This window comes from Minwuia thermotolerans, assembly GCF_002924445.1.
GTDB classification, from domain to species: Bacteria; Pseudomonadota; Alphaproteobacteria; order Minwuiales; family Minwuiaceae; genus Minwuia; species Minwuia thermotolerans.
Genome location: NZ_PIGG01000026.1, coordinates 111,684 through 221,093 on the forward strand (window position 1 = coordinate 111,684; position 109,410 = coordinate 221,093).

The 109,410-nt window shown below is 67.8% G+C and carries 119 protein-coding genes, 1 tRNA gene and 2 pseudogenes (1 of these 122 cut by a window edge); 79 read left to right on the forward strand and 43 right to left on the reverse strand.

The window, feature by feature from the left end:
• On the reverse strand, window positions 1-1,518 hold the 5' portion of the coding sequence (locus tag CWC60_RS06225) for an acyl-CoA synthetase (protein ID WP_109793128.1). Its footprint begins 342 nt before the window's first position; the window shows 1,518 of its 1,860 coding nt (coding positions 1-1,518); its start codon is at window positions 1,516-1,518; its stop codon lies off the left edge, out of view.
• A 61-nt stretch (window positions 1,519-1,579) separates the two neighbouring features.
• Window positions 1,580-2,437 (reverse strand): TIGR01459 family HAD-type hydrolase, encoded by an 858-nt coding sequence (locus tag CWC60_RS06230; RefSeq protein ID WP_109793129.1) that lies wholly within the window; start codon window positions 2,435-2,437, stop codon window positions 1,580-1,582.
• Window positions 2,438-2,497: 60 nt separating this feature from the next.
• Between CWC60_RS06230 and CWC60_RS06235 the strand changes: the two genes are divergently transcribed.
• Window positions 2,498-3,283 carry an SDR family oxidoreductase gene (locus CWC60_RS06235; protein ID WP_109793130.1) on the forward strand — a complete coding sequence of 262 codons (786 nt, stop codon included), beginning with the start codon at window positions 2,498-2,500 and terminating at the stop codon, window positions 3,281-3,283.
• Window positions 3,284-3,378: 95 nt separating this feature from the next.
• Here the strand turns inward: CWC60_RS06235 and pqqE are convergent, their stop codons facing one another.
• The 10 genes and pseudogenes from pqqE to CWC60_RS23860 form a co-directional block, all read right to left on the reverse strand.
• Window positions 3,379-4,473, reverse strand: coding sequence for a pyrroloquinoline quinone biosynthesis protein PqqE (gene pqqE, locus CWC60_RS06240; RefSeq protein WP_109793131.1), 1,095 nt, complete (start codon window positions 4,471-4,473; stop codon window positions 3,379-3,381).
• Window positions 4,470-5,482: pseudogene (gene pqqC / locus CWC60_RS06250) on the reverse strand (pyrroloquinoline-quinone synthase PqqC). Before pqqC ends, pqqE begins: the two are co-directional and overlap by 4 nt.
• Before the next feature lie 77 nt (window positions 5,483-5,559).
• Window positions 5,560-5,637, reverse strand: a complete 78-nt coding sequence (pqqA, locus tag CWC60_RS24355; RefSeq protein WP_109793407.1) for a pyrroloquinoline quinone precursor peptide PqqA — start codon at window positions 5,635-5,637, stop codon at window positions 5,560-5,562.
• A gap of 88 nt (window positions 5,638-5,725) precedes the next feature.
• Complete coding sequence (locus CWC60_RS06260; RefSeq protein WP_109793134.1) at window positions 5,726-6,547, reverse strand: ABC transporter substrate-binding protein; 822 nt, start codon at window positions 6,545-6,547, stop codon at window positions 5,726-5,728.
• Window positions 6,548-6,564: 17 nt separating this feature from the next.
• Window positions 6,565-7,278: an ABC transporter ATP-binding protein gene (locus CWC60_RS06265; RefSeq protein WP_109793135.1), complete on the reverse strand. Its 714-nt coding sequence runs from the start codon at window positions 7,276-7,278 to the stop codon at window positions 6,565-6,567.
• 4 nt (window positions 7,279-7,282) lie between these two features.
• Window positions 7,283-7,987 (reverse strand): ABC transporter permease, encoded by a 705-nt coding sequence (locus tag CWC60_RS06270; protein WP_109793136.1) that lies wholly within the window; start codon window positions 7,985-7,987, stop codon window positions 7,283-7,285.
• 156 nt (window positions 7,988-8,143) lie between these two features.
• Window positions 8,144-8,938 (reverse strand): FAD binding domain-containing protein, encoded by a 795-nt coding sequence (locus CWC60_RS06275; RefSeq protein ID WP_109793137.1) that lies wholly within the window; start codon window positions 8,936-8,938, stop codon window positions 8,144-8,146.
• Window positions 8,939-8,949: 11 nt separating this feature from the next.
• A complete protein-coding gene (locus tag CWC60_RS06280) occupies window positions 8,950-11,319 on the reverse strand; it encodes a xanthine dehydrogenase family protein molybdopterin-binding subunit (RefSeq protein ID WP_109793138.1) in 2,370 nt (789 codons plus the stop codon).
• A gap of 43 nt (window positions 11,320-11,362) precedes the next feature.
• Entirely contained in the window at window positions 11,363-11,830 is a 468-nt protein-coding gene (locus CWC60_RS06285; RefSeq protein WP_109793139.1) for a (2Fe-2S)-binding protein, read from the reverse strand.
• A gap of 67 nt (window positions 11,831-11,897) precedes the next feature.
• Window positions 11,898-12,830: an SRPBCC family protein gene (locus CWC60_RS23860; protein ID WP_206419794.1), complete on the reverse strand. Its 933-nt coding sequence runs from the start codon at window positions 12,828-12,830 to the stop codon at window positions 11,898-11,900.
• 156 nt (window positions 12,831-12,986) lie between these two features.
• Between CWC60_RS23860 and CWC60_RS06295 the strand changes: the two genes are divergently transcribed.
• Window positions 12,987-13,979, forward strand: a complete 993-nt coding sequence (locus CWC60_RS06295; protein ID WP_109793140.1) for an NAD(P)H-dependent glycerol-3-phosphate dehydrogenase — start codon at window positions 12,987-12,989, stop codon at window positions 13,977-13,979.
• On the opposite strand, the gene apbC is transcribed toward CWC60_RS06295, so the two are convergent.
• Complete coding sequence (gene apbC / locus CWC60_RS06300) at window positions 13,969-15,096, reverse strand: iron-sulfur cluster carrier protein ApbC (protein ID WP_109793141.1); 1,128 nt, start codon at window positions 15,094-15,096, stop codon at window positions 13,969-13,971. The genes CWC60_RS06295 and apbC overlap by 11 nt on opposite strands.
• A 290-nt stretch (window positions 15,097-15,386) precedes the next feature.
• Here apbC and hflK point away from each other — a divergent pair, with 290 nt between their 5' ends.
• Genes hflK through CWC60_RS06315 form a run of 3 tightly spaced genes read left to right on the forward strand, consistent with a single transcriptional unit; the run spans window position 15,387 to window position 17,563 of the window.
• On the forward strand, window positions 15,387-16,379 hold the full coding sequence (hflK, locus tag CWC60_RS06305) for an FtsH protease activity modulator HflK (protein WP_241147899.1): 993 nt from the start codon (window positions 15,387-15,389) through the stop codon (window positions 16,377-16,379).
• The gene (gene hflC, locus CWC60_RS06310) at window positions 16,376-17,362 is read left to right on the forward strand and encodes a protease modulator HflC (protein ID WP_109793143.1); all 987 of its coding nucleotides are present in this window, start codon (window positions 16,376-16,378) and stop codon (window positions 17,360-17,362) included. Before hflK ends, hflC begins: the two co-directional genes overlap by 4 nt.
• Window positions 17,363-17,374: 12 nt before the next feature.
• Window positions 17,375-17,563 carry a DUF2065 domain-containing protein gene (locus CWC60_RS06315; RefSeq protein ID WP_109793144.1) on the forward strand — a complete coding sequence of 63 codons (189 nt, stop codon included), beginning with the start codon at window positions 17,375-17,377 and terminating at the stop codon, window positions 17,561-17,563.
• 112 nt (window positions 17,564-17,675) lie between these two features.
• On the opposite strand, the gene CWC60_RS06320 is transcribed toward CWC60_RS06315, so the two are convergent.
• From CWC60_RS06320 to CWC60_RS06335, 4 genes are read right to left on the reverse strand one after another with little or no spacing between them, the layout of a single operon-like run.
• Entirely contained in the window at window positions 17,676-18,014 is a 339-nt protein-coding gene (locus CWC60_RS06320; protein ID WP_206419795.1) for a tRNA-binding protein, read from the reverse strand.
• Window positions 18,011-19,603 (reverse strand): rhodanese-like domain-containing protein, encoded by a 1,593-nt coding sequence (locus CWC60_RS06325; RefSeq protein WP_109793146.1) that lies wholly within the window; start codon window positions 19,601-19,603, stop codon window positions 18,011-18,013. Before CWC60_RS06325 ends, CWC60_RS06320 begins: the two co-directional genes overlap by 4 nt.
• Entirely contained in the window at window positions 19,600-20,196 is a 597-nt protein-coding gene (locus CWC60_RS06330; protein WP_109793147.1) for a cysteine dioxygenase family protein, read from the reverse strand. Before CWC60_RS06330 ends, CWC60_RS06325 begins: the two co-directional genes overlap by 4 nt.
• 4 nt (window positions 20,197-20,200) lie before the next feature.
• On the reverse strand, window positions 20,201-21,391 hold the full coding sequence (locus CWC60_RS06335; RefSeq protein ID WP_109793148.1) for an aminotransferase class V-fold PLP-dependent enzyme: 1,191 nt from the start codon (window positions 21,389-21,391) through the stop codon (window positions 20,201-20,203).
• A 101-nt stretch (window positions 21,392-21,492) separates the two neighbouring features.
• Here CWC60_RS06335 and CWC60_RS06340 point away from each other — a divergent pair, with 101 nt between their 5' ends.
• Window positions 21,493-22,023 carry a hypothetical protein gene (locus CWC60_RS06340; protein ID WP_109793149.1) on the forward strand — a complete coding sequence of 177 codons (531 nt, stop codon included), beginning with the start codon at window positions 21,493-21,495 and terminating at the stop codon, window positions 22,021-22,023.
• Window positions 22,024-22,065: 42 nt separating this feature from the next.
• Here CWC60_RS06340 and CWC60_RS06345 read toward each other — a convergent pair whose 3' ends face one another.
• Together CWC60_RS06345 and CWC60_RS06350 are read right to left on the reverse strand one after the other, a co-directional pair.
• Window positions 22,066-23,136, reverse strand: a complete 1,071-nt coding sequence (locus CWC60_RS06345; protein WP_109793150.1) for an LLM class flavin-dependent oxidoreductase — start codon at window positions 23,134-23,136, stop codon at window positions 22,066-22,068.
• A 24-nt stretch (window positions 23,137-23,160) separates the two neighbouring features.
• Window positions 23,161-24,465 (reverse strand): paraquat-inducible protein A, encoded by a 1,305-nt coding sequence (locus CWC60_RS06350; protein ID WP_109793151.1) that lies wholly within the window; start codon window positions 24,463-24,465, stop codon window positions 23,161-23,163.
• A 136-nt stretch (window positions 24,466-24,601) separates the two neighbouring features.
• Between CWC60_RS06350 and CWC60_RS06355 the strand changes: the two genes are divergently transcribed.
• Window positions 24,602-25,948: a globin-coupled sensor protein gene (locus CWC60_RS06355; RefSeq protein ID WP_206419796.1), complete on the forward strand. Its 1,347-nt coding sequence runs from the start codon at window positions 24,602-24,604 to the stop codon at window positions 25,946-25,948.
• A 114-nt stretch (window positions 25,949-26,062) separates the two neighbouring features.
• Here the strand turns inward: CWC60_RS06355 and CWC60_RS06360 are convergent, their stop codons facing one another.
• Window positions 26,063-26,974 (reverse strand): hypothetical protein, encoded by a 912-nt coding sequence (locus CWC60_RS06360; RefSeq protein WP_109793153.1) that lies wholly within the window; start codon window positions 26,972-26,974, stop codon window positions 26,063-26,065.
• Between the two features lie 239 nt (window positions 26,975-27,213).
• Between CWC60_RS06360 and CWC60_RS06365 the strand changes: the two genes are divergently transcribed.
• The 5 genes from CWC60_RS06365 to CWC60_RS06385 are packed head-to-tail and all read left to right on the forward strand — an operon-like array spanning window position 27,214 to window position 32,910.
• Entirely contained in the window at window positions 27,214-27,603 is a 390-nt protein-coding gene (locus tag CWC60_RS06365) for a response regulator (RefSeq protein ID WP_241147900.1), read from the forward strand.
• Window positions 27,604-27,655: 52 nt separating this feature from the next.
• Window positions 27,656-30,424, forward strand: coding sequence for a hybrid sensor histidine kinase/response regulator (locus CWC60_RS06370; RefSeq protein ID WP_109793155.1), 2,769 nt, complete (start codon window positions 27,656-27,658; stop codon window positions 30,422-30,424).
• Window positions 30,421-30,903 (forward strand): chemotaxis protein CheW, encoded by a 483-nt coding sequence (locus CWC60_RS06375; protein ID WP_109793156.1) that lies wholly within the window; start codon window positions 30,421-30,423, stop codon window positions 30,901-30,903. The genes CWC60_RS06370 and CWC60_RS06375 overlap by 4 nt, the downstream gene beginning before the upstream one ends.
• Before the next feature lie 10 nt (window positions 30,904-30,913).
• Window positions 30,914-32,020, forward strand: coding sequence for a chemotaxis-specific protein-glutamate methyltransferase CheB (gene cheB, locus CWC60_RS06380; RefSeq protein WP_109793157.1), 1,107 nt, complete (start codon window positions 30,914-30,916; stop codon window positions 32,018-32,020).
• Window positions 32,017-32,910, forward strand: coding sequence for a CheR family methyltransferase (locus CWC60_RS06385; RefSeq protein ID WP_109793158.1), 894 nt, complete (start codon window positions 32,017-32,019; stop codon window positions 32,908-32,910). The genes cheB and CWC60_RS06385 overlap by 4 nt, the downstream gene beginning before the upstream one ends.
• 113 nt (window positions 32,911-33,023) lie before the next feature.
• On the opposite strand, the gene CWC60_RS06390 is transcribed toward CWC60_RS06385, so the two are convergent.
• A complete protein-coding gene (locus CWC60_RS06390; protein WP_109793159.1) occupies window positions 33,024-33,530 on the reverse strand; it encodes a hypothetical protein in 507 nt (168 codons plus the stop codon).
• A 119-nt stretch (window positions 33,531-33,649) separates the two neighbouring features.
• Window positions 33,650-34,204: a MarR family winged helix-turn-helix transcriptional regulator gene (locus CWC60_RS06395; RefSeq protein ID WP_109793160.1), complete on the reverse strand. Its 555-nt coding sequence runs from the start codon at window positions 34,202-34,204 to the stop codon at window positions 33,650-33,652.
• A gap of 536 nt (window positions 34,205-34,740) precedes the next feature.
• On the opposite strand from CWC60_RS06395, the gene CWC60_RS06400 reads away from it, so the two are divergent.
• From CWC60_RS06400 to CWC60_RS06460, 13 genes are all read left to right on the forward strand, one after another.
• Window positions 34,741-35,469 (forward strand): 3-hydroxybutyrate dehydrogenase, encoded by a 729-nt coding sequence (locus CWC60_RS06400; RefSeq protein WP_420891149.1) that lies wholly within the window; start codon window positions 34,741-34,743, stop codon window positions 35,467-35,469.
• A 55-nt stretch (window positions 35,470-35,524) separates the two neighbouring features.
• Complete coding sequence (locus tag CWC60_RS06405) at window positions 35,525-36,277, forward strand: acetoacetate decarboxylase (RefSeq protein WP_109793162.1); 753 nt, start codon at window positions 35,525-35,527, stop codon at window positions 36,275-36,277.
• Window positions 36,277-37,302 (forward strand): patatin-like phospholipase family protein, encoded by a 1,026-nt coding sequence (locus CWC60_RS06410; RefSeq protein WP_109793163.1) that lies wholly within the window; start codon window positions 36,277-36,279, stop codon window positions 37,300-37,302. The genes CWC60_RS06405 and CWC60_RS06410 overlap by 1 nt, the downstream gene beginning before the upstream one ends.
• Window positions 37,303-37,374: 72 nt before the next feature.
• Window positions 37,375-37,860 carry a hypothetical protein gene (locus CWC60_RS06415; RefSeq protein ID WP_109793164.1) on the forward strand — a complete coding sequence of 162 codons (486 nt, stop codon included), beginning with the start codon at window positions 37,375-37,377 and terminating at the stop codon, window positions 37,858-37,860.
• A gap of 283 nt (window positions 37,861-38,143) precedes the next feature.
• Window positions 38,144-39,391, forward strand: coding sequence for a tyrosine-type recombinase/integrase (locus CWC60_RS06420; RefSeq protein ID WP_109793165.1), 1,248 nt, complete (start codon window positions 38,144-38,146; stop codon window positions 39,389-39,391).
• The gene (locus tag CWC60_RS06425) at window positions 39,388-39,918 is read left to right on the forward strand and encodes a hypothetical protein (protein WP_125182732.1); all 531 of its coding nucleotides are present in this window, start codon (window positions 39,388-39,390) and stop codon (window positions 39,916-39,918) included. Before CWC60_RS06420 ends, CWC60_RS06425 begins: the two co-directional genes overlap by 4 nt.
• Before the next feature lie 64 nt (window positions 39,919-39,982).
• A complete protein-coding gene (locus CWC60_RS06430) occupies window positions 39,983-40,204 on the forward strand; it encodes a helix-turn-helix transcriptional regulator (protein ID WP_109793167.1) in 222 nt (73 codons plus the stop codon).
• Window positions 40,201-40,473, forward strand: a complete 273-nt coding sequence (locus CWC60_RS06435) for a MerR family transcriptional regulator (protein ID WP_206419797.1) — start codon at window positions 40,201-40,203, stop codon at window positions 40,471-40,473. Before CWC60_RS06430 ends, CWC60_RS06435 begins: the two co-directional genes overlap by 4 nt.
• 290 nt (window positions 40,474-40,763) lie before the next feature.
• Window positions 40,764-41,378 (forward strand): hypothetical protein, encoded by a 615-nt coding sequence (locus CWC60_RS06440; RefSeq protein WP_125182733.1) that lies wholly within the window; start codon window positions 40,764-40,766, stop codon window positions 41,376-41,378.
• A 6-nt stretch (window positions 41,379-41,384) separates the two neighbouring features.
• Window positions 41,385-43,469: a bifunctional DNA primase/polymerase gene (locus CWC60_RS06445; RefSeq protein WP_109793169.1), complete on the forward strand. Its 2,085-nt coding sequence runs from the start codon at window positions 41,385-41,387 to the stop codon at window positions 43,467-43,469.
• Between the two features lie 533 nt (window positions 43,470-44,002).
• Window positions 44,003-44,425 carry a terminase small subunit gene (locus CWC60_RS06450; RefSeq protein ID WP_206419798.1) on the forward strand — a complete coding sequence of 141 codons (423 nt, stop codon included), beginning with the start codon at window positions 44,003-44,005 and terminating at the stop codon, window positions 44,423-44,425.
• A 2-nt stretch (window positions 44,426-44,427) separates the two neighbouring features.
• Window positions 44,428-44,796 carry a hypothetical protein gene (locus CWC60_RS06455; protein ID WP_109793170.1) on the forward strand — a complete coding sequence of 123 codons (369 nt, stop codon included), beginning with the start codon at window positions 44,428-44,430 and terminating at the stop codon, window positions 44,794-44,796.
• 29 nt (window positions 44,797-44,825) lie between these two features.
• Window positions 44,826-45,500 (forward strand): SH3 domain-containing protein, encoded by a 675-nt coding sequence (locus tag CWC60_RS06460; protein WP_125182734.1) that lies wholly within the window; start codon window positions 44,826-44,828, stop codon window positions 45,498-45,500.
• A gap of 401 nt (window positions 45,501-45,901) precedes the next feature.
• Here CWC60_RS06460 and CWC60_RS06470 read toward each other — a convergent pair.
• A tRNA-Thr gene (locus CWC60_RS06470) sits at window positions 45,902-45,976 on the reverse strand.
• A 254-nt stretch (window positions 45,977-46,230) separates the two neighbouring features.
• Here CWC60_RS06470 and paaA point away from each other — a divergent pair.
• The 5 genes from paaA to paaE are packed head-to-tail and all read left to right on the forward strand — an operon-like array spanning window position 46,231 to window position 49,899.
• Complete coding sequence (paaA, locus tag CWC60_RS06475; RefSeq protein WP_109793173.1) at window positions 46,231-47,205, forward strand: 1,2-phenylacetyl-CoA epoxidase subunit PaaA; 975 nt, start codon at window positions 46,231-46,233, stop codon at window positions 47,203-47,205.
• A 16-nt stretch (window positions 47,206-47,221) separates the two neighbouring features.
• Window positions 47,222-47,512 carry a 1,2-phenylacetyl-CoA epoxidase subunit PaaB gene (gene paaB / locus CWC60_RS06480; RefSeq protein ID WP_109793174.1) on the forward strand — a complete coding sequence of 97 codons (291 nt, stop codon included), beginning with the start codon at window positions 47,222-47,224 and terminating at the stop codon, window positions 47,510-47,512.
• Window positions 47,512-48,282 (forward strand): 1,2-phenylacetyl-CoA epoxidase subunit PaaC, encoded by a 771-nt coding sequence (paaC, locus tag CWC60_RS06485; protein ID WP_109793175.1) that lies wholly within the window; start codon window positions 47,512-47,514, stop codon window positions 48,280-48,282. Before paaB ends, paaC begins: the two co-directional genes overlap by 1 nt.
• 11 nt (window positions 48,283-48,293) lie before the next feature.
• Window positions 48,294-48,797 carry a 1,2-phenylacetyl-CoA epoxidase subunit PaaD gene (gene paaD, locus CWC60_RS06490; protein ID WP_109793176.1) on the forward strand — a complete coding sequence of 168 codons (504 nt, stop codon included), beginning with the start codon at window positions 48,294-48,296 and terminating at the stop codon, window positions 48,795-48,797.
• A gap of 22 nt (window positions 48,798-48,819) precedes the next feature.
• Window positions 48,820-49,899, forward strand: a complete 1,080-nt coding sequence (paaE, locus tag CWC60_RS06495; protein ID WP_109793177.1) for a 1,2-phenylacetyl-CoA epoxidase subunit PaaE — start codon at window positions 48,820-48,822, stop codon at window positions 49,897-49,899.
• 147 nt (window positions 49,900-50,046) lie between these two features.
• Here the strand turns inward: paaE and msrA are convergent, their stop codons facing one another.
• On the reverse strand, window positions 50,047-50,679 hold the full coding sequence (gene msrA, locus CWC60_RS06500; protein WP_109793178.1) for a peptide-methionine (S)-S-oxide reductase MsrA: 633 nt from the start codon (window positions 50,677-50,679) through the stop codon (window positions 50,047-50,049).
• A gap of 9 nt (window positions 50,680-50,688) precedes the next feature.
• Window positions 50,689-51,594, reverse strand: a complete 906-nt coding sequence (locus CWC60_RS06505; RefSeq protein WP_109793179.1) for a TauD/TfdA dioxygenase family protein — start codon at window positions 51,592-51,594, stop codon at window positions 50,689-50,691.
• A gap of 173 nt (window positions 51,595-51,767) precedes the next feature.
• Here CWC60_RS06505 and CWC60_RS06510 point away from each other — a divergent pair, with 173 nt between their 5' ends.
• Complete coding sequence (locus tag CWC60_RS06510) at window positions 51,768-53,000, forward strand: phenylacetate--CoA ligase family protein (RefSeq protein ID WP_109793410.1); 1,233 nt, start codon at window positions 51,768-51,770, stop codon at window positions 52,998-53,000.
• A gap of 156 nt (window positions 53,001-53,156) precedes the next feature.
• Window positions 53,157-53,825: a glycosyltransferase family protein gene (locus CWC60_RS06515; protein ID WP_109793180.1), complete on the forward strand. Its 669-nt coding sequence runs from the start codon at window positions 53,157-53,159 to the stop codon at window positions 53,823-53,825.
• 21 nt (window positions 53,826-53,846) lie between these two features.
• On the opposite strand, the gene CWC60_RS06520 is transcribed toward CWC60_RS06515, so the two are convergent.
• Window positions 53,847-54,872, reverse strand: a complete 1,026-nt coding sequence (locus CWC60_RS06520; protein WP_109793411.1) for an LLM class F420-dependent oxidoreductase — start codon at window positions 54,870-54,872, stop codon at window positions 53,847-53,849.
• 98 nt (window positions 54,873-54,970) lie between these two features.
• On the opposite strand from CWC60_RS06520, the gene trhA reads away from it, so the two are divergent.
• On the forward strand, window positions 54,971-55,648 hold the full coding sequence (gene trhA / locus CWC60_RS06525; RefSeq protein WP_206419800.1) for a PAQR family membrane homeostasis protein TrhA: 678 nt from the start codon (window positions 54,971-54,973) through the stop codon (window positions 55,646-55,648).
• 124 nt (window positions 55,649-55,772) lie between these two features.
• On the opposite strand, the gene CWC60_RS06530 is transcribed toward trhA, so the two are convergent.
• The gene (locus CWC60_RS06530; RefSeq protein WP_109793181.1) at window positions 55,773-57,308 is read right to left on the reverse strand and encodes an acetyl-CoA acetyltransferase; all 1,536 of its coding nucleotides are present in this window, start codon (window positions 57,306-57,308) and stop codon (window positions 55,773-55,775) included.
• Window positions 57,309-57,559: 251 nt separating this feature from the next.
• On the opposite strand from CWC60_RS06530, the gene CWC60_RS06535 reads away from it, so the two are divergent.
• On the forward strand, window positions 57,560-58,474 hold the full coding sequence (locus CWC60_RS06535) for an alpha/beta fold hydrolase (protein ID WP_164516405.1): 915 nt from the start codon (window positions 57,560-57,562) through the stop codon (window positions 58,472-58,474).
• Here CWC60_RS06535 and CWC60_RS06540 read toward each other — a convergent pair.
• Window positions 58,440-59,687, reverse strand: coding sequence for an MFS transporter (locus tag CWC60_RS06540; protein ID WP_109793183.1), 1,248 nt, complete (start codon window positions 59,685-59,687; stop codon window positions 58,440-58,442). The genes CWC60_RS06535 and CWC60_RS06540 overlap by 35 nt on opposite strands.
• 162 nt (window positions 59,688-59,849) lie before the next feature.
• On the opposite strand from CWC60_RS06540, the gene CWC60_RS06545 reads away from it, so the two are divergent.
• The 3 genes from CWC60_RS06545 (at window position 59,850) to CWC60_RS06555 (ending at window position 64,982) form a co-directional block, all read left to right on the forward strand.
• Window positions 59,850-63,227 (forward strand): carboxyl transferase domain-containing protein, encoded by a 3,378-nt coding sequence (locus CWC60_RS06545; protein WP_109793184.1) that lies wholly within the window; start codon window positions 59,850-59,852, stop codon window positions 63,225-63,227.
• A 118-nt stretch (window positions 63,228-63,345) separates the two neighbouring features.
• Window positions 63,346-64,581 carry a bifunctional glutamate N-acetyltransferase/amino-acid acetyltransferase ArgJ gene (argJ, locus tag CWC60_RS06550; protein WP_109793185.1) on the forward strand — a complete coding sequence of 412 codons (1,236 nt, stop codon included), beginning with the start codon at window positions 63,346-63,348 and terminating at the stop codon, window positions 64,579-64,581.
• A complete protein-coding gene (locus CWC60_RS06555; protein ID WP_109793186.1) occupies window positions 64,578-64,982 on the forward strand; it encodes a (deoxy)nucleoside triphosphate pyrophosphohydrolase in 405 nt (134 codons plus the stop codon). Before argJ ends, CWC60_RS06555 begins: the two co-directional genes overlap by 4 nt.
• Before the next feature lie 118 nt (window positions 64,983-65,100).
• Here CWC60_RS06555 and CWC60_RS23505 read toward each other — a convergent pair whose 3' ends face one another.
• A complete protein-coding gene (locus CWC60_RS23505) occupies window positions 65,101-65,496 on the reverse strand; it encodes a DUF4168 domain-containing protein (protein WP_164516406.1) in 396 nt (131 codons plus the stop codon).
• Between the two features lie 131 nt (window positions 65,497-65,627).
• Here CWC60_RS23505 and CWC60_RS06565 point away from each other — a divergent pair, with 131 nt between their 5' ends.
• The 6 genes from CWC60_RS06565 (at window position 65,628) to CWC60_RS06590 (ending at window position 70,545) form a co-directional block, all read left to right on the forward strand.
• Window positions 65,628-66,215 (forward strand): RNA polymerase sigma factor, encoded by a 588-nt coding sequence (locus CWC60_RS06565; RefSeq protein ID WP_206419801.1) that lies wholly within the window; start codon window positions 65,628-65,630, stop codon window positions 66,213-66,215.
• Entirely contained in the window at window positions 66,212-67,174 is a 963-nt protein-coding gene (locus CWC60_RS06570; RefSeq protein ID WP_109793188.1) for an anti-sigma factor family protein, read from the forward strand. The genes CWC60_RS06565 and CWC60_RS06570 overlap by 4 nt, the downstream gene beginning before the upstream one ends.
• Before the next feature lie 135 nt (window positions 67,175-67,309).
• Window positions 67,310-68,314 carry a tryptophan--tRNA ligase gene (gene trpS / locus CWC60_RS06575; RefSeq protein ID WP_109793189.1) on the forward strand — a complete coding sequence of 335 codons (1,005 nt, stop codon included), beginning with the start codon at window positions 67,310-67,312 and terminating at the stop codon, window positions 68,312-68,314.
• Between the two features lie 36 nt (window positions 68,315-68,350).
• The gene (locus CWC60_RS06580; protein WP_165787536.1) at window positions 68,351-69,370 is read left to right on the forward strand and encodes a DUF2333 family protein; all 1,020 of its coding nucleotides are present in this window, start codon (window positions 68,351-68,353) and stop codon (window positions 69,368-69,370) included.
• Window positions 69,371-69,424: 54 nt separating this feature from the next.
• Entirely contained in the window at window positions 69,425-69,913 is a 489-nt protein-coding gene (locus CWC60_RS06585) for a universal stress protein (RefSeq protein ID WP_109793191.1), read from the forward strand.
• Window positions 69,914-69,954: 41 nt separating this feature from the next.
• The gene (locus CWC60_RS06590; RefSeq protein WP_109793192.1) at window positions 69,955-70,545 is read left to right on the forward strand and encodes a hypothetical protein; all 591 of its coding nucleotides are present in this window, start codon (window positions 69,955-69,957) and stop codon (window positions 70,543-70,545) included.
• A gap of 44 nt (window positions 70,546-70,589) precedes the next feature.
• On the opposite strand, the gene CWC60_RS06595 is transcribed toward CWC60_RS06590, so the two are convergent.
• The 4 genes from CWC60_RS06595 to ku form a co-directional block, all read right to left on the reverse strand.
• Window positions 70,590-71,045, reverse strand: coding sequence for a hemerythrin domain-containing protein (locus CWC60_RS06595; RefSeq protein WP_164516408.1), 456 nt, complete (start codon window positions 71,043-71,045; stop codon window positions 70,590-70,592).
• A 49-nt stretch (window positions 71,046-71,094) separates the two neighbouring features.
• Window positions 71,095-71,550 (reverse strand): hemerythrin domain-containing protein, encoded by a 456-nt coding sequence (locus CWC60_RS06600; RefSeq protein WP_109793194.1) that lies wholly within the window; start codon window positions 71,548-71,550, stop codon window positions 71,095-71,097.
• 120 nt (window positions 71,551-71,670) lie between these two features.
• Entirely contained in the window at window positions 71,671-74,223 is a 2,553-nt protein-coding gene (gene ligD, locus CWC60_RS06605) for a DNA ligase D (RefSeq protein WP_109793195.1), read from the reverse strand.
• 3 nt (window positions 74,224-74,226) lie between these two features.
• Window positions 74,227-75,081: a non-homologous end joining protein Ku gene (gene ku, locus CWC60_RS06610; RefSeq protein ID WP_206419802.1), complete on the reverse strand. Its 855-nt coding sequence runs from the start codon at window positions 75,079-75,081 to the stop codon at window positions 74,227-74,229.
• A 151-nt stretch (window positions 75,082-75,232) separates the two neighbouring features.
• Between ku and CWC60_RS06615 the strand changes: the two genes are divergently transcribed.
• Window positions 75,233-75,727, forward strand: coding sequence for a DUF421 domain-containing protein (locus CWC60_RS06615; RefSeq protein ID WP_109793196.1), 495 nt, complete (start codon window positions 75,233-75,235; stop codon window positions 75,725-75,727).
• Between the two features lie 121 nt (window positions 75,728-75,848).
• Entirely contained in the window at window positions 75,849-76,292 is a 444-nt protein-coding gene (locus CWC60_RS06620) for an EF-hand domain-containing protein (protein ID WP_164516409.1), read from the forward strand.
• A 6-nt stretch (window positions 76,293-76,298) separates the two neighbouring features.
• Here the strand turns inward: CWC60_RS06620 and CWC60_RS06625 are convergent, their stop codons facing one another.
• Window positions 76,299-76,715 (reverse strand): hypothetical protein, encoded by a 417-nt coding sequence (locus CWC60_RS06625; RefSeq protein ID WP_109793198.1) that lies wholly within the window; start codon window positions 76,713-76,715, stop codon window positions 76,299-76,301.
• Between the two features lie 145 nt (window positions 76,716-76,860).
• Between CWC60_RS06625 and CWC60_RS06630 the strand changes: the two genes are divergently transcribed.
• Both CWC60_RS06630 and CWC60_RS06635 read left to right on the forward strand, forming a co-directional pair.
• A complete protein-coding gene (locus CWC60_RS06630; RefSeq protein ID WP_109793199.1) occupies window positions 76,861-78,516 on the forward strand; it encodes a L,D-transpeptidase family protein in 1,656 nt (551 codons plus the stop codon).
• Between the two features lie 62 nt (window positions 78,517-78,578).
• Window positions 78,579-79,160, forward strand: a complete 582-nt coding sequence (locus tag CWC60_RS06635; protein ID WP_109793200.1) for a PAS domain-containing protein — start codon at window positions 78,579-78,581, stop codon at window positions 79,158-79,160.
• A 116-nt stretch (window positions 79,161-79,276) separates the two neighbouring features.
• Here the strand turns inward: CWC60_RS06635 and CWC60_RS06640 are convergent, their stop codons facing one another.
• From CWC60_RS06640 to CWC60_RS06670, 7 genes and pseudogenes are all read right to left on the reverse strand, one after another.
• Window positions 79,277-80,275, reverse strand: a complete 999-nt coding sequence (locus tag CWC60_RS06640) for a site-specific integrase (protein ID WP_109793201.1) — start codon at window positions 80,273-80,275, stop codon at window positions 79,277-79,279.
• 17 nt (window positions 80,276-80,292) lie between these two features.
• A pseudogene (locus CWC60_RS24360) lies at window positions 80,293-80,457 on the reverse strand (helix-turn-helix domain-containing protein); the annotation flags it as partial.
• Window positions 80,458-80,951: 494 nt separating this feature from the next.
• Window positions 80,952-81,290 carry a hypothetical protein gene (locus tag CWC60_RS06650; protein WP_109793203.1) on the reverse strand — a complete coding sequence of 113 codons (339 nt, stop codon included), beginning with the start codon at window positions 81,288-81,290 and terminating at the stop codon, window positions 80,952-80,954.
• Window positions 81,291-81,300: 10 nt separating this feature from the next.
• Window positions 81,301-81,996, reverse strand: coding sequence for a hypothetical protein (locus CWC60_RS06655; RefSeq protein WP_109796352.1), 696 nt, complete (start codon window positions 81,994-81,996; stop codon window positions 81,301-81,303).
• Window positions 81,993-82,553, reverse strand: a complete 561-nt coding sequence (locus CWC60_RS06660; protein WP_125182736.1) for an HNH endonuclease — start codon at window positions 82,551-82,553, stop codon at window positions 81,993-81,995. Before CWC60_RS06660 ends, CWC60_RS06655 begins: the two co-directional genes overlap by 4 nt.
• The gene (locus CWC60_RS06665) at window positions 82,550-82,957 is read right to left on the reverse strand and encodes a hypothetical protein (protein WP_109793205.1); all 408 of its coding nucleotides are present in this window, start codon (window positions 82,955-82,957) and stop codon (window positions 82,550-82,552) included. The genes CWC60_RS06660 and CWC60_RS06665 overlap by 4 nt, the downstream gene beginning before the upstream one ends.
• A 109-nt stretch (window positions 82,958-83,066) precedes the next feature.
• Window positions 83,067-83,762: an XRE family transcriptional regulator gene (locus CWC60_RS06670; protein ID WP_109796353.1), complete on the reverse strand. Its 696-nt coding sequence runs from the start codon at window positions 83,760-83,762 to the stop codon at window positions 83,067-83,069.
• A gap of 100 nt (window positions 83,763-83,862) precedes the next feature.
• Between CWC60_RS06670 and CWC60_RS06675 the strand changes: the two genes are divergently transcribed.
• The 30 genes from CWC60_RS06675 to CWC60_RS06810 all read left to right on the forward strand — a co-directional run bounded on the left by CWC60_RS06675 (window position 83,863) and on the right by CWC60_RS06810 (window position 107,768).
• On the forward strand, window positions 83,863-84,342 hold the full coding sequence (locus CWC60_RS06675; RefSeq protein ID WP_109793207.1) for a helix-turn-helix domain-containing protein: 480 nt from the start codon (window positions 83,863-83,865) through the stop codon (window positions 84,340-84,342).
• Window positions 84,339-84,908, forward strand: a complete 570-nt coding sequence (locus tag CWC60_RS06680; protein ID WP_109793208.1) for a hypothetical protein — start codon at window positions 84,339-84,341, stop codon at window positions 84,906-84,908. Before CWC60_RS06675 ends, CWC60_RS06680 begins: the two co-directional genes overlap by 4 nt.
• A complete protein-coding gene (locus tag CWC60_RS23510) occupies window positions 84,905-85,120 on the forward strand; it encodes a hypothetical protein (RefSeq protein ID WP_164516412.1) in 216 nt (71 codons plus the stop codon). Before CWC60_RS06680 ends, CWC60_RS23510 begins: the two co-directional genes overlap by 4 nt.
• Complete coding sequence (locus CWC60_RS23515) at window positions 85,117-85,635, forward strand: helix-turn-helix domain-containing protein (protein ID WP_164516413.1); 519 nt, start codon at window positions 85,117-85,119, stop codon at window positions 85,633-85,635. Before CWC60_RS23510 ends, CWC60_RS23515 begins: the two co-directional genes overlap by 4 nt.
• Window positions 85,632-86,204 carry a GcrA family cell cycle regulator gene (locus CWC60_RS23520; RefSeq protein WP_164516414.1) on the forward strand — a complete coding sequence of 191 codons (573 nt, stop codon included), beginning with the start codon at window positions 85,632-85,634 and terminating at the stop codon, window positions 86,202-86,204. Before CWC60_RS23515 ends, CWC60_RS23520 begins: the two co-directional genes overlap by 4 nt.
• The gene (locus CWC60_RS06690) at window positions 86,201-86,956 is read left to right on the forward strand and encodes a hypothetical protein (RefSeq protein ID WP_206419803.1); all 756 of its coding nucleotides are present in this window, start codon (window positions 86,201-86,203) and stop codon (window positions 86,954-86,956) included. The genes CWC60_RS23520 and CWC60_RS06690 overlap by 4 nt, the downstream gene beginning before the upstream one ends.
• Window positions 86,940-87,323 (forward strand): hypothetical protein, encoded by a 384-nt coding sequence (locus CWC60_RS06695; RefSeq protein ID WP_109793210.1) that lies wholly within the window; start codon window positions 86,940-86,942, stop codon window positions 87,321-87,323. Before CWC60_RS06690 ends, CWC60_RS06695 begins: the two co-directional genes overlap by 17 nt.
• On the forward strand, window positions 87,320-88,741 hold the full coding sequence (locus CWC60_RS06700) for a DNA cytosine methyltransferase (RefSeq protein ID WP_109793211.1): 1,422 nt from the start codon (window positions 87,320-87,322) through the stop codon (window positions 88,739-88,741). Before CWC60_RS06695 ends, CWC60_RS06700 begins: the two co-directional genes overlap by 4 nt.
• Window positions 88,742-88,847: 106 nt before the next feature.
• Window positions 88,848-89,123, forward strand: coding sequence for a hypothetical protein (locus CWC60_RS06705; RefSeq protein ID WP_125182737.1), 276 nt, complete (start codon window positions 88,848-88,850; stop codon window positions 89,121-89,123).
• 233 nt (window positions 89,124-89,356) lie between these two features.
• Window positions 89,357-89,692 (forward strand): hypothetical protein, encoded by a 336-nt coding sequence (locus CWC60_RS06710; protein ID WP_125182738.1) that lies wholly within the window; start codon window positions 89,357-89,359, stop codon window positions 89,690-89,692.
• Window positions 89,689-90,081: a protein kinase family protein gene (locus CWC60_RS06715; RefSeq protein WP_109793214.1), complete on the forward strand. Its 393-nt coding sequence runs from the start codon at window positions 89,689-89,691 to the stop codon at window positions 90,079-90,081. Before CWC60_RS06710 ends, CWC60_RS06715 begins: the two co-directional genes overlap by 4 nt.
• Window positions 90,082-91,155, forward strand: coding sequence for a DUF7146 domain-containing protein (locus CWC60_RS06720; protein WP_109793215.1), 1,074 nt, complete (start codon window positions 90,082-90,084; stop codon window positions 91,153-91,155).
• Window positions 91,152-92,687, forward strand: coding sequence for a DUF5906 domain-containing protein (locus CWC60_RS06725; protein WP_109793216.1), 1,536 nt, complete (start codon window positions 91,152-91,154; stop codon window positions 92,685-92,687). The genes CWC60_RS06720 and CWC60_RS06725 overlap by 4 nt, the downstream gene beginning before the upstream one ends.
• A gap of 273 nt (window positions 92,688-92,960) precedes the next feature.
• Window positions 92,961-93,560 carry a hypothetical protein gene (locus CWC60_RS06730; protein WP_109793217.1) on the forward strand — a complete coding sequence of 200 codons (600 nt, stop codon included), beginning with the start codon at window positions 92,961-92,963 and terminating at the stop codon, window positions 93,558-93,560.
• Window positions 93,561-93,744: 184 nt separating this feature from the next.
• Entirely contained in the window at window positions 93,745-95,073 is a 1,329-nt protein-coding gene (locus CWC60_RS06735; RefSeq protein ID WP_109793218.1) for a site-specific DNA-methyltransferase, read from the forward strand.
• A gap of 26 nt (window positions 95,074-95,099) precedes the next feature.
• A complete protein-coding gene (locus tag CWC60_RS06740) occupies window positions 95,100-95,669 on the forward strand; it encodes a hypothetical protein (RefSeq protein WP_109793219.1) in 570 nt (189 codons plus the stop codon).
• A 3-nt stretch (window positions 95,670-95,672) separates the two neighbouring features.
• Complete coding sequence (locus CWC60_RS06745) at window positions 95,673-97,718, forward strand: phage terminase large subunit family protein (protein WP_109793220.1); 2,046 nt, start codon at window positions 95,673-95,675, stop codon at window positions 97,716-97,718.
• Window positions 97,719-97,723: 5 nt separating this feature from the next.
• Window positions 97,724-97,930 (forward strand): phage head-tail joining protein, encoded by a 207-nt coding sequence (locus CWC60_RS06750; protein WP_109793221.1) that lies wholly within the window; start codon window positions 97,724-97,726, stop codon window positions 97,928-97,930.
• A 3-nt stretch (window positions 97,931-97,933) separates the two neighbouring features.
• Complete coding sequence (locus CWC60_RS06755) at window positions 97,934-99,481, forward strand: phage portal protein (RefSeq protein ID WP_109793222.1); 1,548 nt, start codon at window positions 97,934-97,936, stop codon at window positions 99,479-99,481.
• 1 nt (window position 99,482) lies between these two features.
• Window positions 99,483-100,325, forward strand: coding sequence for a hypothetical protein (locus CWC60_RS06760; RefSeq protein WP_109793223.1), 843 nt, complete (start codon window positions 99,483-99,485; stop codon window positions 100,323-100,325).
• A gap of 13 nt (window positions 100,326-100,338) precedes the next feature.
• A complete protein-coding gene (locus tag CWC60_RS23865) occupies window positions 100,339-101,817 on the forward strand; it encodes a S49 family peptidase (protein WP_206419804.1) in 1,479 nt (492 codons plus the stop codon).
• A 69-nt stretch (window positions 101,818-101,886) separates the two neighbouring features.
• Window positions 101,887-102,546 (forward strand): head decoration protein, encoded by a 660-nt coding sequence (locus CWC60_RS06770; protein WP_109793224.1) that lies wholly within the window; start codon window positions 101,887-101,889, stop codon window positions 102,544-102,546.
• Between the two features lie 92 nt (window positions 102,547-102,638).
• The gene (locus tag CWC60_RS06775; RefSeq protein ID WP_109793225.1) at window positions 102,639-103,664 is read left to right on the forward strand and encodes a major capsid protein; all 1,026 of its coding nucleotides are present in this window, start codon (window positions 102,639-102,641) and stop codon (window positions 103,662-103,664) included.
• A gap of 16 nt (window positions 103,665-103,680) precedes the next feature.
• The gene (locus CWC60_RS06780; RefSeq protein WP_109793226.1) at window positions 103,681-104,064 is read left to right on the forward strand and encodes a head-tail joining protein; all 384 of its coding nucleotides are present in this window, start codon (window positions 103,681-103,683) and stop codon (window positions 104,062-104,064) included.
• Complete coding sequence (locus CWC60_RS06785; RefSeq protein ID WP_109793227.1) at window positions 104,064-104,759, forward strand: DUF6441 family protein; 696 nt, start codon at window positions 104,064-104,066, stop codon at window positions 104,757-104,759. Before CWC60_RS06780 ends, CWC60_RS06785 begins: the two co-directional genes overlap by 1 nt.
• Window positions 104,746-105,195 carry a hypothetical protein gene (locus CWC60_RS06790; protein WP_109793228.1) on the forward strand — a complete coding sequence of 150 codons (450 nt, stop codon included), beginning with the start codon at window positions 104,746-104,748 and terminating at the stop codon, window positions 105,193-105,195. Before CWC60_RS06785 ends, CWC60_RS06790 begins: the two co-directional genes overlap by 14 nt.
• 33 nt (window positions 105,196-105,228) lie before the next feature.
• Window positions 105,229-106,209: a phage tail tube protein gene (locus CWC60_RS06795; protein WP_109793229.1), complete on the forward strand. Its 981-nt coding sequence runs from the start codon at window positions 105,229-105,231 to the stop codon at window positions 106,207-106,209.
• 89 nt (window positions 106,210-106,298) lie between these two features.
• Complete coding sequence (locus CWC60_RS06800) at window positions 106,299-106,868, forward strand: hypothetical protein (protein ID WP_109793230.1); 570 nt, start codon at window positions 106,299-106,301, stop codon at window positions 106,866-106,868.
• 23 nt (window positions 106,869-106,891) lie between these two features.
• The gene (locus CWC60_RS06805; RefSeq protein ID WP_109793231.1) at window positions 106,892-107,071 is read left to right on the forward strand and encodes a DUF7697 family protein; all 180 of its coding nucleotides are present in this window, start codon (window positions 106,892-106,894) and stop codon (window positions 107,069-107,071) included.
• A gap of 172 nt (window positions 107,072-107,243) precedes the next feature.
• Complete coding sequence (locus tag CWC60_RS06810) at window positions 107,244-107,768, forward strand: hypothetical protein (protein WP_109793232.1); 525 nt, start codon at window positions 107,244-107,246, stop codon at window positions 107,766-107,768.
• On the opposite strand, the gene CWC60_RS06815 is transcribed toward CWC60_RS06810, so the two are convergent.
• Window positions 107,765-107,998 (reverse strand): helix-turn-helix domain-containing protein, encoded by a 234-nt coding sequence (locus tag CWC60_RS06815; protein WP_109793233.1) that lies wholly within the window; start codon window positions 107,996-107,998, stop codon window positions 107,765-107,767. The two genes, CWC60_RS06810 and CWC60_RS06815, sit on opposite strands and share 4 nt — an antisense overlap.
• Before the next feature lie 82 nt (window positions 107,999-108,080).
• Between CWC60_RS06815 and CWC60_RS06820 the strand changes: the two genes are divergently transcribed.
• Both CWC60_RS06820 and CWC60_RS23215 read left to right on the forward strand, forming a co-directional pair.
• A complete protein-coding gene (locus CWC60_RS06820; RefSeq protein ID WP_206419805.1) occupies window positions 108,081-108,920 on the forward strand; it encodes a BRO-N domain-containing protein in 840 nt (279 codons plus the stop codon).
• A 63-nt stretch (window positions 108,921-108,983) separates the two neighbouring features.
• Window positions 108,984-109,130 carry a hypothetical protein gene (locus CWC60_RS23215; protein ID WP_206419806.1) on the forward strand — a complete coding sequence of 49 codons (147 nt, stop codon included), beginning with the start codon at window positions 108,984-108,986 and terminating at the stop codon, window positions 109,128-109,130.
• On the opposite strand, the gene CWC60_RS06825 is transcribed toward CWC60_RS23215, so the two are convergent.
• Window positions 109,127-109,330: a hypothetical protein gene (locus CWC60_RS06825; RefSeq protein ID WP_109793234.1), complete on the reverse strand. Its 204-nt coding sequence runs from the start codon at window positions 109,328-109,330 to the stop codon at window positions 109,127-109,129. The two genes, CWC60_RS23215 and CWC60_RS06825, sit on opposite strands and share 4 nt — an antisense overlap.
• Window positions 109,331-109,410 lie beyond the last annotated feature (80 nt).

A 109,410-nucleotide genomic window follows, 5' to 3' on the forward strand; every position in this document is an offset into this window, starting at 1 on the left:
ACGGCCCCTCGCGAACTGCACGAAGACGACGGGCAACTCGCCCACGCGCCGGTCGGGCCGGCCCACTGCCGCGGCCAGCTCGATCGCCGGGTGCTGGTAGAGGATGTCCTCGATGGTCGCCGGATCGATGTTGTGGCCGCCGCGGATGATCAGGTCCTTCGACCGGCCGGTCAGCCAGATATAGCCGTCGGCGTCGATGCGGCCGAGATCGCCGGTGTCGAACCATTCGCCGTCCAGCCAGGCCTTGCCGTCATGGACCGGATCGAGATAGCCGCCGAATATCTGCGGGCCGCGGCAGACCACCAGGCCGATCTCGTCGATCTTGCAGTCGCCCTCGATATGGCCATCGTCGTCGGTGCGCACCACGCGGATCTCGTTGAAGGGCAGGCGGAAGCCGATCGAGCCCACACGGACCTCGCCCTCGAACGGGTTCGAGGCCGAGAAGCCATGGGTCTCGGTCATGCCCCAGCCCTCGACCAGCGGGACACCGAGTCTGCGGGTCGCGAGATTGGCGACCTCGACGGAGAGCGTCGAGCCGCCCACCGCGCCATAGCGCAGCGACGACAGGTCGTGCTCTTCGATCGGTTGCTGCAGCAGCATCGACCATATGGCCGGCACGACCGGGATCAGGTTCCACTTCAGCCGCGCCGCGTTGGCGAAGAAGTCGCGGGCCACGTTCGGGTTCCGGAATCCCTCCGATCCCAGCAGGGTGATGGTGTGGCCCCACAGGAACGGCATCGCGCCCCAGGCGGTGGCGCCGCCGACATGGAACAGCGGCAGGCCCATCGGCGCGTGCAGGTCGTCCAGCGGGATGGCGTTGCCGTAGTTCCAGCTCTGCAGCATCAGACCCTTCTGGGTGTGCCGCGCCAGCTTGGGCACGCCGGTAGTGCCGCCGGTGTGGAACAGCGCCGCCGTGCCGTGCATGTCGAAGTCGCGGGCAAAGGTCAGCCGCCCGGCCTCGACGCCTTCCATGGCCTGCTCGTAGAGGATCACGTCCCCGTCGACATCGGCGCCGCTGCCGCCGACCTGGATCACTTTCAGGCCGGGGATTTCCTTCCGCACCGCCTCGATCCGCGGCCAGGGGTCGGGGCTGATCGAGGGATGGCAGCCGACGATCACCTTCGTGCCCGCCGCCTTGCAGATGGAGACGATGTGCTCCGGCTCCAGGAAGGGGTTCACCGGATTGACGATGCCCGCCGTTTCCGCGCCCCACAGCAGGTAGTGCGTTTCCGGTACGATCGGCATCAGCAGGGTGACCACGTCCTCCTCGCCGACGCCCAGGCCGCGCAGCATGTTTGCGGTCTGCGTCACGCGCCGGAACAGGTCGCGATAGGTGATCTTCTCGGGCTCGTCGGCCAGCTCGCCGCGCGCCAGGTTCCAGATCGCCGGGCGGTCCGGATGGCGCTCGGCAGAGTGGCGGAGCGCGGCGTAGATGTTGTCGGCCGGCAGTAGTTCGGTGAACGGCGTCTTCTCGATCTCGACAACGTCCGCCAGCGTGTTCGCGGGTTTCTTCTGCATCACGGTCCTCCCCGTGCAGGAGGTTAGAGCATTCCGGCGGGGAGTGAAATCGCGCCTGCGCCTACCACTCGAGCTGAGTCATGGCGGCGACCGGCCAGAGGTCGGCCGCCGCGCAGATGCGGATCAGCGCCGCCTCGTCCAACCGCCCTTCGGCCATCACCTCGCGCGCGTGAATGCCGCCGGTCACCAGCACGCCCGCGATGCCGGCGGCGGTGGCGCCGGCAATGTCGGTGCGCAGCGTGTCGCCCACGGCCAGCATCCGGTCCGGGGCGATATCGCCCAGTTCGTGGCGACAGTAATCGTAGGCGACCCCGTAGGGCTTGCCGAACCAGTGCACCTTGCCGCCGATGTCCTGATAGGCCTGCGCCAGCGCGCCGGCGCAAGGCAGCATCTCGTGGCCGCGCATCACCTCGTAGTCCGGATTGGCGCAGACCATGGGCAGGCCGCGGTTCTTCGCCTGCGCCAGCGCGCCGGCGTAGTCGTCGACGGTCTCGGTCTCGTCGTTGTTCAGCCCGCCGCAGAGGATGAAGTCGGCGTCTCCCAGACTGTCCGTCTCCTCCAGATCGAGCCCCTCGGTGATGGTGCGGTCCGGGCCCTTGCCCCAGAAGAGGAAGCGCCGCCCGACGTCGACCGCGCCGCTTTCCAGCGCCGCCCGCACCAGGTCGCCGGAAGCCACCACGCGGTCGTAATGTTCCCGCGGGACGCCCATCCTGGCCAGGAAGGGATCGACCACCGTGCCGAGCCGGGGCGCGTTGGAGAGCAGCAGCACGCGTTTGCCCTGCGCCGTCAGCGCCGCCAGGGTGCGCAGCGCGCCGGGATAGGCCTCGATCCCATTGTGGACCACGCCCCACAGGTCGAAGAGAAACGCGTCATGGCGCTCGGCCAGCGGCGCGATATGATCGATCACGTCAACAGTCATGGCCGCTCCGTTAGCCGAAGGCGGGAGGCGGTTCAACGAAGATCTCGGGGGAGGGGAAAGATGGATCTCGATCTGAAGGGAAAGACCGTGCTGATCACCGGCGCCAGCCGCGGGATCGGCTTCGGCTGCGCCGAGGTCTTCGCACAGGAGGGCGCGAGCCTGCACCTCGTCTCGCAGGACCCGGACCGGCTGGCCGAGGCGAAGCGCATCATCGACATGACCTATCATGTCCCCGTGGCCACCAGCGCCCTCGACCTTTCCGACAGCGCGGCCATCGCGACGCTGGCGGCCGAGTGCCCCGAGCCGGACATCCTGATCAACAACGCCGGCGCCATTCCCGCGGGCACGCTGGATCGCGTCGACGAGGCCACCTGGCGCAAGGCCTGGGACCTGAAGGTCTTCGGCTACATCAACATGATCCGCGACTACTACGCCCGCTTCGCCGCGCGGGGCCGGGGCGTGATCGTCAACGTCATCGGCATGGCGGGCGAGAATCCGGATTCGTCCTATGTCGCCGGCTCGACCGGCAACGCCGCGCTGATGGCCTTCACGAAGACCATGGGCGGGACCAGCCTGGCCGACGGCATCCGCATCGTCGGCGTCAATCCTGGCGCGGTGCTGACCGAGCGCATCCGCACCATGCTGCGCACGGTGGCGGAGCAGGAACTGGGCGACGCCGAACGCTGGTCGGAGATGATGGACAAGCTGCCGCTGGGGCGCGCCGCGACGGTCCGCGAGACGGCAGACGTGGTCGCATTCCTCGCCTCCGCGCGGGCGTCCTACATTTCCGGCACCATCGTCACCGTCGACGGCGGTCACGCGTCCAAGAACTCGAGCTTCCGGTAACGGACCGGCGCGCGAGGGGTGGTATGGCCGGCTCGAGCGCTGTCCGAATTCTGGCGCCGTCGGTCCGCCACGGCGGCAGGCGTTCTCGGCAGCGCCTACAGGAACCGCCGGTAATCGTACTCGCCGACATGGCTGTCGGCGGCCGTCCCGGCCATGGCGCGCAGCCTCTCGTGCTGATCCGACTTCTCGCAGGCGGGATCGGTCGCGGCGGCGTCCCCGGCGATGGCCAGCGCCTGGCAGCGGCAGCCGCCGAAGTCGATCTCGCGCCGGTCGCAGCTCCGGCAGGGCTCCGGCATCCAGTCCGTGCCGCGGAAGGCGTTGAAGGCCTGGCCGCCGCTCCAGATCTCCGCCAGCGGCTTTTCGCGGACATTGTCGAACGTCAGCCCCGGGATCGTCTCGGCAGCGTGGCAGGGCAGCACCTTGCCCGAGGGCGTGACGTTCAGCGAGCGGCGGCCCCAGCCGCCGACGCAGGGCTTCGGACGCTTCGCGTAGTAGTCGGGGACGACGGCGTCGATGACGATCCGGCCCTTCAGGCTCTCGCGCAGGTCCTCGACGGTTGCCAGCGCCCGCTCGACCTGGGCGATTGTCGGCATCAGCGCATTCCTGTTTCTCAGCGCCCAGCCGTAGTACTGCGCGTGGGCGATCTCGACCCGGCGCGCGCCGAGACCGACGGCGAAACGCACCATGTCGCCGACCAGATCGATATTGGCGCGGTGGATGACGGCGTTGACTGTCAGCGGCAGGCCGAGCCGGACGACTTCCTCGGCCAGGGCGAGCTTGGCGCGGTGGGCGCCGTCCAGCCCGGCGATACGGTCCGCCGGAGCCTCGTGCACGCCCTCGAAGGATATCTGCACATGGTCCAGGCCGGCATCGGCCAGTTCCTCGAGACGCCCGGCCTTCACGCCGACGCCCGAGGTGATCAGGTTGGTGTAGAGACCGGCGGCGGCGCAGTGGGCGACGAGGTCGACGAGGTCGGCGCGGGCGGTGGGCTCGCCGCCGGACAGATGCACCTGGAGCACCCCGAGTTCCGCGGCCTCGGAGAAGACGCGGCGCCATTCATCGGTGGAGAGTTCTACCGAACGGCGGTCGAGCTCGACCGGGTTCGAGCAGTAGGGGCAGTGCAGCGGGCAGCGATGGGTAAGTTCGGCCAGCAGGCCGATGGGCGGATCGATATGTGCGCCGGCGTTCACAGGTCGAGGAACCGTTTCTCGGCCAGGCTGGCGAGCATGGCCTTCACGTCGGTGTCGATGCGCTCGCGCGGGGCGTCGAAGCTGGCGCAGAGGTCGTCGACGATGTCGGCGACAGAGCGTTCGCCGTTGACGCGCTCGAGGATCTCGACGGCGATCGGGTCCAGCTTGATCACGCGCTCCGGCGCCATCAGCGTCCAGCCGCCACGCGCCTTGTCCTCACGCAGCTTCACGCCGCGGGGCAGCACGGGTACGGCGCTGTCGTCCGGTCCGTTCACCGTGCGCCGTCCGGCGTGAAGGCGTCGGGCGGGATCATGCCGGGCTCCACATAGGCGAAATACAGCGCGTCGAGCTGGGACCAGAGCACGTTGCACTTGAAGATCAGCGCCGCCAGCACGGCCTGCTGCTGGTCGGGGCGGACGGCGTGGCGCTTGACGTAGTCGAGAGCGAAGTCGGAATCCCGCGGCGCCTGGGTCAGACGCTTGTTGAAATAGGCCAGCGTGGCCTCGTCGACGAAGTCGTAACCGGCCAGCATGCCTGAGACCCGTTCGGAGATGATCGTCGGCGAGAACAGTTCGGTCAGCGAACTGGCGATGGCCTCCAGCAGGGGCTGATCGCGCACGAAATGGACATAGGCTTCCACGGCGAATCTCGTCGCCGGCAGGATGCCGCGCATGCTTTCGACATAGCCACGGTCGAGACCCAGCCCCTCGCAGAGGCCGAGCCAGCGCTCGATGCCGCCATCGCCTTCCGCCTCGCCGTCATGGTCGACGATCCGGCGGCGCCATTCGCGCCGCAGCGCCGCCGTCGGCAGGCGGGCCATCAGCGTCGCGTCCTTCGCCGGTATGTGCGCCTGATAGCAGTAGCGGTTCAGCGCCCAGGCCTGCACCTGCCCCTTGTTCAACTCGCCGCCGTGCAGCAGCTTGTGGAACGGATGCAGATTGTGATAGCGGCGGGCGCCGATATCGCGCAGCGCCGCCTCCAGGGCGTCAGGGGACATGGCCTCGTTCATGATCGGGTCGTTCCTGACGAAAATGGCCGGCCCGTCAGGACCGGCCGGCCACTCTCACTTCGACGATGTCGAAAGGTTCAGATCTCGGCGGGGAAGTAGCCGTTGATTTCCATGCCGATGCAGATTTCTTCGATGACGGGCGTCGTCCAGGCCATGGTTGCCTCCCATAGTGTTTCGTGACCGGTTTGTAACTCGGTGACGCAGCGTAACGAAGTTGCGCGAGCGGGCCAAATCTTTTTCGCGTCAGTCGCCTGCGTTGGGGAAGAAGAGTTGCTGACCCTGCACCCGGAATTCGGCGATGGCGTGCTGGCCCTCGGGGGAGAGCAGCCAGTCGATGAACGCCTGGCCCTGCTTCGCCTTGATGTGCGGGTGACGCGCCGGGTTCACCAGCATCACCGCATACTGGTTGAACAGCGCGGGATCGCCCTCGACCAGGATTTCGTGTTGGCCGCGGTTGGCGAAGCTGATCCAGGTCGCGCGGTCGGAGAGGGTGTAGGCGCCCATGCTCACCGCCGCATTCAGTGTCGCGCCCATGCCGGAGCCCATCTCGCGATACCAGCTCTGGGTGCCGCCATGGGGCTCCTGTCCCGCCTTGCGCCAGAGTCCCCGCTCCGCCTTGTTGGTGCCGCTGTCGTCGCCGCGGGAGGCGAAGGGCGCCTCCGCGCCGGCGATCTTCGCCAGAGCCTCCCCCGCCTTGGTCATGCCGCGAACGCCGGCCGGATCGGCCGCGGGGCCGACGATGACGAAATCGTTGTACATCACCTCGTGGCGCGCGACGCCGTGGCCGGCGGCCACGAATTTCTGTTCGCTTGGCTTGTGGTGGACGAACAGGACGTCTGCATCGCCATTGCTGGCCAGCCGGATGGCCTGACCGGTGCCGACGGCGATGACACGGACCTCGATGCCGGATTCCGATGTGAACTTCGGCAGGATATGACCGAACAGGCCCGAGTTCTCCGTGGAGGTGGTCGAGGCGAGCGTGATGAAGCGGTCATCGGCGCTTGCTACCCCGGTGATGACGGTCAAGGCCGTTGTCAGGCCGATAATCGTGCGCCAGATGGGCATGATCGGTCTCCTTGTGGTTACCAGAGCAGTTCGCCCGAGAGATAGGCCCGGGCTTCGGGGCTTTCGGGCGCGGCGAAGAAATCGGCGGCGGGTCGCCGCTCCACAACGCGCCCGGCATGCAGGAAGATGACCTCGTCGGCCAGCCGCCTGGCCTGTGCGAGATCGTGGGTCGTCATCACGATCTTGGCGCCGGATCGGTGGATCTCGTCGATGATCCGCTCCACGGCTCCCGTGGCGCCGGGATCGAGGCTCGCCGTCGGCTCGTCCAGGAACAGGATGTCGGGCCTCAGCGCCCAGGCGCGGGCCAGGGCGAGACGCTGCTGCTCGCCGCCGGAGAGCTGCCTGGCGGATTGTTCGGCGCGGCCGGTCAGGCCGGCCCGCTCCAGCGCCTGCCGGGTCCGTTCCCGGCGGTCGTCCAACGGCAGGTTCCTGAGTTTCAGCCCGTACTCGACATTGGCGCGCACCGAGCGGCGCAGCATCACCGGCTTCTGGAATACCATCGCCTGTCGCTGTCGGGCCGCATCGGCGTCCGGGCCCTTCCAGGCGGCCGTGCCCTCGAAGCCGCCCAGAAGCCCGTGGCAGATTCGGAGCAGCAGGCTCTTGCCCGCGCCATTGGGTCCGAGGATGACGGTGCGCGGGCCTTCGCCGATCTCCAGCGAAATGCGGTCCAGCAGGGTCCGTCCCCCGGCGCGGAAGCTCACTTCGCTGAGTTCCAGCGGCAGCACGCCCATCGTTTCAGCCTCGTCCGTGTGCGGTCGCGCCGCCCAGCATTGCCACCGCCGCGTTCACGCCCAGTGCGATGGCCAGCAGGATGAAACCCAGCGCGAGCGCCAGGGCGAGATTGCCCTTGGAAGTCTCCAGCGCGATCGCGGTGGTCATCACGCGGGTCACGTGGGCGATGTTGCCGCCGACGATGAATACTGCGCCGACCTCCGCCGTGGCCCGGCCGAAGCCGGCCATCACCGCGGTCATGAGCGCCAGCCGGCCGTCCCACAGCAGAGTCGGCACCATCTGTGCCGGGCGTGCGCCCAGCGAGCAGAGCTGCTCGCGGTACTCCTCGAACAGGTCGCGGACGATCTGGCGGGCGAGGGCGGCGATGATCGGCGTGATCAGCACGGTCTGGGCGATCACCATTGCCGTGGGGGTGAACAGCAGTCCCAGCGCCCCCAGCGGGCCGGCGCGCGAGAGCAAGAGATACACCATCAGGCCGACGAACACCGGCGGCAGCCCCATCAGGGCGTTGAGCAGGATGACGACGCCGCGGCGGCCGGGAAAGCGGTAGACCGCGACCACCGCGCCGAGCGGCAGACCGATCAGGGAGGCGAAGAAGACGGCGGTCAGGCTGACCTGCAGGGACCGGGCGACGATGCCGACCAGCTCGGCGTCGAAGCCGAGCACCAGACGGGCCGCAAGCAGCAGCGCTGAGCCGATGTCGGACATGTCGCCGGACTCCGAACGACGGGGTGCCGGCAGCGCACCCCGCGCCGCCGTTCTCAGGCCATCAACCCTATCGGAGCGTTGAAGGATTGCCCATCCGCGCCAGGCGACGCCCCGGCCCGCGACATCGGGCGGGCCGGGTGTCTGGCGAAGGGTGGATCAGCCGGCGGCCTGCACCGCCCGGCGGGTCATCACGGTGACCAGATGCGCGCGGTAATCGGCGCTGGCGTGAATGTCGGAGTTGAGGTCGTCGGCGGAGACCGCGCCCTCGGGGATCGCGTCGGCCGCGAAGTTCGAGGACAGCGCATTCTCGTAGGCCGGCACCCGGAAGACGCAGGGCCCGGCGCCGATGACCGCGACGCGGACGCCGCCCGAGGTTCTGGCCACGAAGCTGCCGACCAGCGGATAGCGCGAGGCCGGGTTCTCGAACTTCTCGTAGCCCGCCTTCTCCGGGATGGGGAAGGAGACCTGCACGATGATCTCGTCCTCCTCCAGGGCCGTGTCGAACATGGCGGTGAAGAAGTCTTCCGCGGCGATTTCGCGCTTCGTGGTCTTCACGGTCGCGCCCAGCGCCACCAGCGCCGCCGGGTAGTCGGCGGCCGGATCGTTGTTGGCGATGGAGCCGCCGATGGTGCCGCGGTTGCGCACCTGCGGATCGCCGATGCCGCCCACCAGTTTGGCCAGCGCGGGGATCGCCGACTTCACCTCGCCGGAGCCGGCGACGGCGGCGTGGGTCGTCATGGCGCCGACGACGATGTTGTCGCCTTCGCGCTTCACGCCCTTCAGATCGGCGATGCCGCCGAGATCGATGACGTCGCTGGGACTCGCCAGGCGCTGTTTCAGGGTCGGGATCAGGGTCATGCCGCCGGCCATGATCTTGCCGTCCTCGGCCGCCGCGATGGCCTTCGCCGCCTCGTCGAGGCTGCTCGCCTTCCTGTATTCGAATTCGTACATGCTGATCCCCCTTATTCGGCCGCCGCGGCCATGCCGCCGTTCACGATCCGCCAGATTTTCGCCGGCGTGGCCGGCATGTCGATGTGGCTGACGCCATAGTCCTTCAAGGCGTCGACGATGGCGTTGATCACCGCCGGCGGCGAGCCGATGGCCCCGGCCTCGCCGCAGCCCTTCACCCCCAGCGGATTGTGGGTGCAGGCCGTGACCTGATGGTCGACGGTGAAGTTCGGGAAGTTGTAGGCGCGCGGCATGCAGTAGTCCATGTAGGTGCCGCTGACCAACTGGCCCTCATTGTCGTAGACGGTGTTTTCCAGCAACGCCTGGCCGATGCCCTGGGCCAGACCGCCATGGACCTGGCCTTCGACGATCATCGGATTGATGACGTTGCCGAAATCGTCGGAGGCGTGGAAGCTGACGATCTCCACCGCGCCGGTCTGCGGCTCGATCTCGACCTCGCAGACATAGGTGCCGGCCGGGAAGGTGAAGTTCTTCGGATCGTAGAAGGCGGTCTCCTCCAGGCCCGGCTCCAGTTCGTCCAGCGGGTAGTTGTGCGGCACATAGGCCGTCAGCGCCACGTCGCCGAAGGCCACCTGCTTGTCGGTGCCGGTGACCTTGAAGCTGCCGTTCTCGAAGACGACGTCGTCGGCCGAGGCTTCCATGAGGTGCGCGGCGATCTTCGTCGCCTTGTTGACGATCTTGTCACAGGCGTTGGACAGCGCGGCGCCGCCGACGGCGATCGAGCGCGAACCGTAGGTCCCCATGCCGAAGGGGATCTTGTTGGTGTCGCCGTGCACGATGTCGATCTGATCGAGGCCGATGCCGAGGCGGTCGGCCACCACCTGGGCGAAGGTGGTCTCGTGGCCCTGGCCATGGCTGTGGCTGCCGGTCATGACCTGGATCGATCCGGTGGGATTGACGCGGACGGTGGCGCATTCGTACAGCCCCGCCCGGGCGCCCAGCGCGCCGGCGATGTTCGACGGCGCGATTCCGCAGGCTTCGATGTAGCAGGCGATGCCGATGCCGCGCAGCTTGCCCTTGCGTTTCGCTTCCTCGCGCCTCGCTTCGAAGCCGTCCCAGTCCGCCGCCTTCAGCGCCGCGGTCAGCGTGGCCTCGTAGTCCCCCGTGTCGTAGGTCAGTGCCACCGGCGTGGCGTAGGGGAACTGGTCGGGCTGGATGAAGTTCTTCCGCCGGATCTCGACCGGGTCCATGCCCATCTCGTCCGCGGCGAGGTCGATCACCCGCTCCAGCAGATACGTCGCTTCCGGCCGGCCCGCGCCGCGATAGGCGTCGACGGGGACGGTATTGGTAAAGACCGCCTTCACCTCGGCCAGGATCGCCGGCGTGGTGTACTGGCCCGCCAGCAGCGTGGCGTGCAGATAGGTCGGGATCGACGGCGCGAAGGTCGACAGATAGGCGCCCATGTTCGCCAGCGTCTGCTCGCGCAGCGCCAGGAACCTGCCCTCCTTGTCCATGGCCAGTTCGACCTTGGTGACGTGGTCGCGGCCGTGGGCGTCGGAGATGAAGGCTTCCGTGCGGTCGGAAGTCCACTTCACCGGCCGGCCCAGCACCTTGGCGGCGACCGTGACGATCGCCTCCTCGGCGTAGTGATAGATCTTGGACCCGAAGCCGCCGCCCACGTCCGGGGAGTAGACCCGGAGCTTGTGCTCCGGAATCTGCAGCACGAAGGCGCCCATCAGCAGGCGGATGACATGCGGGTTCTGGCTGGAAGTGTAGAGCGTGTGTTCGCCCGAGGCGTCGTCGAAATCGCCGATGGCGCAGCGGGGCTCCATGGCGTTCGGCACCAGCCGGTTGTTGATCAGTTCCAGGGTGGTGACGTGGTCGGCCTTCCGGAACGCGGCCTCGACCGCCTCGCGGTCGCCCAGTTCCCAGTCGTAGCAGAGATTGTCGCCGGCCTCGTCATGGACCGAGGCGCCGTCCTCCAGGGCCGAGCGCATGTCGACCACCGCCGGCAGCGGCTCGTAGTCGATTTCGACCAGTTCCGCCGCGTCGCGGGCCTGCGCGCGGCTCTCGGCAATCACGACGGCGACCGGATCCCCGACGTGCCGGACCTTGCCTTCGGCCAGGATCGGGTGCTTGGGCTCGATCATCGGCTGTTCGTTCTTGCCGGTGACCTGCCAGCCGCAGGGCAGTCCGCCGAAGGCCGCGAAATCATCGGCCGTCAGCACGCCAACTACGCCCGGCGCGGCCCTGGCCGCCGAGGTGTCGATGCGGTTGATCTTCGCGTGCGCGTGCGGCGAGCGCACGATCGCCGCATAGCTCATGTCCTGCAGCACGATGTCGTCCGTGTACTTGCCGCGCCCCTTGATGAAGCGGAGGTCTTCCTTGCGGCGTACGCTTGCCCCGATACCCTGGTCCGTCATGACGTTTCCTCCCTGAAAATCGCCGACGTTGATGGGAACTCCGTCAGCCGCGCATCGCCTCGGCGCCGGCTTTGATCGACTTCACGATGTTGTGGTAGCCGGTGCAGCGGCAGATGTTGCCCTCCAGCCAGTCCCGGATCTCCTTCTCGCTGGGATCCGGGTTGTTCCTGGCCAGATCCACCGCCGACATGATCATGCCGGGCGTGCAGAAGCCGCACTGCAGACCGTGGTTCTCGCGGAAGGCCTCCTGCATCGGGTGCAACTTGTCGCCCTGGGCCAGACCCTCGATCGTCATGACCTCGGCGCCGTCGGCCTGGGCCGCCAGCATGGTGCAGGCCTTCACCGACTCGCCGTCGACGTGCACGACGCAGGCCCCGCACTGGCTGGTGTCGCAGCCCACATGCGTGCCGGTCAGGCGCAGCTTTTCGCGCAGAAATTCGACCAGCAAGGTGCGGCCTTCGACGTCGCCGCTCACGGCCTTCCCGTTCACCGTCATCGAGACGCTTGGCATGTCCCCCCGTCCTCCCTGTCTGGAACATTGGCAATTGGGCGCATCCTGCGCCGGGTATGGCGTTAACTCAAGAGACGAGCGCGATGAGCACCAGAATCAGTGCGACCGCGCCGATGAACCAGACCCAGACCGGCAGGGCGCCGGCGGCGCCGGCCCTTTCGTCGCCTGCGGGCGCGGGCTTGGGCGGGATCGCGTGGGCCGCCTCGGGTGCGACGCTCGCCGCGGCGGCGCTGCCCCGCGCCTCTTCCTTTTCGGCGACGCTCTCGTCGACGGTCTTCGCCTCCGCGTCGGCCGACGGTCTGGCGCGCTTCTCGGCGATGGACGGATCCTGGGTGCCTTCGGCCGCGTCGATCCGCACGCCGCCGTCCGCTTCGGAACTGACCGGCGACTCGCCGGCGGGCACGCCCGCGCCCTCGGTCGAGGGCGGCGCATCCTTGTCGTGCGGCGGCATCGCCGTCGCGGCGGCCGCGGTCTTCGTCTCTCCGGCCGCGGATTCCTCGACCTTGCTGCCTGGCGCCGCGGGTTCCTGCGGGGTGGCGCGCGCAGCCTCGGCGCTGCTGCTCTCCACGTGGTCGCGGAACCTGGCGAAGAACTGGTCAGCCATCTTCCTGGCCGTGCCGTCGATCAGCCGTCCGCCGACCTGCGCCAGCTTGCCGCCGACCTGAGCGTCCGCCTCGTAGGTCAGCAAGGTGCCGCCGTCGTCCTTTTCCTCAAGGCTGACATCGGCTCCGCCCTTGGCGAAGCCCGCCGCGCCGCCCTTGCCGCTGCCCTCGATGCGATAGGAGGAGGGGGGATTGAGATCCTTCAGCTCGACCGAGCCGTTGAACTTCGCCTTGACCGGCCCGACCTTCGCGGTCACTGCGGCGGTGAGCTCGTTCTCGCCGGTCATTTCCAGGCTCTCGCAGCCCGGAATGCAGTCCTTGAGCACCTCGGGGTCGTTCAGCGCCTTCCAGACCGTCTCGCGGTCCGCGTCTATGTCGTAACTGCCGGTAATCTTCATCTGAAAGGCACTCCCGCGGATGTTGGCGCGCCGGGCAGTAGCAGCCGGCCGCCACTTCTTGATCCTCGTCCAAGCTAGCGCCTGGCGCGCCACGACCCAAATTGACAGGTGGGTTTTGCGTCCCTATGCCGCAGAAATCAGGGGGAAACGCAGTCGATGGAAAATCGTGACGAAAGGCTGATAGGCGTCGTCGGCGCGGGCGCCTGGGGCGCGGCTCTGGCGCAGTGCGCCGCCCAGGCGGATCATCCGGTCGTGCTCTGGGGCCGCGATCCTGCGCGGATGGCCGCCATCGCGGAAAGCCGCCGCCATCCCCGTCTCGAGGGGATGCGTCTGGATCGCAGGGTCGAATGCGTCGCCGACATGGCGGCGCTCGCGCCCGCCGCGGCCGTGGTGCTGGCGGTTCCCGCGCAGACGCTCCGCCCGGTGCTGGCGGCGCTCGCCGGGGTGCTGCGGCCGGATGCGCCCGCGGTCATCGCCGCCAAGGGGATCGAACGCGAGAGCGCGATGACGATGCCGGAGGTGGTTTCGGACCTCGATCCCCGCCGCCCGGTCGCGGTTCTCTCCGGGCCCACCTTCGCCGGCGAACTGGCGCGCGGACTGCCGGCGGCGGCGACGCTCGCCTGCCGCGACATCGCGCTGGCGGAGGAACTGGCCGCCGTCTTTCACGGCGTCAATCTCAGGCTCTACGCCAGCGACGACGTCACGGGCGCGGCGCTGGGAGGCGCGGTGAAGAATGTGCTGGCGATCGCCGCCGGCGCCGTCATCGGCGCCGGGCTCGGCTCGAACGCCCGCGCCGGGGTGATCGCCCGCGGCCTCGCCGAGATGACGCGCCTGGGCGAGGCGATGGGCGCGCGCACCGACACGCTCGCCGGTCTGTCCGGCCTCGGCGATCTGGTGCTGAGCTGCACCGACAGCCAGTCGCGCAACTTCTCCTTCGGCCACGCCCTGGCGCGCGGCGAGACGCCGGACGGCCAGCTCGTCGAGGGCGCGTTGACCGTCGGTCCGCTGCTGGCCCGGGCGGCGCGCCATGGCGCCGACATGCCCATCGCCGAAGCCGTGGACGCGGTCGTCAACCAGGGTGCGCCGCTGGACAGGGTGATCGCCCGTCTGCTCGCCCGCCCGGGGCGGCGGGAATCGACTAGCGGATGACGATCCGGGGCCCGCTGGAGGACTTTCCCAGGGCCGCGTCGATCTTCGCGGCCACCTTTTCCGCCACGTCGATGTAGGCCTGCGCGTAGTCGCTGTCCGGAGCCGATGCGACGATGGGATTGCCGGCGTCGGAGGTCTCCCGGATGGTCATGTGCAGCGGGATCTCGCCAAGGAAATCGGTCCCCAGTTCCTTGGCGGTCGCGCGCGCGCCGCCATGGCCGAAGATCTCCGATCGCTCGCCGCAGCTCGGACACAGGAAGTAGCTCATGTTCTCGACGATGCCGAAGACCGGCACGTCCACCTTGCGGAACATGGCCAGTCCCTTGCGGGCGTCGATCAGGGCGATGTCCTGTGGCGTCGAGACGATCACTGCGCCGGTGAGCGGCACGCGCTGGGCCATGGTGAGCTGCGCATCGCCGGTGCCCGGCGGCATGTCGACCACAAGTACGTCGAGCTCGCTCCAGTTGACGTCGCGCATGAGCTGCTCCAGCGCGCTCATCACCATCGGCCCGCGCCAGATCATCGGCGTGTCGCCCTCGATCAGGAAGCCGATGGACATGCATTCGATACCGTGGGCGCGCATCGGGTCGATGGATTTGCCGTCGGGCGAGTTGGGCTTGCCCTCCAGCCCCATCAGGCGCGGCACCGAGGGGCCGTAGATGTCGGCGTCCAGCAGGCCGACCTTGCGACCGGTCTGCGCCAGCGCCACGGCCAGGTTGATCGCCGTCGTCGACTTGCCCACGCCGCCCTTGGCCGAGGCCACTGCGACGATCGACTTCACGCCGGGAATGTCGGCGCGCTGATTCGCGCGGGCCTGGCCGCCCGGCGGACCCGCGGGCCGCTGCTGCGCCTGTCCCCCGGGGGTCTCGCGATGGGCGGTCAGCACGGCGGTCACCGATGTCACGCCCGGCAGGGCCTGCACGGCGTCCTCGCAGGCCCGGCGGAGGGGCTCCTTGGCGGCGCCCTGCTTCGGATCGACCTCGACCGCGAAGCCCACATTGCTGCCCTTGATCACCAGACCGGAAACCATGCCGGCCGACACGACGTCGCGGCCCAGATCGGGGTCCACCACCTGCGCCAGCGCCGCCAGGACGTCCTTCTCCGAGATTTCAGCCATTTGTTGAATACTCCACGTCCGGCCCCGATATCGGATCAGCTACAACTTTTCCGCCCGGCTATGTTTGCTCCGGGAGGGCCAACGTCATATAACGCGGAGCATGGACAGCCGAAAGATGGCGGCCGTGCGGCGCGCGCATTTCTCGTAGGATCGAAGGACACTTCATGCCCTGGAACAGTCAAGGCGGCGGATGGCAAGGCGGTAACGGGGGCGGCGGACGCGGCCCCTGGGGGCAGGGCCCCTCTGGCGGCGGCGGTCCGGGCGGACCGCAGCGCCCGGACTTCGAGGATATGATCCGGCGTGGCCAGGATCGCTTCCGCAGCATGATGCCGGGTGGCGGCGGCAATCGCAGCGTCATCCTCATCGTGGCGGTGATCCTGATCGCCCTGTTCGCCGTCTGGCAGATGAGCTACCGGGTCTCGCCCTCGCAGCAGGGCATCGTGCTGCGCTTCGGCGAATATGTGCGCACCACCCAGCCGGGCCTGAACTTCAAGCTGCCGGCGCCGATCGAAACGGTGCTGCTGCCCGAGGTCACCAAGGTCCAGCAGACCGACATCGGGTTCCGCAGGCTCGGTCCCGACCGCAAGAGCGAGATCAAGGACGAGAGCCTGATGCTCACCGGCGACGAGAACATCGTCGACGTGGAGTTCGCGGTGCAGTGGCGCATCGCCGACGCGGGCAAGTTCCTGTTCGAGATCGAGAATCCGCAGGCCACGCTGAAGGCCGTGGCGGAAAGCGCGATGCGAGAGATCGTCGGCCGCACGCCCATCCAGGCGGTGCTGACCACCGACAAGAGTCGTATCGAGCAGACGGTGCAGGAGCTCGTCCAGCGCACGCTGGACGACTACAACGCCGGCATCAACATCCTCGAGGCGAAGCTGCAGAAGGTTGACCCGCCGGGCAACGTGATCGATGCCTTCCGCGACGTCCAGCGCGCCAAGGCCGACCGGGAGCGCAAGAAGAACGAGGCCGACGCCTACGCGAACTCGATCGTTCCGGTCGCCCGAGGCGAGGCCGCGAAGATGCTGGAGGAGGCCGAGGCCTACAAACAGCAGACCATCGCGTTCGCTGAAGGCGAGGCGAGCCGCTTCCTGGCCATCGCCAGGGAATATGCGCAGAACACCGCCATCACCAGCCGCCGGCTCTATCTGGAGACGATGGAGGAGGTCATGAGCGGCATGGACAAGGTGATCATCAATCAGAGCGGCGGCTCGGGCGTGGTGCCCTATCTGCCGCTCAATGAACTGACCGGCAAGAACAGGAGCGGGGGCAACGCGCAATGAAAACTGCCGGCATCATACTCGGTGTGATCGTGCTCATCGTCGGCATCGTCGCCTGGAGTTCGATCTTCACCGTCCATCAGACGCAGCGCGCGATCGTGCTGCAGTTCGGCAATCCGGTGCGTATCGTCAATGACCCGGGCATCGACTTCAAGGTGCCCTTCGTCCAGGACGTGGTCTTCGTGGAAAAGCGCATACTCTCGCTTGATGCGGACCCGGAAGAAATCATCACCCAGGACCAGAAGCGCATGGTCGTCGACGTTTTCACGCGCTACCGGATCACCGACCCGCTGGAGTACATCAAGGCCTATACCAACATGCTGGCCCTGGAGGATCGGCTTGACACGATTGTCCGTTCGACCCTGCGCGACATCCTGGGCGACCAGCCCTTCACGTCGCTGCTCAGCGGCGAGCGAAGCGTGCTGATGTCGCGGCTGAGCCGGCGCGTGAACGACCAGATGTCCCAGAACGGCGTCGAGATCGTCGACGTGCGCATCAAGCGCGCCGATCTGCCCGAACAGAACAAGGAAGCGATCTTCAACCGGATGCGCACCGAGCGCGAACGCGAGGCCCGGGAGGAACGCGCGCTGGGCGACGAGGAAGCGCAGCGCATCCGCGCGAAGGCGGACCGCGATCGCACGGTGCTGCTGGCCGAGGCACGCAAGCAGTCGGAGATTCTGCGCGGCGAGGGCGACGGAACCAGGGCGGCGATCTTCAACTCCACCGCCGAGCAGTACCCTGATTTCTATGCCTTCTACCGCTCGCTGCAGGCCTATCGCGAATCCCTGAAGCGTGACGACACCACCATGGTGCTGAGCCCGACGTCGGAGTTCTTCCGCTATTTCGAGGACATCTCGGTTGTCGATCCGGATGCGCCGCCGCCGGCGGTCACGCCGGGTGGCGGGATCGCGGGCCCGAGGGGCACGCAGCCGCAACAGCAGCAGCCGGCGCAGCAGGAGCCCGCGCAGGCGCCCGCCGCCGACTGATCCCGGTCACCGATGCATGATCTGCTGGTGGCGCTGGCGCTGATGGTGGCCATCGAGGGCGCAGCCTATGCGCTGTTCCCCGATGGCATGCGCCGCGCCCTGGCGGTCCTGCTGGACCAGCCGACGGAACGAATCCGCCTGACCGGCCTCGTCGCCTGCATCGTGGGCGTCGGCTTGGTCTGGCTGCTGCGGGCTTCCTGAGCGTGGCGTCCTGGGGCTTGACCCCAGGACCCAGTCCCTTGGTTGAGACCGGGCCCTTGGATCAAGTCCAAGGGCAACAAGCCTGTGCGGTTCCGCCAGACATTGCATCGATCTAGTAAAGCCGGCCGCCGTTGGGGATCTTTCGCTCCGGGCCGATCAGGATCACCTCGCCGTTCTCGCCGGGAAAGCCGAGGGTGAGGCATTCGGACATGAACTTGCCGATCTGCTTCTTGGGGAAGTTGACGACCGCCGCGACCTGGCGGCCCAGCAGTTCGTCGGGTTCGTAGTTCGTTACCTGCGCCGAGGTCTTGCGCGTGCCGATTTCCGGCCCGAAATCGATCCACAGCTTCCAGGCGGGATTGCGCGCCTCCGGAAAAGGCTGGACGTCCGTGATCGTGCCGACGCGGATGTCGACGCGCCGGAACTCCTCGTAGGTCAGATCCCCGCTCAATCGAACCTCCTGAACTCGACCAGCCCGTCGCGCTCCACCTGGGCCACCAGTCCGACTTCCCATGTGAGGTAGTCCTCCATGGCCTGCCGGACTCCGCCCTGGTGGTCATAGGGTTTCCACCAGACGTCGTCCACCTGGGTCGTGGTCTTGCCGTCGAGCCCCTTTTCCAGCTCCCGTCCGCTCACGATCCAGGCATCGGTGCCGCCGGCCAGCACGCGCACCACTAGGTCAGGACGCGCGGCGGCCAGATCGGCCGCCGCATAGTGGGCGAGGCGGCCGTCAGGGGAAGTCAGCATCACCATGCCTACGGGCAGGGAGGCCACGCACTTCCCGATCCGGGAACGGACGCCCCAGAGCGCGCCGGGCACGTGACCCCTGCGGAAGGTCAGGCTGTCGGCAAGGTCGATCACGGCGACAGGTTCGCCGGAATCCTGCACCGCCTGCATCTCGTCGGCCGTGAGCGTGGCCCAGGGGCGGAACAGCGCCGGTTCCGTCTCGGCGGAACCCGTTTCCGGCGTTTCCGCCGCCTCGGTCAGAACATGGACGTCGTCGCGCCCCATCTGGATCAGCCAGCTCGCCGTCATCGTCGCGCGCACGCCGTCGGCCGAATCGCAGAGCACGATCCGCGCGCCCAGCACGCCGACATGTTCGTCCGTCGCCTGGACCAGCTGGCCGCCCGGGGCGTGACGCGCGCCCGGCCAGTGGCCGGCTTCGAACTCCTCTGCGGTGCGCACGTCAAGCAGGAACGTGGTCCTGTCCCGATCTTCGCGCCAGCCGGCGACGGTCCCGGCGTCCGTTATCCGCACGCCGAAACGCTTCGCTACGGCTTGCGCGCGCGCCTTTGCCTGTTCCAGCGCCTCGCCTTCGGGGACGGGCGCATGAACCGTCTCGCCGCGCGCGCATTCGAAGCCGGCCAGTTCCCAGCCCATGGTGCCGTCCTTCAACGCCATGACCGGATTGGGAATGCCCGCGTTGATCAGGGACTGCGAGCCGATGATGGAGCGCGTCCGGCCGGCGCAATTGACCACGACCGTGGTCGACGGGTCGGGCGCCATCGTGCCGACGCGGTAGGCGAGTTCGGCCCCGGGGCAGTCGACGCCGCCCGGGATCGACATACGGTGGAACTCCGGCATCGGCCGGCTGTCCAGGATCACCAGATCCTCGCCCCTGCGCTTCATCTCGGCCAGTTCGGCGGCGGTGATGCGCGGCGTGTCGTAGTGGTGCTCGACGAACTCGCCGAAAGCCTTGGAGGGTACGTTGACGCCGGAAAAGACCTCGAAGCCCTCGGCGCGCCACCCCGCGACGCCCCCGGTGAGCACGGCGACGTCGGCATAGCCCATCTCGCCCAGCCGCGCCGCGGCGCGGGCGGCCAGTCCCTCGTCCCGCGGTCCGCCGTCTGCGACAACCACCGGCGCCGTCCTTCGCGGTATCAGCGCGGGCGCCAGGAACTCCAGCCGGCTGAGCGGCACACAGCTGCCCAGGAAGATGTGCTCCTTCGAGAAGGCGCCTTCCTCGCGCGCGTCGATCAGCGCGATCTCGCCGCCCGAGGTCAGCAGGCGGCGCAGTTCCCTGGCGTCGATCTCCCTCATGCCGGCTCCGGCAGGTCCTGGATGGCGTCCGAGGCCGGGAAATGCTTCCAGTCGTGGGTCTCGGGCCGGTAGTAGCGGCGGCCGTGGAGCTGTTCCAGGCCCAGGCCGTACATGTGGAAGTTGAGCACCGGCGTCTCGCCGTGGATGTGGATCGAGTGCAGGTCCTCCGGCATCAGCGCGACGCCCTGGCCCTGCTTCACCATCACCTGTCCGCGCTCCCGAACGCCGCCTTCGGCGTGGTCGTAGAGCCGGTTCAGTTCCTCGCCCTCGATCCCGACGATCACCGCCCAGGTAGTGTGATCGTGGGCCGGCGAGTCGGTGCCGCCGGTCGACATCTGGGCGTAGAGGGCGAAGCGGTTGTCGTCATCCTCGTGCAGGCGATAGAGGGCGTTGTTGCGCTTCGACCCGGGCGCCGGTGGCGGGAAGTCCTCAAGCGGAAAAAGCTCCCGCTTCGCGGCCAGATCGACCAGCACCGCCTTGATGTCCTCCAGCGAGCGCCGCGTCACCCCCTGCGCCGTCTCGATGGCGCGGATGTGCATGACCGCCTCGTGCACCGCCTGCTTTCGCGCGTTCGAACGTTCTGTCGCATCCATCGATCTATCTCCCCAGCCGGGCGACCGCTTCGACGAAGCGGTCCACTTCTTCGAGGGTATTGTAATAGTGAACCGAGGCGCGGACGAGGTCCGGCAGATTCCTTTTCGTCATGTCGATCAGGGTCGAGCCTGCGTCGCTGACGGAAAGATTGATTCCCTGGCCCCCGAGCGTGGATCTGACTTCCCCGGCGGGCATCGAGCCATGGGTGAACGTGACGATGCCGCAGCGCCGGCGGCCGAGGTCGCGGACCGTCACGCCGGCGATCCCGGCGAGCCGCTCCCGGAGGATGCGCGCCAGTTCCGTCACGCGCGCCTCGATGCGTTCGATCCCGGTTTCCAGCATCAGGTCGACTGCGACTCCGAGACCGATCCTGCCGGCCTGGTAGTTCTCCCAGTTCTCGAAGCGGCCGGCGTCGTCGCGCCAGCGGAAACTGTCGGGCGCGGTCCAGGCCGCCGCCCTGAGGTCGATCACGGGCGGGGCGTAGCGCTCCATGGCGCGGCGGCTGGCGTAGAGAAACCCCGTTCCCCGCGGCCCCCGCAGATATTTCCGGCCCGTGGCGGAGAGGAAGTCGCAGCCGATCCGTTCGACGTCCAGCGCCATCTGGCCGGCGGACTGGCAGGCGTCCAGCAGGTATGTCGCGCCGGCGGCGCGGGCGACGCGGCCGATTTCCTCGGCCGGATTGACCAGCCCGCCATTGGTCGGGACATGGGTGACCGCGATCAGCCTGACGCGGTCGTCGATCAGATCCTCCAGCCGCGCGACGTCCAGCGCGCCGTCGCCGTCGCTGGGCACGACATCGACCCTGACCCCGCGGTCCCCGGCGGCCTTCAGGAAGGAGAGGTAGTTGGATGCGTATTCGGCTTCGGCGGTGAGAATCCGGTCGCCGGGCGACATGCCGTCAAGCACGGCGAAGAAGGCCTGATTCCATGCCACGGTCGCGTTCTCCACCAACGCGATCTCGTCGCGGCCGCAATTCAGGTAGGCAGCGATCGCGTCATAGGGCCGGGCGAGTTCCGCTTCCCGCATCGCGGAGGCCTCGTAGCCGCCGGTTTCCGCCTCCAGGTCCAGATGCCCCTTGACCGCTTCCAGCACCGCGCGCGGCATCAGTCCCGCACCGGCATTGTTGAAGTGAAGAACCTTGTCCGCCCCGGGCGTCTCCGCCCTGAGCCGCGCGATCTCCGTTTCCGTGAGCATCCGGTGACCCCCCTGCGACCAGCGGCGGCAAGGCTAGACGGAATTGGCGGCGCATACCATCTGTCAGGCAACCCGCCCACAGAGCGAGGGAGAACGAGAAGATGACCATGTCCGGATCGATCCTGCGTCCGCTCGGCATTCTGCTGGCGACGCTTACCCTGTCCACCGGAGCTGGCGCGGCGATCGGCGGACAGTCCAGCCAGGACTATGTGCTGATCCACAAGAGCGAGGGCGCAACGCCCGTGGTGTCCTGCCGGCTGGCCGATCGCTGGAGCGTGCGGGAACTGTCGGTGCTGCTGGACGAGCCCTTCCGCATCGATCGCAGTTCGCCGGAATGCAACAGGCCCGGGGCCGGCCCGCTGTTCGCCCTCGAACCCCGCAATGAGCCCGCGCCGGGCGTCGCGGCCCCGCCGGAGGTACCCAATATCGCCAGCTATTGCGTCTGCGACTACGAGTTCCTGGAAGGACTGCAGGATCGTTTCGCGCCGATCTATCGCCGCAAGCAGATTGCCGAAGAAATGGCGACGCAGGTGGCGCTGGAGGCTCAGCCGCGCCGCGACGACCTCTTCTGGTTCCGCCAGATCAACCCCGGCGCCAACATCGTCGGCACCGACGAGCGCGGCGAGGGCTGATCTCGCCATCGCTCGGGGGCCGGCGGCTTCGGCCCCGAAGGGTCACAGCAGCGGCAGTACTTCCCTGCCCATGCGCTCCAGATTGCGCATCGCCCTGTCGAGAGGCAGGCCGGGGGGCTTGGGCTGCCAGATCAGATGCCGCAGACCCAGCTTCGGCGCCCATTCGCGGATTCGGGCCGCCACCGTCTCGGGCGGCCCGACGAACCAGCGTTCTTCCATGAACGCCTGCGACAGGTAATAGGGATCGTCAGAGGTCAGCTTGCGGCGCTCGCCGGTTTCGGGATCCTTGACCGAGAGGCCCGTCCGCTCCGGCGCGTATTGCTGGCGGTAGACCAGGTCCAGGCTGTCGCGATGGGCTTCGACCGCTTCCTCGAAGCTGTCGCCGATCATGATCTCCCGCATCAGCGCGTGGGGCAGTCGCTCGACCCCCGCGGCGCGGGTCTGTTCGTCGAAATCCGCGAACTGGCGCGCTGCATGGCGCAGCTCGATCAGCGGGGCGACGATCAGGCCGGCGCGGTTGCGGATGACCCGGTCGCGCGCCTTTGGCGCCGCCGCGCCGATCCAGAGCGGCGGCCGGCCGGGATTGACCGGCGCGGGCCTGAGCGCGCCGTCCTTCACCCGATAGACGTCGCCGTCATAATCGAAGCGCTCGCCGGTCCAGGCGCGGTGCAGCACCTCAAGCGTTTCCTCGAAGGCGCGGGTGCGGCGGCGGTAATCGAAGCCGTAGGCGTCGAACTCGGCGGGGCGATAGCCCTGGCCCAGACCGATCTCCAGCCGGCCGCCGGAAATGTTGTCCAGCACCGCCAGATCCTCCGCCAGCCGCAGCGGGTGACCGTAGAGCGGCGCGATGGCGATCCCCTGGCCGATGCGGCAGTTCGGCGCCGCCCGTGAGAGCGCCGCGCCGGCAACGATGGGGGAGGGACAGTAGCCGTCCTCCTCGCCGTGATGTTCGCTGACCCAGATGGCGCGCATGCCCAGACGGTCGGCCTCCGCCGCCAGTTCCAGGGCCTCGCCGTAGACCCTGTCCCAGGTCTCGCCCAGGGCCTCGTGGCGCTGGAAACTGATGGTGATGCCGACCTCCAGGCGGTCGGCTCCTGTCTTCTCGTCGGTCACGGCGTCCTCCCCGGTCTGCCGATTCTACCGGTCCGCCGCCGGCTCCTCCCGCCAGCGCTGCACCAGTGCGGCCATCAGGATGCCGTACAGGGCGAAGATGAGAAAGGCCCAGAACCCAGGCTCCAGCGAGGTGCCGTTCGTGGTCAGGACCTCCAGGGGCCGTTCCGCTGCTGCAAGTTTTCCGAGCTGGTCGCCGACCAGGCCGCGCATGCCGATATAGGCCATGAACATGGCGACGACGAAGACGTCGGCCATGGCCCACTTGCTGGCGTGCCAGGCGAAGAAGCGCAACAAGGGACCGGGCGCCCCCGACCCCGGACGGAAGGCGAGCAGCGCGGTGGCGATGATCTTCGCCAGCGGGAAGCCGATGGAGAACAGCGCGATCAGACCGCCCACCAGCAGCATGTCGGGCTGCCCCGTGCGCGCCAGCACCTCCACAACCTCCAGGATGCTTTTCGACTGGAAGTAGATGACCTGGTTCTCGAAATTCACGGCGGCGCCCATCAGGTGGAAGCGCATCTCGGCCAGCCGCGCGTCGATCTGGATCATGGGGGCGCCGACGCCGGCATAGAGCAGCGCCGCCGCAGCGATGCAGAGCAGCGACGCGGTGAACCGCGGCTGCGTCCGGAAGCGGACGAACGCCAGCAGCACCAGCATCAGCGACGCCGCCACCATCGCCGCCAGCAGAAGCGTCGCTCGCCGGTCCGCGTTCTCGATGCGGACGCCCAGCGTGTCGCGGCAGGCGGCAGGCGAGGCGCAGCCATAGGCCGCCTCGATGTGGCGGAGCGGGCTCCGGTCGACTTCTGCGAAAGTGTCGCGGGCGACGCTCTCCAGCGCCCCGTGCAGCATATAGACGAGTTCCTTCTTCGTTTCCGGTTGCTGCAGTTCGTCGATCAGGGCGTCGGCGATCTCGGGCGCCTTTCCCCGCAATCCCGAGGCGTCGACCAGCAGCTCGACCGTACGGTTCGCCGTGGAGCCGAACAGGCGTTCCACCAGGTTGTCACCGCCATCCTCCAGCGAGGTCATGATGCGCGGCACCTCGACGATCAGCCGGTCCACCAGCCGTGTCAGCAGCGCCTTGATATGCGGGCGGTTTTCCGGCGTGACCTCGAATTCGTCGATCTCGCGCGCCGCGACGGTGGTCAGCCGCGCGACCCATTCGTCGGCGTCGAGGGCGCCGTAGCGGATGTCGTCCAGCTCGGCGCGTTGCGTCTCCCAATGGCTCAGCCGTCCGGCCTCGCCGACCAGAAGGATGGAAGCGGTCAGGATGGCGGCGACGAGCAACGCGCCGAAGACGGGATGGAGGGCGTGTGCGAGGGCGGGGCGCATGGCGTTTGATCTAGATCAAATCTGCACGGCGCGAAACATCCGTCGCCCTCCGCGCGGGTTTCGTTAACGCTCCTTTATGGTTCCGGAACCCATAAGGATCGCGAAAATCCTGACTCTCATTCCAGTGGAAAACATCATGTCCGACAAGGATCGTATCGAGGCCGACGAGCGCCTCCGCTTCATGGGCATCACGGACGAGGTCCGCGAGACGATGCGCGCCGCCTGGCCGGTGATCGAGCCGCAGCTAGAGGGGCTGCTGGGCGATTTCTATGCGCACCTGACAAGCCAGCCGCACCTGGCGCAGATGATCGGTGGCGACGCCGGGGTCGAGCGCCTGAGGAAGGCGCAGTACGCTCATTGGCGGCACCTGCTGTCGGGCGTCTTCGATGCCGAGTACTTCGAGCGCGTGCAACGCATTGGCGTGGCGCACCAGCGCATCGGTCTGGAGCCGCGCTGGTATCTTTCGGGCTACGGCTTTATCCTTTCCCGTCTCAGCCAGATCCTGCTGGCCCGCGCCAGCCGTTTCAGCAACCGCCGCAACGCTGCCGAGATGGTCGATGCGGTGACCAGGGCGCTGTTTCTCGACATGGACCTGGCCGTCACGGTCTACTGGGACGAAGTCCGCGCTGCCGCAACGCAGACGACCGCCCGTCATGCAGACGCCTTCGAGAAGGATGTGGTTGGCCTGGTCGAATCGCTGGCGGAGGCGGCTGGCAACATGCGGGTTACGTCCGAGACCCTGCGCGGCGGCGTCACGCAGTCGATCGACAACAGCACGCTGGTCGCCTCCGCGTCCGAACAGGCGACGTCGAACGTCCGCAATGTCGCGACCGCCGCCGAGGAGCTTGCGGCCTCCCTCTCCGAGGTCACCCGCCAGGTCAGCGAATCGACTCAGGTGACCCTTGGCGCGGTGGAACAGGTCAACCAGGTCAGCGGCCGCGTCAAGGGCCTGTCGGACGCGGCCGAGAAGATCGGCTCCGTGGTCGGTCTGATCAACGAGATCGCCAGCCAGACCAATCTGCTGGCGCTGAACGCCACCATTGAAGCGGCGCGCGCCGGTGAGGCCGGCAAGGGCTTCGCCGTGGTCTCCGCCGAGGTGAAGAGCCTTGCCAGCCAGACGGCGAAGGCGACCGACGAGATCTCCCAGCAGGTGAGGGGCATCCAGGAGGCGACGGCCGATTCGGTGCGCGCGATCGCCGAGATCAAGGCGACGATCGATCAGGTCAACACGATCGCCAACACCATCGCGGCCGCGGTCGAGGAACAGAACGCCGCGACCCGCGATATTTCCCAGAACGTCCAGCAGGCCGCGATCGGCACCCAGGACGTGACCGCGCGCATCGCGGAAGTCTCGACGGCCTCTCACCAGACCGGTCAGTCGGCCGAAGAAGTCGGCGCCGCCGCCACCGAGCTTGCGGAACGTTCCGAGCAGCTGCGTCATTCGGTGGGCAGCTTCCTGCGCAACGTACGGTCCGCCGCCTGAAGCCGGAACGCGGGCGCGGCTTCGGCCGCGCCTCCTGCGGGGCAACGAAAACGGGCCGGACGGAGTCTTCTCCGGCCGGCCCGTCTCTGTTCCGGGGGGTTGCCGCCGCGGCTTCTACCAGCCGCCGTAACGCATGAAGTTCTGGGCGATGAACGGGTAGAGCTTGGAGAGACCGCTGCGCATGGAGCGGCGGTCCTCGAAATCCATCTCCTTCCAGATCGGTTCGATCTCGGCCCAGATCAGCGTGTCGCGGTGCAGGTCGTCGCGTACATTGCGGATGAAGTCGATGACGTTGGGCACGTTGCGCAGCACCGACGCCATGTCCTGGAACTGGGCGTCGACGTTCTGGAACATGTCGCGATACTGCTTGATCGGGCTCGAGGCGAGCTGGTTGACGCGGATCGCGCTTTCCAGGCTCTGGCGGTCCTCCTTCAGCAGCGCCTGCATGGTGCGGATATGGCCGGGAATACGCAGGATCCAGTCGTAGTAGCTGCGCAGGGCCTCGACATAGGCCATCTCGCGGCCGATCTGCTCGACCATCTGGACGACCTCGTCGCGGGTTTTCAGACCCAGCTCCTCGGCTGCCTTCTGGAAGCCCTGCTGGACGTGCTTCTGGACTTCCGGCGTCTGAAGCAGCTCCTGGATCTCCAGCGGGTCGAGAACTCTGAAATCGCGCTGCGCCGCCCAGGCGGCAAGGCGGATGCTGAGGCGGTTCCTGGCGGTTTCGTAGTGCTGTTCCTCGATCGGCCAGGAGGCCGTCCCGTCCAGAATCTCGGTCGGTATCTGATCGCCGGGAACGATGTACTTGACGTGACTGAGGGCGCTCTCGGCGAGCTGCAGCAGTTCGTAGTCATGGGAGTCCGGCTCGATCCCGAACTCGCGTCTCAGGCTGTCCATCTCCAGCGCCGCGCGCAGATCGCCAAGCTCCACGCTCAGCATCGGCTTGCGGTCGACGCCTTCCCCGAAGATGTACACGCCGGGGACGCTGAAGACCCTGTTCTTGAAATCGAACTTGGTTAGTTCCATTCCCGCGCTCGCTCCGTGACGGTCGCCGACGACCGGCCCAGGCCGACCGTCTCTCGTTTGGACGTGCTGTATAGCGCTGGTTGCCTTAATTCTTTCTGAACTCCCTCTGTTCATCATCGCCGTCAACAAGTCGCGAGGCGCGGGTCCGATCCGGGCTCACACGCTTTGTTAAGACATATGATTAACACTCAGGCTCGAACCCGAGCGCCGGTCGAGCGGCTAGAACTGGAGGAGTATTGATGGCTGGTATGGACTTCGTCCCCTCAGTCCTCGTGGTGGACGACTTTCTTACGATGCGCCGCATCGTGCGTAATCAGCTCGAGGAAATCGGCTTCCGCGACATCGACGACGCCGAGGACGGCGAATCGGCGCTTCGCAAGCTGCGCAGCAAGGACTTCCATCTGATCATTTCCGACTGGAACATGCAGCCCATGACGGGGCTGGAGTTCCTGAAGGAGGTCCGTTCGGACCGCCGGCTGAAGAAACTGCCTTTCATCATGGTCACCGCGGAATCGAAGATCGAGAACGTCCAGGCCGCGCGCGAGGCCGGCGTGACCAACTACATCATCAAGCCGTTCACGGCGGAGGTCCTGCGCAAGAAGATCGCGGCGTCCTTCGCGGCGGCCTGAACCCGCGCGGCGGCGACAAAGACACCCCCAAGGCGTAATCCGGAGACAACAAATGGATGAACTGATCAGCGAGTTCATCGAAGAGACGCTGGAACAGCTCTCGGAGATCGAGCAGGACCTCGTCCACCTGGAGCAGGAGCCGAACCAGCCCGGCACCATCGACCAGCTTTTCCGCGTCGTGCATACCATCAAGGGCACCTGCAGCTTCATCAACCTGCACCGCCTGGGAACCGTCGCCCACGCCGCCGAGAACGTGCTCGGTCTGGTGCGCGAGAAGTCGCTGGAGCCGACGCCGGACGTGATTTCCGCCGTGCTGGAGGCGATGGACCAGATCCAGCGCCTGCTGGACGAGATCCAGGCCACCGGCGAGGAACCGGACGTGGACGTCTCGGTCCTGATCGCGAAGCTGGAAACCTTCGTCGACGCGCCGCAGGCGACCATCAGCAACGAGGATGATTTCGCGGACACAGCGGCCGCCGAAGCCGAGGAGCCGATCGCGCTGGTCGAGACCGCCGAAAATGACGCCGCCGAGAGCGAGCCCGGCGACAATCCGCTGTTCGCCACCCTGGCGGAGATACTTCAGGGCGCCGGCGGCGACGATGACGACGCGGAAGACGACGCGCCGGTGGCCGAAGCCGCCCCCGAGCCTGCCGCGCCCGCTGCCCCCGAGCCTGCCGCGCCCGCCGCCGCGGCGCCTGCCGCGCCGGTCGCCGAGGATGAGGAGGAGGCCGAGGAGACCTCGGCCCGCAACAGTTCCGCCCCCCGCGCCGCCACTCAGGGGCTGCGCGTCAGCGTGGAATTGCTGGAGCAGCTGATGAACCTGGTGAGCGAACTGGTGCTGACCCGCAACCAGTTGCTGCAGCTCGTCCGCGGCCAGTCCGACAGCGTCTTCCACCTGCCGCTGCAGCGCCTCAGCCAGGTTACCAGCGAGTTGCAGGAAGGGGTCATGAAGACCCGCATGCAGCCGATCGGCAATGCGTGGAACAAGCTGCCGCGCATCGTCCGCGATCTTGGCCTGGAGCTCGGCAAGAAGATCGAGCTGCACATGGAGGGCGCGGAAACCGAACTCGACCGTCAGGTCCTCGACATGATCAAGGACCCGCTGACCCACATGGTCCGCAATTCCGCCGACCACGGCATCGAAAGCCGCGAGGCCCGCAAGGCCGCCGGCAAGGCCGAGACCGGCAATATCTATCTCTCCGCGCGCCACGAGGGCGGTCACATCGTCATCGAACTGCGCGACGACGGGGCCGGCCTCAACGCCGAAGCCATCCGCCGCCGCATCGTGGAGCGCGGCCTGGTCAGCGCCGGCGAGGCCGAGGGCATGAACAGCCAGCGCCTCCACCAGTTCATCTTCGCGCCCGGCTTCTCCACCGCCGAGACCGTCTCGGCCGTCTCCGGCCGCGGCGTCGGCATGGACGTGGTGCGCACCAACATCGAGAAGATCGGCGGCTCCATCGACCTGCATTCGGCGCCGGGTCAGGGAACGGACCTGATCATCAAGATTCCGCTGACGCTGGCCATCGTCTCGGCCCTGATCGTCGAGAGCGCGGGCGAGCGTTTCGCCATCCCGCAGATTTCGGTGCAGGAACTGGTGCGTGTCAACGGCACCGCCGAGCAGCAGATCGAGGAGATCGACGGCGCCTGCCTGCTCCGGCTGCGCGAGCGGCTGCTGCCGCTGCTCTATCTGGGCGAGGTGCTGAAACTCAACGACAAGGGCCTGCACGACGTGCTGGAACGCAAGGAGCTTTTCGTGGTCGTCGCCCAGATCGGCTCCCAGCAGTTCGGCATCATCGTCGACAAGGTCTTCGACACCGAGGAGATCGTGGTCAAGCCTGTGGCGCCCATCCTGCGCGACATCCGCATGTTCTCCGGCAACACCATCCTGGGAGACGGCTCGGTCATCATGATCCTGGATCCGAACGGCCTGGCCACCACGATGAGCGCGAAGCAGGTGGAGCAGGACGACCGGGATGACGCCGCCGCCCTGGCGGCGGCGCAGCGCAAGATCGACCTGCTGATCTTCGAGATGCAGGACGAGACGCCGAAGGCGGTGCCGCTGTCGCTGGTGGACCGTCTGGAGGAGTTCGAGGCCGCGCGCATCGAGACCATCGACCGCCGCAAGGTCGTGCAGTATCGCAATGCGCTGATGCCGATCGTCGGGATGGACTGCCAGCTGCCGGATATCCGCGAACGTCAGCAGGTGATCGTGTTCTCCGACCACCAGTCCCATCTGGGCCTGGCGGTGGACCGCATCGTCGACATCGGCGCGGCGGAGATCAGCGTCGACCTCGACGCCATGGGCGAGGGCTGCCTCGGCACCGCGATCGTCGGCGGCCGCGCGATGGAAGTCCTCGACGTCTCCCACTACCTGCGCAAGGCCTATCCGGATCGCTTCGGCGAGAACCAGAAGCCCTATGAGGGCGAGGAGCCGGCTTATGCCTGGGAACTGCTGCTGGTCGACGACTCGGCGTTCTTCCGCAACATCGTCGGTCCGCTGCTGCGCAGCCACGGTTATCACCTGACCGTTGCGGAGCATCCCGATCAGGTGCTGGAGCTGCTGGACAACGGCGCGCGCTATGACGTCATCGTCAGCGATATCGAGATGCCCGGCATGGACGGCTACAAGCTGCTGCAGGAGCTGAAACGCCATCCGCAGTCCTCTGGCACCCCGGTGATCGCACTGAGCAGCCACAGCACGGAGGCCGACCGTCAGCGGGGCCGCCAGGCCGGCTTCCACGCCTACATCGCCAAGCTGGACAAGAACAACCTCATCGCCGCGATCGACGAGGCGATGAAGAAGCAGGAGATCGCCGCATGAAGAAGTCGAAGGACGTGCGCGTCGGCCTGTCCGAAAGCCGGAGCATCGTGACCAGCTTTCTGGGCAGCCAGATGTTCGGACTGCCGATCCTGTCGGTCAACGACATCATCCGGTCCCAGGCCCTGACCCGCGTGCCGCTCGCGCCGCCGGAGGTCGCGGGGGTCCTGAACCTGCGGGGACGGGTCGTGACCGCCATCGACATGCGCCGCCGCTTCGGCATGCCGCCGTCCGAATCCCGGGACAAGATCAGCATCGTCGCAGTCCACAATGGCGAATGGTACAGCCTGCTGTTCGACCGCGTTGGCGAAGTGGTGCCAGTCGACAGGGTGGTGTTCGAACCCAATCCGCCGACGCTGAAGCCGCAGCTCGCCGAACTGTCGACCTGCGTCGCCAAGCTGCCCGATGCGCTGATGGTCATTCTCGACATCGGGAAGGTCCTGTCGATCGGCAGCGATCTTCCCGTACTGTCCGAAGCCTGAGGGCCCCGACATGGCCGGGGTGACAACCGAATTGGCGCCACCCCGGTCGGATGGCGCCGGCGGCCTGCATGTGCTGGTGGTCGACGATTCCGTCTTCGCCCGCGCGATGATCGCGAAATGGGTCGAGGAGGCCCGGCTCGGCACCGTGGCGACCGCCGCGGACGGCGAGCAGGCCCTGAAGAAGCTGGCGGTATTTCCGGCCGACGTCGTGACGCTGGATCTGGAGATGCCGGTTCTTTCCGGCTACGAGGCGGTGCCGCGCATCCTGGCGATGCGTCCGGACATCCGCATTGTCGTGGTGTCCGGCCAGTCCGAAGCCGCCGCGCGCAAGACCTTCCGGGCGCTCGACCTGGGCGCCGTGGATTTCGTATCCAAGCCCGGCCCGGGCGACAAGGACGCCTTCCGCCACCAGATCGTCGAGCGCGTGCGTGCGCTGGGCGAGCGCCACGGATCGCGGCAGGCGAGGGATGCCGCCGCTGTGTTGCCGTCATCCGCGCCGGCGGTGGCGAAGCCACCTGTCCGCGTGCCTGAACCCCGCGGCGAACGGCCCGCCATCCTGGCGATCGGCGCCTCGACAGGGGGGCCGGACGCCCTGGCGCGGCTGCTGAAGGCGATCGGGCCCAGGATCAACGTGCCGGTGGTCCTCTGCCAGCACATGCCGGCGAAGTTCACCTCCATCCTGGCGGCCAACCTGACCCGCCAGACAGGGCTCGAATGCCGCGAGGGCGAGGACGGCGAACAGCTGCTGCCGGGCCGGGTCTATGTCGCGCCCGGCGACCGGCACATGCTGGTGCGCCGCAAGGGGGCGACTCATCACATCCATCTGTCGAGCGACCCGCCCGAGCATTTCTGCCGTCCTTCGGTGGATCCGATGTTCCGTTCGCTGGCCGAAGCCTATGGCCCCCGGGTGCTTGCCCTGGTGCTGACCGGCATGGGCACGGACGGGGCGAAGGGCGCGGCGGCACTGTCCGCCGCCGGCGCCAGCATCGCCGTTCAGGACGAGGAAAGCAGCGTGGTGTGGGGCATGCCCGGCGCCGTGGTCAAGGCGGGCGTCGCCACGACCGTTCTGCCTGTCGAAGCGTTGGCCGAACTGGTCAGAAAGAGTTGCGTCGCATGAGGATGAGCAAGGAAAGCTTCAGGGTGTTCCGGGACGTCCTGAACCGGCATACCGGCAATATCCTGAGCGACGACAAGGAGTATCTGGTGCGCTCCCGGCTCGCGCCGCTGGCGACCCAGCTCGGGTTGCCGGACCTGGACGCCCTGGCCGCCCGGATGCACGGCCCGGCCTCCAATGAGGCGGTGGGCGGCCTGATCGACCGGATGACGACGCACGAGACCTCGTTCTTCCGCGACGTCGCGCCCTTCGAACGGCTGGCCTCCACCATCTTGCCCGAACTCCTGCCCCGGCTGGGCATGGACAGGACCCTGCGCATCTGGAGCGCCGCCTGCTCCACGGGCCAGGAACCCTACAGTCTCGCCATCACGCTCAGCAGCTTCTTCCGCAGCCATCCGGGCTATCGCTACGAGATCACCGCCACCGATGTCTCGCAGCAGTCGATCGAACTGGCCAAGCGGGGGATCTATACGGATTTCGAGGCCCGCCGGGGCATCGGCGAGACCGACCTGCAGCGCTACATGGAGCCGCATGGCGACGGCAGCTGGCGGGTTCGGAACGAGATCCGACAGCATATCGCCTTCCGCACCGACAATCTGCTGTCGCCGGCGGTGCCCGCCAACCGCTTCGACATCATCTTCTGCCGCAACGTGCTGATCTATTTCGACCGCGACGCCAAGCGCCAGATCCTGGAGCGCCTGCCGCGCTATTTCCGCAATAACGACGGATATCTGGTGCTGGGCGCGGCGGAATCGACGCTGGGGATCACCGACCTCTACCAGCGCCCGGCCGGCCTCGCCTTCGGGGTGTTCACCCTGGCGCAGCCCGGGACCGCCGCCTCGACGGCCGGGCCCGCGACGCCGTCACGCATGCCGCTGGCCAGCGGCGGCTGACCGACGCCGCCGTCCGCGGCGCGCGGCGGTGTGCCGCCAGGGCAGGACACCTGTCCGATCGCTTCCGATGATGATTTCCGGAGAGTAGCCCGCGGGCGCGCGGGCGGGCTGCGTCAGTCGTTGAGCAGCGCGTCGATGGCGGCCTGATCCATGGCTTCCTTGCCGGTGCTGGGGCCGTGAAGCAGGGCGTCGTCGGCATGGGGTTCGCGCGCCGTCGTGGCGTTCAGGGAGGTGCGGGTGCCGTTGGATCCGGCGGTTTCGCTGAGATGCTGACGGACGATCAGCAGGCGCTGGCTGACCAGGTCCTGAAACCCGCAGGCCGTCAGCATGTCCATGCACCGCTGGCGCACGGCCGCGTCGGCGCCGGCGTCCTTCATGACCGTTTCGGCGGCGTTCATGATGTCGACGGCGGCCTGGGCGATGGTCTGGAGGCTCTCGTCGATCTGGGCGAGACATTGGCTCTTCGCCGTCTCGTTGAGCGCGATTCCGCCCTTGGCCGGACGCCGCTCCGCAGCCTCCACCACAGCATTGATGTAACTGATCGCCTCGTACGGCGACACAGGGGTCTTGCGCCCCTTGAGTGCATCCACGTAGGGCGCGATCTCCGACTGCAGGCTCATGCGAACGTCCTCCTCGGCAGCCTTCGTCAGGACAGCGGTTCTCGAGGCTAGCCGTGCCGGGACTGACAAATTGTTAATTGCACTGAAAAAATCGCCGCAGCGGCGGGTTCGTTCCGGGATCAGTCGCCCGGCGCGCCGAAGCCGGCGCCTTCGGTCATGCGCGCCAGGCCGTCGCCGTGTCGCGCCGGATCGGTCTCCGCCTCCATCGCCGCCTGCTCCAGCAGGCGGGCAGCGGCCGCGATCATCGTGTCGAAGCCGCCCTTGTCCCGGGGCGCCAGCGACCCGAGAGTACGCGCGAGCAGGCGCAGCGGATCCCGTTTGAGGAACCGCCGGCCCGCCTCGGTTACCACGACTTCCTTGGAACGTCCGTCGTGGCGCGAGGCGGCGCTGTTCAGCAGGCCGCGGCGGACCAGCGTCGAGACGGTCTGGGAGGCGCTGGCGGTCGAGGTGCTGTTGTACTCGGCGAACGCCTTGACCGTGCGCTCCCGGGGGCCGGCGCCGGCGAAGAAGCGCAGCGCAGCCCATTGCGAGGACCGCAATTCGCGCGCCTCGCCGACCGCATAGGTCATAGTCATCAGCCGTTCCAGCATCTGGGCAGTCAGGTAGGCGGATTGCTCTGCCTCGTCGGCTGTCGGTTCGGATGGCATGAAACGATCTATTTCCTTCATCTCCATGCGGAGCCTCCTGGCGGGAGCCGGCCCGGTCACACCGCCGGTGCGCCGGTCACGGGTAATAATGTGAACCCACTTTCCAGTAAACCACCGGAGGCCGACGTCGGGCTCGCCGTCAAGTAGTACACATCACGATCATGACAGCCTGACGGACAAACCCCGCGCCGGACGCAACAAGGGCCGGCGATTACTGGACATATTGCGAGGATGCATACGCACAAGCCGGGCCGTCCGATCATTTTCGTGGCCAGAGCAAGTAAATGGCGCGGCAAGCCGGGATCATTCCACTGTCGTTACATATTCTCGCGGCCAGCGCATCGGAACAGATTGTTGCCGCACCATCTTTCAAATTGCATTTCGACAAATACTGCGGTGCAAAAATGAGATTGCTGCAACGCAAAAAATGCCTGTATCCTGACCACATTGCTCCGGTGCACACTTACCGGGCACAAGTTCTGGGCCGCAAGGGAAGGGGCACTTCGATGACACGTCCGCAGAATGTTATCGTTACCGGATCAACCAGCGGAATCGGCTTGGGCATGGCGCATTCCTTCGCCCGGGCCGGCGCTCGGGTGGTGCTCAACGGTCGCCGTCTGAACGACGCCGCGGAGGCGGTGCTTTCCGAATTCCGTGAGCGCTATGGTCACGACAATGTGATCTTCGCCGCCTGCGACGTGGCCGATCCCGGCCAGGTCGAGGAGATGGTGTCGGGAACCGTCGAGACATTTGGCAGCGTCGACGTGCTGGTCCAGAACGCCGGCATCCAGCATACGTCCAGCGTGCATGAGTTCCCGCTGGAGAAGTGGGACCAGATCATCGCCGTCGACCTTTCCTCGGTCTTCTACGGCATCCGTGCCGCGTTGCCGCGCATGCTCGCCCAGGACTTCGGCCGCATCATCAACGTCGCCTCGGTGCACGGCCTGATCGCCTCGAAGGAGAAGGCCGCCTATGTCGCCGCCAAGCACGGCGTCGTGGGCCTGACCAAGGTGACGGCGCTGGAGACCGCGACCGTCAATATCACCTGCAACGCGATCTGCCCCGGCTGGGTGCTGACCCCCCTGGTGGAGAAGCAGATCCACGCCCGCGCCGCGGCCAACGGCACGAGCTTCGATGAGGAAAAGCGGAAGCTGGTGGCCGAGAAGCAGCCCAGCCAGGAATTCGCCACGCCGGAGCAGATGGGCGCCCTGGCGGTCTTCCTCGCATCGGAAGCCGCGGCCCAGATCACCGGCCAGGCCCTGCCCGTCGATGGCGGCTGGACCGCCCAGTAGAACAAGAAAAGGCATCCGGGGAGGGGCGCACCGCCTCCAGCGAAGGAACCAGCCGATGGATCAGACCGCCGTACTCTCTGCGCCCTCCATGCCGTTGATGAACCCGAGCTACCCGAAGGGCCCCTACCGGTTCATCGACCGCGAATACTTCATCGTCGTCTACGAATCAGACCCCGACGCGATCCGGGCCGTGGTACCGGAGCCGCTGGCGCCCAACGGCTCGAACCGCGTCTTCTACGAATGGATCAACATGCCGGATTCGTCGGGCTTCGGTTCCTACGAGGAGTCGGGCACCGTGATCCCGTGCATCTTCGAGGGCAGGCCGGTGAACTACACGGCGATGATGTTCCTCAACGACGAGCCGCCGATTTCCGCCGGCCGCGAGATCTGGGGCTTCCCGAAGCGCTGGGGCGTGCCGAAGCTTTCGGTCAAGGTCGACACCCTGACGGGCACGCTGGACTATTCCGGCGAACGGGTGGCCATGGGAACGATGGTCTACAAGGAGCAGGGCACCTTCCGCGATCCGCAGGAACGGGCGGAGATGCTGGCCAACACCCAAGTCAATCTGAAGCTTATCCCCGATGTCAACGGCCGGCCGAAGATCGCCCAGCTGGTCGCCTACAACCTCACCGACATCACCGTGAAGGGCTACTGGTCCGGACCGGCGCGGCTGCATCTGGTGCCGCACGTCAACGCGCCGGTGGCCGACCTGCCGGTCCGCAGGATCGTCGGCGGACGGCACTTCATCGCCGATCTCACCCTGCCATACGGGCGGGTGATCCACGACTACCTCGCGACTGCGAACTGATGGCCGAGCGCAATGGCAAGCCGCTGATCAACATCGCACTGCAGGGCGGCGGCGCCCACGGGGCATTCACATGGGGCGTCCTGGACCGCCTGTTCGAACGGGATCTCGTCGAGGTCGAAGGGATCGTGGGCACCAGCGCCGGCGCCATGAACGCCGCAGCCCTGGCCCACGGCCTCGCCATCGGCGGGCCGGAGGGCGCGCGGGCGACCCTGCGGCAGTTCTGGAAGGCGATTTCCGACGCCGCGCGCTCCAGCCCGCTGCAGCCTAGTCCCATCGACCGGCTGTTCTCGCCGGGCAACATGGACTTCTCGCCGCTCTGGGCGACCTATGACGCGATCTCCAAGGTCTTTTCGCCCTATCAGCTCAACCCGATGAACATCAATCCGCTCAAGGAGGTGGTGGAATCGGTCGTCGACTTCGAGGCGATCCGGAGCGCGAAGGACGTGAAACTGTTCATCTGCGCCACCGATTGCATGAACGGGCGCATCCATGTCTTCAAGGGCCGGGAGATCACCTGCGAGGCGGTGATGGCTTCGGCCTGCCTGCCCTTCCTGTTCCAGGCCGTCGAGATCGACGGGCGCTTCTACTGGGACGGGGGCTACATGGGCAACCCGCCGATCTATCCGCTGATCTACGGCACGAAGAGCTCGGACGTCCTGATCTGCCAGATCAACCCGGTCGTGATCGAGAAGCTGCCGACCACGGCGCAGGAGATCATCGACCGGATCAACACGCTCAGCTTCAATTCCTCGCTGATGCGGGAGATGCGGATCATCGATTTCGTCACCTCCCTGATCGACAAGGGCCATCTGGACCAGGAGCACTACAAGCGCCTGCTGGTCCATGTCGTCGAGGCCGAAGCGGAGATGCGCGATCTCAGCGTTTCCTCGAAGCTCAATGCGTCGTGGGAATTCCTGATGTACCTCTTCGACCTGGGCGTGCGGAAGGCGGACGAATGGATCGACGCCCACTACGACAAGCTGGGCCGGGAGGGCTCGGTCGACATCAAGGCCAAGTATCTGTGACGGGCGACATGCGGCGGCCGGGCCGGACGCGCTAGACTGGCGCGCATCTGATCACGACGAGTGGATTGCGCCATGTGGATCGGGAATTCGGGCCGCGCGGCCTGCGCGGCGGCGGCAGCAACCTTGCTGGCGATGGCGGGCTGCGAAAGCGCCCGCGAGCCCCTTGACGGCGTGGCGGTGGCCGATGTCCAGGTCCGGCGTTCGGCGACCGTGGCGGCCACGGCGCTGCCGTCCGGGCTCCGGGAGAGCATGCTGGCGATCGTGCCGGCCTGCGCCGGTGGCGGCGCGCCCCACGACGCCCTGGTCGAGGTGCTGGCGGTCCGGCGCGACCGGGACGCCGGCTCCCGGCGCAGACAGGGCGTCACGCTCACCGCCGAGGTGACCTTCGTCGCCCGCGGTTCGAATCGCCGCACCGGGCCCTGGCGCGTCAGCGTCTCCACCGCGGGGACCAGCCTGCCCGGCGCGCCTTCGGGCAATCCGGAGACCGTGCTGTCGAACCTGTTTGCCGCCGCCGTCTGCCGTGAGGTCTTCGGCGCGGAACACGCCCTGGGCGGCTGAGCGGTCGCGGAGTTTCCCGCATTTTTTGCGCCCGTCCGCGGCGGCAAACCAGGCTGTTGACTTATATGTGGAAACTGGTGCCGCCGGAGTGATTTGAACACTCGACCTCTCCCTTACCAAAAGAAAGCTGGGCGGCGACCTCTGGCGACGCTCACCGCCGGAAGCACCTAAAACACTTGCATATAAGCCAGTTAGCGGCGACATTGGGCGACAAGGATGTCCCCTCGCCTCATGATGAGGTGTTTCCGGTGTGCTTCCGATTTGTGAGGTAGTGATTGTGCCGATGAAGCGCGAACGGTTGACCGAACAGCGCGTGGCGCGTCTCAAGGCGCCGGAGAGCGGCGAGACGTTTCTCTGGGATACGGACACTCCCGGCTTCGGCATTCGCTGCTATGCGCCGTCCGTGCGCCATCCGAAGGGCCGTCGGGTTTGGGTGCTCCAATATCGTGCCGGACATGGTCGAGGGGCGAGGCAACGACGCCTGGTGATCGGAGACGTGGCGCGCCTGTCTCTGGACGAAGCGCGGACCCTGGCCCGAAAACGCTTCGGCGAGATCGCGGATGGTCGAGACCCGCAGGCCGAACAACGTGAGACGAAACGCCGAGAGGACGCACGGCTCGACAAGGCGCTTGACGCATATGACGCCTATCTCGGGCGTCGCGGCGCGGTGAACCGAAAATACATCGTCTCGACGCTGAAAAGTGGGCTGTTGACGCCGCTCGGCAAGATCGATCTTGACGAGGTCGATCGTCAGGCGATCGTTCAGCAGATCGACCAGCGCGAGGAAGCCGGCAAGCCAGGCGCCGCGCAGGATCTTCGGGCCAAGGCGGCGACGTTCCTGAACTGGGCCGTGAACCGTGGCCTGATCCACGCGAACCCGTTGGCCGGCTACCGTCGCGAGCGGATGACGCGACAGCAGGCCACTGGGCGCCGAGGCAAGCGCCTGGACGAAACGGCGCTGAAAGCCATCTGGACGGCCTGCGAAGGTGTCTCCCGTCCCTACGGTGACTTTGTGCGTCTGCTCATGCTCACCGGCCAGCGGCGGCTTGAGACGTCCCGCATGCGCTGGCGCGACGTGGACACCGCCGGAGGATGGTGGACGATCCCCGCGGACGAGGCGAAGAACGGGCGCGAGCATCGCGTCCCGCTCCCGCCGGCTGCGGTCGCGATCATCGAGGGGCAACCCCGGTACGCACGGTCGCCCTACGTCTTTACCGGGCGCGGCCTGCGACCGATGGCAGGCTGGTCGCAGCGCAAGGCCGATCTGGTCAAGAAATCGGGCGTAGAATTCGGTCTGCATGATCTTCGCCGGACGTTTCGGAGTGGCCTGACGCAACTCGGCATCGAGGCCGAACTCGCGGAGCTGATGCTCAATCACGCTCGCGCCGACCTGATCGAAACCTACGACCGCGAGCCGCGTTGGAAGGATCGCGAGGCTGCGGCCAAGAGATGGGCGGATCACCTGCTTGGCGTGGTCAGCGGCACGCCGCCCGCCGACGTCGTGAACCTCGAAGACCGGCGGCGAGCATGACTCAGCGTCGAATGACACCCCTTGCGGCTGTCTTTGTCCACAACATGCTCGATCTGCCGCAACCCTCTGACGATCAAGTCGCAGCCGGCTATTTCGCAGAGATAGCCGCGCTCCATGCCGCCACTGTCAGGCGTCTAAAATATTCGGATGAAGACGCATGGCGGCTGATAGAAGAGATGGTGCGCGGCCGAAGCACTGAGATGTCGGCGGCGCTATTTGAGCTGCTGTCCCCCCAGACCCGCGAGATGCTACGTCAGCAGAACGATGGGCCAGGCCGTCCACGAGACCCCGAGGTCGCTACAGCCGACGCGTTGATTTCCCAGGCCGTCGGTACTCTTGCTGCTTCTCGTAAAAAGGGTGAACTGGACGCCATCCGGATTCTGCTAAAGCGAGTGAAGAGGGAACATGCCGAAGTGAATCCGCTTGTCGCACGTTGCCGGGACTACGGCCTCGACCTCACCGCGGCGACGGAAGACAGCATCCGGAGCCGCCTCCGTCGCCATCGGCAGCGAGAATCTGGTCGGTAGTCTCACCCCGAATTTCCGACCAAGGTCAGGTTAGGGCCATCCATGACCTTGTCGGAGGACAAAGATGGCCACGCCGGAAAACCTCACCACCCTGCTCGGAGACGATTTCCCTCTGGCGCCGGAGGCCGCAGCGACATTGCTGGGGGTCACACCACGCACCCTCAAAGCGTGGCGGGCAACCGACTTCGGCCCGACACCCACCAGGATCGGCCGCCGCGTCGCGTACCGCGTTGGGGATGTTCGCGCCTTCCTCCGAGAAGCAGCCGAGCAGGGGGCCGCAGCATGAGCAGCCCGAAGACCTCGGAGAAGGTTGAACAGAAGGCGTCTTTCAATCCGCCAGGCGCTGATGTGCTCGGCGACGATGCGTTGTTCACACCGCGCGAGGCAGCTGGCGTGCTCCGGAAGACGACACGGACGCTGGAGCGTTGGCGATCCGACGGCAAAGGGCCCCGCGTGGTTTTCATAGGCCGCACGCCGGCCTACCGACTGGCCGACCTGCGTCGGTTCATTCGAGACAGCGCCTTGCGCCCTGTCGCCGACAGCCAGGGGGAGTGAGCCATGCCCGATCAAGCAACACCGATCCGGCACTACTCGCCGGACAAGTCCTTTCGCAGAGCTTGCGCGAGGGCAGGCGCAGAGCAATGATTGATTCGAATTGGCGCTGTATCCGGCCCGTCGCGCAGGCCCCCGCCGCAGCCGTCCCGATTGGGGCTTCGGCTGCAAATGATCGGATCGAGCCCTCTCAGAGGGCCCCAGGCGCCGTGAACCCCGCCTTCGCAAGGCCCAGGCTCGCCACCGATCGGCGCCGCGTCGTGAGACGCCGCATTCCCATGAGGGATCAAGACATGACCAGAAAGAGAAACCCCGGTCAGCGTTGGCAGACGCTGCCGGGGCAGAAACGCAAACTATCGAGGGCAATTAGTGTTTATCACCATGAAGATCGGAGCGGAAGCCCCGATAAGCGAAAAACCAACGCTGGTGACGTGATCGAACAGGTGGCAGGCGGTCTCGCACACTTCTATCAGGTGCTTCGACTGGTGCGTGTGGAGACGCGCCGCGGCCACCAGCGTTTCTTGCTGGAACTGGAGGGCGCGTGCGCGGTTTGCGGCGCCCCCTTCCGCCTCCGTACGCGGGCATCCGTCGAGAAGTACCTGACGCGTACATGCGCGCAGCACCGCCGTCGCCGGTACGCATTCCGATACGCCCACGCGCGCCGCGCGGAGCAGCCCGCTTCCGAACGCCACGGCCACCGTGTCGAGCCGGAGATGGCTGAGACGGCAGCGACGTGCGCCATGCTGCGGCTTCTTTACAAGAGGTCGGCCGCACCCGGCGACAAGGTCGAAGCCCGCCGGCTGGCGCTCATTGGTCTCCGGACGGCGCCCTTGGAGCGGCTGACCGTCCCGGACCTTCGGCGCGCGCGTCGGCTGCTTCGCGAAGCCATCGCCAGGCCCGGGGCGTGATCGGCCATGGAGTGGGCGCTCGACCACGCCGCGAGGGGATTTTGCGTTTTCCCGCTGAAACCGAACGGCAAGCGCCCGGGGATCAAAGGATGGCCGGAGCTTGCGACGACCGATCCGGCGACGATCCGCGATTGGTGGGACCGATGGCCTGAGGCCAATATCGGCATTGCGACCGCCGGTCTTCTCGTGGTCGACATCGACGACAAGGCCGGTCGCTGCGGCGGCGTTACATGGCTCGAACTCTGCCTTGAGCACTGCGGCCCGATCGACACACTGACAGCGCGCACGGCGAGCGGCGGCAGGCATCTCTACTTCCGCCCGTCCCGGCCTGTCGGGAACAGCGCCGGGCGACTTGGCGACGGCCTCGACGTGCGCGGGGCCGGCGGCTATGTCGTCGCGCCCGGCTCGACCATCGACGGCCGCGAATACGAATGGAAGACGGTCGCCGAGATCGCCGACGCGCCCCAATGGCTTCTCGACCTGGCAGGGGCGGCCCCTGAGCCCCGAGAGCGCGAGTGTGAGCCCCTGGTCGAGCCCGACACGCCTTCGGCCCTGAGGCGGGCTCAGGGGTGGCTAGAAACCACCGAGCCGGCCATAGAGGGCGCTGGCGGGGACCACCACACGTTCACGGTTGCCGCGCAGCTGCGTGACTATGGGATCAGCGAACCCATGGCCCTCGACCTCATGCTCGATCACTGGAATGAGCGATGCGCGCCGCCGTGGATGCCCGAGGACCTGGAGCGAAAGGTCGCCAACGCATTCCGCTACGCCCAGAACGCGCCGGGCGTGGCCAGTCCCGCGGTGGACTTTGGGGAGCCGGTAGAGACGCCGGCATTGGAAAGGCTGCTCAAGCCATATCGCTGGCGCGACGAGCGCAATCTCCCGCTCCGGCCATGGATTTACGGCAACCTGCTGATGCGCGGCACGGTCTCCGCCCTGGTGGCGCCGCCCGGCGCTTCCAAGTCGACCTTCAGCCTGGCCAGCGCCATCGCCATTGCAACTGGGCGGCCGCTTCTCGACATCGACGTGCACGAGAGCACGCGTGTCGCCGTCTGGAATAACGAGGACCCCGCCGTCGAACTCGAGCGCCGCACGCTCGCCGCGCTCCGGCAATTCGACATCGACCCGGCGGAACTCGAACCGGACGGCGTGCCGCGGCTTTTCCTGCAATCCGGCGAGGACCGTATTTTCAGAATCGCCCGGCGCGTATCGGTGCAGGGCGGCGGCTATGTGCTGCAACCTGCCGACCTGGAGCCTGTCCGCGATGAGTTGATTGCCAACAGCATCGGCGTGCTGGTGGTCGATCCGTTCCTCGAGACGCACCCGGCGGCCGAGAACGACAACGCCGAGGTCGGCCAGGTCGCGCAGCTCTACCGACGCCTGGCCCAGCAGGCGAACTGCGCCGTTCTGCTGATCCACCATACGCGGAAGCCGTCCAACGCCTCGGCGGCATCACTCGCCGGCGACCTGGACACCGGCCGCGGCGCGAGTGCGCTCATGGGTGTCATCCGCCAGGGCGCCACGCTCTACACGATGACCCAGAAGGAAGCCGGCGAATATGGCGTCGATCCTTCAGAGCGATATCGCTATGCCCGCTATGACGAGGGCAAGGCCAATATGGCGCTGCTGTCCGGAAGGCCGCGATGGTTCCGCCGAGAGAGCGTCAGGCTGGCCACATGGCATTCGGGCCCCGGCGAACCGGAGGCGATCGATAAGGCCACTGGACGCGGCCTGTCCTTCGAGAGCGTCGGCACGCTGGCGCCCGTCGCCCTGCAGCCGGTCAAGGCTGTCGGCCGAAGCGCCGAGCGGGACGTGCTTTTGGGCGCAGCCGCCGAGGTGCTGTTGGACCAAGGGCCGTTGCCTTTCAGCGATCTCGCCGAGGCGCTGGCGCGGCTGCCGATGTTCGAAGCCGAGGAAGCCGGCAAGCTCCGACGGAGACTCGAGCGACGGCTGCCCGACGATCACCTTGTGTGGAATGGCTATGAGTTTCAAACCGAAGCGCGCGACCTGGGCCGGCGGGGCAGCCGCAACGTCAAGGTCGTTTCCTGCCACCGGCTGGACGGCGAAGACGAGGCAAGGCGCGACAATTGATACGGGATTTCGGCCATGGGGCAGGGTAACTCGGCGAACTCGGCGCAAGGCTTAAAACCGCGCCGAGTTGAGCTAACTCATTGAAATAGAGGGGAATCCGTCTAACTCGGCGCAGAATTAACTCGGCGCGCGCGGAGTTGCCGAAAAACCCTTTAAAATCAATGACTAGCGAACTCGGCGGTCGGCGCTACTACGTAGACGCGCCGCGCCGACTTAGGTCGGCGGCGCGCCTTCGCAGGCATGCGGCCAGCGGCGTGGCCGATGGCCGTCGTGTCGACAAATGAAAACCGCGCCGCCCGTTAAGGCGACGCGGCTGCTCAGCGTCGAGCCGTGGCGAGGTGGCGTGCCGCTTCGCCGGCATTGCCGAACAGCGCGAGCAATGGCCAGAGGCGCGCAACGATCGCAGCCGGCGCCCGCCAGGGCCGAGCCCGCCCCCCGGGGAGGGGGCGGCGCGCCGGTGTCGGAAAGCTCTATGGCGGCTCGACAAAATTTCAGAAAAATCTATAATGTCGGATCGAACAGACGCCCCGTGGATGGACAAGATGCCCGCACCCGGAACAGAAATGCAGCGCCGTTTCGCAGTCGCTTACGCGAACAACGGTGGAAGCGCGACAAAAGCCGCGATAGAGGCGGGTTATAGTGAGCATTCGGCGAAGGATATTGGTCGAATTACTGCGGCACTGCCGCACGTTCTGACGATGATCGTGCGCGAATTGGTGCGAATGCAGGCGCGATCCGGCGCCGTCGGTCTGGGCGCGCTCATCAACGTGGCCGAAAACGAGAAGGCCGCGGCGGCGGCTCGCGTGGCCGCCGCACGGACCTTGCTCGAGCACGCCCGCATGATCGGCCCTGGGCGCGCGAATGACGACGACGAGGACGGCGAAGAGCGGGGCGGCGAGGTCGTCGACTACAGCGCCGCGCTCGAGCGCATGGGCCTCGGCCGGAAGAGCGCCTGACCATGGCCCGCGCGAAGCGCATCGCCGACATGACCCCGGCCGAGAAAGACGCCGCGTTCGCGCGGATGAGCCCGCAGGAACTGCGTGCCCATATGCAGCGCTTGACCGGCCTGCGGCCGCCGCCTGATGGCGCCTCGGCTGACGAGATCCTCGCCTTTGGTGTCGCCAGCACGATCGCCATCTTCGCTCGAAGCAACCCCGACGCGGATCAGGCGGATCTCGTGGCGGCGGCGGTCAATGATCACATGGGTTGGCCTGGCAATGAGCGGGACGCCTACCGGCCGTATCTTGAGAAGGCGCTGGGCCGGCCGATCGCTGACGCTGAATGGCGGGAGCGGCGGCTGCATGATGCGGAGGGCATGCTGGCCTAGAGCGCGCGCAGAAGTTTGGAGGGGGAGTCGTGGCGAAGTATCGAGCGCTTGTGTTGTTGGCATGTCTGACGACTTGGTGGTTTTCATCACCCAACCCGGCAACAGCTCAACGAAGTCCGTTGGTGATGGCTCGCGTCGAGGTGAATTCCCTCAATATCCGAGCACATCCAAGCCCGGAAAGTGACGCGATCGGTTCTCTTTCCAGAGGGCAAATCGTATTTGTCGTGCGAGTAGTTGGGGATTGGGCCGAAATAATCTGGAGCAATGGAAACGGTGGCAAAAATCGAACGCAAAATGGGTATGTGGCCGCTGAATTTCTAACGGCTCTACGTCAAATTGGAGGAAGTGGCGATACATTTACAACAAGACGCGGCGCGGAATTCATACTCTCTGTGGGTGATAGCGATCTAAATTGCCGAGAATATGGTCAAGGTTTTGAAGATTGTGAGGTATCCCTCGATTATAGTTACCGCAGCGATTACAACGGCAATGATGATCCCTCTATTCGTATCGAGTGTGAAGTCACACTCAGTCTGACTGACGTGGAAGGTTTCACGCAAAACGAATCTAGGAGTGAGACTGCCACAGAGCACGGTATAGAAAACTCAGGTTCAATCGATATCGACTTCCAGCTCTCCCCCTACTCACCGATAGTGAATGCCCGAATAAGCGATGTCGATTGTGAAATAGACGACGTGTATTGAAGTGCTGTGGGCGAATGCTGTCTGTGCGGCTAAGCTCGATCAGCCATTGTGACCTGACACCCCTCCCACCGATCCAGCCGCCGGGGGCAATCGCTTTCGTCGGACACAGCTCGCAGCACGTCCGGCACCATCGCGCCAGCGCCATAGCGCTTGATGAGGCCGGAGACACGGTATCGACCGGACCGGCCGCAGCGGGTGCATCGGACCTGAATCAGGCGATCGTCGAGGAGGTCGATGAGATGCATGGCGCCGGGCATGGTCGGAGCATGTTCGAACATTTCGAGAACATCAAGCAGTGCCGCATAGATCAGCCCGTAGACGCAAGCCACAGGCTGGCCGGCTGGTGCTTCCGCAGTGCTTCCGGAAACAGAATTTGAGAGCAGTGATTTTGAGCTAAGTAGTGGTGCCGCCGGAGTGATTCGAACACTCGACCTCTCCCTTACCAAGGGAGTGCTCTACCCCTGAGCTACGGCGGCACGGGCGGGTGCTGTACCCCAACCCTCGGGAACGGTCAACCGGCTTGCGCCGGGCCTTTCATGGTGAATCGCCTGCCGATCCCCCGCCCCGGCCTCCGCCCCTGGCCAGAGGGGAGGGCGGTCCCGCGCGCCGTTCCTCCGGCCATCCCTTGCAATCCGATCAACATGATACGAAATCATTGCGAGATACGCGGATTTATGTATCATGTTGCGCCAATGCCCGGCTGAGACCGGCAGCGATCGGGAGGACAGCGATGAACGATCAGGTCAGGGCCGTCGAGACCGACGATCCGGAGCGCGAGGCCGGCTTCCAGGCGCATATCGACGCGGAGAAGCGGGTCGAGCCGCGCGACTGGATGCCCGAGCGCTACCGCAAGTTCATGATCCGCCAGATTTCCCAGCACGCGCATTCGGAATATGTCGGCATGCTGCCGGAGGGCAACTGGATCACCCGCGCGCCGACGCTCCGCCGCAAGGCCGCGCTGCTGGCCAAGATCCAGGACGAGGCCGGTCACGCCGCCTATCTCTACTCGGCCGCCGAGACGCTGGGCGCCAGCCGCGACCAGATGCTGGAAGACCTGCATTCGGGCAAGGCCAAGTATTCGTCGATCTTCAACTATCCGGCGCTGACCTGGGCCGACATCGGCGCCATCGGCTGGCTGGTCGACGGCGCCGCGATCGTCAATCAGGTCGCGCTCTGCCGCACCTCCTACGGTCCCTACGCCCGCGCCATGGTGCGCATCTGCAAGGAAGAGAGCTTCCACCAGCGCCAGGGCTTCGAGATCATGACGACGCTGGCGCACGGCGCGCCGGAACAGAAGGCGATGGCGCAGGACGCGCTGGACCGCTGGTGGTGGCCGTCGCTGATGATGTTCGGCCCGCACGACAGCGACTCGCCGAATTCCGAGATTTCCTTCCGGTGGAAGGTCAAGCGCCAGTCGAACGACGAGCTGCGCCAGAAGTTCGTCGACATGACCGTGGCCCAGGCCGAGTTCCTGGGCCTGAAGATCCCCGACGACGATCTGAAGTGGAACGAGGCGCGCGGCCATTATGACTTCGGCCGGATCGACTGGGACGAGTTCTGGCGGGTCGTGAAGGGCAACGGGCTCTGCAACCGCGACCGGCTGCGCAACCGCCGCGAGGCCTACGAGAACGGCGCCTGGGTGCGCGAGGCCGCCCTGGCCCACGCCGAGAAGAAGCGCGCCCGCGCGGGCCGAGAGGCCGCCTGATCAGGAGGACGAGGCTATGAGCGATCGCAAGGAATGGCCGCTGTGGGAAGTCTTCATCCGCAGCCGCGAGGGCCTGAACCACAAGCACGCCGGCAGCCTGCACGCCCCCGACGCCGAGATGGCGATCCAGAACGCCCGCGATCTCTACACGCGGCGCTCCGAGGGCATCTCCATCTGGGTGGTGAAGTCGGCCGATATCGTCGCCTCCGACCCGGACGACAAGGACATGCTGTTCGATCCGGCGGCGGGCAAGGTCTACCGCCATCCGACCTTCTATTCGGTGCCCGACGGGGTGGAGAACATCTGATGGCGGCGCTGACCCATGACCAGGCGCTGTTCCGCTACCTGCTGCGGCTGGGGGACACGGCGCACGTACTCTGCCACCGTCTGGGCGAATGGTGCGGCCACGGCCCGGTGATGGAGGAGGACATCGCGCTCACCAATGTGGCGCTGGACCTGATCGGCCAGGCGCGGCTGTTCTACCAGTACGCCGGCGAGGTCGAGGGCGAGGGCCGTTCGGAAGACGATCTGGCCTTCCTGCGTCCCGAGCGGGACATGAACAACCTGCTGCTGGTCGAGCAGCCCAACGGCGACTACGCGCAGACCATGGCGCGGCAGTTCCTGTTCGACAGCTACAATCTGCTGCTGATGCAGGCGTTCGAGCGCTCCGGCGACACGCGGATCGCCGAGATCGCCGCCAAGGCGGTCAAGGAAGTCGCCTATCATCGCCGCCATTCGGCCGGCTGGGTGATCCGCATGGGTGACGGCACCGGGGAAAGCCATCGGCGCATCGCCGACGGCATGGCCGCGCTGTTCGGCTTCACCGCCGAGTTCTTCGAGATGGACGAGGTCGACCGCATGATGGCCGAGGCCGGGGTTGGCCCGGATCTCGGCGCGCTTCGCGAGCCCTGGGAGCGGGATGTCCGCGCCGTCCTCGACGAGGCGACGCTGGACTGGCCGGATCAGGGCTGGTCGGTCGTCGGCGGCCGCCTGGAAGGCCGGCATTCGGAGCATCTGGGCTACATGCTGGCCGAGATGCAGTTCATGCAGCGGACCTATCCGGGGCTGAACTGGTAGAGGCGGACCCCATGCCCACCGAGACCCTTCCCACGCTCGACGATGTCTGGGCCATGCTGGCCGAGGTGCCGGATCCGGAGATCCCCAATCTCAGCCTGATCGACCTCGGCGTCATCCGCGGCGTCGAACTGGCCGATGAGGGCGGTGCGGTGGTGAAGATGTCGCCGACCTATACCGGCTGTCCGGCGACCGACATGATGAAGCTGCTGATCCGCGAGCGGCTGGCCGCGGGCGGCTGCCGGGCGGTGACCGTGGACATCGTGCTCTCGCCCGCCTGGTCCACCGACGAGATCACCGAACGCGGCCGCGAGAAGCTCAGGGAAGCCGGCATAGCCCCGCCCGTCGGACGTTCGACCGACAAGCGTCACCTGCTGGGGGAGACGCCCGACGTCGCCTGTCCCCATTGCGGGGCCGCCGACACCAGGATGCTGAGTCCCTTCGGCTCGACGGCCTGCAAGGCGCTGTTCCAGTGCAATGCGTGCCTGGAGCCCTTCGACTACTTCAAGTGCCACTGAGGCGCATCGGGAGACCGGAGAAATGGCCCTGTTCAACAGCCTGAAAGTCGCCGACGTCCGCCGGGAGACCCCCGACAGCGTCTCCATCGCCTTCGACGTGCCCGAGGATCTCCGGTCCGCCTTCCATCACGAGGCGGGCCAGTACCTGACGCTGAAGGCCGATGTCGACGGGCGTGAGGTGCGGCGCTCCTATTCCATCTGCTCGGGCCCGACGGAGAGCGACATCCGCGTCGCCATCCGCCGCGTCGAGGGCGGGCTGTTCTCCACCTTCGCCAACGAGGACATCGGCCCCGGCGACGCGATGGAGGTGATGGCGCCCGAGGGCCGCTTCGTGCTCCGGCCCGACCCGGAGCGGGAGGCGCATTTCGTCTGCTTCGCCGCCGGCTCCGGCATTACGCCGATCCTGGCCATCGTCAAGGCGGTGCTGTTCTGCGAGCCGAAGTCGTCGGTCACCGTGGTCTACGGCAACCGCTCGGCCGGCACGGTGATCTTCCGCGAGGAGCTGGAGGACCTGAAGAACCGCTTTCCCGCGCGCCTCTCGATCCTGCACGTGCTGTCGCGGGAGGCGCAGGAAGCGCCGCTGCTCTCGGGCCGGATCGACGACGCCAAGCTCGACATGATGCTGGACCGGCTGATCGACACCGGGGGCACGGAGGCGTTCTACCTCTGCGGCCCGCAGGCGATGATCGAGACCGTCTCCAGGGCGCTGAAGAACCGCGGCGTCGAGCGCAAGCGCATCCGCTTCGAGCTGTTCACTCCGGCCGGGGACGGCAATGCGAAGCCGAAGAAGACCGCCGCGCCGGGCGAGAGCCTGCCGACCCGTCATGTGGGCGTCGTGGTCGACGGCCACCGCATGGACTTCGACATGGTCGACGACGGCACCTCCATCCTCGACGCCGCGCTGGCGCGGCAGGCCGATCTGCCCTTCGCATGCAAGGGCGGCATGTGCTGCACCTGCCGCGCGAAGCTGGTGGAGGGCCAGGTGGAGATGGACAAGACCTACGGCCTGGAGCCCGAGGAGATCGAGGCCGGCTATGTGCTGACCTGCCAGGCGACGCCTGTCAGCGACCGGGTCGTGCTGGACTACGACGACCGCGGGTAGATTCCCCACGACACGATTGAATCGCCTGGCGTCCTGGGGCTTGACCCCAGGCCCCAGTTCTTCCCTTGGCTGGGCCCTTGTATCAAGCCTGCCCCGGACATGATCCGGGGTTCAAGGGCGACAAGGGAGACCTGATTCCACAAGCGGTCAGCGCCCCTTGGTCTTCTCCGGATAGAGCTTGTAGAGCTTCTGCACCTTGGGCGCGGCGGTGAAGGCGATATAGGGCTGCATCGGGTTCCGGGCGGCGTAGTTCTGGTGGTAGTCCTCGCCCTCGTAGAACGCCTCCAGCGGCTCCAGCGTCGTCGCGATGGCGCCGTCCAGCACGCCGGCATCGTCGATCTGCGCCATGTAGGCTTCCGCCACGCGTTTCTGTTCGTCGTCGGCATAGAAGATCGCGGAGCGGTATTGCGGGCCGACATCGGCGCCCTGACGGTCGACCTGTGTCGGATCGTGGGCCACCGAGAAGAATATCTTCAGCAGCATGCCGAAGCTGATCTTCTGCGGGTCGTAGCGGATCTCGACCGCCTCGGCGTGGCCGGTGCGGCCCGAGCAGACGCTGTTGTAGTCGGCCGTCTCCGGCGAGCCGCCCGCATAGCCGCTGACCACGGACCGGACGCCGTCCAGTTCCAGATAGACCGCCTCCACGCACCAGAAGCAGCCGCCGGCAAGCACGGCCACGCCTTTGTCTGCGGCGGCGTCGATATCCGTCGCCGGGTCGGGGAAGCTGCCCGACACCAGTCCGAAGGCGCCGTCGTCGCGTTTCGATCCGAACAGACCCATGGCTCTCTCCTATGCCGCGATCCCGGGCAGCGGCAGGCCCGCCATCTCGACGGAATTGGCCGGTTCGGCTACCGTCGCCCGCTGCACGTCCCGCTTGTAGACCAGATCGTCAAATGGCGTGCCCCGGTGCATGGTGCAACGGTTGTCCCACATCACCAGATCGTTCGCCCGCCAGCGGTGGCTGTAGACGAACTGGCGCTGGGTGGCGTGCGCGATCAGGTCGTCGATCAGCTTCCGCGCGGCTTCGTCCTCCATGCCGACGATCTTCAGGGCGTGGGAGGCGAGATAGAGGTTCTTCCGCCCCGTCTCGGGAATGGTGCGCACCAGCACCTGCGGCACGGGCGGCATCTGGCGGATTTCCTCCTCCGAGAAATTGTCGAAGCCCATGCGCATGCGCGAATAGCGGATGCAGTGCTCGGCGATCAGCCCGTCCAGCTTCGCCTGCGTCGCCGCGTCCAGCGCGTCCCAGGCCGCGCGCTCGTCGGCGAACTCGGTCCGCCCGCCCGCCGGCGGTACGGCCCGGCCATAAAGCAGACTGGCGCGGCCGGGCACGAACTTGAAGGAACTGTCGGTGTGCCAGAGCCGGTTGCCGAGCTGAAACTGCCTGAGCCGGTGATCTTCCTCCAGAATCTCGTCGCGGTCGTTGAGGTTCGAGACGTCGGCCAGGTCGAGCCGCAGCCTGGGCTTGATGTCCTTGCGGTGGCGCGCGATCGATTCCTCCAGCGGGCCGATATGGCGCGCGAAGTCCACATGCTGATCCTGGGTCAGCTTCTGGTCCGGAAAGACCAGCACGGCGTATTTCCAGAACGCCTGCTTGATCTCCTCGACGGTATCCGCGTCGAGGGGCTGCGACAGGTCGACCCCGTCGACCTCGGCGGCGAAGCTTTCCGTGACCGGCCAGATTTTCAGAGTCATGGCGTTTGTCCTCCCGGGCGGCATTGAAGCACATCCGGCCGGAAGCGACAAAGCGGGTGACCCATGCGGCACGGTGGGGGCGGTGCCCTTCGGCGCGCAGTGAGCCGCTTGGCCGCGCCCCGGCTTTCACGCTAGGCTTCGCGCGCGCAGATGCACCAGGGGAGGCAAGAATGATGGATCATTACGACGGGCTGGAATCGCGCGCGCCGGAAAAGCGCGAGGAAGACCTGATGGCGGCGCTGCCGGGGCAGGTGGCGCATGCGAAGAACGGCTCTACCTTCTTCGGCGAACTCTACAAGGACATCCACCCCGAAGAGATCAACAGCCGCGAGGCGCTGCGGCAGCTGCCGGTCATCCGCAAGCCCGACGTGCAGGAGGCCCAGGCGGCGAACCCGCCCTTCGGCGGCCTCAACGCCGTGGCCGTCACCGAGATGGCGCATATCTACATGTCGCCCGGCCCGATCTTCGAGCCCGACGGCTCGGCGCGCGACCACTGGCGCTACGCCCGCGCGCTCTACGCCGCCGGCTTTCGCCAGGGCGACGTGGTCCACAACACGCTGTCCTATCACCTCACCCCCGCGGGCATGCTGGTGGAGACGGGCTGCCGCGCCATCGGCTGCGCGGTCTTCCCCGGCGGCGTCGGCAATACCGAGATGCAGGTCGACGCGATCGAGAAGCTGAAGCCCACCGCCTATGCCGGCACGCCGTCCTTCCTGCGCATCCTGCTGGAGAAGGCGGACGAAATGGGGCGTGACAGCTCCTCCTACCGCAAGGCCTCGGTCGGCGCGGAACCGCTGCCGCCTTCGCTCAGGCAGTGGTTCGAGGACCGCGGCATCCAGACCACGCAGGGCTATGGCACCGCCGACGTCGGACTGATCGCCTACGAATCGATCCCCGTCGAGGGCATGATCCTGGACGAGGGGCTGATTCTGGAGATCTGCCGCCCCGGCACGGGCGAGCCGGTCGCGGAGGGCGAGGTCGGCGAGATCGTGGTGACCACCTTCAACCCGATCTATCCGCTGATCCGCTACGGTACCGGCGACATGACGGCGATCCTGCCGGGCCAGAGCGAATGCGGCCGCACCAACACCCGGATCAAGGGCTGGATGGGCCGGGCCGATCAGTCCTGCAAGGTGCGCGGCATGTTCGTCCACGCCAAGCTGGTGGGCCAGATCGTCGACCGCCACAAGGAGGTCGACAAGGCGCGCATCGTCGTCACCAATCCCGACAACCGCGACCAGATGACCCTCAAGGCCGAGGCCTCCTCGGGCGGCGCGGCGCTGATCGAGGCGCTGAAGCAGACGGTGCAGACGGTCACCAAGCTGCGCGGCGAGGTCGAGATTGTCGAGCCCGGCAGTCTGCCCAACGACGGCGTCGTCGTCGAGGACGCGCGGGAGTTCAAATAGTGCCAACAGGCGCGCGAGGGGATTACCGCCTTTGTCCCGACGGCGTCCCGGGGCTTGACCCCGGGACCCGGTTTTTTCTTCGCTGGGCCCTTGGATCAAGCCTGTCTCGGACTGCGATCCGGGATCCAAGGGCGCCGTTTGAATTGATGGCGGTCCATGCCTGACGCGCCGGCCCTCCGCGTCGCGGTCTGCGTGCCGTCGGGCGACATGGTCCACATGGATTTCGCGGTCTGCCTGGCGCGCATGCTCGCCGACATGACGCACCGGCGCATCCCCTCGATCCTGGTCAACGAAAAGGTCGCGATCCTGCCCCAGGGCCGGCAGAACCTGGTCAACCGCGCGCTGGAGCACGGCGCCACGCATCTGCTGTTCCTCGACAGCGACATGACCTTCCCGCCGGAGACCGGCGCGCGCCTGCTCTCCCACGATCGCGACATCGTCGGCGCCGCCGCCTCGACCCGGCTCGAGGGACGGCAACGGATCACCGCCATGAAGCGCTGGGGCGAGCCGCTCGCGCTCGGCCCCGATGACGGGCTGGTGGCGGCCGACTATCTCGGCTGCGGCGGCATGCTGGTGAAGGCGCACATCTTCCGCCGCATGGAGAAGCCGTATTTCCCGTCGCATTTCCTCGAGGAGCGCGACGGCCGCGACATCTGGCTGGGCGAGGATTTCGGCTTCTGCGACAAGGCCCGGGAACTGGGCTTCACGGTCCTGGTCGACGCGAAGCTCTCCTTCGCTTTCGGGCATCTGGGCCAGAAGAACTTCACACTGGGGCAGATGGCGAGCGGCCGACGGGCGCCGCGCGCCAACGACGAACCGGTCTGAGCTTCGATGGCGGCGACCGGCCTACCGCCCCACCACCAGCTCCGCCATCTGCGTCAGTTCGCGCTCGTCGGCGGCCCAGACCATCAGGCCCGTCACCGGGCTCTCCTCCCAGGCGGCCAGCCTGTCGCGGATGCGCTCGGGCGGGCCGATCAGGCTGATCTCGTCGGCAAGGCTGTCGGGCACGGCGGCCACGGCCTCCCGTCGCTTGCCGTCGAGATAGAGGTCCTGGATCTTCGCCGCCGCGTCGGCATAGCCCATGCGGGCGACCAGGTCGTTGTGGAAATTGCGGTCGCGCGCGCCCATGCCGCCGACATAGAGCGCCAGGTTCTCCTTCACTCTGGCCAGCGCGCCCTCGATGTCATCGGTGATGGCGATGCGGACGGGGCAGAAGATCTCGAAGCCGGGCTTCAGGTTCGCCGTCTGCTCGGCATAGACCTTGGGGCCGGTCGGCGAGAAGTAGAGCGGGAACCAGCCGTCGCAGATCTCGGTGGCCATCTTCACGTTCTTCGGGCCCTCGGCGCCGAGGAAGATCGGCAGGTCGGAGCGGAGCGGATGGACGATGGATTTCAGCGGCTTGCCCAGGCCCCAGGAGCCCGGCGCATCCGCCGGATAGGGCAGCGTGTAGTGCTCGCTCTGGTGTTCGACCGGTTCGTCGCGGGCCAGCACCTGGCGGATGATGTCGATATAGGCGCGGGTGCGGGCCAGCGGCTTGGCGAAGGGCCGGCCGTACCAGCCCTCCACCACCTGCGGGCCGGAGACGCCGAGACCCAGGATCACCCGCCCGTTCGAGAGATGATCCAGGGTGATGGCGTGCATGGCCAGCGAGGTCGGCGTCCGCGCCGAAATCTGCGCGATGGCCGTGCCGAGCTTGATCCGCTCGGTCTGCGCGCCGACCCAGGCCAGCGGCGTCAGCGCGTCGGAGCCGTAGGCCTCCGCCGTGAAGAAGCCATGGCAGCCCAGCCGCTCGGCGAGCTGCGCCATGGCGACCATGTTCTGCGGCGGATGCGACGACCAGTAGCCGGCCATCAGATTCAGTTTCAGCGCCATTGCGTCCTCCCCAGGATCGGCCTTCTTCACATTGTCGCCATGGTGCATGGCCCATGATCGGGAAGGAAGGGGCTTGCCGCGCCGCCGGATCCGACCAGATGAAGATTGACGACGACTGCGGGAGACCGGAAGGGATGGGCCGCCACTACAGCCGCGCCGAACGCATCGCCGACGGCCTTGTCCACGCCATCGGGCTGGCGCTGGCCATGGGCGCCTGCGCCGCGCTGGCCGCCCTGGCCCTGCCCGCTGCGGATGCGCTCAGGATGGCCGCGCTGGTCATCTATGCCGGCGGACTGGTGACCATGCTCGGCTGCTCGGCGGCCTACAACCTGATGCCCGAGGGGGACTGGAAGGGTATCTTCCGCCGCCTGGATCACGCCGCCATCTTCCTCATGATCGCCGGCACCTACACGCCCTTCACTCTGGTCGCCATTGGCGGCGCGTGGGGCTGGAGCCTGTTCGGCGTGGTCTGGGCCGGGGCCCTCGCCGGCGCCATGCTGAAGCTGGTCTGGCCGCACCGCTTCGAACGGCTGTCGATCGCCGTGTACCTGCTGCTTGGCTGGGTGATCCTGCTCGCCCTGGGCCCGATGTTCGCGAACATGTCGCTGCAAGCCATCGTGCTGCTGGGCGTCGGCGGCCTGCTCTACAGCCTGGGCGTGCTGTTCCACCTCTGGGAGCGGCTGAAGTTCCAGAACGCGGTCTGGCACGCCTTCGTGCTCGCCGCAGCCGCCTGCCACTACGTGGCCGTGGTAAGCGAGGTTGCGCTGGCGGCATGACCGGTCGGCGCGTACTTCCGGTGTCACCCCCGCCAGCGCGGAGCGGTGCGCGGGGATCGAGTCCAACACCAGGCTGGATCAGCCCGGTCCCCGAGTGGCATCGCCATCGGGGACGACATTGCTTTCACGCCGGCACGAAGATGTTGACGCCGTCGGCGGTCGAGACCTGCCCGGCGCGGCCCAGATAGTCTGTCCGTTCCATCTCCGCCAGCAGATCCGGGTCGGCGGGCGTGTTGGCGATGAAGCGCCGCCCGTCGTCCAGCCTGCCGAACAGGATCGCGTAGCTCGGTCCCTTGCGGTCGTGCATCACGGTGTAGGTCTCGATCTCCGCCGGGCCTTCGGCGAACTCGGCCACTTCCGGCCCCTTCTCGGCGTCGATCCGCGCCTGATAGGTCGCCGGATCGGCGGGGGAGAACGGCTTCTCCGGCATATCGGTCGAGTAGATTCCCGCCGACTGCTTGGTGACGTAGTTGCCGTTGGAGGTGACGAGGCCCCAGGAGCCGGGCCGGGCGCGGACCCGGTTCATCATCTCGGCGATGGAGTGGGTGACGTAGTTGTTCCCCGGTCCGCCGAAATAGGGCAGGCCGCCGGTCACCGTCAGCCCGCGCGGGTCGTCCTCGGCGATCCCCATCTCGGCGCAGGCGATCTGCACGGCGGAGGGGAAGCAGGAATAGAGGTCGAGGAAGTCCATGTCTCCGACCGACTTGCCCGCCATGCGGCAGGTCTCCTCGCCCACCGTGCGCATGGCCGGCGAGCTCCAGTGATTGATCCGGTCCGACAGGTACCAGTGGTCGTTGGCGTCGCCGCAGCCATGCAGGAAGACCCACTTCTCCCGCGGGATGCCCAGTTCCTTCGCCCGGGCCACCGACATCAGGATGACCGCGGCCGACTGGTCGATGAAGGCGTTGGCGTTCATCAGCTTCGTGTAGGGGAAGCCGATGAAGGGGTTCTTCTCGCTGACCGTGGCGATCTGTTCGGCGGTGAAACCGTCGCGGCGATCGGCCAGCGGGTTCGCCGCCGCCACCCTGGCGAAGCCCTCGAACAGGCGGCCCATGGACATCAGGTGCTCGTCGATGGTTTCGCCCTTGTGGCCGCGGATGGCGTTCTCGACCAGCGGATAGGCGAAGATCGCGCCGGCCATGCGGTGGCGGTCTTCCATGTCGCTCCAGCCGCGCTTCGAGACGCCCCAGCGCTCAGGCTCGCCGCCCGGATCCTCCGACCAGTCGAGCTCCACGCCGGCACGCTGGGCGGCCTTCTGGGTCGCCAGCGCTTCCCCGCCGGCGATCATGGCGGCCGAGAGCTCGCCGCGGGTGATCATCTCCGACATGCGGCTGATGCACCACTGGGTCATGTTCCCGCCGGCATGGGTGTAGACCAGCCGCTTCGCGTTCGTTGCGCCCAGCCGTGCGGCGAGCGATTTCGGTGGGTTCGTATAGCGGCCGAACGGGCAGGTGAAGCGCCAGCTGGTGTCGGAGAAGGAAGCGAGCTGGACGACGGTGTCCAGCGCCTCCAGCACCTGCCGCTCCGCGCCGGCGTCCTTCGCGGCCTCCGCGCCGGCGGCCGCTGTCAGGTCCATCGGCGACAGGGCCGCCCTGGGGTCTTCTTCCCGCTGGGTGACCTGGCCCGAGCCGACCAGGACCGGAATGCGTGTCTCGTCCATCGTCTTTCCTCCCCTGAAGACATGCCCGTACTCACGGTGTCATGCCCGCTTTATGCGGGCATCCGGTCCAATCATCAACTTGCGGCCAAGCCGCTCCGGATCCCCGCACAAGGCGGGGATGACATCGGCAAGGGTGCTGCGTCGTCGCGTCCTTGCTCCTGCGAGAGATTGTCTGCGTGCCCGGCCGGTACATCAACGCCCTTGGCAGCATGGCGGCTGCCCGCGAAAATGGCCGCCAGGGGAGATTCTGCATGACCGACGTTCCGTCCGACCTGCTCAAGGTCCGCGCACCTGCGCCCGACTGGTATCACGCGAACATGGCCGACGCCGGCGAGGAACGCTTCGTCGACGTCGACGGCTGCGCCGTCCACTACCTCTCCTGGCCCGCAAAGCGGAAGCCGGCCAGGGGCGGGCTGCTGTTCGTCCACGGCGGCGGCGGCCACGCCCACTGGTGGAGCTTCATCGCGCCCTTCCTGGCGCAGACGCACGACGTCGCCTCGATCAGCCTGTCGGGCATGGGCGACAGCGGTGCGCGGGACAGCTATGGCGCCGACGTCCGGGTCGCCGACATGCGCGGCGTGATCGCCGATGCCGGTCTGGCCGGCCCGGTCGTGGTGGTCGGCGCCAGCTTCGGCGGCTTCATGGCCAGCCGCTTCGGCCAGACCCATGGCGATGAACTGGCCGGCATCATCGTCTGCGATTCCCCGCTCCGCCCGCCGGAGCGCCGCGAGGAAGATCTGAACCGCCGCCCGCGCATGGGCAACAAGCGCCACTACGAAAGCTTCGAGGAGGCGCTCTCGCGCTTCCGCCTGGCCCCGGCCCAGCCCTGTGACAACGAATTCCTCGTGGAGCATATCGGCCGGCATTCGATCAAGCGGGAGCCGGAGGGCTGGTGCTGGAAATGGCACGGCGGCGCCATGGACAATAGCCGCTTCGGCGAGCCCTTCGACGACTTCCTGGCCGAGGCGACCTGCCGGAAGGCCTATCTCTACGGCGAGAAGTCCGCGATCGTCGATGAACAGAGCCGCGACTACATCCGCGGCCTGATCGGAGAGGACGCCCCGATGGTCGGTATCCCCGAAGCCCACCATCATCTGGCGCTGGACCAGCCGCTGGCCTTCGTCGTTGCCGTCAGGAGCCTATTGGCGGGCTGGCGCCTTTCCTGACATGGGCGATCAGCATCGCGCCGGAAATCAGGTTGCCGGCGATGACCACGGCGAACGGCGCAGCGTAGCTGCCGGTCAGCTCGATCAGGGCCCAGATCAGCGGCGGCGCCGTCATCCAGCCCAGTGAAGCGAAGGCGTAGGCCCGGCCGTTCATCTCGCTGACCTGGCCCGCGGGCGCGCGGAGCGACACGGCGGTCATGAACACCGGCGACCAGCTGTTCCCCGACAGTCCGGCCAGCACCGCGATCGGATACATCACCCATGCCGGACTTTCCGGGGTCAGCGCCAGGGCGCCGGCGATGGCAACCGAGGCGCCGACGGCCAGGATCGCCAGCGTGCTCTCCGGCGAGCCGATCCGGTCGGAGAAATACCCGGCCAGCGGCCGTCCTGCGATGGCGGAGAGCTGGACGATGCCGAAGAACGCGCCGGCGGCGATGGGGTCCAGGCCGACGCCTTCCAGCAGGTAGATGTAGGTGAAGGTGAACAGCGAGGTGTGGGAGACCGCGAAGGCGATGGCGGTCCAGCCCAGCAGCCGGAGGTCCTTCGGCAGCAGGAAACGCTCCAGTGCGCGTCGCAGGCCGAGGGGCGTCGAACTCGATGGCGGCGCGGCGTCGGGCCGGAAGCGGAAGACCGGTGCGAAGATCAGTGTGCCGAGGGCGGTCACGACGACGGTCGCCAGCATCACCCAGACCCCGGCGCGCCAGCCTACCGCCAGCATCAGCGCGGGCAGCAGATAGCCGGCGGCGGTTCCGGCGACCGAGACGCCCGACTGCCGGATCGCCATGAACAGTCCGACATGCCGGCGCGGCGTGTTGGCCGACACCATGGTGACATTGGCCGGACCGTAGGGGCCATAGCAGACGCCGTAGAGGAAGGCCGACAGCATCACCGTCGTCCAGGTCCCGTTGAGCGCGATCAGGATCGACAGGGCCATGCCCGAAAGCGATAGCACCATGGTGGCGACGCTGCCGACCCGGCGCATCAGCTGGCCGCAGAACGGGCTGGCGATGGTGGTGCCCAGGAAGATGAAGGTGAAGGTGAGACCGAAATCGCGCTCGTCCAGGCCGGTTTCTTCCGCCAGACCCGGCGCCAGCAGTGTGAAGGCGATGAAGCCGAAGGCGGCGGCGCCCTGGCTGAGGAAGGCGGCGAACAGCGTCCAGAGACTCCGGGCGTCGATGCGGCTCGGAACATCTGTGAAGCTGGTGTCGGGCAGGGCGGGTCACCGTAATCTGGAAACTCGGCCACAACCTAGTCAGGCCGCGCAGCGGGCAGAACCCGCAAATATCGCAGGTCACGGCTTCGGCTGACGGGCCAACGGGTCTTTGCACTGCGCGCCTGGCTGCGGCACACTCCGCCGCCGGGGAGGCCAGTTCGCATGAAGAAACTACTTGTCGCCAATCGAGGCGAAATCGCCGTTCGCGTGATGCAGACCGCCGCCGAGCAGGGCTGGGCGACGGTCGCCGTGCATGCCGACGACGACGCCGAGAACCTGCACGTCATCCGGGCGGACGAGGCGGTCGCGCTGGGGGCGAAGGGCGTCGCGCCCTATCTCGACATCGCCCGTATCGTCGACGCCGCGAAGCAGACCGGGGCGAGCGCCGTCCATCCAGGCTATGGCTTCCTGGCCGAGAATGCGGACTTCGCGCGCGCCTGCGCCGAGGCGGGACTGACCTTCATCGGCCCGGACGCCGACGTGCTGGCGCTGTTCGGCGACAAGGGTCGCGCGCGAAGCCTCGCCATCGAGCACGGCGTGCCGGTGATCGAGGGCACTGAAGGCCCGACGGACCTGGATGAAGCGCAACGCTTTCTCGACGGTCTCGGGGCCGACGGCGCGGTGATGGTCAAGGCCGTCGCCGGCGGCGGCGGCCGCGGCATGCGGGTCGTCCGCGCCGGCGAGGATCTGGCGTCCGCCCATGAACGCTGCCGGTCGGAGGCGAAGCAGGCCTTCGGCAATCCTGACGTCTATGTCGAGCGGCTGCTGCGGCCGGCGCGCCATGTCGAGGTGCAGGTGCTGGGCGACGGGCAGGGCGGCGTGACCCATTTCCGGGAACGCGAATGCTCGATCCAGCGGCGCAACCAGAAGATCGTCGAGGTCGCCCCCGCGCCGGGGCTGGATGGCGACGTCAGAGAAGGACTGATCGAAGCGGCGCTGAAGCTCGCACGCGCGGTGAACTACCGTGGTCTCGGCACCTTCGAGTTCCTGGTCGACGCCCGACCCGACGCGCCGGCGCCGGGCTACGCCTTCATCGAGGCCAATGCCCGTATCCAGGTCGAGCATACGGTGACCGAGGAAGTCTGCGACGTGGATCTGGTGGCGCTGCAGCTCGGTGTCTGCGAAGGGCGGAGCCTGGCCGACCTGGGCGTCGCCGGCGACCGGCCCGAGCCGAAGGGCTACGCCATCCAGCTCCGCGTCAACATGGAGCGGATGACCGAAAGCGGCGATGTCATGCCTTCCGGCGGCGTCCTGCAGGCCTTCGATCCGCCGACGGGGCGCGGCATCCGCGTCGACAGTTTCGGCTACGCCGGCTACCGCACCAGCCCGAGTTTCGATTCCCTGCTGGCCAAGCTGATCGTGCACAGCGCCGACGCCGACTATGCCGTCGCCGTGGCCCGCGCCTATCGCGCGCTGTCGGCCTTCCGCATCGAAGGTGTGGCCACGAACATTGCCTTCCTCCAGAACGTGCTGAAGCACCCGGACGTCGTGGCCAACCGCGTCGACACAGGATTCCTCGAGAGCCGCATGGCCGATTTCGTCAGGCCCGGCGAGCATCCCAGGCTCTATCGCGAGGTCCAGGCCCCGGCGGCCGGCGGCGGACGGCGCCAGGCCGGCGCGAAGGTGCAGAACTCCGACCCGCTGGCCATCCTGGCGTTTGGCAAGCAGGAGGCCGAAGCCCGCGCCGCGGCGGCCGAGGAGCAGGCGCCCGATGGCGCAAGGCCGCTGCTGGCGCCCATGCAGGGGACCGTCGTCGCCATGGATGTGGCCGAGGGCGACGAGGTCCGCGCCGGTCAGCGCGTGCTGATCATGGACGCCATGAAGATGGAGCACGAGATCACGGCCGAGTTCTCCGGCGTCGTCCGCCAGCTCGCCGTCGAGGCGACGGACACGGTCTACGAGGGCGATCCCCTCGTTTTCATCGAGCCTGCGGATGTCGCCGGCGCGGCGGAAGCCGAGCAGGAGGAGGTCGATCTCGACCATATCCGCCCCGATCTCGCGGAGACGCTGGAACGGCAGGCGAAGACGCTGGACGAAAACCGGCCGAAGGCGGTCGAGCGACGGCGCAAGACCGGTCAGCGGACGGCCCGGGAGAACGTCGCCGACCTGATCGACGAAGGCACCTGGGTCGAGTACGGCTCGCTCGCCGTCGCTGCGCAGCGGACCAGGCGGTCCATGGAAGACCTGATCGAGAACACGCCCGCCGACGGCATGCTGGCGGGACTGGGGCACGTCAACGGCGACACCTTCCCCGAGCAGAAGAGCCGCGTCGCCGTGCTCTGCTACGACTACACGGTGATGGCCGGCACCCAGGGCATGCAGAATCACGCCAAGAAGGACCGGCTGCTGCAGCAGACGCTGCGCTACAAGCTGCCGCTCGTCGTCTTCACCGAGGGCGGCGGCGGCCGGCCCGGCGACGTCGATATCGGCCAGGTGGGCGGCCTGCACATCCACACCTTCGAGATGTTCGGCAAGATGAGCGGTCTGGCGCCCATCGTCGGCATCAACTCCGGCTACTGCTTCGCCGGCAATGCGGCGCTGCTCGGCTGCTGCGACGTCATCATCGCCACAGAGAACTCCAATATCGGCATGGGCGGTCCGGCGATGATCGAGGGCGGCGGTCTCGGCGTCTTCAGCCCCAAGGAAGTCGGGCCGATGTCCGACCAGGTGCCGAACGGCGTGGTCGATATCGCGGTCAGGGACGAGGCCGAGGCGGTGGCCACGGCGAAGAAGTACCTGTCCTACTTCCAGGGACCGGTCGCCGATTGGGACTGCGCCGACCAGCGGCTGCTGCGCCGGATCGTGCCGGAGAACCGCAAGCGTCTCTATGATGTCCGCGAGGTAATCGACGTCGTCGCCGACACAGGCTCGGTGCTGGAACTGCGCCGCGGCTTCGGGCTCGGCATGGTCACCGCGCTGATCCGCGTCGAGGGCCGGCCGCTCGGCGTCATCGCCAACAATCCGAGCCATCTGTCCGGCGCCATCGACACGCCGGGCTCCGACAAGGCAGCGCGCTTCATGCGCCTCTGCGACGCCTACGACATCCCGATCATGTTCCTGGTCGATACGCCCGGCATGATGGTGGGACCGGAGGTCGAGAAGACCGCGCTCGTCCGCCATTGCAGCCGGCTGTTCGTCGCCGGCGCCAATCTGACGGTGCCGTTCTTCTCCTTTGTCCTGCGCAAATCCTACGGTCTCGGCGCCCAGGGCATGGCCGGCGCCAGCTTCCACGCGCCGCTGTTCACCGTGGCCTGGCCGTCGGGCGAGTTCGGCGGCATGGGGCTGGAGGGCGCGGTCAAGCTGGCCTACCGGAAGGAACTGCTGGCGATCGAGGACCCGGAGGAGCGCAACCGCAAGTTCGAGGAGATGGTCGCCGCCTCCTACGAGAACGGCAAGGCGCTCTCGACGGCCAGCTATTTCGAGATCGACGACGTCATCGATCCGGCCGATACCCGGCGCATGATCGTCGCGGCGCTGAAGGCGGCCCCGCCGCCCGAGCCCCGCAGCGGCAAGAAGCACGCCTGGATCGACACCTGGTAGAGTTCCGGCAACCGTTTTTGCCTTCCGGGGCTTGACCGCCGGACCCGGTTCGGCGGTGATGCAGCTCTATGACCCGGGATCATATCCCGGGGCGTCGTCCACATGTGAGGCCCCTGTCATGCCCTTGCCCGTCTCGCCCCTTGCGCCCGAAAAGCAGCCCGAACTGCCGCCCATCGCCGGCTGCCGCTGCGGCGCGATCGCCGCCGGACTGCGCTACAAGGGCCGCAACGATCTGACCATGCTCGCCTTCGCGCCGGGCACGACCGTCGCCGGCGTGCAGACGACCTCCACCACCGCCGGGGCGCCCGTGGTCTGGAATGCGAAGCGGCTGCCCGGCGGGACGGCGCGGGCGGTGATTGTCAACGCCGGCAACGCCAATGTCTTCAACGGCGAGCGGGGTGAAAGGGATGTCGCCGCCACCGCTGCCGCCGTGGCCGAGGCGCTGGGCTGCGCCGCCGAGGAGGTGCTGGTCGCCTCCACCGGCGTGATCGGAGAGCCCATGCCGATCGACCGCCTGTGCGCGGCGGTGCCGGAACTGGTCGCCCATGTCCGCGACGACGGCTGGCCCGAGGTCGCCGCCGGCATCATGACCACCGATACCTTCGAGAAGCGCGCCACCGCCCGCGTGGCCATCGGCGGCGTCGAGGTGACCATCAACGGCGTCGCCAAGGGTTCCGGCATGATCGCGCCGAATATGGCGACGATGCTGTCCTATGTCGTGACCGACGCCAGGCTCCCCGCTACGGTGCTGCGCGACCTGCTCGGCCCCATCGCCGACCGCACCTTCAACTGCGTCACCGTCGACAGCGACATGTCGACCTCCGACATGTGCCTGCTGTTCGCCACCGGCATGGGCCCGGCCCACCGGGCTGTCGAGCGGGCCGACGATCCCGCGCTGGCGGGTTTCGCGGCGGCGCTGGAAGACGTGTTGCGCGATCTCGCCATCCAGATCGCCCGCGACGGCGAGGGCGCGCAGAAGCTGATCACCATCGACGTCACCGGCGCCGAGGACGGCCGGGCCGCCCGGACGGTGGCGCTCGCCATCGGCAATTCGCCGCTGGTCAAGACAGCCATCGCCGGCGAGGACGCCAACTGGGGCCGCATCGTCATGGCCATCGGGAAGTCGGGCGAAAGGGCCGAGCGCAACCGGCTGCGCGTCCGCGTCGGCGGCGTCACCATCGCCGAGGATGGCAGCCGCCGGCCCGACTACAGGGAAGCCGATCTGGGCGACCACATGAAGGGCCGCGACATCCGCATCGAGGTGGATCTCGGACTTGGCGAGGGCCGGGCACGCGTCTGGACCTGCGATCTGACCCACGGCTACATCGACATCAACGCGGACTACCGGTCATGACGCTGGTTCTTGTCGCCGCCGTCGCGCTGATCAACGAGCAACGCGAGGTGCTGCTGGCCGAGCGTCCCGAAGGCAAGTCGATGGCCGGCCTCTGGGAGTTTCCGGGCGGCAAGGTCGAGCCCGACGAAAGCCCCGAGGATTGCCTGGTGCGCGAATGCGGCGAGGAACTGGGGATACGGATCGACCCGGCGGACCTGCGGCCGCTGACCTTCGCCTCCCACGCCTATGACGACTTCCACCTGCTGATGCCGGTCTTCGCCTGCCGGCGCTGGGCCGGCACGCCTGCAGGGCTGGAGGAACAGCGCATCGCCTTTGTCGCCGCCGATGATCTGGCGAGCTTCCCGATGCCGCCGGCCGACGCGCCCATGCTCGGCGCCATCCGCGCGGAGATGGCGCGCTAGCCTGGAGCCGCGTTCGCGGTCGGCTGGAATTGTTGCTCGGCTTTCATTGCGTCCGGCCGCCGACCATCGCCGGGCTCCCAATCCCGGCGATGGTCGCTGTTGCGAAGTTGCGAAGTGGTCAGCCTTCCTCGCGGAGTTCCTGGACCGCATTGTTGATGCGCTGCTGCAGCGCCGGATCGGACGACGCCAGGTTGGCGATACGGCTGTACTCCTCGACGGAAATGCCCTCTCCCTCGACGGCGGAGAGCATTTCGCTGTTGGCTTCCTTGCGCATCGCCTGCTGCTGTTCCGCGCTTTCCGCGGTGGCAAGCCTCTGCTGCCATTCGTCGGAGATCTCCTGGATCCGGACGATCGCCGCGGCGAAAGCGTCGACCTTCCCGGCGCTGACCTCAGCGGATTCGCCACCCTGAGTCTGCTGTGCCTGTGCGGCGCTTTGGGGGGCGAGAGCCGGCGCGGTCGCTGCGGCCGCGGAGATGGCGATGGCGGCGGCGGCGAGGGTCAGAAATTTCGGCATTTGCTTGATTCTCCTGTTTGTTGTGCGGGCCGCTCGTTCATTTCCGGAACGCGGGCTCCGTCCCAAGGACAGGGCGTCCCGGCTCCGGGTTCCATCGGTCCGCCGGAATTTTTCGGGTTGCGGACGTCTGGATGGAACTTCCCGTCCGCGTGTCCTGTCCTTATCTGCAGGAGCGAATCTTTCGGATCGCAGGAAGGGCAGAGCCGTTGACCGAAATGCGATGGCTGATATCGCGAGAGATCCCTCACTTGCGCCGGTACGCCTTCGCATTGCTGGGCGACCGGAGCCGGGCCGACGATCTGGTGCAGGACACGCTGGAGCGGGCATTGCGCAAGAGCAGTCTCTGGAGCGGGCGCGGCACCTTGCGGAGCTGGCTGTTCCGGTTGCTCTACCGGCGTTTCCTGAATGACCGGAAGACGTTCCACGAGCGCCGGATGGTGCCGTCCGATGAGATCGGCGCCTACGAAAGCCCCGTTTCGGGAGGCCAGGAGGGACGCGTTGCATTGGCTGAGGCGTTGTCGGGCCTGAGCCTGCTGCCGCGGGAGCAGCGCGCGGCCATCCTGCTCGTTTCGCTCGAGGATTTCAGCTACGATGAGGCGGCACGCATCCTCGGAGTGCCGATCGGCACCTTGCGGTCACGCCTGTCCCGCGGGCGGGAAGCGCTTCGGATCTCGATGGAATCGGGGCCGGCCGGCCGAAAACTGAGGCGGGTGAAATGACAGACGATACCTGCTCCATCGGCGAACTCGATCTGCTGGCCTATGCGGACGGCAGGCTTTCGCGGGATCCCGAACGCCGCGCCGCCGTGGAACGATATCTCAGCGACAGGCCCCATCTGGCAGAACGGGTCGCCGCCTTCGCGCAGCAGGACAGCGCGATCCGGACCGCGTTCGATCCGGTTCTCGGAGAGCCCGTGCCGGAACGGTTGCGGGCGGTTGTCGAACGGCCGGCGCGCCGGCCGTCTCCCGTTCGCACGGGATTGCTGGCGGCCTCGCTGCTGCTTGCGGCACTGCTTGGCGGCGCCGCCGGCGGATGGATGCTGGCGCAGGACGGCTCGGATGGAACCGCGCGCGCAGCGTTCGTTGACAGTGTCTCCGAACATGCGGGGGACGCCGGCCTTGCCCTCTCCGGCGGCGCAGTGATCTCCGCCGCCGGCGGCGACGAGCCCATCGACTGGCTATCCCAGCAGATCTCGATCGGCGTGACCGTACCCGATCTCGCCCCGTTGGGGTTCCGTCTGGTGGAAAAGACGCTGGTGGATGACCGGGACCGCCCCATGGTCCGTCTGGTCTTTGCCGACGCCGATGAGCGTCATCTGACCGTCTTCCTGCGTCCGCGGTGGCGTGAGGACGCTCAGGATGTTCATACCATCAGCAGCGAAGGCATGACCATCAGCCACTGGGCCCAGGGGCCGGTCGTCTATGGCGTCACGGCGGCCGGTTCGGGCGCCGACAGCGTTGTGGCCAGGGTTACGGACCGGTTGCGTCGGGCCTTCGGCAGCGATGAGAGGACCGCGCCGGTGGTGGACCCTGCGCCGCTCCAGCCGCCGGCCGAACAGCTCAAGGTCCAGAATGACCTCGACGGCGCCCGTCCCCTTTCCTTCGGCAAGGACGGCGGCGGCAAACTGCGCGAGACATCCCCCGTGATCCGGCCGGAGCCTGCCATTTCGGTCAACTGAAGCCGCTGTCTCGGTCGAGCCGTCCGCGGGCAGGCGGTCCGCCGCCGTACGGATCGCCGAGCAGGTTGACCGCGCGTGCCGGTCAGCCTACAGGAACGGCCCGACCCGAACTCTTTCCAGACGGACATTCAGACCATGGCGACCGGCCGAATCTTTTCCGGCGTGCAACCGACCGGCAACCTTCATCTCGGCAACTATCTGGGCGCGATACGCAATTTCGTGGCGCTCCAGCACGACTACGAATGCATCTACTGCGTCGTCGACATGCACGCCATCACCGTCTGGCAGGACCCTGCCGAACTGAAGACCGCGACCCGGGAGGTCGCCGCGGCCTATCTGGCCGCCGGGATCGAGCCGAAGACGTCGATCATCTTCAACCAGTCGCAGGTTTCGGCCCATGCCGAGCTGGCCTGGATCTTCAACTGCGTCGCCCGCATGGGCTGGCTGAACCGCATGACCCAGTTCAAGGAAAAGGCGGGGAAGCACCGCGAGAACGCGTCGGTCGGCCTGTTCGTCTATCCCAACCTGATGGCCGCCGACATCCTGGCCTACAAGGCGACGCACGTGCCCGTCGGCGACGACCAGCGCCAGCATCTCGAGCTTTGCCGCGATATCGCGATCAAGTTCAACTTCGATTACAAGACCGAGTGTTTCCCCGTCACGGAGCCGCTGATCATGGGCGCGGCGACGCGGGTGATGAGCCTGCGCGACGGCACCTCCAAGATGTCGAAGTCGGACCCGTCGGACAATTCGCGCATCAACATCACCGACGACGCCGACACCATCGCGAAGAAGATCCGCCGGGCCAAGACGGACCCGCATCCGCTGCCCGAGAGCGTCGAGGGCCTGGCCGAGCGCCCCGAGGCCCATAACCTCATGGGCATCTACGCCGCGCTGTCCGACCAGACCAGGGAGGACGTGGTGAGCGCCTTCGCCGGCGCCCAGTTCTCCGCGTTCAAGCAGCAGCTCGCGGATCTCGCCGTCGAGAAGCTGGCGCCGATCGCCGCCGAGATGCGCCGGCTGATGGACGCGCCCGACCACGTCGACGCCGTGCTGGCCGATGGCGCCGACCGCGCCGCAGCGCTGGCGGCCCCGATCCTGGCCGAGGTCAAGGACATCGTGGGCTTCTTGCGCCGGTGACGCGCCCCACCCATGTCAGCTGCATGGGAACGGAGAATGTCTGAGAACATGAGCGAAATCGGGGCGGACAGCCGCGACCGCATCACTGGCGAGGACCGCCGCCGCCTGGGCAGCCGCTTTGGCGCCGGCAGGATCGTCCGGAAAAGCTGGAAGCCGCTGCTGATCGCCGTGGCGGTCTTCGCGGCGCTGTACTATCCGATCGGCATGGCGTTGATCCACGAGATCGACGACGATCTCGATTTCCGGGTCGAGCCCGCGGGGGTCGAGCAGGGGGCGAGCTACACGGTCGCCACCATGGCCGCTCTGCTGGACCGCGAAATCAACGAGCATCGCTGGACGCCCAACGATCCCTGGTTCACGCCGACGGCCGGACTGGACAACATGCCGAACTTCCAGCTCGGCATCGTCGACGCGCTGAGCCGCTTCTCGGTCGAGCTGCTCGACCAGATCGGCCGCGTCAGGGGTTCGTCGGCGGCGGACGAGGACCTGCGCGCCGCCGCGGGTCACCTCAAGATCTCCGGCGACAAATGGACCTGGAACCCCGAGGTTTCCTGGCTGCCGACGACCCCGGCCGAAGACGAGTACATGGCCGCGGCCCGTCGTCTGCAGACCTACAACACCCGTCTCGCCGGCGGTGCGGCGGTGTTCGACCGCCGCGTCGACAACCTGCAGGCGACGATCGAGCGCATCGTCGCCGATCTTGGCTCCGCCAGCCAGGCCATCGACGATCACGTGCGCGACTTTGCCGGCGGCTGGTGGATCGACTATCAGGTCGACGACGAGTTCTACCGCAACAAGGGGAAGATGTACGCCTACTACCTCATCTTCCGCGACCTGGGCCGCGACTACGAGTCGGTGCTGACCGAGCGGAACCTGACCCTGCCGTGGAACGAGATGCTGACGGTGATGCGCACCCTGGCCGGGCTCGATCCGCTGATGGTCATGAACGGCTCGCCCGACGGTCTGATCTTTCCCAACCATCTTACCAGTCAGGGCTTCTATCTGCTTCGGGCCCGCACCAAGCTGAGGGAGATCAGCAACATTCTGTTGAAATGACGGGCGACGGCCCGGCAGACTGATCGAAGAGACAACGGCCGGCAAGGCGACAGCATGAGCGGACCATCGGATGGGGGAAAGGCGCGCAACTTCCTCGTCGTCGTCGACGACACGCCGGAATGCCGGCTGGCGCTCCGCTTCGCCGCGCGGCGCGCCCGTTCGATGGAAGACGGTGGAGTCATGCTGCTTCGCGTCACCGAGCCGCCGGACTTCCAGCACTGGATGGGCGTCGGCGAACTGATGCGCGAGGAGGCGCGGGAGGAAGCCGAGGCGCTGCTCACCGACCTCGCCCACCAGGTGCAGCGCGATACGGGCATGACGCCCCAGTTCGTGATCCGCGAAGGCGACCTGGTCGAGCAGGTTGCAGGCGTGATCGAGGAAGACCTGACCATCCGCATCCTGGTGCTGGGCGCCTCGCCGGAATCCGGCGGCCCGGGCCCGCTGGTCCGGTTCTTCGCCGGCGACCGCGCCGGGTCCATGCGCATCCCGGTCACCGTCGTGCCCGGGACGCTGACAACCGATCAGGTGGACATGCTGAGCTGATATCCGACCTGTAGCGAATCCGTGGCCGCATCAGGAGAAGCATGAGCGAAACGGAGGCAGAAGACCGTGACGCGGCCGCCATCGCGGCCCTCAGACGCCGTCAGGACCGGTTCCTGACCGAAACCCTGCCCGGCGCGCTGGCGATGGTGAACCTGGAGGAGGCGGACGGCCCGGTACCGGTCGAGGTGGCGCCCGGAAGGGACATCTTCGGGCGGACATGCGTGCTGCGCGTCGGCGGCCGCGACTGGCGTTTCTGGTTCGGGCTGAATGTGTTCCGGCTGTTCGCGATCCATTTCGTGCCGGTCGATCTGCAGAACCCGCTGTTCCGCGCCGCCTGCGAGCGCCACGAGGCCGAGGACTTCATCGACTGGCTGCGCCGGGACGTCTTCGCTTTCACCTTCGGCGGCGCGGAGAAGATCGGCTACGACGTGAACTGGGAAGTCATCGAGGTCGATGGCCGGCGGTTCGTCTCGGTCTGGGCCGTGGCGCTGTGCGAGACGGACTTCCTGGAGCGGCCGGAACTGAGGCTGTTCTGGGCGCAGGACCTGGCGATGATGACGGAGTCCTTCATCCGCAACGCCGTGCGGGCCGAGCTGACCTTCGATCCGGCAGTGTCGCCCCGGCCGGTGTAAACGCGTGCGGGCCGCCGCCCGTGCGGCGGCCCGCCCCGTTCCTCTCAGCCCGCCTGGCGGTAGCCTTCGCCGTTCTTCCGCGCCAGGTAGGCGCGGCTCATCGCCTGCAGCCTGTCGGAGGGGATGGCCTTTTCTGCCGCAGGGAACAGCTCGTTCTGTTCGTCGCGGATGTGGTGTTCCAGCGCGTCCCGAAGGTCCTTGGCGACATCCATCCATCGCTCGCCGATCGAGCTCATGGCGGAAAGCCGGTCCAGCAGCATGTCGGCCTCGCGGTGCTCCTTCAGATCGTCGTTGATCTCCGCATCCAGACCGGTCGCCTCGCGGGCCTCGGGGTAGAAGACCTCCTCCTCGAAGCTGGTGTGCAGCTCCAGCTCGTCCCGGACCTTGTCGAGGAGCTGGCGGCGGGTGTCATCCTGGCTCTGGCTGGTGGAGAGCATGTCGTCCAGGGCGCTGAGCACCCGGTCATGGTCGTCCTTCAGGATCTCGGTGATGAATTGCATGGGTCTCGCTCCGTTTGTCTTCGTTCGTGGCTGATCGAATGCGTGGTGATCAACCGGCCTGCCTGACGCGGTCGTCCCCGCGGCGGGCGAGATAGGAACGGCCCATCTCCTGTAGCCTCTCTTCGGAAATGGCTTTCTCGGTAGCGGGAAAGAGTTCGCCCTGTTCGTCTTCGATGTGATGCTCCAGCGCATCCTTCAGGTTCCTGAGTTCCTTCATCCAGCGATCGCTTGTGACACTCATCGCCGAAAGCTTGTCCAGCATCTGGTCGGCTTCCTTGTGCTCTTTCAGGTCGTCCCGTATCTCCTCGTCCATCCCCGTCGCCTTGCGGGCTTCCGGATAGAAGACCTCCTCTTCGAAACTGGTGTGGAGCTCGAGATCCGTCTTGATCTTTTCGAACAACTCCTCGCGCGTCTTTTCAGAATTCTCGGTTGTTGCGAGAATATCGTCAATCACACCCTGGACACGCCTATGATCCTCTTTCAGGATATCGATGATGCTGCGCATGGTACTCTACTCCTCTTATGCTACTTGCACTGATCGGCCCGCACTGGCGCATTTCACGGCCTCGCCACGCATGACCGAACGATCGACTTGGCTGGCGTTGCTGCGGCGTGCAAGTGCGACCTAATCGGCTTTGACGAAGGCCAGTAGTTCGTCGGTCACCGATTGACGCTCCTCGCCATAGCCTTCCCAGGGATCCGATTTCAGCCGTTTCAGCCGCGCGCCGATATTGTCCAGCGTGTAGCGGTTCGCCCGGTCGATGCGGGCGAGTTCCTCCCAGCCGACCGGCGTCGCCACGGGCGCGCCCGCACGGGCGCGGGGCGAATAGGGAGCGATGGCCGTGGCGCCACGCTCGTTGCGCAGCCAGTCGATGAATATCCGGCCCTTGCGCTTCGCCTTGGAGGCCTGGGCCACGTAGCCGTCGGGATCGGCGGCGGCCATCCGGCGCGCCAGGCCGGCGGCGAAGGCCTTGACGTCGTCCCAGCCGCGGCGGCGCTGGATTGGTACGATGACGTGGATGCCCTTGCCGCCGGTGAGCATGGGGTATGATTTCAGCCCCACGCCTTCGAGAATGTCCTTCAGTTCCCGCGCAGCCGCTCGCACGTCCCGGAAATCCAGGCCCTCGTCCGGGTCGAGATCGAAGACGATCCGCTCCGGCCGGTCGATCCGGTCCTTGCGCGCGCCCCAGAGATGAAACTCCAGGACGGCGATCTGCGCCGCCGCCACCAGCCCCCTGGCGTCGGAAATGACCAGGTGCCGAGCGGTCTTGCCGCCGCTTTCCTCGATCTCCACCCATCCGATCTCGTCCGGGGTCGAAGCCGTGTGGTGCTGCTGGAAGAAGCACTCGTCGTCGCGTCCGTCCGGACAGCGCACGAAGGTCAGCGGACGGTCCGCGAGCCAGGTCAGTATCCGTTCGGCATTGCCGTGCAGGTATTCGGCCACCCGGCGCTTGGTCGCGCCCTGCTCGGGGAACAGCACCTTGTCGGGGCTGGTGATGCGGACGTTTTCCAGTTCCATCTCGTTCTCCCCGTCGCCGGGCTGCGGCGAGCCAGTGCGCACCTCGCGCGCCGCCTTGTCCTCGCGCAGGCCCTTGTAGCTGGGATGGCGCAGCAGCCCGTCGCCGGTCATCTCGGTATAGGCGACCTGGGCAACCAGCTTCGGCGTGACCCAGACCGCGCCGCGCCGGGCTTCCGAGGGCGGATCGGCGAGGGGGCAGGTCTTGCGCGACAGCCGGTCGAGCTTGCCGCCCAGTTCGTCGAAGTCCCGCGCGTCGTAGCCGGTGCCGACGCGCCCGCGATAGACCAGCTCGTCGCCGTCCCAGGCGCCAAGCAGCAGGGAGGAGAAGGGCCGGCCCCTCTTGTCGGACCTGCGGTAGCCGACGATGACGAACTCGTCGTCGCCGACGCATTTCGACTTCAGCCAGCCGCGCCCGCGGCCCGACTTGTAGGGCGCATCGGCCTTCTTCGACACGATGCCTTCCATGCCCATGTCGCAGGCCTTCTCGATGGTCGCCTCGCCGGAGCCTTCGATATGGTCGCTGTAGCGCACGCGCTGGTCCTTCGCGGGGACGACGTCCGCCAGTTTCGCCTTGCGGTCCGTCAGGGGCGACTTGCGAATGTCCTTTCCGTCCAGATGCAGAAGGTCGAAGACGTAGTAGCGCAGCGAAACATCGCCCTTGCGCTGGCTCTGCTGAAGCCGGGAGAAGTTGCTGTGGCCGCGGTCGTCCAGCGCGACCAGCTCGCCGTCCATGACCGCGCTGTCGATCTTCAGTTTCTTCAGCGCCCCGGCGACATCCGGATAGCGATCCGTCCAGTCCTTGCCATTGCGGCTGATCAGGCGCACCTCGCCATCCTTGATCTTCGCCTGGATGCGATAGCCGTCATACTTGATCTCGTGCAGCCATTCCTCGCCTTCAGGCGGGTCGTCGACCAGGGTCGCCAGCTGCGGTTCGATGAATTCGAGGGCCATGCCGCCGTTCCCCGTTCCGGCGTTCTTCCCTTTGCTCTTGGCGCCGGATGAACCGCCGCCCTGTCCCGAAGAGGATTTCTTCGGCTTCGTCGCGGCCCGGCCGCCGGGGCTGTAGCGTTTCCCCTTCTTCAGATCCTGGCCTTCGTCGGCGATGGTCTTCATCTTCCGGCGCGACTTCACGCTGGTGGTCCAGCGCTCGCCGGGCTCGGTCTCCGGATCGGCGTGGTCGTCCTTCTCCTTGACCAGCAGCCAGTTCTCCTTGCCGCCGTCCTTTCCCCCTTTCATGCGGACCAGCGCCCAGCCGCCCTTCAGCCGGGCGCCCTTCAGGGTGAATTTCAGCTCGCCCTTCTCGAGGGCTTCGCGGGGGTCGTCCTTCGCCTCCCATTCGCCGCGATCCCACAGCATGACGGTGCCGGCGCCGTAGCCCTTCGGAATCACGCCCTCGAAGCCGCCATAGTCGACCGGATGGTCCTCGGTGCGGACGGCGAGGCGCTTGTCGGACGGGTCGAGACTCGGCCCCTTCGGGATGGCCCAGCTCAGCAGCACGCCATCCAGCTCCAGGCGGAAGTCGTAGTGGTGGCGGCTGGCGTCGTGGGACTGGATCACGTAGAGGCGCCCGTCGGTCTTGCTGACAGACCCCCGGGGTTCGGGGCTCTCGCGGAAGTCCCGCTTCGACTGGTAGGTTTTCAGATTGCGGGTGCTTGCCATGGCTCAGCCCGCCGCCTTCTTCCGCCCGCCGCGACCTGAGGTCTGCCGCTTGCCCCCGCCGGATTTCTTGCCCTTGTCCACGCTCTTCTTCAGCGCGTCCATCAGATCGACGACGTTGTCGCCGTCCTTGCCGCGGCGGCGTTCGCCGGAACCGGCCACGACCTTGCCCGAGGAGCGCTTCTCCTCGATCAGCTCCCGCATCGCTTCGGCGTACTGGGAACGGAAGTTCTCCGGCTCGAAGGGCGCCGATTTGCGTTCGATCAGCTCGCCGGCGAGGTCCAGCATCTCCTTGTCCAGTTTCCTGTCCGGGATGTCGGCGAACACCCGGTCGCTCCTGCGGATCTCGTCGGCGTAGCGCAGCGTCTCCAGCAGCAGACCGTCGCCGCAGGGCTTCACCGCCACCACATAGTCGCGGCCCCGGGCGGCCATCTGGCCGAGACCGACCTTGCCGGCCTTGCGCAGGGCGTCGCGGATGACGCTGAAGCCCTCCTGCGCCACCTCGTCGTCGGCGGGAACCACATAGTACGGTTTCTCGAAATAGCGCGGGTCGATCTCCGGCGCGTCGACGAACTGCACCAGTTCGATGGTGCGCCGGGTCTCCAGTTTCAGCGCGTCCAGCTCTTCGGGTTCGATCAGCACGTATTCGTCGCCGTCGACGGCGAAGCCCTTGACGATATCGTCGGCGTCGACGGGTCCGATGCCGGGCACCACCTTTTCGTGGCGGACCCGTTTGCCCGACGGCTTGTGGATCTGATGCAGGGTGAGCCGGCCGGAGCGCTCGACGGCGGAGTAGAGCTCGACCCCAACGGTGACGAGCGACAGCCGGATATGTCCCTTCCAATAGGCGCGCATGGCCATGATGGCGGCCTCTTCGTTGTTGTTCTCCGGCCACCCCCGGGGAGCAGCCGTCTTGCACCGCCACAGCCACATGGGCATGTGCCCGGCACTGAAGAACCCCGACGCGATGTCGCGCCGGGGCGGTGCGACAGGAAGATGCGGGGATCGAGGAATGGAGACGTTCTACGAACTCATCGGCCGCGGCGCCGAACCGCTCGCTTGGTGGCAGATGTGCATCCGCGCGGCCATCATCCTGACCTACGCCGTCGCGCTCTACCGGCTGATGCCCCGGCGGGCCTTCGGCAACAGCGCGGCGATCGATATCGCGGTCATGGTCATCGTGGGCTCCTGCCTCAGCCGGGCGCTCACCGGCACGGCGCCGCTGCTGCCGACGCTTGCCGCCATGGCGCTTTTCGCCGCGCTCTACGGGGGCCTTTCATGGGCCGCCTATTACAGCCGGTGGGCTTCGAAGCTGGTGAAGGGGCGTTCCCTGCTGCTGGTGAAGGACGGCGAGGTCGATTGGAAAGCAATGAGGCTGGCCCAACTCGGCCATCGCGATCTGGAGGAGAACCTGCGGCAGAACGGCGTCGCCCAGATCGAAAGCGTGGCGGAGGCGCATCTGGAGCGGGATGGCTCGATCAGCGTTGTCCGCCGCGCCGAGCGATAGCGGGCGCCGGCGGGGCGCCGCGGTGCGGCGCGCCATCGCGGGCGCTTCAAGCAATGGCGCTGTCCGCCCATGTCGCAGGCGTCCGCCGGACAAGCACACAGGAGAACGGGAGACGCACTCCATGCGAAAGGCCACGCTCTTCACGCTCATCGCCATCGCCCTGGCCATGCCGGCGCAGGCGCAGAAGCAAACGCAGCATCGCCTGCCTGCCAGCGTCATGGACGGGTTCTACGTCACACTGGCCGATATCCGCGCCAACAGCCGGGCCGTCTTCGATGGTTTCGTCGGATCGGAGGACGGGGCCGTGACCCGAGCCGAATTCGTGGGCAATCCGCTGCCCGCGAAGGCGGGGCCGGCAGGTCACAATCCCGAACTCAGGCGGGAGGCGTTCGGACTGCTGGATGCCGACGACGACGGCCGGCTCACCTACGCGGAGTGGAGCACCCAGATCGACCGCGACGTCTCCTTCGCCGACGAGAACGAGGACGGCCGCATCTCGTTGACAGAACTGGCGTCCGCCCGCGAGAACATGGGCCTGGGCGACATGATCGGGATGCTGTTCTGATCGGTTTCAGTCCTCCCATGCCCGGTGACAGACCGTGTAGAGGAAGGTCGCCGACCAGGTGAGCAGCATGAAGCCGCCGAGCGACTGCATCATCGCCACCATGCGGATCGGACCGTATGCGTCGATCTGCGTGTAGCCGAGCGTGACGAAGTTGATGCCGGAAAAATAGATCAGCCCGCGCCAGGCCTCGCCGGGATTCGCCGCCAGGCTGCCCGTCCAGTCCATCTGGAGGAGCAGGTGATAGGCTCCGGCGAAAGCTACGATCTCGGCGGAATGCAGCACAAGCAGACCGGTGAAGACACCGATGATGGCGGCTTGCGGGCGGCGGTCCACGCCGGGTGTGATCCATCGGATCAACAAGAGCCCGTAATTGTGGGCTGCGCCGACCAGCGCCACCATTACAAATCCGGTCGCCAGCGCCATTGTCGGGTCCTTCCTCGCACGAGTTGGTTTGCCGCCTCCGGGTAGCCAGATACGGCCCCATGGTCGGGATTTGAAGGCCGGAGGGGAGGCGAGCCAGATCGCCGCAGCGCGTTGAATCGGGCGGCTGGGGGCAGACATCCGCTGGATGCTGAAAGGAACACGATCCTCCATTCTCGCCCTTTTCGTCTGTCTGCTTCCAGCGCCGGCGCTGGCGCAGAACGCCGTTGGCGGCGACTGCGGGCCGGTGGACGGCGAGCAGACCGCCTTCATCCGGGACGGCGCCGTCAGCCGCGCCCTTCATGCCCGGTTGAACGGTTGCGGACCGTTCGCCGTCGACGGCCACACCCTTGACCGGCAGGGGCTGGCAGCGTTCTACCGCGATCGGGGCTACCAGCCGCTCTGGGTCGGCGAGCAGGGCGCCTTGCCCGCCGCGCGGACCCTGCTGGACCAGATACGCAAGGCCGACCGGGATCTGCTGCAACCCGGCGACTATGCACCCGACGCCATCGCCGCGCGTCTCGATGCGGAGCGTCCTGCCGGGCTGGCCGAACTCGAACTGCTGGCCAGCCACGCCTTCGCCGAATACGGCGTCGATCTGGATCGCGGATCCGTCTCGTCGGAGATGAATTTCCTCAATGACGCCGTGGCGCCGAGAGACGCCTCCTACGGGTCGATCCTCGACCGCGCCGCCGGGGCGCCCTCGCTCGAACGCTTTGTCCGCCAGCGGCGGGATCTCAACCCGATCTATGTCGGATTGCGGGACGGACTGCCGCAGCTTCGCCGCGACCAGGACGCGCAGGATCGGGTGACCATTCCCGACGGCCCCGTAGTGGCCCGGGGAGAGCGGGACGAGCGGGTGCCGCTGCTGCGCCGGCGGCTGGGCCTTCAGCCGCCACAGGACGCTTCGGAGAGCGATCTCTACACGGCGGCTCTCGCGCAGGCGGTGGAGCGCTTTCAGGAGGCCAATGGCCTCGCCGCCGACGGCCTGCTGGGCCCGAACACCCGCACGGTCCTCAACACCAGTCTGCAGGACCGCCTGCGCATCGCCCGGCTGAACCTGGAGCGCGCGCGCTGGCTGCCCAGGGAGATGGGCGAGCGCCATATCGTGGTGGATATCCCCGGCTTCCGGGTGCGCCTGTTCGAGGATGGCCGCCAGGTCGCCTCCATGCGCGCCATTGTGGGACAGGAATACAACCGCACGCCGCCCTTCGCGGATCGCGCGGAGTACATCCAGGTCAATCCGTACTGGAACGTTCCCAACTCGATCCTGACGAACGAGATCGCGCCGAAGATGCTGGATAATCCCGACTACCTGGCCGAGAACAACATGGAAGTGCTCTCCGGCTGGGGCGCCGGCGCACATGTACTGGACCCCTCCCGGGTGAACTGGCAGGCGGCCTCGCGCGGCGACGCCGGCTTCCGCGTGCGCCAGCGGCCCGGGCCGGAGAACGCGCTGGGTCAGGTGAAGTTCATGTTTCCCAACCGCTATTCGATCTACCTGCACGACACGCCGCATCAGGAGCTGTTCGAAAAGAACCGCCGCACCTTCAGCCATGGCTGCATCCGCGTGGAGGAGCCCATGCGTCTGGCCGAGTTCCTGCTGCAGGGCACGTCCGGGGCCGGGCGCGAGGACGTCGCACGACTGATCGCCTCCGGCGAGCGCGAGCGTATCGGCCTCGACGTCCGGGTGCCGGTCTACATCACCTACTTCACGGCCTGGCCGGCTGCCGACGGCAGCATCGAATTCCGGCCCGACGTCTATGGCCGCGACGCCGAACTGCGCGACCAGATGTTCGAATGAGGCGTGGTCTCCGTCACATAACCGGAGCTTGTTCTTCGGACATCTTGTAATAGTTATACGGGATGGGCTCGCAGCTTGATCTCCTGACGCCGGAAATTGTCTCGCTCCACGACTACTGGCGCTCCAAGGCCGATGCCGACCGCCCGCCTGCGCGCCGTGACATCGATCCGCTGGAACTGGCGCCGGCGCTGCTGCCCCATATCGGGCTGATCGACGTGATCCGGGACGGCGGCGCGCTGCGTTTCCGCTACCGTCTCATCGGAACCGCGATGGTGGCTCTGTTCGGCGAGGATTTCACCGGCACGTTCGCCGACGAGAGCAAGACGGGCGCCTATGGCGCCTATCTCCACGATCTCTACAGCCAGGCCGCGCTGGGTCCGGCCGCGGTGGCTTCGGTGGCGCGTTTCGGCTTCCGCGGCTCGAACCGGCGCGTCGACCGGTCCTTCCTCAGGATGGAGCGGCTGATCCTGCCGCTTCGCGTGGACGAGGATGTGGGGATGCTGCTGTTCAGCAGCGTCGTCATGCCGGCGACCCTGGAGGACGGGCGGGGCGCGCCGGCGTTCCGGCAAGCCAGCCTGATCGGCTTCGACGAGACCCGACGCGGTGTCGCGCCGGTCGCGCGCGAGGCCGGAAGGGTAGCCTGACGGCGCGAGGCGATACCGGAAGGATGGAATTGGAGCGGGCGATGAGATTCGAACTCACGACCCCAACCTTGGCAAGGTTCTCAAGGCCTTCGAAATAGTCTCGTAAATTCAATGAACTAGGCGGAATTCCTTTTCCGGGTGCTCTTGTTTTGCACGTCCGGGAAGGCGTCCGAAGCGCGTTTGACGACATTGATGTCGGCGTGATCGTAGCGGGCGACGGAGCGGATGTCCTTCCACCGCCCGGTCTTCAGCAGGTCGACCGAGTCCTTGCCGCCATACTGGCGCATCCAGGTCGCATAGCTGTGCGAGCCGAGTTCGTGCGGGCGCAGATACTCGACCTCGGCGGCGGTGCACGCCGCCTTCAGCGGCTTGTAGACGCGGTGGTAGTCAGTCCAGCCGAAGAGCCGGCCGTTCGGGTAGTCCGGCAGGTTGGCGAGCTCGGCGACGACGACGGGCGGCAGATGGATCAGGCGCGGCTCCTCTGTCTTCGACGTCAGCAGCCGCGCCCAGCCTTCCGCCAAGTTCAGGTCGTTGCCGTTCCTGTCGAAGCCCAGCGCCTCGGATGGCCGGCAGCCGGTGTTCAGGATGAAGATCAGGAACGCGCGCAGGCGCTGGTCGCAGTGGGGGAGCAGCTTCCGGAAATAGTCCGGCGATCCGGCCCGCGTGACGGGCTTCTTCATTTTCGGCCGCCGCCATTTGCGCGGCTGGCACAGGCCGTCCTCGACGGCATGGTTCCAGACCGCGATGAACGGCGTGTAGATCGAGCGGTTGCGCCAGGCCCCGCCGCCATCGGGGCTGATCTTGCGGGCCGCCCGGTCGAGACGCGGCTGGTCGATCTCGGCCAGCCTGAGGTGCCGGAACTCCTCGATCAGCTTGCCTAGATAGCGGGATTCGCCGCCGTTTTCCATGTAGGCGACGGCGGCCTCTAGGAACGTCGCTGTCGCCTCGGCGCCATGGACACTACGGTGTTCGATTTCGCTTTCGCGCCGGATCCGGAGCGATTCCGCGAGGGTGCGGTCAGCAGTTCCTGTGCTCTCGAATACAGCCTGGCCTCGGACGGTGCCGCGGAGGTACCAGTTTTTCGACCGGCCGCGCCGGGTGAGCTTGAGCGGCATCTCATGGCCTCCTTGATCGCGCGGATGTCGCTCTCGTCGAAACGGTAGTGGCGCCCGGCGCGCATGACCCTGATCTCGGGATGCGCCTTGAGGAAATCCTGCATCCACCGGCGCGAGACACGCAAGGTCTCGCAGGCCTGGGCCATGGTGAGACAGCGTTCCTCCTTCATGGGCCCGGTCATGGCTCTGCTCGGTTATCGAGACCCTTGGCTCTGAGCGCGTGGAAGGTGGCAGCGGAAGGTTTTGCCGGAATGGATTGACAGCGGGCGTCCGGATGCGATTGTGCGCCGCAGGCCGGGGTCACGGCTTCTGGCGGCCCGGCGGACGATGCTGGTTCGTATTCGGATGAAACAGCGTTCTTTTGCGTCGACCGCGCCGCATCTGAAATGGTGCGGGCCTTGTTTTCGCGACTGCAAGATCTGTCCGCAGAGGTAGGTGTGGCTTTCGACCGGGTCGACACTGGATGCGACTCGTTCAGCACTCGAGCATCTGGTGTCGACCTCATCTCTTTCTGTTCGACATCGATAATGTTCCGGATCGCCTGGTACGTCTTCATCATCCGCGCCGCGCTCATCGGCGGAACGCCGCCGGCATGGCTTTGTGCTCGCCGCCGGTCTCGCGATTGATGGCTCGGCCGGGGTTCGACGTCGCGTCGGTCCTTTCGATGCCTGTCTGTTCAGCCATTTCCCGGGCCTTCCGGCTGGGTCCGGGCATAATGACGATCGAGGGCGTCCATGGCGATTTTCAGGGTCTCGCGCAGATCGCGCTTGCCCCAGAAGGTCACAGCCGCCGAGTCGTCGTCGCCGGGACGGTGCATGAACGGGCCCTGCAGCTGCTGGGCCTGGCCATCTTCGGCTGGGTCGACCGGCCGGACGCCGTGCCCGCCGGCCTCCGGCTTGTAGCTGACCGGCAACGCCAGATAGATGCGCAGGCCGGTGAAGGTCTGGCCGTCGATGACTTTCTCGACGATCTCGATCCGGTCGGTCATTTCCTCGGCGTAGACGTTGACGCGCATGGCGGTCTCCCTAGTTGGCCATGGCCGCGGCCGGGTGGCGCAGCGCGGGCAGGTGCTCGTCCAGGGTTTCGGCGTAGACCTCGGCCGCCGTGGCCCACGGCCAGGGCGTGATCTTCGCGCCCTTCGGCGTCTTCGCCAGCAGCGGGTCGGCCTTCAGCCAGTCGCGCCGTGCCGGGCCGTCCGGGACCAGCCAGCGGACCTCGCGGCCCAGCATCATGCGGTCGGCCTTGCGGACCTCGAACTCGATCGCTGCGGGCCGGGGCCATTCCAGGCCGGCGCGGGCGTGGATCGCGCGGTCGGCGATCTCCTTCAGATTCCCGAGGGCCAGCCGGACCGCGAGGCGGGCGTGCTGGTCGGTCATGCCGAGGTTCGCGGTGTCGGCCATCCGGGCCGCCGATTCCTGCAGCGCCCATTGCAGCGGCGTGATCCAGTCGCCGAGCGCGGCCTCGTGGGCGTCGTGGAGCAGGAAATACGGCTTCACCTCGGCCGTGCAGTGGTCGAGGCCGAGGACCGAATGCTGGGCCACCGAGTAGGGCGCGCCCTCGGTGGCGCCGGCGAAGCGCGGCAGCCGGGCCAGCATCTCGGCGAGATCGCGGAAGTCGATGTCGTCCGGCGCGGCCGAGAGGAAGGGGTACTTCCGGCCGGAAGCCATGACCATGAAAGGGTCGTCGCTCAGGCCGGGATGGGGAATGCGGGGATGGGTCACGAATCTGCCTCCGGAACGTGGGTCCAGGTCCGCCGCTTGCGGATCAGGTAGACGGTGCTGATGGAGACGCCGAAGTTGTCGGCGATGTCGGCATAGCGTTCGCCGCCATCGGCGCGGCGACGGATGGCCGGGATATCGGCCTCGGAAAGGACGGCTCCGTTGGCCTTCGAGCCGCACAACCTTGTGCCGTGACGGGTGCGGTCAGCCTGATTTTCAAGCGCGCTTGCCCATCGAAGATTGGAGACCCGGTTGTCATCCTTGTCGCCGTTGTTGTGGGCGACGAGGGCGTCGTCGAAGGGCGGCGGGCCCAGGAAGGCGTCGGCCACCAGCCGCGATACACGGCGGTTGAAGCTCTGGCTGTCGCGGGTCAGGCAAACGACGTGGTAGCCGTGGGTCCGGGCGTGCGCGAGTATCCGGGCGCGCTTTCCGGCAACCCGTCCCCATGAGCTGACCTCGTAACCCGGCGCTTCGGAGATCGGCCGCCAGACCTCGACCCGATCGAATTCAGCGATCAGGCCGTGAACGGTCGCCGTCCCTGTCGCCGATTGAATGTTCACGCTGCGCTCCCGCGGCCGAGGTCGGCGAGGATGCGGTGGGCCTCGGCGACCGCGTCGTCGCCGAGGGCGTCGATCTCGGCCTGGCTGAAGCCGGCGCGCCGCATGTCGCGCTCGGTGATCTGGGCATCCGGCCCGCGGCGGACCCACTCGGCGGCGAGCGCCTCGGCCATCTCCCGGGTGCGGAGCGGCGCGTCGGCCCCGGGCTGTCCGTCCATCCGCTGCCCGTCCATGCCATGACCGTCGTCGTCCGGTTCGCGGACGGCGCTCTGGGCGCAGGGCGCGGCGGCGCGGGCCGCGGCGTGGTGGCGGGCGATCTCGCGGTCGATCGCGGTCTCGGTGCGGCCCTTCAGGGCGCCGGCGGCGTGGCCGGGGGCCGCGGTGAGGGGGTCGTGGAGATGCAGCATCGGAGCCTCCGTTTGCGGAAAACGGAAGCGACGGTGCGGATTTTCTCAAAATACGTCAAGTGAGATTTTTAATTTATACGTGAGAACAGATGTCGAATCGGAGCAGGATCTAGACGCCGTAGAGCTCGTGGTTGCGCATCACCTTGTGGCAGCGGATGACGAGGCGGGCCTCCCAGGTGGTCTCCTGCGGCGGGTTGTACTGCTCGACCACCAGCTTGTCGGACGAGCGGGAGACCAGGCGCTTGACGAAGCTCTCGGCCTCGGCGTGCTCGTCGGCCTTGACGGTGAAGACAATGTCGTCACCGCGGCGGACGACGCGGTCGGGGTGGACGTAGATCAGGTCGCCGTGTTCGTAGCGCGGCGCCATCGAATCGCCGACCACCTGCAGGGCGTAGGCGTTCTTCGCCCCGGCGAGGCCGGCGGGGCGGCGGACATAGTCGACGGTGTTGCCGATCTCGAAGGCGCCGCGGAAGCTGCCGGCGGCGGTGCCGTGGAGCGGCACGTCGCGCGGGGCCTCGTGGCGCGAGCCGATGGCCGGCGTGCCAAAGGCCGGCGCGGTGTTGCCGGCGCCGCGGTCGCGCAGTTCCTTCACCGTTGCCGGCGGCGGTTTCAGCAGTTCCTCGGGCGTCGCGTCGAGCAAGGCGGCGGCGCGGGCCAGCTGATCCTCGTTGATGGGCTGCACGCCGTTCTCGATGCGGGAGATGACGGCGGAGACGCGGCCGATGGCGTCGGCGAGGTCGGCCTGTTTCAGGCCCCGGGCGTTGCGCCAGGCCTTCAGGTGCCGCCCGTCGAACTTCTTTTTCATGGCCGCCAGCTTACCGACCTTTCTCACTTTTGGACTTGCTTTGCGATTTCAGATGTGAACTAAAATGCAAATGAGATTGTGAGATTAGGGAATTCACGCGATGCGACTCGATGATTGGCTCGCCGCCCGCGGGCAGGGGAAGGCCGACTTCGCCTCCGCGGCCGGGCTCTCCGCACCCACGCTTTCGCGGGTACTGGTCGGGCGGTCGCTGACCCGGACCAATGTCGACGCCGTCTTCCGCGCCACGGGCGGCGAGGTGACGCCGAACGATCTCTTCGGCCTCGGGCCGGACCAGGCCGAGGCGGCGGGCGAGGGCGCGCAGGCGCCGCCCTTCCTGAGCGAGTTCCGCCCGTCCCGGCCCGGCTTCGACGGTGCTTCGGCGGTGACCGAGGCCGCCGTGCGGCTGGCCCACCGGGCCATGACCGGCGGTGTCGATCTGGAGAATGCGACGGGCGTGCTTGTCCATGCGGTCAGGGTGCCGGCGCCCGGGGCGGACGGCAACGCAAAGGCCGCGCCCGGTTTTGCGGCCTCGAACCCGATCCTGCCGCGCCCGGCGACGCCGGCGGAGGCAATGCGGTGAGCGGCGCGGGGCTGGACTGGGAGCGCGAGCTCTCGGCGACCGATCTCCGCGCCCTCGACGCGGCCTTCCGCGATCTGGTCCGTCTGGTCGGCGGCGTCGAGAACGCCGGGCTGCAGTCGTCCCGCGACAAGGCGCAGATCAGCCGCTACGGCTCGCCCAACGTCGAGGTGCACGCGCCGGTCGACGTCGTCGCCCGGCTGGAGGCGGTCGCCGGGCCGGTGGTCACACGGGCGCTGGCGCGGCTGGCGGGCCATGTCCTGATCCCCCTGCCGCCCGCCGGCGGCGATCCGGAATGGGCCGGCTACATGGCCCGGGTGACGAAGGAGACCTCCGACGTCCTGGTCAAGGTCTCGCAGGCGCTCTCGGGCGAACTCGACGGCGGCCAGGCCGGCACCATCACCGCCGCCGAAAGCCGGGCGCTGGGCCTGCGCGCCGAGATCGCCGAGGCGATCGAGAAGCTGGCCGAGCTCGACCACGGCCTGAAGCGGCTGGAGACGCCTGACGCGCAGCGGACCGCCGGCGGCGCTGCTCCGCCGGACAAGGACTCGGCCGGGAGGCGGTCATGATCTCGAACCGTTACCGGCAGGGGCCCGCGGACGGCGAGGCGCTGCCGCACGCGGTGATCGATACGCATTTCGGCGGCGACGTCGTCGCCCGCTTCCGCAGCGAGTGCCTGGCGCGCGAATTCTGCCGCCAGCTCAACGAGCCCTTCTACCGCCCGACGCCGCCGCAGTTCCGGCTGGCGTCCGGCGGACACGCCATGGGCGGCGCGTCGTGAAGCGGCCTGCGCCGTACCGGCAGGGGCATCAGCGCGCCCGGGGCCGGGTCGGGCCGGAGGAACGGCGGCAGATCCTGGCCGCCTACCGGCTGGGCGAGGCCGAGGCGGATATCGCGTTGCATCACGGGCGACGTCTGGAGACCATCCAGCGGGTGGTGCGCGAGGGCGAGGCCGATCCGGCACCGCGCGGTCCCCGCGGCGGCCGGCGGTTGTGGACGCCGGAAGAGCGCCGCGTCGCCATCGACATGGCGGCGGCCGATGCAAGCCATGCGGCGATCGCGAAGGCGCTGGGGAAGACCGAGCGCCAGGTCCGGGACCTGCTGGATCTCTGGCGCCGCGGCCTGCCGATCGAGGTCGCGCCGGCCCGCCCGGCGACGATCCGCGACTGCCTCAACTGCGGCCGCCGCTTCGCCTCCGAAGGCCCGCACAACCGGCTCTGCGGTCCCTGCCGCCAGGCCGGATCGGCGGGCTTCGAGGACTGCCATCTGTTGCCCGGGGCGGGGGTGAGGCTGTGAGCGTCTGGGGCCAGCCCGGCGGGGTGACGCGGCTGCGCGAGCTGGTCGCCACGAAGGCGACGGCGGAGGCCATCGCCTGCGCGCTTTCGCGCGAGTTCGATCAGACCGTCAGCCGCTCGGCGGTGCTGGGCAAGGCAAAGCGCCTCGGCCTCGTGGTCGGCGACGGCCGCAAGGGGCCGGTGAAGCCTGCCGCGCCAAAGCCTCGACGGGTGACGTCACCCGCATCGCGCAAGGCGCCGCCGCAGGAAACGCCATCGGCGCCGAAGCGGGCCGCGCCGCCGGTGCCCGCCCCGCCGCCGCCGCCACCGATCGAGGGCGGGGCGGAGAGTGGCCGCGCCGTCGGGTTCTTCAAGGATCCGGACGACGCGCCGCTGGGCGAGCGGCCGACGAGCCCCGGGCCCCGGCGGTGTCACTACATCTACGGCGAGCCGTCGAGCGGCCGCTACAGCTATTGCGGCGATCCGGCGAAACCGGGGTCGTCCTGGTGCCCGGATCATCACCGGCGCTGCCACAGCGGCGTGCGCGTCGCCCTGGGCCACGTCGCCCTGCCGCGGTGGGCGCTGTCATGAACGGGGGGCAGAACGTCTCATCGGCCGTGATGGCCTCCCGGGTCGAGGCGCGAGATTCGCTGGACGATTTCCCGACGCCGCCCTGGGCGACCCGCGCGCTCTGCGAATGGCTCTCGGCGCGCATCGACGAGGAGCCGAACAGCCATCCGCCCCTGAGCGAGCAGCGCGCATGGGAGCCGGCCTGCAACCGGGGCTTCATGGCCCGACCGCTGGCGGAGTCCTTCCGATCGGTCCATGCCTCGGACGTCCACGACTATTCGGCCGAATGGGAAGGACAGCACCGGCTCTGCGACTTCCTGTTCCCGTTGTCGGAGCCGCCCAGCATCGCCGCGCAGGGCGTCGACTGGATCATCACGAACCCGCCCTTCCGGCTGGCGGCGGACTTCATCCGCCGGTCCGGCGAGTTCGATTGCGGCTATGCCATGTTCGTCCGGCTGGCCTTCCTCGAGGGCGGCGAGCGGTGGCGATCGATCTACAGCAACCCGGCCCTGCGGCCGAACTGGATCCTCGCTTTCAGCGAACGGGTGCCGCTGGTGAAGGGGCGGGTCGATCCGGAGGTTACCACGGCGACCGCCTATTGCTGGCTGGTCCGCTTTCCGCGGTCCTCCGGCGAGCACCCCCTGCTGGACTGGATCCCACCCGGCGCGCGGGAGCGCCTCGAGCGTCCCGGCGATTACGGGCCGGCGGCCCCGGCGGCCGTCGCGCGCCATGCCGATCTGTTCGAAGGAGGGGACGATGCCGTTTCTGCTTGAGACGCGCCTGGTGGCGCTGACCGAGGCCGAGTTCGAGGGCGCGCTTCGCGGCGACGTCGACCCGCGGTCGCTGGAGGGCGCGCGCGAGTGCTGGCGCCATGACGGCCTGATCGAGACGCCGGAGAAGCTGGTCGACCATCTGGAGCAGACCGGCCGCCACTACCGCCGGCGGCTGACGGCGACGCCGGAGGCGACGGCGGGCGTGCCCGACTGGATCCGCCGCCTGGCGCCGGGCGCCGTGGTCTCGACGGCCGGCGTGGCGCGGGCCCTGTGCTGCTCCATGTCTCATGCCGCGGCGTTCGTTTCCGCGGCCGTCGCCGCCGGCGTGCTCACCGTCGACGGCGACCGCTACAGGCGGTCGTCATGAGCGGGCCCATCCTGATCGCCGATCTGTTCTGCGGCGCGGGCGGGACGTCCGCCGGCGCGGTGCGCGCCCTGAACCGGCTCGGCCTCGCGCACGAGCTGGTCTGCGTCAATCACTGGGCCGTGGCGATCGAGACCCACACACGGAATCATCCGGAAGCCCGCCATCACTGCGTCGACCTGGCGACGGCCCGGCCCGAGGCCATCGTGCCCGAAGGCCGGCTCGACCTGCTGGTCGCCTCGCCGACCTGCACCTATCACAGCCGCGCCCGGGCCGGGAAACCGACCACGGATCAGCAGCGCATGGACCCCTGGCACGTCGTCACCTGGGCGACGTCGCTGGAGGTCGACCGGATCATGGTCGAGAACGTGCCCGAGTTCATGGACTGGGGCCCGGTCGATGCGGAGACGGGCAAGCCCGATCCGTCGCGGCGCGGCGAGTATTTCGGCGCGTGGATCGCGGCGCTCGAAGCCATCGGCTACGACGTCGAGAGCCGGATCCTGAACTGCGCCGACTATGGCGACGCGACCACGCGCCAGCGCTTCTTCCTGCTGGGGCGGCGTCGCGGGCGGCCTATCCGCTGGCCGTCGCCCAGCCATGCGCCCGCCGAGAAGGCGGCGGCGCTGGGCCGGCGGCCGTGGCGCCCGGCGCGCGAGATCATCGACTGGTCGCTGCCGTCCGAATCGATCTTCACCCGCGCCAGGCCGCTCTCGGAGAAGACGCTGGCGCGGATCGCGGCGGGGCTGGCGAAGTTCGGCGGCGCGGCGGCGGAGCCGTTCCTGGTCGTGCTGCGCAATCACTGCGACGCCCGGGGCCTCGACCCCGGGTCGTGGCCCGGGGCAGGCCTGCCTCCGGCGGATGCGAACCTGCAAGGATCGCTGACAGGTTCACCACCGGCCATGGTCATCGGCCAGCACGGCGGGGCGACGGCGCGGCCCGTCGACCGGCCGGTGCCGACCATCGCCACGCTGGGCGCGGTCAGCCTGGTCGAGCCGTTCATGGTTCCGAACTTCGGCGAGCGCGACGGGCAACCGCCGCGGGTCCACGCTCTCGACGATCCGCTGCCCACGGTGACGTCGCGCGGGGCAGGCAACCTGATCCAGCCCATGCTGACTGCCTATTACGGCGCGAATGCGGGCTGCAAGCCGGTCACGGAGCCGATGGACACGGTGACGACGAAGGACCGCTTCGGCCTGGTCGAGCCCGACGCCGGCCCGCCGGTCGACATCCGCTACCGCATGCTGCAGCCGCACGAGCTGGCCGGGGCCATGTCCTTCGACGCCGACTACGACTTCGCCGGCACGAAGACCGAGATCAAGCGCCAGATCGGCAACGCCGTGCCGACCCGCACCGCCGAGGCGCTGATCGGTGCGGCCTTCGCCGAGGAAGCCGGCGGCGCCGGCGGGCGGGCCGCGGCATGAAGTACGGATTCGAAATCGCCATGGGCGCGGTTGTGGCCCTCGGCCTCGGCGTCTTCGCCGGCATTGTCTGGCCGCTGCTGACTGCCGCGCCGGGGGTGTGTTTCTGATGGCGGTGCGGCGCACAGCGAGGGGACGGGCGGTGTTCGGCTGCGATGCGCCGGGCTGCGGGGCTTATGGCGCCTTCGGCTTCAGCCCGCCGGGCGGCGGGGTCGAGGAGGGGCAGCGCTTCTGCCGCGTCCACGCCGAGGCCCACGACCGCGAACAGGTCGAGGCCGGCCATATCGCCCCGGCCCAGGCGCTGTTCCGCGAGAACCGCTCGCTGCGGCCCGCAGTGCGGAAGCGCGACGCTGCGGTGACCGAGAACGCGGAGCGGTTGCTGTGATGGCGGACTTGACATCGCCGGCGGCTGCGGCACTCTGGGCGGCGGAGCTTGACACCTCCTTGATGGCGGGAATCCGCCCCCGAAATCCAGGCGGATTTTCTCTGCCTACCCTATGGCGGGAGGCCGGTAGCGGTAACGCCCGGGCCTGTCCATCAACAGGTGTCACCTCCCGTCGCCCGGGCGGTCTGACAGCCTTCCGAGCGGCGTCCTGCAGCGCCCTGATGGAGGCCGGCATGACCCATGACGCCCGCATTGCGCCCGCACGGCGCAGCCCCCGATACGCACTTTCCCCCGATCATCTGAGCCATCTCGGCCGCGCCGAATATCTGCTCGGCGAGCTGCTGGAGCGCGCCGACGTGATCGAGACGCCCGCCGGGCCGGTGCTGGCCTTCGCGCCGGGCCGCGGCCTGCTGGCGGCGCTGGCCGACTGGGGCGCGGACCTGGCCGACGACGAACCGGACGGCGGCGACGAACCCGACGACGACCGGGAAGACGACGATCCGGCGGAAGCGGAGCCGGACGATGAGGCGGCGTGGTCGCCGCTGCTGCTCAGAGGAGGTCAGGGATGAGTGAGGCGGCGGAGGGCTCGCGGCCCATTCTGGTTGATCTGGGGAACGGGCTCAGCGTGGTGACGCGCCGCGCTTCCACCGAGGTCGTGGCCCAAATACTGCTTGAAGTCGCGGATAACCACCCCTTCTCGGGGTCGGCCTGGGGTGGTGCGCCGGCACGCTTCCAGGCGTTCTGCTCGTGTCTCGGGTACGTTCTGATATCGGAATGGCGCGGTGTTTGTCCGGACGATCCGGAGCGCCGCAATGGTGGGATGATGGCCGAAGAGCCCGCGTTCGCCACCATTCTGTTATCCGATGGGTCCCGCGCCTTGCGCTATTTGCACGCCCTCGGCTTCGATCTTTCGACACTGCCGGACTGGATCCTGCCCAGGCCCGAGGGGTGGGACTAGATGGCCGTCTCGCCCGAGAGACAGGCTCTGGCCGAGGAGGTGCGGCGGCGCGTGGCGCTGGTCGAGCTGGTCGGCCGCGACGTGCCATTGAAGCGGCGCGGCGGCGACCACTGGGCCTGCTGTCCGTTCCATTCCGAGCGCTCGCCGTCGTTCAAGGTCTCGGAGGCGCGGGGCGACTGGCACTGCTTCGGCTGCGGCGCGCATGGCGACTGCTTCGGCTGGATCATGGCCCGGCGCGGCGTCGGCTTCGCCGAGGCGCTCGACGAGCTGGCGGATCTGGTGGGGCTGGCCGTTCCAGCATCCGGCGCGGCGCGCGACCCGCTGCCGCCGGTCGCAGAGCGGAAGTCCCGCGCCGCGATGGAGGCCGACGACCGGGCGGCGATCGAGCGGGCGCGGGCGATCTGGGCCAGCGGCCGGCCGATCGCGGGCACGCGGGCCGAAAGCTATCTCAGGGCGCGCGGGATCACGATTCCGCTGCCGCCGACGCTGCGCTATCACCCGGCGCTCAGATACACATATGAACTGGACCCCGGATCGGCGTCCGGGGCAGGCGAGCGCGCGCCCCGGAAATATGCGGTCCACGGCGTCTACCCGGCCATGCTGGCGGCGATGCAGAACGCGCAGGGTATCGTCGTCGGCGTGCACCGGACCTACCTGGCGCCGGATGGTGATCCCCGCAAGGCCGACGACCTGCCGCCGGACCCGCTGCGCCCGGAGAAGCGCCTGGGCGCGAAGAAGATGGCCGGGCGGCCCTGGGGCGGGGCGATAAGGCTCTGCCCGGCGGCCCCGCGGATCGGCCTGGGCGAGGGCATCGAGACGGCGCTGTCGGTGATGCAGGCCGCCGGCCGGCCGGTCTGGGCCGCCGGATCGCGGGGCAATTTCGCCGCCGTCGACCTGCCCGAGACGGTCGAGGCGGTCGACATCTACGCCGACGGCGAGCGGGCGCGCGAGGATGCCCGGAAGGTGATGGCCAAGGCGGCGCGCTTTCACCAGGACGCGCGGCGGCGCATGCGCGTGCACTGGGCGCCCGAGGGTTTCGACTTCAACGACGTGCTGATGGGGCGGTGGCCATGACCGACCGCGAGGGGAACGGCGAGACGCCCGGGGGCGGCGAAGGCGAGGGCGGCGTCGAGATGGAACGCTGGCCAGCCGACAGGCCGCGGCCCGAGGGGCTCGGCGTCGGCGACGCGGCGGTGATGGCGGCGCTGGGCGAGGCGCGGATCTGGTCGACGGGCACGTCGATCGGGGTCGACGAATTCAACGCCGAGTTCGCGGTCGTCCAGACCGGCGGCAAGACGCTGATCCTGAAGGAGAACCCGCCCGATCCGGGCGGCCTGGAGCCGCGCATCGACCTGCTCCGCCGCGAGGACTTCGAGCTCTGGACCCGGCCGAACCGGACGGTGGTGGTGGGCCGCGAGAAGAAGGGCGGGGGGTTCCTGGGCAATGTGGTGCCGTCCTCGGCGATCTGGCTGTCGAGCCCGCGCCGGCGGCAGTACCGCGGCATCGAGTTCGCGCCCGCCGCGCCGGGGCAGGACAACGGCCGGGCCGGGTTCTACAACCTCTGGCGCGGCTTCGCCGTCGAGCCCGACCCGGCCGGCGCGGCCAAGTGCTCAAAGTTCCTGGCGCACATCTGGGAGAACGTCGCGCAGGACGATATCCGGCTCTATGACTGGATCCTGGGCTTCCTCGCCCAGATGGTCCAGGCGCCCGAGGTCCGGCCCGGCGTGGCGCTGGTGCTGCGCGGCAAGCAGGGCGTCGGCAAGTCGACCATCGGCGACATCATGGGCGCGCTGTTCCCGGGCAACTACGTCCTGGCCGATCAGGGCCGCTATGTCACTGGCCAGTTTAACGCGCATCTGGCCGACTGCCTGCTGTTGCAGGCCGACGAGGCCTTCTGGGCCGGTGATCACGACGCCGAGGGCCGCCTGAAGGGCATGGTCACCGGCCGCTACCAGATGATCGAGCGCAAGGGCGTCGACCCGATCAAGGTGGCCAACTTCGTGCGGCTCATCATCACGTCGAACAAGTCCTGGGTGGTGCCCGCGGGCGCGGAGGAGCGGCGCTTCTGCGTCGTCGACGTGGGCGAGGACCGGATCCAGGACCGCGAATATTTCGGCGCGCTCTACCGCGAGATGCTGGAAGAGGGGGGTTTGAGCGGGCTGCTGCATCACCTGATGGAGATCGACGTCGAGGCCGCCGACCTGAACGCCATTCCAGAGACCGGGGCGCTGCTGGAGCAGAAGGTGCGCGGCATGAGCCCGGAGGAAAGCTGGTGGTTCCATCGGCTGTCGGAGGGCGCGCCGACGCCGGGAGTCAAGGGCTGGGAAGAGGTGGTGCCCAAGGCCTGGCTGCACGCCGACTATATCGCCTATGCCGATCGTCTCGGCTTTCGGCACAAGCTGGCGGAGAACTCCTTCGGCTCCGCGATGGTGCGCATGCTGCCATGGACCAAGAGCGTTTTCCGAACGCCGCCTATGCGCGAGGGGGACCCTCACCCAGGCGATCGCGTCCAGTGTCGTCTCCTGCCGCCGCTGGCGGCCTGCCGGGCCTATTTCTCCGCTCAACTCCAGGCTGCGATCGACTGGGGCGATGAGGGCGGCTCATGACGCGAGGCGTAGGGGCTGTAGGGGTGCGCGTAGGGGTTTGCGGCCAGCTATATCGTTGAAATTAAAGAGCGGGGTAGGGGATGTAGGGGTTGTAGGGGCTATATCGCGCGCGTGTGTAAACATCGGCTTCATCATATCCGGGGTTTTTCTTATGCGCGCGGGAGAAACCCCTACAACCCCTACAACCCCTACGGCAGATAGAAATATCAATGTCTTGGCGCGTAGGGGTTTCGACTATCAGCCCCTACAACCCCTACATGGAGGTGATCGGCGATGATGCAGTACCGGAACCAGGGCGCGGCGCCGGCCTCGGCGCCAATGAAGCGGGAGATGGATGTCGAGGACCTGCTGGTCTGGGCGTTCCGCGAGCAGCAGGTGCAGGCGGTGCTCGGCCGGACGGCCGCGGCGCGGATGGCGGGTCCGGCGATGTACGCCCGGGACTCGACGGTGGTGCTGGCCAAGATCGCCGAGCTGGGGTGCTGGGTGGATGGCGGCGGCGCGCCGTCGGACAGGATCCACGGCGATGCGGTCGAGGTCTGGTCGGCGGTCGCTCACCTGCCGGCGGCCCAGGCCGGGGCGGTGGCGCACTACGCCCAGGCCGGGGCGGCGCCGGAATGGCCGGGCGATATCGAGCTCCGGTGGATCCCGCGCCGCGATACGCGGGGGCGGGTTGCCTACGAGTTCTCTGATTCGCAGCGCCGCGACGGCAAATACACGCCGGTCCGGCTCTATCCGAACTGGGAGTCGGTCGAGCTGATGATGCAGGCCTGGAACGACTGGGTCGACGGATTGTCCTTGGTTTGCAAGCTGTTGGAGGGCCGGCTGGAGGATCATGCGGCGCTGCCGAGCGGCCGTTCGAAGTGGAGGGCTTGACCGACGTTCTGGATTTGGTCACCCTTCGACACAGTGAGAAAGGTTCACGGGTCCTACCTAGCCGAAAACGTAAACGGTTGGCGGGGGCGCAGAACATCTCCAGTTTTTTCCATTCCATTGAAGTTGACGAGTTGACGGCAGTTGACCGCTGCCGGGTGACGGCGTTGACGCGCGAGGTTGGCCGATGCCGAAGAGGGCTGCTGCGGTGCCGGCCGGCGCCCGTGAGATCGTCATGGCGCCGATCACCGAACTGATTCCCTATGCTCGGAACGCCCGGACGCATAGCGACGACCAGGTCGAGATGATCGCGGCCTCCATCCGCCGATACGGCTTCAACGCCCCGGTGCTGACCGACGGCGAGGGCGGCATCCTGGCGGGCCATGGCCGCGTGCTGGCGGCGGAGCGGGCGGGCCTCGCCGAGGTGCCGACGGTCCCGTTGGGCCACCTGAACGCAGAACAGCGCCGCGCCTATATCCTTGCCGATAACCGCATCGCCGAGCACGCCGGCTGGGACGAGGACCTGTTGCGGATCGAGCTGGAGGCGCTGGCCGAGCTCGAGGTCGATCTCGACGGCCTCGGCTTCGATGCGGACTTCATGGCCGGGCTGTTCGACGAGGCCGTCGGCGGCGAGGCCGAACCGGAGCCCGATCAGGGTTCGGAGACGGAAGACGATGCGCCGGAGCCCGAAGCGGACCCGGTGAGCCGGCCCGGCGATATCTGGCTGCTGGGCGAGCATCGCCTTGGCTGCGGCGACAGCACCGACGCCGCCTTCGTCGCCCAGGTCCTGGCCGATGCGAAGCCGGGCCTGATGGTCACCGATCCGCCCTATGGCGTCGCCTATGATCCCGACTGGCGCAACCGGGCCGAAGGCATCGGCGGCTGGGGCGATCCAGAAAAGGCCCGGGCCGGTGCCAAGTCGTCTAGGGCGGTCGGTACAGTTTCGAACGACGACCGCGCCGACTGGCGAGAGGCCTGGGAGCTGTTCCCGGGCGATATCGCCTATATCTGGCATTCGGCGCTGCACGCCTCCGAGGTCGAGGCCTCGTTGATGGCAGCGAAGTTCGAGACCCGCGCCCAGATCATCTGGGCCAAGTCGTCGATCGTGATCTCGCGCGGCCACTATCACTGGAAGCACGAGCCCTGCTGGTACGCCGTCCGCAAGGGCGGCACGGCCAACTGGAAGGGTGACCGCAAGCAGGCGACCGTCTGGGAGATCTCGCACCGGCGCTCGCCGACCGGCCATGGCACGCAGAAGCCGGTCGAGGCCATGCGCCGCCCGATCCTGAACCACACCGGGCCCGGCGATCAGGTCTACGACCCGTTTCTGGGCTCGGGGACCACGCCGATCGCCGCGGAGCTCACCGGTCGGACCTGCTTCGGCCTGGAGCTCAACCCGGCCTATTGCGACGTCATCATCCGCCGCTGGCAGGACGAAAGCGGCGGCCTGGCAACTCACGCCCAGACCGGCGAGACCTTCGAGGGACGGGCCGCGAGGCCTGAGGCCGCCGACTAGGTCACCCCATCGGAGGACAGGTCGATATGGCACCCGTCACGCAGGCCGGCTACGCCGAAACGCGCGGCGTGACCCGGCAGTACATCAACAAGCTCACGAAGGAAGGCCGCCTGCGGACTATCGGCCCGCGGAAGATGATCGACCCGGCAGAGGCCGATCAGGTCCTGGGCTATGCGACGGAGGCGGCGCCAGACGAAGAGGCACCCCCGGCCGCCGCGCCGGTCCTGGACCCGGATCCGGAACCCGGCCCGTCGCCGCGTCCGGCGCCGGCCACGCCCGCCGATTCCGCAGGGATGAACTATACCCGCGCCCGAGCCGCGACCGAGACCTTCCGGGCCAAGCAGGCCGAGCTCGAGCTCAAACAGCGCATGGGGCAGCTGCTGCCGCGCGACATGGTCGTCGAGGCCATGTCGGAGGCGGGCGTCCGCATCGCGCGCCACCTCGACCGGCTGGTCCGGGACGCCGACGAGATTGCCGAGGTCGCCGGCCGTGGCGGCGCGCGGGAAGTCCGCCAGATGTTGCGCCAGAAGGTGCGCCAGCTGCGCGCCGAAATCGCGGCCGAGATCACGCTCACCGATGAGCCGGGAGGCGAATGACCGATGTGGAATGAGGGCCAGGCGTGGAGCAGGGCCAGCGTCGCCGCCATTGTAGCGGGCGCGCTGGCGTCGACGATCGCGCCCGCCGAGAGCATCACGCCGTCCGCCTGGGCGGCGAAGAATCTGGTCGTGCCCGACGGCCCCTATGAGGGCCAGCTCTGGGACCCGACGCTGACGCCACAGCTCGCCGAGATCATGGACCACCTGTCGCCGGACAGTCCCGTGAACGCGATCTCGCTCCGCAAGTCGGCGCAGCTCGGCGCGACGACCATCGGCATCGCCTGGTCGGGCTATGTCACCGACATCGACCCGGCGCCCTTCATGACCGTCATGCCGACGCTGGACGGCGCCGACGGCTACAACCGCGAGAAACTGCACCCGGCGATCGTCGCCTCCGAGCCACTCCGGCGTAAGATCGTCGAGGCTCGATCGCGGTCCTCGCGCTCTTCCACGGCCCGGACCAAGCGATTCCCCGGCGGCTCCATCATCCTGACCGGCGCCAACTCGGCGGCCGATCTCCGCTCCAAGACGCGGAAGTACATGAACCTCGACGAGGTCGACGAGTGGCCGATCGATCTGGCGGGGCAGGGCGACCCGTTCGAAATGGCCGCCGCCCGACAGCTCGCCTACCGGGAGAGCGGCGACTGGAAGCGCTTCGCCACCTCGACGCCGACGATCAAGGGCGCCAGCCGCATCGACGACCTCTTCGAGGCCGGCGATCAGCGCTACTGGGAAATCCGATGCCCCCACTGCGGTGGCGAGCAGCGCCTGGTCTTCGGCGGCCGCGACGCGCCTTACGGGCTGAAGTTCGCGACGACCTATCCGCACCGCGCCCACTATGTCTGCCGCCATGCCGGCTGCGTTATCGAGCATTCCGCCAAGGCGGCCATGGTCCGCGGCGGACGCTGGGTCGCGGCCAACCCGGGTCCGGGCCGCGATCCGTCCTACCACCTCGACACCCTGACCTCGCTGCTGGTCGGCTGGGACGACGTTGCCGACGCCTTCCTGAAGGCGGGCAAGAACCCCGAGAAACTGAAGACCTTCTGGAACCTCTGGCTAGGGCTCCCCTGGGAGGAGCGGGGCGACGCGCCGGACTGGCAGCGGCTCTACGCGCGGCGCGCCGACTACCCGGCCGGCGTCGTGCCCCATGGCGGCCTGGTGCTCACCGCCGGCGTGGACGTCCAGGGCGACGGGCTCTACTGCGAGGTCGTGGCCTGGGGCCGGGGCGAGCGGTCCTGGACCGTCGACGCCCGCTTCATTCCCGGCGACACCGCGCGTGAGGGCGACCCGTGCTGGACCGAGCTCGACCGGCTCTACAACGCCCGCTGGCCCATGGCGACCGGCGGCTCCATCCCGCTGGATCTGATGGGCGTCGATTCCGGCTTCAACACGAACGCGGTCTACGCCTTCGTCCGCCACCGGCCCAAGGCCATGGCCCTGAAGGGCGTGGCCGGCTGGACCGCCCCGCCGATCGGCACGCCGACGAAGCTGGACGTCAATACCGCCGGCAAGAAGAAGCGCCGCGGCCTGCAGGTCTGGCCGGTCGGCACCTGGGCGCTGAAGGCCAAGTTCTACGGCTTCCTGCGCCAGCCCGGCCGCGCCGAGGGCGAGGACGCCGATCCGGAAGGCTACTGCCATTTCGGGCAGTTCCTCGACCGCCGCTACTTCCAGCAGCTGACCGCGGAGTACATCGCCGAGAGCGAACGCAAGGGCCACAAGCGGCGCGAATGGGTCGCCCGCGGCGAGAATCATTTCCACGACTGCCGGGTCTACAATCTGGGCCTCGCCTGGCGCCTCAAGCTCGACCGCCTGAGCGAGGACGACTGGACCGGGCTGTCGCGCCAGCGGGACGCCAGGCCCGACCAGGGCGACATGGTGGCGCTGATGAACGGCGCGCCCGAACCCGGATGCACCGCGAAGCCTTCGCCGCCGGCCGCGCCGGAGACCGGCGACCCTGCCACGCCCGAAGCCACCGCGCCGCCTTCGAAATCCACCCGGCCGCGCCGCCGCGGTCCCCGCGTCGTCTCCTTCCGCAACACGGGACGCTAGAGCCAATGGCCACGACCGCCGAACTCCAGGCCCGCCTCGCCGCCCTCGAGACGGCGATCGCGACCGGCGCGCTCCGCGTCACCCATGACGGGCGGACCGTCGAGTACCGCAGCCTGGCCGAGATGGAAGCCGTCGCCGCCCGGCTGAAGCGCCAGATCGGGACCACGACCCGTCACCGCCGCATCCTGCCCTATGCCGCGAAGGGGCTTTGAGCCATGTCCGTCGCCCGCACCCGCGCCCGCCTGAAGTCGCTCAAGCCCGCCGGCGTCAGGGCCATGCAGGCGAACTTCGCCCGCCCTTACGATGCCAGCTCGCGCTCGGGCCGGCTGCAGGGCTGGATGGCGTCTGCCTCCGGCCCGAACGCCGTCGCCCGGGCGAGCGTCCACGAGATGCGCCGCAAGACCCGCCAGATGGTGCGCAACAACCCCTGGGCCGCCTCGGCGATCTTGACCCAGGCCTCCGAGTGCATCGGCTCTGGCGTCAAGCCCATGTCGAAATCGCCGGACCGCAACTTCCAGAACGCCGCCCAGGAACTCTGGGCCGACTGGACGCCGGAGGCCGACGCCGACGGCCGGCTCGATCTCTACGGTCTGCAGGCCCTGGCCGCCCGGGAGATGTACGAGGCCGGCGAGATCTTCGTCCGCCGTGTCGACCGCGATCCGGCGTCCGGCCTGCTGCTGCCGCTGCAGTACCAGCTGATCGAGGCGGAGCAGGTGCCCGTCGAACTGGACCGCCTGGAGCCGAACGGCAATGTCATCCGCCAGGGCGTCGAGTTCGACCCGTCGGGCCGCCGCGTCGCCTATCACGTCTGGCGCGAGCACCCGAACGACGCCTCGATCGAGGCCCATGCGGGTGAGATCGTCCGCGTCCCGGCGGACGAGATGATCCATCTCTTCAAGCCGCTCCGCGCCGGCCAGATCCGCGGCTTGCCCAACCTCGCGCCGGTGTTGCTGAAGGCCTTCGATCTCGACGGCTACGAGGACGCCGAACTGGTGCGCAAGAAGATGGCGGCCATGTTCGCCGCCTTCATCACCACGCCCGACCCGGAGGACCGCTCGCCGCTGGAAACGGCGACCGACACGGCCGACGCCGCCGGCTCGGTGGCGACCGAGATCTCGCCGGGCACGATGGTCTATCTGGAGCCGGGCGACGAGGTGAACTTCTCCTCGCCCGCCGATGTCGGCGGCGCCTATGGCGAGTTCCTGACCTGGCAGCTCCGCGCCTTCGCCGCCGGGGCGGGCCTCTCCTACGATCAGGTCACCGGCGACCTGACCAAGGTCAACTATTCCTCGATCCGGGCCGGCACGCTGAAGCTGCGCCGCCGCATGCGCATGGACCAGCAGCAGATCATCGCCCACCAGCTCTGTCGGCCAATCTGGCGCGACGTGATCGATACCGGCGTCATGGCCGGCGAGCTGCAGGTCCGCGACTTCATCGGCAACCGCCGCGCCCATCTCCGGGTGCAGTGGATGGCCGAAGGCTGGGAATGGGTCGACCCGCAGAAGGAACAGGCCGCCGAGCAGTCGGCGGTCCGCAACGGCTTCACCAGCCGCCAGGCCGTGGTCGCGAAGCTCGGCCGCGACGTCGATGTCGTCGATCAGGAGATCCGCTCGGACAACGACCGGGCCGACCGTCTCGGCCTGGTGCTCGACACCGACCCGCGCCGGGTCTCCCGCGCCGGCCTCACCCAGGCCCGGCCGGAAGGCTCCGAGATCCCGCAGGACGAGGCGGACCGGCGGGAAGACGACGAGGCGGCGCGGTAGGATGTCGACGCTGGCTCAACGGATTGTCGAGTGCCGCCTCGATGAATATGAGGCCCTGCGGGCGAAAAAGATCGAAGCGGCCAGGTCGCGCCTTCTTCCCTTGTGGGAGGGGAACCATGTGGTCACGGCGCACCGCAGCTTGAGTGAGATCGTGGCCCGCGATGCGGAGCAGGCCGCGGCGCGCTTCGTTCTGGACGATTCGATTGCCCGCGCTCTGAGCCAGCTATTGCACGATGACGAAAGTGTCGACGCGGCCCTGCGTCATGCCCATGCACCGTCGCCCAGTACCTGGATCGAGACCGGCAAACGATCCGGCGACGGTGCGTTTGGCGTTCTCCTGGAAGCATCAGGAACGTTTCGAGAGGTTAATTTCACCGCCTTCGAGGATGGGCCGGATGGATCGATAGAGGTTGGCCTGGTCGGAGTGATGGACTTCAGCCGTATTGAAGACGGTCAAATTCAATTAATTGACTTTAAAGATGAAGAACTGGCCACTCAGACCACCGGCTTTATCATTGCAACCTGCGCCTTCCTGAGTATTCCGGGCGCTGTGGAGCGGACGGGGTGGCACTATTCGCCGGCCCAACAGAAGAAGCGAATGAAAGCCCGCCGCCCGCCGCTGCTGAGCTTCAACAAGGTGACCCTGCGCCTGCCGCGGAAGTCGGGGACAAGCAGGGGCGCGTCGTGTGACGCGGCGGGCCCCGTCCGCCGTCACCAGGTGATGGGGCATCACCGCGTTCTGGATCGCAACACGCGTTCGGAGCGACTGACCTGGGTGATTCCGCACTGGCGCGGCGATGCCGCCGCCGGCGTCGTGCTCAAGGAACGCACGATCTCGACCTGACAGGAGTGTCGCTATGAATTTCGCCGGCCGGGACTTCAGCCTGGACGCCATCCAGGCGCGCCTGTTCAACACGCCGCTGCTGATCAGCCAGGCCAAGCTCGACGCCATCATGGGCGTCGTCGGCCCGCGCCTCGACGTGGTCCGGCTGGTGACGCCGGCGGGCGTGCTGGGGCCGGTCGAGATGACGGCGGAGGCGAAGGCGGAGCGCGTCCGCGTCGGCGCCAGCCGCTATGGCGACGCCGCCCGACAGCGCATCTTCCAGCTCGCCGACGGCGTCGCCGTGATCCCGGTGCGCGGCACGCTGGTGCAGCGCAACGGCCTCGACCCGTATTCGGGCATGACCGGCTATGACGGCATCTGGCGCAAGATCGACGCCGCCGAAGCGGACCCGGAAGTCCGCGGCATCGTCCTCGACATTGACAGCCCGGGCGGTGAGGTCGCCGGCTGTTTCGACCTGGCCGACCGCATCGCCGGGGTGGAAAAGCCGACCCGCGCCATCCTGACCGAGATGGCCTGCTCAGCAGCCTATGCGCTGGCCGCCGCGTGCGACGACATCTGGATCCCGCGCACCGGCATGGCCGGCTCCATCGGCGTGGTCGCCATGCACGTCGACTACTCGGCGGCGCTGGCCGACGCCGGCATCGAGGTCACGCTGATCTTCGCCGGCGCCCACAAGGTCGACGGCAACCCCTACGAGCCGCTGCCGGACGGCGTGGCCGACGAGCTGCAGGCGGAGATCGACGATCTCTACCGGCTGTTCGCCGAGGCCGTGGCGCCGCGCCGCGGCCTGAAAACGGACGCCGTCATGGCGCTCGAATCCCGTGCGCTCGCCGCGGCCAAGGCGCTGGAGGCCGGTCTGGTCGACCGGGTCGCCAGCCCGCCCGAGGCGATGGACGATTTCCGCGACCAGCTGAAGGGCGACGACGGCGCGCCCGGGTCCGCGGTCTCTCAGGCCGCCGTCATGACGAAGGGAGCTGCAGCCATGAAGGGCAACAGGCGCCGCGCCGGGGCCAACCCGGAAGACAACACCGAGGCCGAGGACCGCGACGAGGAAAAGGTCGCCGAAGACCGCGAGGACGAGAAGGCAAAGAAGGCCGAGGACGACGATCCCGACGACCGCGCCGCCGAGGATGACGAGGACGGCGAGGAGAAGGACCCCGCTGCCGAGGACGAGGACGGCGACGACAAGCCCGCCGCGAAACGCGGGGGCAAGGTGGTCGACATGAAGGGCCGCCAGCCCGACGGCCGCGCCGTCGCCACGGCGATCGCCGAGACCTGCGAACTGGCCGGCTGCCCCGAACGCACCCGCGCCTTCCTGGCCTCGAAGGTAAGCCTCGCCGAGGTGCGCCAGACCCTGCTCGCCGAACGCGCTGACCGTCAGGCGGCCTCCGGCGTCAGCACCGCCCATGGCGGCGGCCTGCCGTCCTCTGCCGCGAAGCCGGGCGAGGGCCTGGTGAAGGCACACCAGCGGCTGGGCAACCGCCGCTTCTGACCCCGAACGCCGGACCGGCGGGTCCGTTCCGAAACACGCAATTCCGAGAAGCATGAAAGGAACCAGGTCATGAGCCTGAAAACCGAGACCCGGCATGCCGGGGAATTCATCGTCTCCGAGGCGAACGGCGCCCGTTCGCGCGAGGCCATCGTCATCTCCTCGGCCGTCGCCGCCGTGCTCTACGCCGGCACCGTGCTGGGCATGGTCGCCGTCGACACCGCCGACCTCACCGCCGCGGCGGTCGCCGGCAACACCGGCAATGGCGGCATCACGCTGGGCGATCCCGAGTTCGCGGCCGGCGTGAAGGCCGGCGTCTACCGCATCACCTGCATCGAGGCGGCGACCGATGGCGGCACCTTCTCGGTCGAGGATCCGGACGGCGTCGAGATCGGCGTCGCCGAGGTCGGCACGGAGTTCGATGGCGAGGTGGTGTTCACGATCGCCGACGGCGGCACCGACTTCGCCGCCGGCGACGCCTTCACCATCACCGTTGCCGAGGGGTCGGGCAAGTATGTCGTCTATGACCCGACCAATGACGACGGCAGCCAGACGGCGGCGGCGATCCTTTACGAGGAAGCCGACGCCACCTCTGCCGACGCCGATGCGGTCGCTCTCGTCCGCGATGCCGAGGTGAACGCGGAAGAGCTCACCTGGTTCGACGGCGCCAATGCCGGCCAGAAGGCGACCGGCCTGGCCGAACTGGCGCTCAAGGGCGTCGTCGGCCGCTAGGCCTGCCCCGGACCTGAACCGGGGTTTCCACCACCACCACCGAACGGAAACCACGCGGCGGTCTTCCCGTCCGCGAACCAAGGAGAATTGCCATGGCAGACATGGATGTCTTCAAGGCCGACGGGTTCTCGATGATCTCGATGACCGCGGCCATCAACGCGCAGGAGTTCCTGCCGTCCTTCCTGGGCGACCTCGGCCTGTTCGAGCCGAAGCCGATCCGGACCGAGAAGTTCGAGATCGAGTCCTATGACGGCGTGCTCACTCTGATCCAGTCCGATCAGCGCGGTGCACCGATCTCCGAGCAGAAGCGCGAACTGCGCAAGGTCCGTGACTTCCGCACCGTGCGCCTGGCCCGGGGTGATACCATCCAGGCCTCCGAGATCCAGAACATCCGCGCCTTCGGCCAGGAATCCGAGCTGATGCAGGTGGAGGCGGAGGTCGCGCGCCGGCAGATGAAGCTGAAGCGCGATCTGGAACTGACCTGGGAGAACATGCGCCTGGGCGCGGTCCAGGGCATCGTCACCGATGCCGACGCCTCGACGATCTACAACTTCTTCACCGAGTTCGGCGTCTCTCAGCCGTCCGAGATCGACTTCGATCTCGACAACGCGTCCCCGGCCTCCGGCGCGGTGCGGAAGAAGTGCTCCGAGGTGGTCCGGGCCATGGCCCGGGCGGCGGCGGGCGTCTGGATCGAGGGCCGGACCTATCCCATGGGTCTCTGCGGCGACGCCTTCTGGGACGATCTCACCGGTCACTCCGAGGTCCGCGAGACCTATCTGCAGACGCAGCAGGCGGCGGACCTCCGCCAGGGCAACGCCTTCGAGAGCTTCCGCTATGGCGGCATCACCTGGGTGAACTATCGCGGCACCGACGACAACTCCAAGGTCGCGGTCGGCACCGACAAGGCCAAGTTCTTCCCGGTCGAAGCGCCGGGGGCCTTCGAGGTCGCCTTCTCGCCGGCGGAGAGCTTCGACTTCGTCAACACGCCGGGCCTGCCGTTCTACTCCTGGCCGGTCTGGGACCGGGACCGGAACATGTGGGTGCGGATCGAGATGGCGTCCTACCCGATGTTCTATCCGACCCGCCCGAAGATGCTGCAGCGCGCCAAGCGCACCTGACCGGAGCCCGGGACCGATGACGGACGCCTTCGCCGCTGCCATGGCCACGATCTTCCGGGACCCGAATATCGGCGTCTCGGCTGTGGTCTGGCCGGCGGCGGCGTCCGTTCTCGACGCCTGGGATGGTGTCGGCGAGCCCGACCTTGGCGATGCCGGGGCCGCGCTCGCCGTTCGCGCCGCGCTGTCGACGCCCGACAGCTCCGGCGACCTCTACGGTCTGGGCGTGGTGCGCGAAGCACCGCTGGCCGACATCCCGGTCGAGGATGCGCCGGCCCTCGCCGCGGCCGACGTTCTCCAGATCGGCTCGACATATTACGCCCTGGCCGAAGCGCCCCGGCGGGACGCCCTGGGGCTCGTCTGGCGTGCGCCGCTGCGCGCCGGCCGCGTGGCGTCCGCCTGATGCGCCTCGAAGCCGCCATCCGGGGCGACCTGAAGAAGATCGTCTCCGCCGAGGTTCGCCAGGCCCGCCGGGCGATCAACGCCGGCATGCGCGAGGCGGGCAAGGGGCTCCGCGACGATATGAAGGCCCATGTCCGCCAGGCGGGCCTGGGCAAGTTCGCGACCCGCTGGGTCTTCCGGGTCAACCGCCCGCGGGAGCCGATGGACATGTCCGTCGCCGTCTTCCCGCGCGGCACGGCGACCCGGACCATCATCGGCGCCTTCGATACCGGCGGCATCATCCGCCCGAAACAGGGGCGCTATCTCGCCATCCCGACCGACTTCAACCGCAAGGACGGCCGGCGCGGCGGCAAGGTCCTGAAGCAGATCGACGAGCTGGACGACGCCTTCGTGCAGCGCAGCCGGTCGGGGACGCTGATCGTCTTCAGTCGGGTCCGGCTCGCCCAGGAAAAGATGCAGGACAAGGTCCGCGTCCGCGACCTGGCCTTTGCCGAGGGCCGGCTTCTCGGCTCCGGCCGGCGCCGGCGGACGCACGAGTTCCTGGCCGCGGGGATCGTGCCGATGTTCGTGCTCAAGCCCTCGGTCCGCATGCCGAAGCGCCTCGATCTCGACCGGGTCAAGCGGCCCTGGGACGCGAAGCTGCCGCGGCTGATCGTCGAGCACTGGGAGAAGGAAAGCCGCCGTGCCCGAACCTGATCCGAGCCCTCGCGAGACCGCCCTCACGGCACTCGCTGCCGCCGTTGCTGCGGCCCTGCCGGAGGCCGACGTCCGCCGCAACGAACCCGGGCGGCAGCGGATCCCGGCCGGCGGGCTGGTGAGTGTCAATGATGGCGACCCGGGCAATCCGGAAGTCTCGCTCTCGCCGCCGCGCTACTGGTTCCGCCACCGTGCCGAGATCGTGGTGGTGGTCGAAGGCTACGCCGCCGCCGCCCGCGCCACGGCGACCGATCGGGCGGTCTCGAAGATCACCGCCGCGCTGGAGGCTGACCCGACGCTCTCGGGCGCCGTCGAATATGCCGAGGCCGGCGCGCCGAAGTCCGAGGATCTCGCCGACGAGGAGGGCGGGACGCCGCTCCGCGGCGTCAGCCTGCCCGTGGTCCTCGACTACCAGAGTTCATCGGCGGCCGGATAGGCCGCGCCCTCAAACGTTGAAGGGAGACAAGCCATGTCGGAGATCCGCGCCCGCGGCCTGGGCCTGAAGGTCCTCGCCGCTTTCGAGAGCGCCTTCGGGACCAAGGTCGACGGTTCCGGCGGCGGGGTCTACACCCAGCTGCCCGTCGGCGCCTATTCGCTCGGCAAGTCGAAAGCGCTCAACCGGGAGCCCGTCCTGCACGGCGGCCGGGACATGAACGACCCCTATTACGAGGCCCAGGAGGTCTCCGGCCAGGTCCGCGTGCCCATCGACCAGGACGCTATCGGCTTCTGGCTGAAGCTGATGGCCGGCGCGCCCGACACCACCGACAATGTCGGCGACTATACCCATGTCTTCACCTTCGGCGCCGAGGCCCTGCCATCCATGTCCATCGACGCCGGCCATGCGCGCCTGGCGACGGCGAAGCACTTCCTCCATACCGGCGTCAAGGCGAACGCCATGAGCTTCGAGAGCGGCCGCGGCGGGCAGGCCTGGGCGACGCTGGACCTGGTGGCCCAGGACGAGGCGGAGGCCAGCTCGGCCGAGGACGCCACGCCGGCCACCGATCACATCCTGGTGCCCAAGGCCTTCCTCAAGCGCCGGGGCGTGATGACGCTGGGCGGCTCGGCCATCGGCTCGCTGATGGGCTGGTCCATGTCGGTCGCCAACAACCTGGAAGCGATCGAGGCGATCCGCGCCGACGGCCTGATTGAGGGCCTGGACGAGGGCGAGGTCGCGGTGACCGGCGACATCACCGTCCGCTTCTCGACCGCGACGGACGTCCAGACGCCGGGCAAGAACGAAACCCCGGTGGCGCTGCAGATGAAGTACGACAACGCCGCCGCCGACCGCTCGCTCATCATCGACGTGCCCCGGGCCTTCCTGCCGCAGGTCAAGCGGGAGGTCGACGGCCCCGACGGCGTCGAGGTGACCTATTCCTGGGCCGCCGCCCTGGACAGCGCCGACGGCTACGCGGCCCAGGCGACCCTGCTCAACACCGTCGCCAGCTACTGATCCGCCGCCCGCGGGGCGTAACGGCTACGGCCTTACCGGGCGGCCCGCCGGCCCGGATGCTGGCGGCGAGAGAAACGAAAGGAGCGGCGATGATCCGACTGACCCTGCCCGACGAACCCTACTGGATCGATCTCGGCGACGGCGTCGCGGTCCGGGTGCGGCCCTGCGACACCCGCGCCTACCAGACCGCGCGCTCGGCGTCGCGCATGGCGGCGTCGGAAGCGCTGGCCGCGATCGAGACCGTCGAGAGCCATGGCGGCTCGATCGCGGATCTCGACCTCACCGACCGCGCCGAGATCGAGGGGCTGTCGCAGCAGGTCTTCGTCCAGGCCCTGGCCCGGGCGGCGATCGTCGACTGGCGCGGCGTGGTCGACGACGAGGACCGGCCGCTGGCGCTGACGCCCGAGCGCGCCGCCGAGCTGATGAGGTTTCACGATATCGCCGAGCGCTTCCTCGACGAATACGGCATGCCCTATGAACGGCGGTTCTCGGAGGGAAACGCATCCGGGCCCTCGGCCGCTGGCATTTCGGCGGAGGGCCCGACTACTGCGCCGGATGCCGCGAAGCCGGATCGCCCTGCGCCGGCGGACGGCGCGGGGGAAACGGACGGCGATGCCCCTACCGGGCCTGCCAGCCGCGATCGGAAGAAGGCGCACTGATCTGGTCCCTGGCCGACCGGCTGATGGGCCAGGTCCGCACCGCCGGCATGGGCGCGGCGGCTATCGGCCTCGACATGGCCGCGGCGCTGCGCCTGGCCGAGGCGGAGGGCGTCCAGCCCTCGATCGCCAGCCACCTGCTGGCTCAACTCGAGGCCGGCCTGGTCGCCGGCTGGAACGAACGCATCAAGGCGCGGGAGGGGTAGAGGTTATTTTCCTTTTTTGCCGGCGTCGCTCGGCTTTTTCGGGGGGCGTGGTGCTGGCCGCCGGGTTCCTTCATTGACGGGCTTGCGACCGCCTGAATCCCCGCTTTTGGTTCCTGTGCTTGGCTTCTTGACCATGTCGAGCGTTCCCCTTCCTGTGATAGGATGATCGACGATGAACCAGATCGGCTACAGCGCGGCCTCCGCCGAAATCCTGCGAGAGATTATCCGGCAGGCCGAGATCAAGTTGCAAGCCCAGCTCCAGGCGGCCCTGGCCGCCGACAGCCGGGCGCTGGGCGTCGCTGCGGCCATGGCGACGATCGCGGCCTTGCTGATGGGCGGCGCGGCGGCCGTGTTCCAGTCGGCAACGGCCCCCGCGGCGCTGGCCTGGATCGGCGTCTGGGTTGCGGGGATACTGCTCTTCGCGGGCACCCTCGCCGTTGTGTCCGCCCGCGCGATCGGTTTCGATTTTCCAGGATCAGAGCCGTCCGCCTGGGAAGATGACATCGGCAACGCGAGCACGCTGAAGCAGTCGCTGGGCGACATGGCGGATCATTACGACACGATGATCGCGGACAATGCGCGGCGCATGAAACGCGCGGGGTGGATATTCAACGCGTCGCTGATCGCCGCCGGTCTCGATCTGGCCGGCGGCATCGTCTGCGTTGTCCGCCTTCTGGCGCCAGCATCCGGGGGTTAGCCCTTCTTCAACCGAACCCCGGGGCCGGAGCCATTGCCGTCGATGAACTCGACGCCGGCGTCTTCGAGGGCGCGGCGGATCGCGGAGAGGGTCGAGCGGATCGGCTGCCGGGCACCGCGCTCGAAATCGACAATAGTGCGCACCGCAACTTCTGCATCGGTGGCGAGTTGGTTGCGGGACCAGTTGAGTAGCGCACGAGCTGCGCGGCACTGAGCGGCATCAATAGACATGTAAAAATGAACCTTGCATGATTTATGCGCAACATGTAGTGTTGCATGAATTATGTCGATGTGACGCTTCGGAGGCAACGCAATGATGATGCAGAATCTTGCGACGTTCGAGTTCGAGGAGATCATGGTCCGGGCGACCGAGATCGACGGCGCGCCATGGTTCGTCCTGGTCGACGTCTGCCGGGCGCTGGAGATTTCCAACTCGCGGGATGCGGCCCGCCGGCTGGACGAGGACGAGAAGGGTGTCGCTTTTTCCGACACCCTGCCCGGGCAGCCCGCACGCGGCGGCCGGCAGGAACTCACCATCATCAGCGAGAGCGGCATGTACACGCTTGTCCTCCGCGCCAACGGCGCGACCAAGCCGGGTACGGTCGCGAACCGCTTCAAGAACTGGGTCACGCGCGAAGTCCTGCCGGCGCTGCGCCGCACCGGCCGCTACGAGATCGCCGCGCCGGCCCCCGCCGACGACGACCCGGCCGATTGCCTCGACCCGCTGGACCGCATCGGCATGGACAAGGTCAATGGCTGGATCGGGCTGGTGCGGGAGGCGCGTATGGTCGGCGGCCGCGCCGCCGGCCTCGCCATCTGGCGCACCTCGCCCCTGCCGCAGTTCCCGGCGACGCCGGCGGAGGCGGTCTCGGGGGTTGTGGCGGACGCGGGCGACGACGCCTGTACCGAATTCCTGGAAACCGAGATCGTCGCCGAGCGCGGCGCGGAGGTGCCCAAGAATGCCGTCTATGACAGCTATTGCGCCTTCGCCAGGGCGCGGGGCGAGATGCCGCTGTCGCGGACGGCCTTCGGCATGCGGCTGGGTCGCCGGCACCCGATCGGCACCGTCCGACGGGGAAGCGGCGGCGGCGGTGCGCGCTTCTGGGCCTATCGCGGTGTGCGGCTGTGCAAGCTGCTGGAGGACGCGGCATGATCAATCACGACAGCCTAGGAGGCCACCATGAGCTCTTTCGTTGCCCGACGGACAGCCCTCGAATTGGCGATGCAGTACAGCCGCAACGCCTCGATCGAGGATCAACTGGAGAAGGCAGAGAAAATCCATGCCTTCCTCGTCAAGCGCGCCCCGCCGCCGCGCGAAGATGGGGCGGGGGAGCCGGCGGCATCACAGGAGGCGGGCGACTAACGGCTTCGCGGATTGGCGATGAGTTTGGCGAACGCCGCGTACTTGTCAGCAATCCACTCGAAATCGGCGCTGAGATGGCCGTCATCATTGACCTTGCCTTCAGCCCGTCCGACCGCAAGCATCATGGCGTAGGCCACGGCTTGGGCGGAATCGCCCGTGACGTGGACATCCGGAAGCGGGAACCCATTGCTCATCGTCATTCTCCTTTTCCCCGTGTGAAGCCCGGCATGCTAGCGCGGCGATGGCGTTCGGTCACCGCCTGCCGGTTGCAGGGGAGGGC

Coding starts and splice junctions, on each gene's coding strand:
- CWC60_RS06230 (WP_109793129.1), bottom strand. CDS start 2,437: ATGACTGTTGACGTGATCGATCATATCGCGCCGCTGGCCGAGCGCCAT.
- CWC60_RS06235 (WP_109793130.1), top strand. CDS start 2,498: ATGGATCTCGATCTGAAGGGAAAGACCGTGCTGATCACCGGCGCCAGC.
- pqqA (WP_109793407.1), bottom strand. CDS start 5,637: ATGGCCTGGACGACGCCCGTCATCGAAGAAATCTGCATCGGCATGGAA.
- CWC60_RS06260 (WP_109793134.1), bottom strand. CDS start 6,547: ATGCCCATCTGGCGCACGATTATCGGCCTGACAACGGCCTTGACCGTC.
- CWC60_RS06265 (WP_109793135.1), bottom strand. CDS start 7,278: ATGGGCGTGCTGCCGCTGGAACTCAGCGAAGTGAGCTTCCGCGCCGGG.
- CWC60_RS06270 (WP_109793136.1), bottom strand. CDS start 7,987: ATGTCCGACATCGGCTCAGCGCTGCTGCTTGCGGCCCGTCTGGTGCTC.
- CWC60_RS06275 (WP_109793137.1), bottom strand. CDS start 8,938: ATGTACGAATTCGAATACAGGAAGGCGAGCAGCCTCGACGAGGCGGCG.
- CWC60_RS06280 (WP_109793138.1), bottom strand. CDS start 11,319: ATGACGGACCAGGGTATCGGGGCAAGCGTACGCCGCAAGGAAGACCTC.
- CWC60_RS06285 (WP_109793139.1), bottom strand. CDS start 11,830: ATGCCAAGCGTCTCGATGACGGTGAACGGGAAGGCCGTGAGCGGCGAC.
- CWC60_RS23860 (WP_206419794.1), bottom strand. CDS start 12,830: ATGAAGATTACCGGCAGTTACGACATAGACGCGGACCGCGAGACGGTC.
- CWC60_RS06295 (WP_109793140.1), top strand. CDS start 12,987: ATGGAAAATCGTGACGAAAGGCTGATAGGCGTCGTCGGCGCGGGCGCC.
- apbC (WP_109793141.1), bottom strand. CDS start 15,096: ATGGCTGAAATCTCGGAGAAGGACGTCCTGGCGGCGCTGGCGCAGGTG.
- hflK (WP_241147899.1), top strand. CDS start 15,387: ATGATCCGGCGTGGCCAGGATCGCTTCCGCAGCATGATGCCGGGTGGC.
- hflC (WP_109793143.1), top strand. CDS start 16,376: ATGAAAACTGCCGGCATCATACTCGGTGTGATCGTGCTCATCGTCGGC.
- CWC60_RS06315 (WP_109793144.1), top strand. CDS start 17,375: ATGCATGATCTGCTGGTGGCGCTGGCGCTGATGGTGGCCATCGAGGGC.
- CWC60_RS06325 (WP_109793146.1), bottom strand. CDS start 19,603: ATGAGGGAGATCGACGCCAGGGAACTGCGCCGCCTGCTGACCTCGGGC.
- CWC60_RS06330 (WP_109793147.1), bottom strand. CDS start 20,196: ATGGATGCGACAGAACGTTCGAACGCGCGAAAGCAGGCGGTGCACGAG.
- CWC60_RS06335 (WP_109793148.1), bottom strand. CDS start 21,391: ATGCTCACGGAAACGGAGATCGCGCGGCTCAGGGCGGAGACGCCCGGG.
- CWC60_RS06340 (WP_109793149.1), top strand. CDS start 21,493: ATGACCATGTCCGGATCGATCCTGCGTCCGCTCGGCATTCTGCTGGCG.
- CWC60_RS06350 (WP_109793151.1), bottom strand. CDS start 24,465: ATGCGCCCCGCCCTCGCACACGCCCTCCATCCCGTCTTCGGCGCGTTG.
- CWC60_RS06355 (WP_206419796.1), top strand. CDS start 24,602: ATGTCCGACAAGGATCGTATCGAGGCCGACGAGCGCCTCCGCTTCATG.
- CWC60_RS06360 (WP_109793153.1), bottom strand. CDS start 26,974: ATGGAACTAACCAAGTTCGATTTCAAGAACAGGGTCTTCAGCGTCCCC.
- CWC60_RS06365 (WP_241147900.1), top strand. CDS start 27,214: ATGGCTGGTATGGACTTCGTCCCCTCAGTCCTCGTGGTGGACGACTTT.
- CWC60_RS06370 (WP_109793155.1), top strand. CDS start 27,656: ATGGATGAACTGATCAGCGAGTTCATCGAAGAGACGCTGGAACAGCTC.
- CWC60_RS06375 (WP_109793156.1), top strand. CDS start 30,421: ATGAAGAAGTCGAAGGACGTGCGCGTCGGCCTGTCCGAAAGCCGGAGC.
- cheB (WP_109793157.1), top strand. CDS start 30,914: ATGGCCGGGGTGACAACCGAATTGGCGCCACCCCGGTCGGATGGCGCC.
- CWC60_RS06385 (WP_109793158.1), top strand. CDS start 32,017: ATGAGGATGAGCAAGGAAAGCTTCAGGGTGTTCCGGGACGTCCTGAAC.
- CWC60_RS06390 (WP_109793159.1), bottom strand. CDS start 33,530: ATGAGCCTGCAGTCGGAGATCGCGCCCTACGTGGATGCACTCAAGGGG.
- CWC60_RS06395 (WP_109793160.1), bottom strand. CDS start 34,204: ATGGAGATGAAGGAAATAGATCGTTTCATGCCATCCGAACCGACAGCC.
- CWC60_RS06400 (WP_420891149.1), top strand. CDS start 34,741: ATGGCGCATTCCTTCGCCCGGGCCGGCGCTCGGGTGGTGCTCAACGGT.
- CWC60_RS06405 (WP_109793162.1), top strand. CDS start 35,525: ATGGATCAGACCGCCGTACTCTCTGCGCCCTCCATGCCGTTGATGAAC.
- CWC60_RS06410 (WP_109793163.1), top strand. CDS start 36,277: ATGGCCGAGCGCAATGGCAAGCCGCTGATCAACATCGCACTGCAGGGC.
- CWC60_RS06415 (WP_109793164.1), top strand. CDS start 37,375: ATGTGGATCGGGAATTCGGGCCGCGCGGCCTGCGCGGCGGCGGCAGCA.
- CWC60_RS06420 (WP_109793165.1), top strand. CDS start 38,144: ATGAAGCGCGAACGGTTGACCGAACAGCGCGTGGCGCGTCTCAAGGCG.
- CWC60_RS06425 (WP_125182732.1), top strand. CDS start 39,388: ATGACTCAGCGTCGAATGACACCCCTTGCGGCTGTCTTTGTCCACAAC.
- CWC60_RS06430 (WP_109793167.1), top strand. CDS start 39,983: ATGGCCACGCCGGAAAACCTCACCACCCTGCTCGGAGACGATTTCCCT.
- CWC60_RS06435 (WP_206419797.1), top strand. CDS start 40,201: ATGAGCAGCCCGAAGACCTCGGAGAAGGTTGAACAGAAGGCGTCTTTC.
- CWC60_RS06440 (WP_125182733.1), top strand. CDS start 40,764: ATGACCAGAAAGAGAAACCCCGGTCAGCGTTGGCAGACGCTGCCGGGG.
- CWC60_RS06445 (WP_109793169.1), top strand. CDS start 41,385: ATGGAGTGGGCGCTCGACCACGCCGCGAGGGGATTTTGCGTTTTCCCG.
- CWC60_RS06450 (WP_206419798.1), top strand. CDS start 44,003: ATGGACAAGATGCCCGCACCCGGAACAGAAATGCAGCGCCGTTTCGCA.
- CWC60_RS06455 (WP_109793170.1), top strand. CDS start 44,428: ATGGCCCGCGCGAAGCGCATCGCCGACATGACCCCGGCCGAGAAAGAC.
- paaA (WP_109793173.1), top strand. CDS start 46,231: ATGAACGATCAGGTCAGGGCCGTCGAGACCGACGATCCGGAGCGCGAG.
- paaB (WP_109793174.1), top strand. CDS start 47,222: ATGAGCGATCGCAAGGAATGGCCGCTGTGGGAAGTCTTCATCCGCAGC.
- paaC (WP_109793175.1), top strand. CDS start 47,512: ATGGCGGCGCTGACCCATGACCAGGCGCTGTTCCGCTACCTGCTGCGG.
- paaD (WP_109793176.1), top strand. CDS start 48,294: ATGCCCACCGAGACCCTTCCCACGCTCGACGATGTCTGGGCCATGCTG.
- paaE (WP_109793177.1), top strand. CDS start 48,820: ATGGCCCTGTTCAACAGCCTGAAAGTCGCCGACGTCCGCCGGGAGACC.
- msrA (WP_109793178.1), bottom strand. CDS start 50,679: ATGGGTCTGTTCGGATCGAAACGCGACGACGGCGCCTTCGGACTGGTG.
- CWC60_RS06505 (WP_109793179.1), bottom strand. CDS start 51,594: ATGACTCTGAAAATCTGGCCGGTCACGGAAAGCTTCGCCGCCGAGGTC.
- CWC60_RS06510 (WP_109793410.1), top strand. CDS start 51,768: ATGGATCATTACGACGGGCTGGAATCGCGCGCGCCGGAAAAGCGCGAG.
- CWC60_RS06515 (WP_109793180.1), top strand. CDS start 53,157: ATGCCTGACGCGCCGGCCCTCCGCGTCGCGGTCTGCGTGCCGTCGGGC.
- CWC60_RS06520 (WP_109793411.1), bottom strand. CDS start 54,872: ATGGCGCTGAAACTGAATCTGATGGCCGGCTACTGGTCGTCGCATCCG.
- trhA (WP_206419800.1), top strand. CDS start 54,971: ATGAAGATTGACGACGACTGCGGGAGACCGGAAGGGATGGGCCGCCAC.
- CWC60_RS06530 (WP_109793181.1), bottom strand. CDS start 57,308: ATGGACGAGACACGCATTCCGGTCCTGGTCGGCTCGGGCCAGGTCACC.
- CWC60_RS06535 (WP_164516405.1), top strand. CDS start 57,560: ATGACCGACGTTCCGTCCGACCTGCTCAAGGTCCGCGCACCTGCGCCC.
- CWC60_RS06545 (WP_109793184.1), top strand. CDS start 59,850: ATGAAGAAACTACTTGTCGCCAATCGAGGCGAAATCGCCGTTCGCGTG.
- argJ (WP_109793185.1), top strand. CDS start 63,346: ATGCCCTTGCCCGTCTCGCCCCTTGCGCCCGAAAAGCAGCCCGAACTG.
- CWC60_RS06555 (WP_109793186.1), top strand. CDS start 64,578: ATGACGCTGGTTCTTGTCGCCGCCGTCGCGCTGATCAACGAGCAACGC.
- CWC60_RS23505 (WP_164516406.1), bottom strand. CDS start 65,496: ATGCCGAAATTTCTGACCCTCGCCGCCGCCGCCATCGCCATCTCCGCG.
- CWC60_RS06565 (WP_206419801.1), top strand. CDS start 65,628: ATGGAACTTCCCGTCCGCGTGTCCTGTCCTTATCTGCAGGAGCGAATC.
- CWC60_RS06570 (WP_109793188.1), top strand. CDS start 66,212: ATGACAGACGATACCTGCTCCATCGGCGAACTCGATCTGCTGGCCTAT.
- trpS (WP_109793189.1), top strand. CDS start 67,310: ATGGCGACCGGCCGAATCTTTTCCGGCGTGCAACCGACCGGCAACCTT.
- CWC60_RS06580 (WP_165787536.1), top strand. CDS start 68,351: ATGTCTGAGAACATGAGCGAAATCGGGGCGGACAGCCGCGACCGCATC.
- CWC60_RS06585 (WP_109793191.1), top strand. CDS start 69,425: ATGAGCGGACCATCGGATGGGGGAAAGGCGCGCAACTTCCTCGTCGTC.
- CWC60_RS06590 (WP_109793192.1), top strand. CDS start 69,955: ATGAGCGAAACGGAGGCAGAAGACCGTGACGCGGCCGCCATCGCGGCC.
- CWC60_RS06595 (WP_164516408.1), bottom strand. CDS start 71,045: ATGCAATTCATCACCGAGATCCTGAAGGACGACCATGACCGGGTGCTC.
- CWC60_RS06600 (WP_109793194.1), bottom strand. CDS start 71,550: ATGCGCAGCATCATCGATATCCTGAAAGAGGATCATAGGCGTGTCCAG.
- ligD (WP_109793195.1), bottom strand. CDS start 74,223: ATGGCAAGCACCCGCAATCTGAAAACCTACCAGTCGAAGCGGGACTTC.
- ku (WP_206419802.1), bottom strand. CDS start 75,081: ATGGCCATGCGCGCCTATTGGAAGGGACATATCCGGCTGTCGCTCGTC.
- CWC60_RS06615 (WP_109793196.1), top strand. CDS start 75,233: ATGGAGACGTTCTACGAACTCATCGGCCGCGGCGCCGAACCGCTCGCT.
- CWC60_RS06620 (WP_164516409.1), top strand. CDS start 75,849: ATGCGAAAGGCCACGCTCTTCACGCTCATCGCCATCGCCCTGGCCATG.
- CWC60_RS06625 (WP_109793198.1), bottom strand. CDS start 76,715: ATGGCGCTGGCGACCGGATTTGTAATGGTGGCGCTGGTCGGCGCAGCC.
- CWC60_RS06630 (WP_109793199.1), top strand. CDS start 76,861: ATGCTGAAAGGAACACGATCCTCCATTCTCGCCCTTTTCGTCTGTCTG.
- CWC60_RS06635 (WP_109793200.1), top strand. CDS start 78,579: ATGGGCTCGCAGCTTGATCTCCTGACGCCGGAAATTGTCTCGCTCCAC.
- CWC60_RS06640 (WP_109793201.1), bottom strand. CDS start 80,275: ATGCCGCTCAAGCTCACCCGGCGCGGCCGGTCGAAAAACTGGTACCTC.
- CWC60_RS06650 (WP_109793203.1), bottom strand. CDS start 81,290: ATGCGCGTCAACGTCTACGCCGAGGAAATGACCGACCGGATCGAGATC.
- CWC60_RS06665 (WP_109793205.1), bottom strand. CDS start 82,957: ATGCTGCATCTCCACGACCCCCTCACCGCGGCCCCCGGCCACGCCGCC.
- CWC60_RS06670 (WP_109796353.1), bottom strand. CDS start 83,762: ATGAAAAAGAAGTTCGACGGGCGGCACCTGAAGGCCTGGCGCAACGCC.
- CWC60_RS06675 (WP_109793207.1), top strand. CDS start 83,863: ATGCGACTCGATGATTGGCTCGCCGCCCGCGGGCAGGGGAAGGCCGAC.
- CWC60_RS23510 (WP_164516412.1), top strand. CDS start 84,905: ATGATCTCGAACCGTTACCGGCAGGGGCCCGCGGACGGCGAGGCGCTG.
- CWC60_RS06690 (WP_206419803.1), top strand. CDS start 86,201: ATGAACGGGGGGCAGAACGTCTCATCGGCCGTGATGGCCTCCCGGGTC.
- CWC60_RS06695 (WP_109793210.1), top strand. CDS start 86,940: ATGCCGTTTCTGCTTGAGACGCGCCTGGTGGCGCTGACCGAGGCCGAG.
- CWC60_RS06700 (WP_109793211.1), top strand. CDS start 87,320: ATGAGCGGGCCCATCCTGATCGCCGATCTGTTCTGCGGCGCGGGCGGG.
- CWC60_RS06705 (WP_125182737.1), top strand. CDS start 88,848: ATGGCGGTGCGGCGCACAGCGAGGGGACGGGCGGTGTTCGGCTGCGAT.
- CWC60_RS06710 (WP_125182738.1), top strand. CDS start 89,357: ATGACCCATGACGCCCGCATTGCGCCCGCACGGCGCAGCCCCCGATAC.
- CWC60_RS06715 (WP_109793214.1), top strand. CDS start 89,689: ATGAGTGAGGCGGCGGAGGGCTCGCGGCCCATTCTGGTTGATCTGGGG.
- CWC60_RS06720 (WP_109793215.1), top strand. CDS start 90,082: ATGGCCGTCTCGCCCGAGAGACAGGCTCTGGCCGAGGAGGTGCGGCGG.
- CWC60_RS06725 (WP_109793216.1), top strand. CDS start 91,152: ATGACCGACCGCGAGGGGAACGGCGAGACGCCCGGGGGCGGCGAAGGC.
- CWC60_RS06730 (WP_109793217.1), top strand. CDS start 92,961: ATGATGCAGTACCGGAACCAGGGCGCGGCGCCGGCCTCGGCGCCAATG.
- CWC60_RS06735 (WP_109793218.1), top strand. CDS start 93,745: ATGCCGAAGAGGGCTGCTGCGGTGCCGGCCGGCGCCCGTGAGATCGTC.
- CWC60_RS06740 (WP_109793219.1), top strand. CDS start 95,100: ATGGCACCCGTCACGCAGGCCGGCTACGCCGAAACGCGCGGCGTGACC.
- CWC60_RS06745 (WP_109793220.1), top strand. CDS start 95,673: ATGTGGAATGAGGGCCAGGCGTGGAGCAGGGCCAGCGTCGCCGCCATT.
- CWC60_RS06750 (WP_109793221.1), top strand. CDS start 97,724: ATGGCCACGACCGCCGAACTCCAGGCCCGCCTCGCCGCCCTCGAGACG.
- CWC60_RS06755 (WP_109793222.1), top strand. CDS start 97,934: ATGTCCGTCGCCCGCACCCGCGCCCGCCTGAAGTCGCTCAAGCCCGCC.
- CWC60_RS06760 (WP_109793223.1), top strand. CDS start 99,483: ATGTCGACGCTGGCTCAACGGATTGTCGAGTGCCGCCTCGATGAATAT.
- CWC60_RS23865 (WP_206419804.1), top strand. CDS start 100,339: ATGAATTTCGCCGGCCGGGACTTCAGCCTGGACGCCATCCAGGCGCGC.
- CWC60_RS06770 (WP_109793224.1), top strand. CDS start 101,887: ATGAGCCTGAAAACCGAGACCCGGCATGCCGGGGAATTCATCGTCTCC.
- CWC60_RS06775 (WP_109793225.1), top strand. CDS start 102,639: ATGGCAGACATGGATGTCTTCAAGGCCGACGGGTTCTCGATGATCTCG.
- CWC60_RS06780 (WP_109793226.1), top strand. CDS start 103,681: ATGACGGACGCCTTCGCCGCTGCCATGGCCACGATCTTCCGGGACCCG.
- CWC60_RS06785 (WP_109793227.1), top strand. CDS start 104,064: ATGCGCCTCGAAGCCGCCATCCGGGGCGACCTGAAGAAGATCGTCTCC.
- CWC60_RS06795 (WP_109793229.1), top strand. CDS start 105,229: ATGTCGGAGATCCGCGCCCGCGGCCTGGGCCTGAAGGTCCTCGCCGCT.
- CWC60_RS06800 (WP_109793230.1), top strand. CDS start 106,299: ATGATCCGACTGACCCTGCCCGACGAACCCTACTGGATCGATCTCGGC.
- CWC60_RS06805 (WP_109793231.1), top strand. CDS start 106,892: ATGGGCCAGGTCCGCACCGCCGGCATGGGCGCGGCGGCTATCGGCCTC.
- CWC60_RS06810 (WP_109793232.1), top strand. CDS start 107,244: ATGAACCAGATCGGCTACAGCGCGGCCTCCGCCGAAATCCTGCGAGAG.
- CWC60_RS06815 (WP_109793233.1), bottom strand. CDS start 107,998: ATGTCTATTGATGCCGCTCAGTGCCGCGCAGCTCGTGCGCTACTCAAC.
- CWC60_RS06820 (WP_206419805.1), top strand. CDS start 108,081: ATGATGATGCAGAATCTTGCGACGTTCGAGTTCGAGGAGATCATGGTC.
- CWC60_RS06825 (WP_109793234.1), bottom strand. CDS start 109,330: ATGACGATGAGCAATGGGTTCCCGCTTCCGGATGTCCACGTCACGGGC.